Genomic DNA, 111,002 nt, shown 5'->3' on the forward strand with positions numbered 1-111,002 from the left:
GATGTCGCGGATGATCTGCTTGAACTCTTCGACAGCGGACAGTGGGACTAGGAACTGGTACTGCAGGAAACCGGCAGGGCCGTAGCCGCGGTTCCATTCGCCGATCAAATCCAGCGGGTGGTAGAACTGCGTCAGATTCTGGACCTTGCCGCGGTAGTGCCCGCCGCGCCGGTAGTAGAGCTCACCGATGGTGCTGAGGGTCAGTTTGTTCATCAGCCCGTTGGGGAAGATATCGGGCACCGTGAGTAGTTGTGGCGCATCGAATTTCAGCGGATCCCGGGCCAGCTTTGCGGGAAGTTCGTCGACGCGAGCCAGGCGTCCGCGGGTGATGGCGGCGCGACCAAGCTTCGGCGGCGCGCTGATAGCGTCGAACCACGCGCTGGAATAGGTGTAATCGGCCTCGCTGCCATCGCTGTGGAATGCGACGGTTTCGTCAAGGTTTCCGGTGACGTCGCCGTCGTTGATGAAGTAAGCGGTTTCGGTCGGCGTCATCGCGATGGTGGCCCGCAGAATGATGCCGGTCAGCCCATTACCGCCCACGGTGGCCCAGAACAGTTCTGCTTCGTCGCCGTCGGGAATGAGGTGTCGGATCTCGCCGCTGGCCAGTAACAGCTCCATGGATCGCACGTGGTTGCCGAAACTGCCCTCGCTGTGGTGATTCTTGCCGTGAATATCGCAGGCAATCGCACCGCCGATCGTGACCTGCCGGGTGCCCGGCAGCACCGGAACCCAGAGTCCGAACGGCAGTGCCGCCTTCATCAGTTGGTCCAGGCTGACACCGCCGTCCACGTCGACCAGACGGGTCTCGGCGCTGATCGAGTGAATCTTGTTGACTGGAGTCATATCGATGACGAGCCCGCCACCGTTCTGGGCGTTATCGCCGTAGGACCGTCCGAGGCCGCGGGCGATCACCCCTCTCGTGCCCCGGTCAGCGGCGTGCGCCACCGACTGGGCGATCACGTCGAGGTCCGGGGTCGAGAGCACCTGGGCGACGGTTGGCGCGGTGCGGCTCCAACCGGTCAGCCGTCGCGGAGTCGTCAATACATCAGTGCTGGACATCGTGAAAGAGGGTACCGCGCGCGCCCCGGCGTTCAGTGCAGCCGGAAGATCACAGCTCGCTGAACGATGAAGTTGATCACCGTCGCAGTGCCCTGGGCGATGACAAATGCCACCGGCAGTCGCCAGGGTTTGTCGTCGAAGGAGACGACGAAAATGTGGTTGATGCCCACCTGAATCGCGAAGGTCAGACCGTAGAGCACCATGACCGCGATGAACCGCGACCGGCTCGGCGGAGCCTGGAAGGTCCAGCGCCGGTTGATCAGGTACGCGGTGGTGGTTCCGACGATGAAGCTGATCGCCTTGGCGAGGTCGAGTTGTACGCCGAACACACTGAACATCAGCAGATACAGGCCGAAGTCGACGATCGCCGACAGGCCACCGGTGACCAGAAATCGCCACACCTGTGTCATCAGACTCAGTCGGGCGTCCTCGGGGGGCAGTGCGGCCATCGCGCGAGCCTAGCGAGTCGACCGATGCCGGCGAGGAACGAGCCGGTTGAGGAGCGAGCGATTGGATTGAGCGGGAGGGGTTGGCTGCAAGAATGGACGTGTGCAGGATCTGGTCGAGGCGTGGCGTGACTTACTCGCCCCCTACCGCACAGCGGGCGATATCGAGATGACGGGCCGCGCTGTGCTGGCCCGGTGGGCTGAGCCACACCGGCGCTATCACACCCTCGAACATCTGCGGGGGGTGCTGGCAGCTGTCGACGAACTTGCGCCCGCGGTTCTGACCACAGCCGGCGACGTCGATGCCGTGCGACTGGCGGCGTGGTACCACGATGCCGTCTACGCGTGCCGGTCCGATGACGAAGAGCAGAGTGCCCGGCTGGCCGAGGCGGACCTCGCTGCGTTGGGGGTGGCCCCTGAGCTGGTCGCCGAGGTAGCCCGGCTGGTCCGGCTGACCGTCGAACATGACCCGGCGCCCGACGATGCGAAGGGCGCGGTGCTTTCCGACGCGGACCTGGCGACGCTGGCTCTGCCGCCGCAGGACTACTCGCGCAACGGCGAGGCGATCCGGGCCGAATACGCCCACGTGCCCGAGGCCCAGTTCCGCGCGGGCCGGGTGCCCGTCATCAAGGCACTGCTGGCAGCACCCGCGCTGTATCGGACACCGGCGGCCCGGCGCCGGTGGGAACAGGCCGCCAGGGCGAACCTGACCACCGAACTGGCGGCGTTAGGCCAGTCCGCTACCGAGTAGCGACGAGCTCAGCACTGCGCAGAGCGCGTCCACCGCCCCGGCGAACGCGTGCTCGGCGGGCGTGCCGAAGTTCACCACCACCCCGTCAGGCCGAGGCACGTCTGGTCCGGCCAGCGGGTGCCGCAGCCGGGACAGGCCGGCGATGCCCACCCCGGCGTGAGCTGCCCTGCGCAACACCTCATGCTCGGTGCCGGCGGGCAGCATCAGCAACAGGTGCAGCCCGGCGGATACCCCGCTGATGGTGATGGCAGGGCGCAATGGCGCGAGCCGCTGGATCAGCGCCTCGCGCCTGCGGCGGTAGGTGTTTCGCATCCGGCGGATGTGCCGGTCATACCCTCCGCTGGTGATGAAGTCCGCCATCGTCAGTGCTGCGACGCCGTCGACGTACCACTGCTGGCCGCCGTCGGTGGCCAGCACGTCGTCGATGAGGTTCGCGGGCAGCACCATCCAACCCATCCGCAAAACCGGGGTCAGGCTCTTACTGGTCGACCCCAGATAGATCACCCGGTCGGGATCGAGGCTCTGCAGGGCGCCGATCGGCTGGCGGTCGTAGCGGAATTCGCCGTCGTAGTCGTCTTCGATCACGTAGCCGCCGGTGCGTTGCGCCCAGTCGACGATCGCCGTGCGACGTGAGGGGTGCAGCGGCACGCCCTGCGGATAGTGATGGGCGGGGGTCACCATCACCGCCGGTGTGCGCAGCCGATCCAGATCGGCGACCACCGCGCCCAGCTCGTCGAAACCGATGGGCACTGTCGGCACCCCCGCCGCCGCGATGCAATCGCGAAAGATGAAGAGGCCGTATGCTTCCAGCGCCATCGGGGCATCCGCACCGAACATCCGCGCCAACACCGCGACAGCATGGCGGGTGCCGGCAGTGATGACGACGGTCTCCGGTGACACCCGGACGCCGCGGGCCCTCGCCAGGTACTCGGCGACCGCGATTCGCAGTTCGGCTCTGCCGCGGGGGTCCCCCATCCGGAACGCTTCAGTCGGCGCGGAGTTGAGTGCGCGGCGGGTCGAGGCCAGCCAAGCCGCGCGGGGGAAGGCCGAGACGTCGGGGGAGCCGGGCAGCAGGTTGTGGGTCGGTTCGCCGTGGGCGCCTCGAGGGCGGGCGGGCTGCTGTGTACCGGTCGCGTTGACCACCCAGGTGCCCGCACCCTGACGGGACGCCAGCCAGCCCTCGGCGACGAGTTCGGCGTAGGCGTCGGCGACGGTGTTGCGCGCCAAGCCGAGGTCGGCGGCCAGCCTGCGGGACGGTGGCAGCACGGTCCCCGTCGCCAGTCGGCCCGAGCGCACCGCGTCGCGCAGTGCGCTGATGAGGACGTCGCGCACGCCGCGGCTGCCGGGGGTGATGGGCTGGCCCAGGTCGAGGTGCAGATCGCTGCTATTGGCCCACGAACTCACTGTCAAATTGAACCATGGCGGTAGGCCTTTGCGGGCCTAGCGTTGTCACCATGACCGACACACTTGTTAAGCCTGCTCACCGCATCAACTTGAACCGCGTTTCGCCTGAGGTCTACGAGGCGATGCTCGCGCTGAGCAACGCCGCGTCCAAGGACATCGATCCCGGCCTGGCCGAACTGATCAAGATCCGGGCTTCGCAGCTGAATCACTGCGCGTTCTGCCTGGACATGCACACCCACGACGCCCGTAAGCGCGGTGAGACCGAGCAGCGCATCTACCTGCTATCGGCCTGGCAGGAAGCCGCTGAGCTCTACACCGAGCAGGAGCAGGCCGCCTTGGCGCTGACCGAGGAGATGACCGACCTGCCCAGCGGGGACCATGTCTCCGACGAGGTGTACGCCAGGGCCGCGGCGGCCTTCACCGAGCGCGAACTGGGCCAGGTCATCGCGATGGCAATGACGATCAACGCCTGGAATCGGATCGGCGTCACCACCCGGCTGCACCCGCCGCACCGGCACTAGAGGTCTTTTGGCCTCTGCCCGATGCCCTGCGTCCCTTCCGGGTGTGGGCGCTCCGCGCAGACCATGAGTTATGACCATTGACACCGACCCGGTGACGTTGCTCGACTACGACGAAAGCTGGCAGTTGATCTCGGCGATGTCGCTGGGCCGGCTGGTGACCGTGGCGGCGGGGCGACCGGAGATCTTCCCGGTGAACTTCGTCGTGCAGCGGCACACCGTGTTGTTCCGCACGGCCGAGGGCACCAAATTGTTCACTGCCGCAGCCAACGACCAGGTGCTCTTCGAAGCCGACGACCACAATGTCGCCGACGGCTGGAGCGTGGTCATCCGGGGTACCGCGCGGGTGCTGACCACCACGGCCGATATTCACGAGGCCGAGCGGGCGGGGCTCTATCCGTGGGTCGCCACCGAGAAGCTGCGGTTCGTCCGCATCACGCCGTCTGAGATCAGCGGGCGGCGGTTCGTTTTCGGGCCCGAGCCTGACGTGGGTTCTGTCACTGGGTGACGCCGGGCAGTCGTTGCGCGCATCTCGGATGAGCCCATCTTGTCGGTGGGTTGATTTAGAATCGAACACATGTTCGATCAGGTGTTGCCGGAGCCCGCGGTGTTGTCTGCGGTCTCTGATGGTGAGCTGATCGGGGCGATCCAGGGGTGGGCGCGGGCCTCGGCGGCAGCGGATGCCCGCCGGTTGGCGGCGATCGCCGAGCTCGCCTTACGGCGCTGCGGGGATGTCGATGACGAGCGGCACTCCTGGGTGTGTGATCCGACTGCGTCTGCGGCAGCGGAAGTGGCCGCGGCATTGAATATCGGTCACGGTCGAGGGGTGGGGCAGCTCAGGCTGGCGGTCCTGTTGCGTGATCAGCTCCCGAAGATCAATGCCCTGTTTTTGGCGGGGTCGATCGATTACAAGATGGTCAACACGCTGCGGTGGCGCACTCTGCTCGTTGATGACGATCGCGTGCTCGCCGCTGTTGATGCTTCTCTGGCCGACAGTGTGACCGGTTGGGGCCCGCTCTCGGATGTGAAACTGGAACAGAAGATCGACGCGATCATCGAGGCCGTCGATCCTGAGGCGGTGCGCCGGTTGCAGACCGCGGCGCGCAGCCGCGATATCACCTTCGGCGATCCCAACGACGCCACCGGCACCACCTCTTTCTGGGGGCGGCTGCTCGCTACTGATGCCGCGATCGTCAAACAACGCCTCGATGTGATGGCCCACGGTGTCTGCAAAGACGATCCGCGCACACTGCGCCAACGACTCGCCGACGCCCTGGGGGCGTTAGGTGCGGGCTCGGATCATTTGGCGTGCCGGTGCGGTGCCCCGACCTGCCCGGCGGCCGGCGATGACCGGCGGGCCACCAATGTGTTGGTCCATATCGTCGCTGACCCCACGGTCCTTGATGCTGTGCCCGATCCCGGCATGCACGGTGAGGGATCCACGGCCACCACTACCGCGACCCCATCCGAACCCACACTTGAACCCGCCCCCCAACCCGAGCCTGCGACCGGGTCCGCTCCTGCGGTGCAGCCGGTGCGGGTGCGTCGCCCTGGTCCGGGGATCATCTTGGGTGGGGCGATCGTGCCGGCCCCGCTGCTGGCGGAATTGATCCGCGACGGCGCCACCGTCCGGTATGTCAGCACTCCGGGACCTGATGCCGAATCGCATTACCGGCCGTCGGCGAAACTGGCTGAGTTCATCTGGATGCGCGATATGACCTGTCGCCACCCGGGCTGTGATCGGCCCGCGGACCTCTCCGATATCGACCACACCCTGCCCTGGCCGCACGGTGCTACCCACCCCAGTGATCTCAAGTGTTACTGCCGGATTCATCATTTGCTCAAAACGCACTGGTCCGGCGCCGGTGGCTGGTCAGACCGGCAGTTTCCCGATGGCAGGGTGGAAGTGACGACCCCGTCGGGCAAAACGTTCACCACCAAACCCGGCGCCACCTTGTTGTTCCCGGGCTGGAACATCACCACCAGCCAGGCGCCACCGACCCGGCATCCACCGAAACCACCCGATCAGAGCGGGTTGGGTGTGCCCAGACGAAAACGCACCCGCGCCCAAGACCACGCGTACCGCATCACAGCCGAACGCGAACGCAACGCTGCCTTCATTGCCGCAACCCGAGCCCGGGCCGCAGAAGCGAGAGCGCTACGCGCCAAACGCGACGCCGCGAAGGCGCACAACGACAACGAACTCCACTGCTGGGAACTCGACGCGCCCACCACAAAGTACGGCGACGACCCACCACCGTTCTAACGGTGATCAAACTCAGTTCTCGACACCGGCGGCGACAGCGTGCCGAACACCTTGTCGCGCAGAGTCAATCGTCTCGCCGATGGTCTGCCGCGCCTCGGTCACGGTCGCGGCGAGTTCGCGCCACTCCCGGTCGATCGAGTCGCGGAGTTCGCCACCCTGGGTCGCGACGGTCGCCACAGAGAAGGCGGCGTCGACGGCCGACGAGACGACAGTTCCCTGCGCGCGGACCACTGATCCGGTCACTTCCGCGGCGCCGCCGATGACTGCGTTCGGCAGGTTTGCTTGACCGCTGATGTACTCACCGATCGCGGAACGGACCCGGTCACCGGCATCGACGACGACGTGCTGCAACGTTTTGCCACTCTGGGTGACGGCCTCGGGCAGGGTAGCCCCACCGCGGACAGCGCCGACCACCGCGGCGGGTGCCTCGGCGATGGCAGCAGTGACGTCGCTGGCCACCTCGAGCAGCTCACAGCTCAACGCCTGACCGGCGACGAGCTGACGTTCGAGGACCTCGCGGACGGCGAGTGCGACGCGGGCCGCCTCCTCGGAGTCGTCGTCCTGCACCTCGGGTATCTCGATGGCCTGCAGATCGTCCGGCTCGACGGGCACATCTGGGGCCGCAGGCACTTCCAGGCTTTCGACGACCTCAGCGTCATCGATGATCGCAGCGATTTCGGTGGTCTCGGTATCGGTCATGGGCGCCATTGAACGCCCCGCCGCCGAATCCCGAGTGGCGCCCAAGTGGCCACCAGGACCACGGTAAGCGACGAGCTAACTCACACCCAGTAGGGCACGCGGGCACGGAACTGCCGCAACGCCAGCACCGCTACGGTCCACCCGACGATCGTCAACACGATGACCACGACCCAGTGACGCATTTCTTGCGGCGCACCCAGCAGCGGCGCCCGCACGATGTCGAGGTAGTGCAGCAGCGGGTTCAGCTCGACGATGGTCCGCCAGCGACCGGCCCCCTGAGCCTCCAGCGTCGCGTCGTTCCAGATGATCGGCGTCATGAAGAACAGCAGCTGCACCAGGGAGAACAGCAGCGGGCTGATATCGCGGTACCGGGTCGACAGAATGCCGAAGCACAGCGCCACCCAGATGCAGTTCAGCATGATCAGGAACAGCGCCAGGATGAACGAAAGATCGGCCCACGACCAGTCTTTGGGGAAGATGATGGCTATCACCAGATAGATGACGATGTTGTGCGCAAACAGGATCATCTGCCGCCACACCAGTCGGTAAACATGCACACTCAACGGGGTGGGCAGCTGTTTGATCAGGCCCTCGTTGGCCACAAATACGTCGGCGCCCTCCAAGATCGAGGCGTTGATCAGGTTCCAGATGATCAACCCGAGGGTGACGTAGGGCAGATGCTCGGACAGCTCGAGATGGAACAGCTTCGAATACAGCCCACCCATGGCCACCGCGGTGGTGGCCGTGGCGATGGTGATCCAGAACGGCCCTAGCACCGACCGCCGGTAGCGCTGCTTGATGTCCTGCCAGCCCAGGTGCAGCCACAGTTCGCGGCGATTGAACCCGTCGACCAAGTCTTTACGTGCCCGATAGAACGTCCTGGACTGTGCCGCGGCATCGGTGAACGTCATTTGGCGAACCTTTCGCGTCTACCCAAGCGTCGCAACCTGATCCACTCGCGCAGACCGGCCGGGTCGCGGCGGGATACCAGGAAGAACCAGCCGAACCGCAGCCATTCCTGCGGCAGCAACTTGCGCAGCCCCGGCTGCGACAGCAGATAGCCGCGATTGCGGTAGGTGAAGTACCGCTTGGTCTCGTCATCGGGGTACTGGGTGTGCATCCGCCCGCCCAGGATCGGTTTGAACTCGTCGCCCCCCTGGGGATGCAGGTAGATCGCGTCCAGGCAGGTGCCGAAGGGCAACCCGGAACGCACCAGCCGGCGATGCAACTCCACCTCGTCACCGCGCACGAACAACCGAAGATCAGGTACCCCAACGGCTTCCACTGCGTCAGCCCGGAAAAGCGCACCGTTGAACAGCGATGCGATGCCGGGGAGTAGATCCTGTCCGGGCCCTTCGGTTCGTAATTCAGAGGCGCGCCGGCGCCACACCAAACCGCGGCGCAGCGGGAACGCGAGTCGATCCGGATCGTCGAGATCGCACACCATCGGCGACACCTCGGCGAGTGAATGCTTGTGCGCGCAGGCCAGCAGGGTGGCCAGCACGGTGGGCCCCTGTGGGCGCCCGTCATCGTCGGCGAGCCAGATCCAGTCGGCACCCAATGCCAGGGCATGCAGCATGCCAAGCGCGAAACCACCTGCGCCACCGAGGTTTCGGTGGGAGCCAAGATATGTCGTCGGGATGGGCTGACCGGTCACCAGGTCGTGGACCCGGTCGTCGTGATCGTTGTCGACGACGATCAGGTGGTCGAGCTGGCGGCTCTGGGCGGACAGCACGTCCAGAGACTTGGCAAGCGAATCCGGCCTGCGGTGCGTCACGACGACGGCACAAACAACCTCAGTCATGCGTGTGGGCTGTCTCCTGCAACACTTCCCGCACGTGGCGGGCGGCATCCTCGCCCTCATAGGCACGAACGACGTCCTCGATACCGCCGGACATCCTGATGGTCCCGTGGTCGATCCACATCGCGGTCTTGCACAGCCGCGCCAGGAATTCGTTGGAATGGCTGGCGAACACCAGGATTCCGGAACGCTCCACCAGTTTCTGCAATCGCGTCTGAGCCTTCTTCAGGAAGTCGGCGTCGACAGCGCCGATACCCTCGTCGAGCAAAAGGATTTCGGGATCGATGCTGGTGACCACGCCCATCGCCAGCCGCACCCGCATGCCAGTGGAGTACGTGCGCAGCGGCATCGACAGGTACTCACCGAGCTCGGTGAAATCGGCGATCTCGTCAACCTTGGCCATCATCTGTTTGCGGGTCTGGCCCAGGAAAAGGCCACGGATGATGATGTTCTCGAAACCGGAGATCTCCGGGTCCATCCCGACACCGAGATCGAAGACCGGCGCCACCCGGCCGCGCACCGAGGCGACGCCGCGGGTCGGTTCGTAGATCCCCGAAAGAAGCCGCAGCAGAGTGGATTTGCCCGCGCCGTTATGCCCGACCAGGCCGACGCGATCCCCCATCTCCAGGGACATCGTGATATCCCGCAACGCCTCGATGACCACGACGTTGGACTCGTTGCGGCCAATCGTTCCACCGGCCTTGCCCAGGAACGCCTTCTTCAGCGACCGCGATTTCGCGTCGAATATCGGGAACTCGACCCAGGCGTCGCGGGTCTCGATGTGCGGGTTGCTCACTGGTGGTCGCTACAGGTACTGCCCGGTGGCGGGCGAACCGCCGCCGCGTGGATCAGCGCCGCCCATACCGGGTGGCAGTGCACCCTGACGCATCTGCTCGAGCTGGGCGCGAGCCGCCATCTGCTGAGCGAACAGCGCGGTCTGGATACCGTGGAACAACCCCTCCAGCCAACCCACGAGCTGAGCCTGCGCGATTCGCAGTTCAGCGTCCGAGGGCACCGCGTCGTCGGTGAACGGCAGCGCCAGGCGCTCGAGTTCTTCGCGCAGTTCCGGCGCCAGACCGTCCTCGAGTTCGCGGATGCTGGAGGTGTGGATCTCTTTGAGCCGATTGCGGCTGGCATCGTCCAGTGGTGCGGCTTTCACCTCTTCGAGGAGCTGCTTGATCATCGTGCCGATGCGCATCACCTTGGCCGGTTGCTGCACCAGGTCGGTCACCGACTTATCGTCGTCGGCGTCGGCGCCCATGATCATCATCTGCGGATCGGATTCGCCGATGATCTCGATGTTGTCGTCGTCGTTGCTCACGTTCAGCTCGCTCCTCCGCGCCATTCGTATATGCGGGTTTCGCCGTTGTCGTAGATCTGCTCCCACGACTTCGATTGATCCAACGAGACTAGACCGTCCGGCATGGCGAACTTGAGGACCACCGGAGTGCTGGTCAGCACGTACCGGATGTTGAGGGCCTTGACCGCTTCGGCGATCCGAGGGTCGTGGTCGGCGTCGTCGGCGTAGGCCCAGAAAATGAAGCGTTGATAACCGGGGCCCTGCTGCACGGGGTAGTCGTAATGCGTCCACAGGGGGTGCAGGCCCGCGACGGCGTACATCCACGCGGTGCCATCGGTGTTGGCGTCACCGATCAGGGTGTCCTTGGCGCCGGGCAGGGTGGCCAGGTAGGCGAACGCTGCCAGGTCCTTGTCGTCGATGATCACCGAGTCGTACTTCTCGCCGATCAAGTATCGGTGCCGCGGCAGGTAGTGCCAGGCCAGCCCGACGCAGGCGCCGACGAGCAGCACCGCCGTCGAGGCGATCCAGAACGGCCGGTCGGGCGCGCGGTCGGTGATCCGCTCGGTCAGCCGTCGGGCACCGGCCACGATCAGCAGGACGGCGGCGAAGAGCGCGATCCCGGCCATCGGCGTGATCAGCATGGTGACCACGGCGGACAGTCGGCGCGGATCGCTATAGAACAGATCGCTGAACCCCCCGATCGCAATCCCGACCGGTCCCCCGAAGGGCGCGCCCGAGTGCACGATCGAAATGATCAACAGCACCCAGACCGCCAGCGGCCACCAGATGCGCTTGGCGAGCAGGATCAGCCCGCCGGCCGCGGCCAGCCCGATCAGGATGTTCTGGATGGGATAGTCGTTGAGGTGCCGGGTGTGCTGCACGATCCCGTTGAACAGCACCCGCAGCCTGGTCTGGTGGGTGACGAACTCGTGCCCGGCGATGACCTCAGCCTGCTGGAACAGCGAGAGGAACTGCGGCAGCAGCGCGAGCACGGACGGCACGGCGATGACCGCAAGCGTCAGAAAGTCTGGCAATCGCCCGCGGACCGGATGCCAGAGCACCGCGAACAGCCACCACATCACGACGAAGATCACTGTCACCACGCCGCCGGTGGTGTGCACCGAGAACACCCCGAGTAACGCCAGTACCGCCAGCGGAATCCGGTCGCGGTGCGCCAAGCAGGACATGATCAGCACCGCTGTCGGTACCGCGACGCCGTAGGCGGCCATATTGGGCATCGACGCCGTGTCGAACTCGACATAGGGCACCGCGGTGAAGGACGCGGCCAATGCGGCCGCCGTTGCCGCCGCGCCTGCGGTGCGCCACTGCGTGCTGCGGGGCCGCAGCAGGGTCCAGGTCAGGATCGCAGCGCTGGACGGGAACAACCAGACCGCCGCGGCCAGCGAATTCAGGGTGTAGGCGGTCGTGGGGGCGGCACCGAAGAGCTGGCATTGCATGGCGGCCAGGGCGTGGAACACCGACGGGTAGTACAGCTGGGCGTGCGTTTCCACGTTGCGTAGCTCGCCCATATGGGTCGACGACGCCTGCCCGGTCTCGAGGATGAAACGAATGGTGTTGGCGTGCCACACCGCGTCCCAGGTGCTGGGGATCGACTGCCAGTGCGGCATGCCCAGGTAGGCGGCCAGGAAGATCAACGCGGCGCCAAGGGCGGTGCCCGCCGCTACGACCAGGGCCGGTCGGAGCGCGACAGCGCGCGCTTCTGCGTCCCTATCTCGGTAGCGGGACAGGACTTTGGGCAAACTCGCAGCTACCGCGGTGACCACCATCAGTGACGCCAGCGCTGTCAGTGCGTTCCAGGGGATTCCGAGTGCGCCGAACGGAATAATGAACAGTCCGACCACGCCGTATGTGAGTGCTGGGCCAACTGCCACCGCGACAGGCAAAGTTTGCCGTGCTGCCAGCGCAACGATCATGCCAGGTACCACCAGCAACAAGAGCGCTTGTAGCAGTCCGAACCCAAAGCTCACTGGACTAGTATGGCTGGCCAGGTGGCCGGGTTTGGTACCGCGTGGGGATGCCGCTCCCGCACGTTGGTCCAGCAGCCCGCAGATACCTCCTGGTTTTAGGAAAAGTTCTCACCCCGAAGGACGGCTCGCATGGCATTTGACGTCGCCCGGGTGCGTGGTCTGCATCCGTCGTTGGGCGACGGCTGGGTGCATTTTGATGCCCAGGCCGGAATGCTGATTCCCGATTCCGTCGCCACGACAGTCTCGACCGCTTTCCGGACGTCCAAGCCCAGTGCCGTTGGCCCGCATCCCGCTGCGCGGCGCAGCGCCGCGCTCGTGGAAGCCGCGCGCCAAGCGGTTGCTGATCTTGTCAATGGAGACCCGGCCGGAGTCGTGCTCGGCGCCGATCGGGCGGTGTTGTTGAGCTCGCTGGCGGATGCGTCATCGTCGCGGGCGGGCCTTGGCTACGAACTCGTCGTCACCAGGCTCGACGACGAAGCAAACATTTCCCCTTGGCTGCGAGCAGCGAACCGCTACGGCGCGAAGGTGAAATGGGCCGAGGTCGATATCGAAACCGGCGAGCTGCCTGCCTGGCAGTGGGAGAACCTGATCACCGCGCCCACCCGGCTGGTCGCCATCTCCACGGCGTCGTCGACGTTGGGCACGCTGGTCGATCTGCGTCCGGTGACGAAGCTGATGCGGGATGTCGGTGGGTTGGTCATCGTCGACCACAGTGCGGCCGCGCCCTACCGGCTGATCGACATCGATGATCTCGACGCCGATGTGGTGGCGTTGAACATGGTCGGCTGGGGCGGCCCACCGATCGGTGCGCTGGTGTTCCGCGACCCGTCACTGATCGACACCTTCGGGTCGGTATCGATGAATCCCTACGCCGTCGGACCGGCCCGCCTCGAAATGGGCGTCCACCAATACGGCCTACTCGGTGGTGTGGTCGCCAGTATCGAATACCTCGCCAATCTCGACGAGGCCGCGGTCGGTACGCGGCGTGAACGATTGGCGGTGTCGATGCAGTCAGCCGCCGCGCATATGGATCAGCTTTTCGATTATTTGCTGGCGTCGCTGCGCTCACTGCCGCTGGTGATGGTGATCGGTAGTCCCGAGCTACGCATTCCCGCAGTCAGTTTCGCGGTGGCCAATGTACCCGCGGAGCGTGTGGTCCAGCGGCTGGCGGACAACGGGATCCTCGCCATTCCGAATGCGACTTCACGGGTCCTTGACGTGATCGGCGTCAACGATGTCGGCGGCGCGGTGACCATCGGTCTTGCGCATTATTCGACGACGGCCGAGGTCGATCAGTTGGTGCGGGCGCTGGCCAGTCTCGGCTGAGATCTAGACGGTCAGCAGCACTTTGCCGGTGACCTTGCCCGAGGTCAGCAGCTGGTGTGCCTCGCCGGCCCGCTCGATGGGAAGCACCGCGCCGATGATCGGCCGCACCTGACCGTCGGCGATCATCGGCCACACCGAATCGACGACGGCCGCCACGATCGCGCTTTTGCCCATCGGGCCATCGAGAGGCCGCGCGCGCAGTGCCGTCCCGATGACGCGGGTCCGCTTACCGACCAACTTGCCGATATTCAGTTCGCCCTTGACGCCGCCTTGCATTCCGATGACCACCAACTGACCGTCGTAGGCCAGCGCATCGAGATTGCGATCCAGGTAGGAGGCTCCCATGATGTCAAAAATGACATCTGCGCCTGCGCCGCCGGTTTCCGCCCTGATGCGTTCGACGAAGTCCTCGTCGTTGTAGTTGATGACGATGTCCGCCCCGAGTTCACGGCACAGCTCAAGCTTTTCCGTCGACCCCGCGGTGACAGCGACCCGGCAGCCCAGCGCCTTGGCCACCTGGATGGCATGCGTACCGATACCGCTGGCGCCGCCGTGCACGAGCAGTACCTGACCAGCGGCCAGGTGTGCGGTCATCACGAGGTTCGACCACACCGTGCATGCCACCTCGGGTAGGCCGGCAGCATCCTGCAGGGAGACCCCGGCCGGGATCGGCATCACCTGGCCGGCGGGCACGGCGGCGAATTCCGCGTAACCGCCGCCGGCCAGCAGGGCGCACACCTGTTGCCCGATCTGCCAGTCCCCGGCGTCTGCGCCGAGTGCGGCCACGGTTCCTGAGACCTCCATTCCGAGGGTCTGGCTGGCCCCCGGCGGCGGTGGGTAGTGCCCGGCGGCCTGCAACAGATCGGCCCGATTCAACCCGGCCGCAGCAACCTTGATCAGGATCTCGCCGGGACCTGGTGAAACGTCGGGGACCTCGTGCCAGAGAAGTTGCTCGGGGGAGTCAGCAACGATCGCATGCATGGTGGTCACGCTACTACCTGCGGGTTTGTCTACCCGAGCGAGCCGCGGTCACTTATATTGACGCCATGGAGGGGATTATTGCCGGGCGGACCGCAAGTGACATGCCTGGTTTGGATATAGCTGAGCAGAGGTCGTGGCAGAACTTCCTCGACTCTGCACTGCGGATGTACGCGACGTTGAACCGGGGCTTGACCGAGCAGCACAAGCTCACTCTCAATGATGTCCGGCTCCTGGACATGCTGGACAAATCGGAAACCGGATCGGCACGGATGGGCGACCTCGCCGAGGCGCTGATGTCGCTGCCCAGTCGGGTGACCAGACAGATCCGCCGCCTCGAGGCGCAGGGCCTGGTCAAGCGGACGGCCAGCCCGGACGACGGCCGGGGGGTGCTGGCCACCATCACCGACGACGGTCGGGAACTGGTCCGCAAGGCGATGGTGACCTACTGCCAGGGGGTGCGGTCGCATTTCCTTGGCCAACTCTCGCGGCCGCAGATGGCGGCGATGGGGGAGAACTGTCGGCGGATCAGTACCGGCCTGAAGGGTTCCGGATCGACCGCCACGTTCGGTCGCGCCTGACACTCGTTAGGGCTGGAGCGCCACCACCGTTTAGTCTTGTCGGCGGTGGCGTGGCAGAGCGGCCTAATGCACTCGCCTTGAAAGCGAGAGTCGGCTAACACCGACCGGGGGTTCAAATCCCTCCGCCACCGCCAATTTTTTTCTTGGGCTGCTAGATGCGCAGCGCGCCCGCCAGAGCAGACAGCGGGATATGCGCCTGCACGGTGCCGCCGTCCATCGACCACTGCATGCGGCCCGTCGTGAAGTCGAGCGGCTCGTCGTGGCCCACCGGGTAATCCGGCATGTACAGGATCAACTCGTCCGGAGTCAGTGCCCAGGCCTGGTACCCGCCCGAATAGACCTTGTCGGGCGTCCACCGCTGCGCGATGAACGGGTAGGTACCTGGGGTGTGCGGGGGCGCGGCCTGGTCGAGCGCGGCGTCGATGAACGGCAGGCCCAGCGCTGGGATCGTCGCGAACGGATCGGCCACCACATCGGCGAGCTGCAGTCGCCGCCCACTGGTCATGTCGAAGGTGAAGGTGCGATAGGCGTTGTTCGGCTGGGGTCCGTCGGCGTGGTAGTCCTCATGGAACACCGCGCTGAGCAGATCGCCGTGTCGGAAGATCTGGTAGTTCTCCTCGCCGAAGCTGTCGGCGATCATGGTGGCGCCGACGGTCTTCCAGTTGTTGACCAGGGTGCGTAGATAATCGCGGACCACCGGGCCGACGGCCGGGTCGTCGACGAGCTCGCCGGGAACGGCGACCTTGATATCGCGGACGGCGTTGCGTTCGGATGTCACCGAGGTGTGGCAGTACTGGCCGTCCCACTCGCTACCGAGTTCGCCGCAGAAGGACTGGGCTGTTGCCCGCGCGGTGGCTGTGCCGTGGATCGTCGCGGCCCCGAGCAGGAGCGCGATCGCTGCGACTTTGGTGATCAGCATTTAGAGGAGTTGGACTTTGCCGGCCAGCCAGCGACCGTCGATCTTCTCCATGGTGATCTTGATCCTGCTGCGGTCGATACGCGGGTCGGGTACCGCGGAGTTGGTGACGGTCTGATCGATAAAGAGCAGGACCACAACCTTATTCGTGGATTCCGACTGAATCGCGGTGTCCACCACCACGCCGTGTGCGGTGGCTTTGTTGTCGATCAGCAGCTGCCGAAGCTGCACGCTGGACTGGGTGTACATGTCCTTGAACTCGCCGGTTGCGCCGTCGAGTACGTCCCGGAAGTTCTGGTCGACATTGCCCGAATCGACGCTCGTCAACACCTGCGCATACGTGATCGCCGCTTGCAGGGCCGCCTGCCCGGCCTGCTGGGTTTGATGGTATTGCCACTGCTTCCAGCCTAGGACGCCGGAAACCGCAAGTGCGGCAACAAGTAACACCGGCAGCACACTGCGGCGCAGATATCTGCCCCACGGCCGCGTGCTCTGCTCGGGGGCTGGGTCGGGCTGTTCGTCCGTGAGCTCCTGGTCCACGGTCTCCTCGTCGGCATTCTCTTCATCGGCGGAGCTGGTGGGCTCTTCTTTGTCGGTTGTGGTGGTCACAGGGTCTCCTCGGCGTGGGTGTTAGTGCGGCGGTTCTATCGGCAGGATCGGCCCGCCGTATGGAGTGGGAATCGTGTAGCGGCCCTGAGGGGTTGGATCGGTTCGGCGGCCGAGGTCCGCCCCCGGCGGTGGACCTGCGGTGTCATCGCCGGCCGGCCGCGGCGCGTTCTTGGCTCCGCGGATGCCCACCCCGGGATCGTCGTCGCGGCAGTAGGTGTACATGAAGGGTTCGGGATAGTCGGCGGCCGACGGCGCGAACCTGGGTGTGCCGTAGTCGCAGGCGTAGCGGGGGTAGAAATCGGCGGTGGCCCAGATGCCGTGATCGTGCATGGTGCTGTCCAGTGCGTCCAATAGCGAACCGCGATAGTCAGGGAAGAGCGCGTTGACCGCTGGAACCCGCAGATAGAGGAGCTGTGCGCTGCTGGCGGCGCTGGCCAACAGTTGCACCATGGTGTCCGAGTTGTCGGCGAACAGGTTGTCGACGCCGGCCAGGCTCTGCGGGGATTGTTGGATCAGGTGGCGATAGCCGTCCTGCATTCTGGCCATGCCGGTCAGGGTGTCGTTGAGCCCCATGGTCGTTGCGGCCAGGCCGGCGTTTTTGTCCGCAGCGAGGTTCAGCACCACTCGACTTGTCTTGATGATGCTGGTGGTTTCGGGCAGTACCGAATCGAGCGTCGAGAGCAGGAAGGTACCGCCGTCGACGATGGCGGCCAACTTCCGCGGGCCGTCGTTGGACATGCTCAGCTCTCGCTTGATGACTTCCATCTTGCGAGGGTCGATCTGGGCCAGCATGCCGTCGGCGTCGGTGAGGAACTGCGCCATGGTCAATGGCACGGTGGTCCGGTCTGCCCCAACGACGCTGCCGTCGTGCAGATAAGGACCGGCGTCGGACTCGGCTTCGAAGTTCAGCGTTTGTTCGCCGCCGGCGGACAGCGCCGACACCTGGACAGCGGCGGCCGCCGGGATCCGCACGTCTGACGTGATGTTGGCGACGGCGTTCACGCCACGGTCGGTGATCTGCAGCGACTGGACACGCCCGATCTGGACGCCGCGCAGCGAAACATCCTGATTGGGTAGCAGCCCGCCGGATTGCGGCAACTGCACGGTGACGTGATACGACGGCGAGAACGGGGCCACCCGCAACGCACCGGCCAGGAGGTAGGCGGTCGCAAGGACCAGCGTCAGGGCGAGTCCGCCCACCGACAGCCAGGTCTGGCGGCGGTGGCCCGCGCGTACCACCCGCACGATGGTGGTGGCTATCGCGTCGATCATCCGGGTGGTCCTGGTGTCACCGGCACCTGTGGTGAGTCCGGTCCGCGGCCCACCACTCGCTCTTGCAGACGCCACAACGTGTATTTCAGCGAGCCGACGAACTGGTTCCAGTCGGATCGCTTCGGTCCGTGGAAGCCGGGGTCACCGGGGAACCCGATATCGGGTACCGACCCGAGCACCAGCCGATCGAGGCTGCCACGCCCAGAAGCCGCGAAACCGGAGGTCGACTTGATCAACGGGGGCAGCATCCGATTCAGCGCCAGCCAGCTCGTATCCGGGCTCACCGCAACATCATTGAGGGCGCCGGCGATCGTGTTGAGATCACCGATCGCGCTCCGACCGCTGGTGTCGGTGCCTCCTAGCGAGGGGAATTTGGCCAGCAACTGTGCAGTGTCGCCGGCCTGCACGGCCAGATCGGAGAGTCCGGCGGTGTTGGCGGCCAACGCCTCGGTACTGGGCCCGGCCGCGGCCATCAGGTCGGCGATGGTCTGCTGCTTGTCATCGAGTTGGCCGGTAAGGCGGGACATTTCGGTCATCGCGTTGGAGATCTGCCCGGAGCGGGTGTCCAGCGTGGCGAGCAGCTGGTTGGATTTGCCGATCAGATCTGCTATCGCCTGACCGCGGTCACCCGTCGCTCTACCGAAACCGTTGACGATATTGGTGAAGTTGCGCACCGAGCCGCCGTTCACCAGCACTGCCGCCGAGCTGAGCAATGACTCGACCGTCGCGGACGACGCCGTCGAATCCAGGCCGATGACGTCGCCGTCGCGCAACATGGCTGGGTTTGGCGGGGTCGGCGTGGCGGCCCGGGGCGGCTGGAGCGCCACGAACACATCGCCCAACGGTGTCGCGGTGCGCAATTCGGCGGTGCTACCCACCGGCAACCTGACACTGTCATTGATGCGCAGCGTGGTGACTGCGGTGTAATTGCGGGCGGCCATGGACTCGACCTGACCCACGTCGGCACCGGCGAGTTTCACCTTGGCGTTCATCGGCAAATTGAGCGCGTTGGCGAACACCGCGGTCAGCCGATACCCCGTCGAATCCAATCCGGGGGTCGGAAGGGGAAGGCTGGCCAGGCCGTCCGTACCGCATCCTGAACTGACGACGGCTGCCACTATGACGGCACCGAGGGCAGGCCACCTGCGTTGCTTCCTCACTTCTGCCCCATCGCCGCCATGCCGTCCAGCACATAGGTCAGGCCGAAATCGGGACCGTAATCCTGTATTGTCCCTGTGCTGCAGCCCAATTGGCGCAGACCCATCAGGTTGCAGACCTCTTTGGTCCACTGGCTGTCGAACACGATCCGGTCGACCAGGGCCTTCCCGCGGATGGCCCCGTTGGTCTGGTCGATGCTGTTGTAGACGTTATCGGCGACCATCGGCGCCAGATCGAGCAGTTCGGCCATCTCGCGCTGATTATCGGTTGCCGTTTTCGCCATGGTGTTGCCGTTGAGGATGGCCTGTTTGACGGCGTCGCGGTGGGTGTCGAGCAGATCGGTGGCCTGCTGGGTCAGTTGGTTGAGCTTCTTTCCGGTGGTGCCGCTGCCGATGTCCTCATCGGCCATCACCTGGCTGACCTGGTGCAGGGTCGACGCGAATTCGCGCAGCTTGGTGTCATTGGCGGCGGCCACATCCAACAGCGAACTGACATTCTTGACGATCGTGGTGATCTGCTCTCGGGTCTGCGCACCGCCGTCGCTGCTGAGCCGCAGCGCCTGGGACAGCTCGTCGAGCGCGTGCTTTATCTTCTGGCCGTTCCCGTCGACAGTCGCTGCGCCGCCGTTGATCACGGCGGCCAGCGGTCCGCCGCCCTGACCGTCACCGGCCAGTGATGTGCTCACCCGGTCCAGAACGCTCAGCACGCGGCTGAACTCGATGGGTGTCTTGGTGCGGGTCAGGCCGATGGTGTCGTGGTTTTCCATCGTCGGCCCGCCACGGTAGGGCGGGGTGAGCTCGATGTGGCGGTCGGTGAGTATCGACGTCGACACCGTCACCGCTTGGGCGTCGGCAGGTACTTTGACGTCGCGGTCGACGGTGAAATCCACTTCGACGTAGCCACCGCGCGGGTTGATCTTGGTGATCCTGCCCACCGGCATACCCAGCACAGCCACCACATTGCCCTCGTATAGCCCTGCGGCGCTATCGAATTGGGCGGTGATGGTGATTGGCTTCGGCTTGCCGCCGATATACCACCAACCCACGACGACCGCAGCCAGCACCACGATAACGGTGGCCACGGCGGTGACGATCCTGGCCCTGGCCCTGGCCCTGGCCCTGGCCCTGGCCCTGGCCCTGGCGCGGGTCGGTCGCCGGCTCACTTGCAGTCCTTGTAGTAGGGGATCATGGCGAACTGTTCGGCGCGGCCGCTGATGGCGCACATCCACGAATCGACGAGCAGGCCGCCGGGCGCGGTGACATTGATGGCGTTTCCGTCACCGGTCATATTGGCGACCTGACGCAACATGACGGGACTGACCTGCAGGATGTTGCGTAGCAGATCATCATGTTGGGCAATGAGATTGGTGAATTCCCGGGTATCTGCGACCAGCGCGTCGATCTGCGGGCGGTCGTCGACGACGAGTGTGTCCATGATACCGACGAGACTGGTCAGGGATTGCATCATCGCGTGAAAAACCGCGCGGCGGGCGATGAATTGACCCAACAGATCTTGGCCCTGGTTGACCAGTGCGCCGATGTTGGCCTGCTGGCGGTGCAGCGTGTTGGTCACCTGCTCGGTACCTTCCAGCAACTGGCCCAACTGATCACGCCGCTGCGCGATGATCGACGACAGTGTGTCGATATTCGCCATCGCCTGCGGTACCACCGCGGGCATCGTTTCGAGTTGATCACCCAGTAGGGCAAGCGATTCGGCGAACCTGTCGGAATCGACCTGTTCGAAGGTGGTGGTGACGTCCTTCAGCGCAGCCTGCAGATCGTAGGGAACCTCGGTGTGCGTCAGATTGAAGGTGTCATCCGGTAGCGATCCCGTGCCGTCGGGTTCGACCGCGATATAACGCGAACCGAGAATGGTGGCGACCCTGATCACTGCGGTGGAACCATCGCCCAGCACGATGTCATCGCGAATCTTCAAACCGGCCTCGACGTGGTCGCCGGCGAGCTTCATGCTGCTCACGGTGCCGACCGGGATGCCGGCGATGGTGATCGCGTTCCCGACTTGCAACGACGCCGCCTGCAGAAACTCCGCCGTGTAGTGGCGGTACCCGACGCCGGCGGAATGCACGATCACCATGGTCCCGATCACCATCGCCACCACCGCGACGGCGACAAACCCCAGCCACGTCGTGTGGTAGCTCTCCAGTGGTCGAAATCGACTGCGCAGCGGACGATCAGCCATTGTTCCTGCACTTCGGGGTGTACTGCGGGCGGTGTCCCGGGGTGGCGGAATTGACGATCATCGGTACGACATCGTTGAGGCCGGGGAAGAACCCGAGCAGGTTCGCGTCGCAGGCGTAGCCGCTGGCGTAGGCGCCGTGGTTGCCCATCCGGGTCAGCCCCTTGAGCGCCAGCGGAATGTTGTCGGCGAAGAACGCCACCTGTGGCTCGACGCTGAGTAGGTGTTGGACGAAACCTGGCTGCCGCTCCATGAGTTCGGTGAGCGACGGATAGACGTTGTTGGCCGACGTCGACAGTCGGTCCAGCACGCGTGCCGTCGAACCTGTTGCCGCGACCAATTCGGGTCGCCGCTGATCCAGGGTGGAAACGGTGTCCCTGGTGGCTGTGATGACGCCGTCGAGGTTGGCGTTCTGCTCGGCGAGGGTGCCGACGACGTTGTTGAGACTGGTGATCAGATCCCCGAGGGACTGGTCTTTTCCGGCGAACGTCTCGGTGAGCGTGGTCGTCTGGCTGATCAGCGTCGCGAGCGACGACGTGTCACCTTGCAGCGACTGGATGAGTGACTTGGTGAGATTGTCGGCGTCGTGCGGATTCAACAAACTGAACAGCGGTTCGTAGCCGTTGAGCAGAGCGGTCACATCGAAGGATGATTCGGTGCGTTCCAACGGAATGACTCCGCCCGGGGCGAGGCGCGTCTGACTACCGCGGGTGCCCAGGGTCAGCCCGAGGTAACGCTGGCCGACGATGTTCTGGTAGGTCACGGATGCGACCGTGTTGCCGAACAAGGTCTGCTCGTTCTGCACCACGAAGTTGACCTTGGCGAGATTCCCTTCCAGTTCGATCTTTTCGACTCGGCCGACGCGTACCCCGGCCATCCGGACATCGTCACCTTCGCGAAGCCCGTATGCGTCGTGAAACATCGCCGAATACGGCGCGGTCGCTCCAGCCACATCACGGCGCAGGCTCACATAGACCAGCCACGTGACCGTCAACGCAGCCACCATGAACAGCGATAGGCCGACCAGCGGCGCCCGAAACGTCACCTAGGGCTCCCCGCCGGAGCTGAATCGACCCGTGACACCGTCGTTCCGCGGGCGACCGGTCCCAGCAGCAGTTCAGTGGCGACTGTGGCGGGACTGCCGGTGATCACCGTCAACATGTTCCGTTCGTATTGGCTGCCGACGGGACCTACGGTGCCGCCGAACGATGCCGGCGCGGCCGTGCCCGGTACCGGTGGTGCGGGGGTAACCCCTGCCGGCAGTGGCGGATTGGGATCGGCCAGGTTGGGGGCCGGGTTGATCAGCGGCGGTCCGACGGCGATGAGGTCACCGTCGGGGCCGACGACAGTTCCCGGCGGCGGTGCGAGACTCTCGGGTGGCTGATAGTTCTGCGGCAGAAGCACTTCCGGTAGGTCGGGCCGGACGGCAACCAGTGGCGCGGTGTAGCAACTTGGTCCCTTGAGATCGCCGTAGTGCGGGCAGTCGGCACGGGTGTATGAGTAGGAAGGGGTGAACGCGATATTCACCCGTGCGTTGAACATCCCGATGTCGGCCATCCAGACCTCGTCCATGAACTTGGTGGCCATATTGTCCACCTTGACCGCAGCCGGCAAGAAGACGTCGGCCTTTTGTGCCCACACACCCAGCACCGGGGTGAAGTCCGAGGTGGTGCGGATGAGCTGGTCGACGTGGGTGGCAAGCGCCTGATGCGCGGTGCCAAGGGTGTGGTCGACACCGGTAAGCAGTGTGGTCAACTGCCCGCGCGTCTCGGCGAACGTCCGCATCGGTTCGACGGCCTTCTGCAGTGTGTCGAAGAGATCCGGCGCGGTGTCGGCCAGTCCGCGGGTGGCATCGACGAGTGCGGTCAGCGTCGACGGGCCGGTGTCGGTGCCGACGGTCGAATTGAGTTGGTCGACAAGGCGATCCAGGCTCTTGCCGGCTCCCACCAGGGCTTCGCGGCGATGAGAGGTGGCCGCGGCGAGTGCGGCGAAGATGCCGACCGACGTGTCTTCGGGACCGCGGCCGCCCGCGTTGAGCAGTTCACGTAATTTGGTGATGGTCGTCTGGAAGAGCACCGTCGGCAGCCGGGTGTCCTCGGCGATATGGTCTCCTGGGCGGATCGCTGTGCCTTCTACTGCAGCGCCATCTACGCCAAAATCATTGCCGATCAGCTCAATCGACGACACCGCGAAGATGTTGCTGGGAACCACGCGGGCGGTCACCGTGGCCGGTATCGACGGGGCGTATTCGGGTTTGAGGTCGATCCGGACGTAGTTCGGCTGACCGTAGGCGGCGGGCACGACGCTGTTCACCGTGCCGACGAGGACACCGTGATACTTCACATCGGATTTCTCCGGCAGCCCGTCGCCGACGTTGAACAGGTCGGCGACCACCTTGACGTACTCATTGAGCCGTCCGGTCGACTTGAACAGAAGTGCCGACGTGATCAGGATGGCGACCACGAGAACCGCTACGCCGCAAAGGAGTAACTGCCCATCGGAGGCGCCACGTCCGTCGGGCTCGAAGGAATTGGGCTTACCCATCGGTCTAGCCACCGAACCTGGCGCCGGAGTCGACTCCGTACATGGCCATCGTGAGCAGCATGTTGACGATGATGATGACGGTGATGCTGGCGCGCATGCCGTGTCCGGCGGCCACGCCCACCCCGGCTGGCCCGCCGGTGGCGTAGTACCCGTAGTAGCACTGGATCGTCGATGCGATCCACACGAAGATGACTGCCTTGAGCAACGAGTAGATGATGTCTTTCCCGGCCAGCATCAACGAGAAGTAGTGCAGGTAGGAGCCGGTCGAGCCGCCGCTGCTGAGGCCAACCACAATTTGGGTACTCAGATAGCTGATCGCCAGGCACGCGGCGTAGAGCGGAATTATCGCCACCGCCGAGGCCATCAGCCGGGTGGTCACCAGGAACGGAATAGGGCGGATGGCAAGCGATTCCATCGCGTCGATCTCTTCGGCGATCCGCATGGAGCCCAGCTGGGCGGTGAATCGGCAGCCGCCCTGGATCGCGAACGCCATCGAGGCCATCAGTGGGGCCAGTTCGCGGGTGTTGACCAGCGACGAGACGAAACCCGTCGCCGGGCCAAGACCGAGCATCCCCAGGAAGTTGTACCCCTCGATCCCGACCAGCGCACCGACGGAGAGGCCGAGCACGACAGCGACGCCCGCGGTGCCGCCGCCGACCACCAGCGAACCGTTGCCCCAGGTGATGTTGGACAGCAGTCGGAGGAACTCGGCTCGGTAGTGCGTCATGGCCGTCGGTACCGCGATCAGCGCCCGAACGAAGAAGACGAGCATGTGCCCGACCCTGATGATCGGTCTGATGGCCGTGCGATAGAGCCGAACCGCCGGACGTGTCAGTGTCGCCCACGGTAGATATGTCGAGGCCGTCACGTCAGAGTCCCGTCCGTGGCGAGAGCATGACGTCGAGTTGGCTGATGGCGACGTTGACGATCATCAACACCAGGATGGCCTCGACCACTGCCGCGTTCACCGAGTTCGCCACCCCCGTCGGGCCGCCCTTGGTGGACAGGCCTTTCTGACTGGCCACCACGGCGACGATGGCACCGAAGATGACGGATTTGAGCAGCGCCACAATCAGGTCGGACGGGGTGGCGAAGGAGGCGAAGGTGGCGACAAAGCTTCCGGGAGCGCCGTTCTGGAAGTACACGTTGAACAGGTAGCTGGCGAAGAATCCGACGAAGCACACGACTCCGGTGAGGGCGAAGCTGATCATGATCGCGGCGGCGAAGCGTGGGACGACGAGACGGCGAATGGCCGATACGCCCATTACCTCCATGGCATCGATCTCTTCGCGCATGGTCCGGGAACCTAGGTCGGCGGTGATGGCAGATCCCACTGCCGCCGCCATCAACAGGGCAGCGACCAGGGAGGCGCCCTGACGCACGACGGCAAGGCCGCTGGCCGCGCCCGCAAGCGAGGTCGCTCCGACCTGACCGGCCAGCAATGCGAACTGCACCGACAAGGTGACGCTGATCGGCAGCGCCACCAAGATGGTGGGCAGCACGGCTGTCCCGGCCATGAACGCGCCCTGGCGGACGAACTCCTGCCATTGGAAGCGGCCGGTGACGAGGTCGACGAAAAAGTACTGAAGGGTGCGCACGCCGAGAATGAACTGTTCACCGACGGTGGTCAGCGCGGCCAGCGGGTGGCGTTTGACGTACCCGACGGCCCAATCCTCGATGGCCTCGATTCCGTCGGGCTCGCCATCAACGAACGACGCAGGTTCGTCCCGGGTGGTCACGGCACCGACGCAGGCAATTTTAGCAAACCTATCCCAATGGAATTACAGGCAATAGCCTCTCATCAGCAAACGAATCTGATGGTTATTAACGCTACAGTCAGCTGAGCTTACAGATCGGGCAGGCGCCAAGACGGCGTTTTGCTAGAACGCATCCGCGAGCAGCAGCCGGCAGGCCAGCCGGACATCGTGCACAGCCTGGGTGGTTTCGAGGTCACCGCCCACGGCCCAGGTGAGGATGCCGAAGGTGACCTGTTCGACAAGGCGGACTGCCCGCAATTGCCGCTCGGTGGCCGATGCGGTGGCGACGTCGACGCCCGCTGTGGCGAGGATCAGATCGCGCATGCTGTGGTCGGTCGGTGCGGCAGTCTGGGCCCGCACGGCCTGGGTGGAGGTGATGGTGGCATGCGCCAAATGGGTGTTGTCCAGCATCGCCCGGCAGGCATCGGCCATCAGGTCTGCGACCGCCTCGACCGGGTCGCCTTGAGTGGGCGGAACAGCCAGGCGTCGCACCTGATCTGTCAGCACCGATGCGAATACGTGGTACTTGGTGGGGTAGTAGCGGTAGAGGGTGCGCAGCGCAACGCCGGCCTCGGCGGCGATCTCCTGTGCGCTGATGCGCTCCAGCTCCTTCTTACTACCAAGGCGCACAGCCACTTTGAGGATCGCCGCCCGGCGCGCCTGCTGCTCCTCGGTCACCGGGGCGGCTGGCGCGCGGCGATCGCCGATGCGGGGCATGCGCTCGAAGGTACCGTGACCGGATGGCGGAGCTGACGAAGTATGGGCCGTGGGCGGTCATCGCGGGCGGGTCAGAGGGGGTAGGCGCCGAGTTCGCCTGCCAGTTGGCGGGCGAGGGTTTCAACCTGGTGTTGATCGCCCGCAAACCGGACCCTCTCGAGCTGACGGCGGCGACCTGCCGCGAGGCCGGTGTCGAGGTCCGCACAGTTGCGGTCGACCTGACCGCCGCCGGCGCGGTGGACCACATTGTTTCAGCCGCAGCGGGTCTGGAGGTCGGTCTGCTCGTCTACAACGCCGGGGCCAACACCTGCAGCGAGCAGTTCCTCGATGGCGACCTCGCGGCGTTCCAGCGGGTGATCGACTTGAACATCGGCGTGATGATGGCGTTGGTCGCGCACTTCGGCGCCCCGATGAGACAGCGTGGGCGTGGCGGCATCCTGCTCGTCGGATCGATGGCCGGGTACCTCGGGTCGGTGCGGCATTCGGTATACGGCGGGGTGAAAGCCTTCGGCCGGATCTTTGCCGAGAGTCTGTGGCTGGAGCTGCGTGAGCACGGGGTCGACGTGCTCGAACTGGTCCTCGGGGTGACGCGCACTCCGGCGATGGAACGTGTCGGGCTCAACTTCGATGTGCCGGGGCTCAAGGTCGCGGAACCGGCCGATGTGGCCAGGGAAGGACTGGCGCAGCTGGCCAACGGGCCGGTGTATGTCGCCGGCGGCAATGTCGAGGACATCGTCCGCCGCAATGATCCCGACCGGGCCAAAGTGGTGCTCGGCACTCACAAATTCATGCAGCGCCTGATGGACGGCTAGACAGGCATTAAACGAGAATTCGTTCTACTTGCGCCCCGTGTAGATGGTAGAACCGCAGCTATGAGTGACGAACGGATCCGGTTACTGGAATCGCGGCTGGCCAGGCTGGAGGCCGAAGTCGCCATTGCCCGGCTGATCGCCTCGTACGGCCCCCTGGTCGACGCGGGTGAGGCCGAGGCCACCGCTGACCTGTGGGCCAGCGACGGCAGCTACGACGTGGAGGACTGGGTGATGGGCAGCCGTGCCGATATCCGCGCCATGGTGACCTCGGATGCGCATCAGGGTCTGATCGGACGGGGCAGCAGCCATTTCCTGGGCCCGGCGGTCGTCACGGTCGACGGCGACGACGCGGTCGCGGTGTGCGAATCCATCCTGCTGATGCGCCGCGGCGACGGTTACACCGTGCTGCGTGCCGGAGCGAACCACTTCACGTTGCGCCGGATCGACGGACGCTGGCAGATCCAGGCACGGACCACCCGGACATTGAACGGCGACGCGTTCGCGCGGGAACTGCTCTCCAGCGGAGTGGCGGGCCAACCCCGATGAGCGGAGCACTTGCCGGCCGGGTCGCTTTGGTGACGGGGGCAGGCGCGGGAATCGGGGAAGGGATCGCCCGACGGTTCGCGCAGGAGGGTGCCAAGGTAGTCGTCGCCGAATTCGACTCGGCCACAGGGAAATCGGTGGCCGAGTCGATCGGCGGACTCTTCGTGGAGACCGATGTTGCCGATCGTGCCCAGGTCGAGGCCGCCGTCGCCGCTGCGCTAGCCGAGTACGGCGGCCTCGATATCGTCGTCAACAACGCCTGGGGTGGTGGCGGCATCGGCCGGGTGGAGAACAAAACCGACGAGGCGCTGGCCCGTGGAATCGCGCTCGGCTACTACGGTCCGTTCTGGGCCATGCGTGCGGCCTACCCGCATATGAAGGAACGCGGCTGGGGACGCGTCATCAACATGTGCAGCCTCAACGGTGTCAACGCCCATATGGGTTCGCTGGAGTACAACGCCGCCAAGGAGGCGTTACGCGCGCTGACCCGCACCGCCGCCCGCGAATGGGCGCCGGCGGGGGTCACCGTCAACGCGATGTGCCCGGCGGCCAAGAGCCAGGCCTTCATGAAGGTGATCGCCCAGTACCCGGAATTGGAGAAGGCGGCCGACGCGGCCAACCCGATGGGCCGGATGGGCGATCCCTTCGACGATATCGCGCCGGTCGCGGTGTTCCTGGCCTCCGAGGCCTCCCGGTATCTGACGGGTAACACGCTTTTCGTCGATGGCGGTGGCCATATCAACGGAGTGGCGTGGGCGCCGGATCTGGACGCCTAGGCTGCCACGTAGCCCAAAGCCCGGTTCTCCGTTCGGATTCGCACATACAGCACAGCCGCGTTCGCCAGGCTGAACACCACCGCCGTCAGCCACGCGGAGTGCATCAACGGCAGCGCCGCCACCTCGGCCACCACGGCGGTGTAGTTCGGATGGTGCATCCACCGGTACGGTCCGCGCCGCACCAACGGTGCGTCGGGGATGACGATCACCCGGGGGTTCCAATGCTTGCCGAGCACCGTCGCACACCACCAGCGGGTGATGGTGCTCGCGACGACCACGGCCAGCATGGGCCAGCCCAGCCAGGGCAGGAACGGTCGGTGCAACGACCACACCTCGACGACGCAGCTGACCAGCAGCAGGGTGTGCATCGAGACCATCACCGGATAGTGGCCCTTACCGAACTCCTTGCCGCCCTGAGTAAGTGACCACTCGGCATTGCGTCGGGAGACGACGAGCTCGACCAGCCGCTCGAGGCCGATAGCGAGAATGAAAAGGTAGTAGTACATGGTGCTACCAGCTCAGCAGGAGGAGTTCGAAGCTGAAACCCGGTCCCATGGCCAGCATTACGCCCAGGGAGCCTGGCTCCGGCGGATCGGCAAGGGTCCGGCGCAAGACATCCAGCACTGATGCCGAGGAGATATTACCGTTGTCCCGCATCGATTCTCGGCTGTGAATCAGCGCCACCGGCGGCAGGTCGATGGCATTCTCGATGGAGTCCATCACCTTCGGGCCGCCGGGATGACAGATCCATGTCGAGATGTCAGCCGTGGACAAGCCGTGCTCGGCCAGGAAGCTGGCGACTTCGCCGCCCAGATGGTTATCGGCCATCGCGGGCACCTCTTTGGACATCACCAAACCGAATCCCTGCGAGCTGACGTTCCAGCCCATCACGTCGATGGTGCCGGGAAACAGTCGGCTGCGGGTGGCGAGCACCCGTGGACCCGGTTGGGCGGCAAGGCTGTTGGGCGGTCGGTCGGCGCCGGTGGCAATCACCGAGGCGGCGCCGTCGCCGAACAAACACACACCGATCAGCGCCGGGATCGACGTGTCATCGCGTTGCAGGGTCAGAGAGCAGAGCTCGACGGAGACCAAGGCGGCGACGTGGCCGGGAAAGCCGCGCAAATAGTCGTGCACCCGTGCCATGCCGGCCGCACCTGCCACGCAGCCCAGCCCGAACACCGGGAGCCGCTTGACGTCGGGGCGCAGACCCACCCGGTCGGCGATGCGCGCGTCCACCGACGGCACCGCAACGCCCGTGCTGGAGACCAACACGATGATGTCGACCTCGTCGGGCCTGATTCCCGCCGTGTCGAGTGCGGACTGCAGGGCTTGGGCGCCCAGGTCGGTGGCCACCTCGAGGTAGGCATCGTTGGCTTCGGTGAAGCCGGACATGGTGGGGTAGCGGTGTACCGGCAGTGCGAGGCTGCGGTACTGCACTCCGCTGGTCTGGGCGAAGCGCATGAACTCTGGCCCGGTGACGGGGGTGAGCTCGCGGGCAACTTCTTCCTGGGTGTAGCGGTGTTGAGTGAAAGCCACACCGGTGCCTGCGATCTGCGGGGCGCCGGGGCGGTTGAGGGACTGGATATCCACCGAAGTGGAATAGGTTGTATCGGTCATACGCCTGAAAACGATTCGGCCAGCGGCCCGGTTCAGCAATCTGGCCGAAGGTGACATAGTGCACTTCTCGGGGATAGCGGGAATATCTCAAATCGGTCAATCTCACTGATCACCAACGCTTTTGGCCTTGTTGTTCACCGCCTCGCTGGAACGCGCCTGTGAAGTAGGGGTGAGGTAGCTGTCAATCGGCGTGAATGTGTGGGGCTGTGAATCGACTGACGGTGTCCAGCCCCTCATGGCCGCCGGAAAGGCAGCTGCTGACACAAAGAGCTAGCCCGGCTGGCGGATTGACGTGCGTGGATACGTCCGGCAGCCACCTTGAGGGGTGCCGGTAGCGCTACGTAATGACACCGAGAACTGCCCTGTGGATGGGGCCGAGGTTTTCTGTGGATCCGCTTGCGGGTTGGTTCATTTCGCGAAATCGGGTCTACAAAGGAAGAAAGGCGCTGACCTGCGGCCGATTCGTCACCAGCTGTCGAACCGGCTAAGTGTCGCACGTCACCATTTCCTGAAAGGCGGTAATTGCCATGGCTTCTCGCACCGGTTTTGCACGTATGTCGGGTACTCGCAGCCGATCGATGGCAGCGGCTATCGGTTGTGGCGCCATCGCGGTGATGGGTGCCTTCACCGTCACCCACGGCGGCGTCGCGCCGGCGCCGGGCCGGATCACCTCCGACTCCGGCGACGAAACCAAATTCGCGCCGTACTCGTCGCCCGTCGTCCCTGCGATGAAGACGGCGTCGAATATGTCGTTGGGAGCCACCACCACAACGATCGCCCCGGCGTCGGTGTTGGCCACCGAGAAGGCGGTCCCGGCCCTCAAAGCTACGGCTGAGGGATAGTTCGCGTTATTCGCCGGTGAAGTTCGGCGGCCGCTTGCCGAACATCGCGGTGATGCCTTCGGTCAGGTCCTTCGACGGCAGGAACGCTGAATTCCAGGCCGCGACGTAGCGCAGGCTGGCCGAGACGGCGGCCGTGCGCTGCTCGTCCAGGACGTCTTTGATGCCGTTGACCACCAGCGGGGGGTTGGCGGCGATCTCGGCGGCGGTGGCGTGCGCCGCCGCAAGGGAAGCGTCCGCATCCTCGTAGACGTCGTTGACCAGGCCGATCTTCTCGGCCCGTGCGGCATCGATGTCTTTGCCCGTCAAAGCCAGCTCGCGCAGGTGTCCGTCGGACAGGATCAGCGGTAGCCGCGCCAGGCTGCCCACATCGGCGACGATGGCCAGTTTGACCTCGCGCACCGAGAACTTCGCGTCTGCGCTCGCGTACCGGATGTCGACGGCACTGATCAGGTCGACGCCACCGCCGATGCACCAGCCGTGCACCGAGGCGATCGTCGGCGTCCGGCAGTCCGCCACCGCGGTGATGGCGCCCTGCATCGTCTTGAGGCGGGTGTGGAAGTCGGCGCGCGGCTTGGCCAGCGCCCCGTCGGCCATCATCGGTCCGAGGGTGTCGCCCATGGCGCCCAGGTCCAGGCCGTAGCTGAAATTGCGCCCCGAGCCCGTCAGCACGATGGCCCGCACGTCAGGGTCGGCGTCCAGGGCGCCGAACACCTGCGGCAGCTCCGCCCAGAACGCCGGGCCCATCGCGTTGCCCTTACCGGGGCCGATCAGCGTCACCTGCGCGACCTGATCTTTGGTCTCGATCAGGACGGATTCGTAAACGTCACTCATGGTCGTGAGATTAGAGCCAGTCCTTGGCGAAAGCCAGAAAAGCGTCGTTCTCCTCCGGGGCGCCGATGGTGACCCGCACCCCGTCGGTGCCGTACGGGCGCACCACGACCCGGGCCTGATTGGCGGCCTGTTCGACGAAGTCCAGAGTGCGCTCGGCCAACGGAAGCCAGACGAAATTGGCTTGCGAAGGCGGCAGTTCGAAGCCGGCATCCCTCAGGGCCGCGCTGACCCTGACGCGTTCGGCGACGACGGCGTCGGTGCGGGCCAACAGTTCATCGGCTGCGTCGATCGACGCGATAGCGGCGGCCTGCGACAGGGTGGTCGCGGTGAACGGCACGTAGACCTTGCCCAGGGCGGTGATGATGTCCGGGTCCGCGACGGCGTATCCGACCCGGGCGCCGGCCAACCCGTAGGCCTTCGAAAACGTCCGCAGCACAACCACATTGCTGTGGTCACGGACCAAGCCCAGGCTATCGGGCAGCAACCCGTCGCGGATGTACTCGACGTAGGCCTCGTCGATGACGATCAGGATGTCGTCGGGAACGGCGGCGACGAAGCGTTGTAGGTCCTCGGGCTCGACCACCGTGGAGGTCGGGTTGTTCGGATTGCAGACGAAGATCAGCCGGGTGCGATCGGTGACGGCCGCCAGCATCGCGTCCAGGTCATGGGTGTGGTTTTTCAGCGGAACCTGCACCGGGGTGGCGCCCGCTGTGCGGACCTGCAACGGGTAGATCTCGAAACTGCGCCAGCCGAACATCACCTCGTCGCCGACGGTGGAGGTGATCTGGATGAGCTGCTGACAGAGGCTGACCGACCCGGCGCCGACCGCAATGTGCTCGGGCGCGAAATCCACATGCTTGGCCAGGTGCTCTTTGAGCTCGACGTAGCCGTTGTCGGGATAGCGGTTCAGGGTGTCGGTGGCGGTGTTGATGGCCGCCCGCACGCTGGGCAGCGGGCCGTGCACGGTTTCGTTGCTGGCGAGCTTGATGGCGCCCGGTACGGTCTTGCCCGGCGTGTAGGCCGGAAGGTCGGCCATTTCGGGGCGGAGGCGGGCAGTCACCGGCCCAGTTTAGGTGCTGGTCCCAACTGCTTTGCCTTCCACTGGGCGCGCTGTGTACTCTTTCCCCTCGGCGGTAACGTCAGGAGGCGTGCCAGAGCGGCCGAATGGGACTCACTGCTAATGAGTTGTCCCCTCGCGGGGACCGGAGGTTCAAATCCTCTCGCCTCCGCGGCGGCTGACTTAGGTCAGCCACCAACAATTGAAGATAGGCGCCCGTAGCTCAACGGATAGAGCATCTGACTACGGATCAGAAGGTTAGGGGTTCGAATCCCTTCGGGCGCACCACAGGTCTCACCCCGAGGCTTCCGGCACACAGCAGGGTTCGTCGGCTTGGGTGCGGCGGAACGGCCAACGTGCTCGATTTTCTCCACGAACGGTGACGTCATCGCCCGTACGAGCGCGCCGTAGGCGACCCCGAATTCGATCTCGCCGCCGACCACGACAGGGTGATCACCGAGGTCGACGACGAGGTGATCGCTGCTCATCCCGAGGATCGTGATGCCCTCTGGTGGCTGCAGACCATCCGGGTCCACGTCCTGGCGACCGACGGCCAGGATCGCTTGGCGCACGACCCTGCTGCCGGTGCGCAGCGGCGCTTCGCCGAAGGCCGCCTGAGCGCGCTCTCCCCAGGGCTGAGCCGGCTTCATGGCGATCTCGATGACTTCGGCGGTCAAGGTGAACGCGTCGGTGTGCAGGCCGGGGATGGGTGTCCGGTACAGCGGATCGACGCCGAGAAGGATGGCCTCGCCGAGTCGCAGCTCGTCGATGCGGCCGACGTCGTGAGTCTGCAGAGCCCAGTTCAGGTTCGCTGAGTTGCCGCCTGAGACCACGTCGAGGGAAATCCCGTGCCGTGCCTCGATGTCATCCGCGAGTGCGGTGAGGACGCCCATGTTGCGATCGTCGGGCACGACACCGTTCTGACAAGCGAGGTTGGCGCCGAGCCCGACGAGCCGCAGGGAAGAGTGACGGAGAACGGCCCGCACCGCCTCCGGGGTGTCTTCGAGGGCGATGCCTTCGCGTAGGTCACCGAGTTCGACCATGAGCACAACGGAGTGCATCCGCTTCTGCCGGTCCGCGGCCTGATCGAGCGCCGCCAGCACGACGGCCTCGGTGTTCAGACTGACGTCGGCGAGCTCAACGACCCGTGCCACCTGGCTGAGAATGGGTGAGCGGATCAACGTGCGGACCAGTGATCGGTCGAGCCCGGCCAGCCGAACGAGGTTCTGCACCCGGGAATCGCCCAGGCCGCAGGCGCCCCCGCGCAGCATCGCCGCGCCAACCCCCGGCGAGCCCAATACGGCCTTGGTGATCCCGGTAACCCGGATCCCCGTTGAGCTGAGCCGATCAACCAGGATCCGCGTGTTCTGCTCGACCTTGTCGAGATTGATCTCGATCCGGAGCGTCACACCTGGGCGGTCGTGTCGGCCACCACCGCGAGCGCGGGAAAGGCCGTCAGCACCATGTCGACCAGCTCCGAGGCGGGGCGCGTCAGCGGGTCGGTGACGGGGAGGCCGAGCTGCGAATGATGTTCGGCGATCGAGGTTCTCAGCTCGTCGTCGGTCATCTCCTCGTGGTTGATCGTGACGCCGATGACTCGGGTGTCGGCGAACGCCTCGATCAGGGCGATCTCGCTGGCCGCGGTCGGCATCGGCATCATCGGGAAGTCGCCGAGCACCGTGCGCTTGGGCGCGTGCTGCACGATCACGCCGGCCGGTCGGCTGCCACGCAGGATGTGTCCCGACGTCAGGTACGCGGGGTGGCTGAGCGCGCCTTGGCCCTCGACCACGATCACGTCGGGGTCCTCGCCCTCGAACGCGGCGACGACCTGGTGCTCAACCTCGCCCGAGCAGAACTGGGGGACCAGCGCATCCAGCGCGACACCGTACTTCCCACCCTGGATCAAGGTGGTCTGCCCGGTGCCGACCATGACCGCCTTGATGCCGTGCGCGTTCAGCGCCTGGACCAGCAAGGTCGCGGTGGTGCGCTTCCCAATCGCCCCGTCGGTACCCAGGATCGCGATCCTGGGGCAGGTGACGTCGAAGATCCGGCCGGAGAACAAGTGCAGGTCGCGCTTGGCCTTCGGCCGGCGTACATCGGTGATGGTGACGCCGGCGATCACTGCTGCCGCCGCGAATTCGGCGTCGTCGTTGAGGAACTCGTGCAAACCGTTGATGATGTGCATTCCGCGGGCAATGCCGTCGAGCAGCACGATCCGCTGCTCGTTCGACAGCAGGCCGTCGGCAGGCGCCAGCCCACAGATCAGGTAGTCCGGCACGCGGCCGGCGTGCACGATGGATTCGGCGAGCGACGCCAGCACCGGGATGCCGTTCGTGATGCCGTCGAGAAACTTCCCGGCATCGACTCCAGCCCGGAGGCTGTCGATGACACTGAGGATCTCGTACTTCTCGGAGTGCCGGACCAGGCCGTTGGCGGTCTTCCCGTCCTGCTCGCCGAACTGGCCCTCGCAGTAGACGATCGCGGTGGAACCCACGGGCAGTGCGAACGGAGTTGCCGGAAGGTCGGATGCGCTCTGTGTAGGCGCGTCAAGAGACGGAATACTGCTGGAACGCGAAGACATAAGATCCTCTGAGAAGTCTCAGAGAAGGCGACGCAATCGAGGCGGGGCGATGAGCCCAACGTTCAGCGAGTGGTCTGCCCTGAGGGTCGGCAAGATTACCGGCGTGTTAACAGTAGCTGGTTGGCGTCGTCATCCTCTACCGATAGTCGCGCTCAGTGGCCCATCCCCGGCATGTTCATCGGCTGGCCAAGTGTCGGCAACAGGGTCTTGGCCACATTTGCTGGGTCGACCACGCCTCTGAAGCAGCCCACTGAGTAGGGGTACTCGCTGTTGAGCACATAGTGATAGATGTTCTGAACCTTGCCATCCCACAGCACGGGCGATGTTATTCCGTGGCACACATCCAGCTGGGCATTGGTGATTTCCTTGCCATCCGCGCCCCGCGGTCCGTAAATGCCAAATCCATCCAAGGCGTAGCCAACAAGCGGCGACTGTCCGGACGTCCCTTGATTGGGGAAGCACTTCCACGAGAAGGCATGGAGATGATATTGCTGACTGTAGGGATGTCCGAAGCATTGGTCCAACGGCAAAATTGAAATGGGGTTGTACCACGCTGCCGAGGACGCATTGGCAATTTCGGCATGCCATACCGTGCCGGTGAGCGTGACACCGGTGATCAAATACTTGATTGATTGAGGGGTATCGAGGTACTTGGGGGCTATCGGAACTCGAATGTCGAGCGTGTACGGAGAAATTCCGATGGCGGCGGCGTTCGGATAGGTTTGCCCGAACCCGGGCGTACCCGGTGAGGTGTTGGTACCACCAGGAGCGCCAGCGTAATAGGGGTAGGCAGCGGTGCCGCCCTGAACTGGCCCGAACCGGCCCATCGGCGTGGATGGTAACCCGTTGCCTTTGAAGTAGCGATAGGTCTTATCCGAGGTCACCGCGAAAACGCTGCCGCGAGGATCGATATCTTTGGCGGACACCGTGCCACTCACCGTGGGCAATTTGGCGATCACAATCGTATTGTCTTTCGGATTCATCCATGGGGCGGTGCTGGTTTGTAGCGTGGTGGTTGAGGGAACCACCACTGAGAAAATTGGTCCGCCCAGATATATCCCACCCTTCTGCGCGGCAAAGATACTCAAATTGGGAGCGGAGTTTCCCAATGTATTTGGTACCACCGCAGACGCCGGTGTTGCCACCACGGTGGCGGCCGCCAACATTGTGGTGAATAGCGCGGCGACCGCGCTTTTTCCGCGAATCGACATTGTGCTCCCTTTCGTTATCCGCTGATCACCGACGCCGTGACGGTGGAACCCGCCGTACCGTCGGCGCCGGTGCTGCCGCCGATGACCCCACCCGCGCCGCCGGCGCCGCCCGCCCCGATCACCCGCGCGACGTCAGAAGCGCTGGTTCCCGCCGCCTCGGCGTTACCGCCGTTGCCGCCATCGCCGCCGTTGCCGAACAGCGATGCCCCGGCCCCGCCGGTCCCGCCGTTGCCGCCGGTGCTCACCGACGTGGTGGCGGCGTCGGTGTAGACGCTGCTACTGCCGCCGTCGCCACCGGCCCCGCCGGTAGCGAACGCACCCCCGGCACCACCGCCACCGCCCGCGCCGGCGGTGGCATCTCCGCCGTTGCCCGCGTTATCCCCAGCTGAGCCGGTGTTGGCGTTGCCGCCGGAGCCACCGCTGCCACCGCTGGCGAACAGCGCACCCGAGCCGCCCAGTCCGCCCGCCCCGCCAGTTGCCGCGCCACTGCGTTCGGTCGTCGCGGTGCCCCCGGCCCCACCGGCCCCGCCCGCGCCGCCGGTGAACACGTCGCCGAGGATGCCACTGTTGCCGCCATCACCGCCGTGACCGGCGATCGCCACCCCGTCGCCCTGGTTGATCGCCCCGTTCCCCGCGAATGGCAAGTCGGCGTTTCCGCCGGCACCACCCAGGCCGACCAAAAACACCGAACCGCCGTGGCCACCCGAACCGCCGGTGGCAGCACCCGAGCCGGGTGCGCCAAGACCGGCGTCGCCGATATTGGCCAACGCACCGCCGCCACCGGTCCCACCGGCGCCGCCATCGCCGATCGTGGCGCCGCCCCCAGCACCGCCGTCGCCGGCGGTTGCGGCGCCGTAGGTGCTGATAACCGATCCCTCCCAAGCATTTCCGCCGTCGCCACCGCTGCCTGCCAACAGGCCACCCCGGCCGCCGGTGCCGCCGTTGCCGCCGATCGCGGAACCCGCTGCCCCGTCGGCTTCAATGCCGTCCCAGGTCTGGGTCGCGCTGCCACCGCCACCGCCGGTGCCGCCGTTGCCGAACAGGCCGGTGAGGCCTGCGTTACCGCCATTCCCGCCCACGGCATTGCCATTCACGGCGAATGACACGTATCCGCCGACACCACCGCCGCCGCTATTGCCGAAAATCAGGCCGCTGTTTCCGCCGTCACCGCCGTCACCAGCGGTAGCCCCACTCCAGTTGGCGCTGCCGTTGTCCGCGCCGCCATACCCGCCGTCGCCACCGTTGCCCAACAGCAACCCGCCGTTACCGCCGCGGCCGCCATTAGTCGCCGCCGACAACAACTCCCCGGTCGTGCTGTCATAAACGGCATCCATACCGTTGCCGCCGGTCCCACCGGGGCCGAACAAAAGGGCGTTGCCACCGTGGCCCGTATTGCACGCCTGACCGGTGCACCCCGGAGCCCCACCCGCGCCGTTGCCGGGGGTAAACACGCTGCCGAAGAACAATCCGGCGTTGCCCCCGTTGCCGCCGTTGTACCCATTACCGCCGGCCCCGAGCAATAGACCGCCGTTGCCGCCATTGCAGACCATCGCCCCGGTGCACTGCGTATCAGACGAGCTATAGCTGTAGCCGTTACCGACCAATAACCCCGCGTTCGGACTCATAGCGGTGCCGTTGGACACGAAGATCGAATACACGGCGCTGACGATCGAACCCGGATCCCAGGCTGGATCCGCCAAAACTGCTGGGGCCGGGACCTTTTCGATTGCTTTGGCCGGCTTGGTCGGGCGGGCGGGCGTCCCGGTCGCCGCCCGGCCGGTCCCGGCTGTGCGCGTAGAGCGGCTCGACGCAAGGGATTTGGTGCCGGTGCGCTTCGGGGGCGAGGCTGTCGAGCGCGCCGCCGCACCAGGGCTTTGCGCGTGAGTATTGGCGTGGGTGTCCGCCGCGGCGGTACCCGACCCACCAGTCAGGGCCGCCCCAGCCAATGCCGCGCCCACCCCCAGGCCAAAGATGCCGACCCCCAGCCAGGAATACGGTGCAGTCCGACCGGATTTTGCCCGGCGCTGCCTGGTGCGGGGTCTGGCCACCGACGAATCCGATATGACAACGGTGAATTGATTCATCGGCGCAGATCTCCTTGCAATTGCAATTAAATCCTTGGTATGCAACATTTTACGAATTTGCCATGGCAAAAGCCCGAATCGACGCGCCGTAAATTGCCTTTGAGGAAATTTTGACCAGTACTACGCTGACTTTTCGTGGCTGATGTCCCGCTCGACGCGCAAGAGCGACAAGCGCTTTGTGGGCTGCTCGATGAACTCGGCCCTGCCGCTCCCACGCTGCTTGCGCCGTGGACCGCTCATGATCTCGCCGCGCACATCGTGTTGCGAGAACGCGATCTCATGGCTGGCCCGTGCATCGTTCTCCCCGGCCCCTTCCAACGGTTCGCTGAGCGGCGTAGGGCCAGATTGGCTGAGCGCAAAGACTTTTCGTGGCTGGTCGCGCGGATCCGCTCCGGTCCGCCTGCCGGATTCTTCCGCGTCGGATGGGTGCGCTCCTTTCCGAACTTGAATGAGTTCTTCGTCCACCACGAAGACCTTCGACGAGCGAATGGGCGCGCGCCGCGCAACCTCACTCCGGCGATGGATGCGGCCCTGTGGCGAAACGTTCGACATGGCGGCCGCTACCTGAGTCGACGGCTCCCGGTGGTGGGACTAGATATCGAATGGGCGCAGACCAATGAGAGGTTCACCGCTCGGCCAGGCCGGCCCGTGGCTCGGCTCATCGGTTCGCCCGGTGAACTCCTGCTGTATGTCTTCGGTCGCCAAGAGGCAGCACAGGTCGAGGTGACTGGACCCGCCGAGGCTGTTACGGCGGTGCAGCACAACCACTTCGGTATGTGAGGCCGTCGATCATCAGGTCCAGGGTGAAGTCGAACCTCTCGTGACCGTCGCCTGCGGTGACCTCGGCGGCATAGCGGCTGGTCTGCGGGAAGGTATCGACGGGCAGGGCCGCCAAGCGGTGCAGCAATTCGTCGCTGGGCCCCCGGCGCGCGACCGAGGCCTCAAGGCAGTAGGCGGCTACGTACAGCAGCAGGGCGTCGACGGCCCAGGCGGCGGCTTGTGGGGCGACGCCGCCGGTGAGCAGGATGGCCAGCATCCCTTCGCTGAGACGCAGGATCTCCACATCGGTGGGGGCCATCGCGTAGGTGGCGCGGGAGATGCCGGGGTATGTCAGGTACTGGTCGCGCAGCTGGGTGCAGACCGCGCAGATCTGCGACCGCCACTCCGCAGCATCGGGGGCGGGCAGGACGACCTCGGCGCACAGCCGTCCGATCAAGAGCTCGTCGAGGTCGGCCTTGTTGACCACGTGGGCATACAGCGAGGCGGGTCCGGTATCGAGCGCGGCCGCCACCCTGCGCATTGTCAACGCGTCGTAACCCTCGGCGGCGACGATGCCCAGCGCGGCATCGGTGACCTGAGCTGGAGTGATCGGGTCCACGCGCCGCCGCGGCCGTGGCTCTGTGGTGACCTCCAGGTTCGGCGCTTGGCGCGCCGCGCGCCGCTCTCTTGGGGTGCTCACCCCGTCACCCTAGCTTGACACGAACGGTGTTCGTCTATAGAACGGTGTTCGTGTCAAACCTCGGTCGGCGTGATGTGATGTTCGGACTGGGCCTCGATCCGGGCCTCGCCGAGAGCCGCCGCCTGCTGCCCCATGCCACCGCCGCCGACGCCGCCGGGCTCGACATCGTGTCGATCCCAGACCACCCGAACTTCGCCGACAAGATCGACGCCTACGCCGCGCTCGGCATGGTCCTTGGCGCGACCGCGCACATCAGCGGGGTGGTCAACCTGACCAATATCGGCATCAGGTCGGCGCCTCTACTCGCGCGGACCGTCGCTAGCCTGTCGGCACTATCGCATCGCCGCGTCATCCTCGGAGTCGGCGCTGGCAGCCTGTGGGACGAGTTGGCCCGCCTCGGCGTCACACCGCGCTCGCCCGCCGAGTCCGTCCAGGCGATGGCGGAGACCATCACCGTCGTGCGGGCGCTCACCGGCGGCGGCCCACCCGTCGACTTCACCGGCCGGTTCTACCAACTGCGCGCCGCGGAGCCCTCACACGAACCCACACCCCCGATCTGGACGGGCTCGCAAGGTCCCCGATCACTGGCGATCACCGGACAACTCGCCGACGGCTGGATCCCCGCGCACGCCGCGGACTGGCGGAGCGCCCTGGTCGCCACCGCCCGCCCGATCATCGACGCCGCCGCCGCTGCAGCAGGCCGCGACCCCGCCGCCATCGCCACCATCTACAACGTGGGCGGCCAGATCACCGACCGGGCCGTCCCGAAGCCACGTGCCGACGACGGCCGCTGGATTGGCGGCTCCACGGACCAGTGGATCGATGAATTGACCTCAGCGGTACTCGATTACGACGCGGCGGCCCTGATCTACCTACCCAACGGCCAACCCGAGGCGGCGATCCAGCGCTGGCTACATGAGATCGTCCCCGGCGTGCGCCGCGCCATCAATGGGTAAGAGTGCACAACTGTTGACCAGCAAACCAGCACCAAGTCCACAGAAAGTCATCCACTGTTGTCTCTCGGCTTGTAGCGTCTGCTCCACCGTCAATTGCGGGGGACCGGATGGGAGATCGTCGAGTGACTACCGTTAAGCAGGTTTGTCTCGGGGTAGCAGTAGCCGGTGCGGTGGCTGGTGCAGGAGCGGTGGCCTCGGCCGCCCTGGCCTCCGCGGACGCCCCCGATTCCGGCTCCGGATCGCGCAGCTCATCGGATGGATCGTCCAATGCCGCGGGCCCGCAGAAATCCACCAAGACAGCGAACGCTGCAGGCCCGACAGCGGCCAAGGCAACGGGCAAGGCAGCACCGGCAGCGGTAACCGCCAAGACCATCACGACCAAGACCATCCGGTCGACGTCTCGACCTGTCGCGGCAACCACAGCGGCAGCGACCGACGTGGCACAACCCGTCCTGAAGTCGGTGGCAACCACCTCCGCGCCGGCAACCACCGTCAAAGCGACGTTCGATCTGGCGGCGCCCGCCAGCTCGACAGGCTCGACCAGCTCGAGCGTCGTCCGCTCGACGTCCAGTTGGAGCGCCCTCAACCAGAGCGTGCGTGCGGCCGCCATCGCCGCTCAGGTCGTCGATCCCACCAAGCAGCACGTGCTGCTCATCGGCGTGGACGGCACGAACCTGGGCCGCATCCTGGATAACCCCACCAACACCAACTTCTTCGACCTGATGAATGACGGCACCACCGCCGCGTCGAGCATCGTCGGGCACACCACCATCTCCAACCCGTCGTGGACCGCGATCCTGACCGGGGTCTGGGACACCAAGAGCGGGGTGATCAACAACGTCTTCACCCCGGACACCTACAACTCCTGGCCGACAGTGTTCAACCAGCTCGAGGGAGCCAACCCGGATATCTACACGAAGGCCATCGCCGACTGGCAAGTCATCACCGATATCGCCGGCGCCGGTTCGAAGGGCGCCGACGAAAACGTCTTCATCGCCCAGGTTCCCGGCGACACCAACTGGTCCCTGACCGACGCCGCGGTCACCCAGGAGACCATCGACTCGCTCAACGCCGCAGAGGCCCCCAACTTCATGTTCACCTACCTCGTGCAGGTCGACGAGGCCGGGCACATGCATGGCGGCGCATCCCAGGAGTACGCGGATGCCATCTCACGCACCGACACCAACCTCGGCGCGATCATGGACGCAGTGCACCAGCGTGAGCTCGACACGGGTGAGGAATGGACCGTCATCGTCGTCACCGACCACGGCCACCAGGCAGTGCAGGGCTTCGGTCACGGTTTCCAATCACCCGATGAGACATCGACATTCGTCATCTACGACCGCCCGGGTTCCGACGACGGCGGGCTGATCAACACCAAGTACGAGATCGTCGACGTCACGCCGACCGTGGTGAGTCTCTTCGGGATCGAACCGACCAGCGACGCCGACGGGGTGCCGCTGTCGTCACTGGGCAGCAGCGTGGTTGACCCGGTTGATCTGCATCAGGCACTCAATGACCTGATCGATATGAACGGCTACCCCAGCCTGCCCGTCGACGCGGCCCTGACTCTGCGCACGATCTTCGCCACGATTCCGTACTACGTGAACAACTTCACCATCTCGACCACCGCGGAGCTCCAAGCGATCGTCGATCAGCAGATCTTCTTCATCAGCACCATCGCCGCAGTGGCCAAGCTCGGCGTGCAGATCGTCGGGGACACCCTCTACCTGCTGACGAACGCCGTGGCTCAGATCGTCGGCCGGTTGACCGGGGCAGGTGTCATCCCGCCCAGCACCTCGACCAGCGAGTTGACCTCCCTGCCGAAGGCCTCCGTTCTGGTTTGACCCGACGGCTACGCGGGCACAGCGCACGCATGTGGACTGTCAAGCGGACGATGGCGGTGGCGCCGCGCGCGGCCTGGAACGTGTTGACCGATCTCGACGCCTGGCCACAGTGGGGTCCGTCGGTGCAGCGGGCGGAACTGAGCGACGCCGGACCGCTGCGGCTCGGATCGCGTGGCACCGTCTGGGCGGCGGTCGGGGTGCCGCTGCCGTTCGAGATCACCGAGTTCGACGACGGTCACCGCTGGGCCTGGAAAGTCGCCGGAACCGCGGGCACCCGGCACACGGTGGAGCCGCACGGCAGCGGCTGCCGGGTATCCTTTGACGTGCCGATCTGGGCGCCGATCTACCTCACGGTGTGTGCAGTGGCACTCAAACGCATCGAGAAGATTGCCAGCGACAGGTACTAAAGTGTCTCCCCGATGCGATTTCTCGTGGGGGTCATAGCGGCGACAGCGGTAACGTTCGGGATGCTCCAACCGGCGCCGGGTCCGCAGATCAGACTCGTCGACAACACCGCCTTGACCCCGTTCGATGTGCAGGATCCTGCCGTCGGGCACCTTGATCCGGCGCTGTTGACCGCCATTCAGAATGCGGCGACAGCCGCCGCAGCGGACGGCATCACCATGACCATCAACTCGGGCTGGCGTACACCGGAGTTCCAGCAGCAGTTGCTCGACGATGCCATCGCCACCTACGGCAGTTTCGACGCCGCACGGCAGTACGTGCAAACACCGGCAATGTCCAAACACGTCATCGGGCAGGCGGTCGACGTCGGCGGTCAGGACGCCGACTACTGGCTGATTGCCAACGGCACCCGATTCGGGCTATGCCAGATCTACGCCAACGAGGTGTGGCATTTCGAATTGGCCACCGACGCAACAGGTATCTGCCCGCCCCTGCTGGCGAACGCAGCGGGCTGATCCATGCTGATCGCGCAGATATCTGATCCTCATATCCGCCCTGACGGCGTCTGCTATCAGGGTGTCGCCGATTCCAATCACAGTCTCACCGAAGCGATTACGCACATTCTGGCGTTCGACCGCCGGCCAGACTTGGTCCTGATCACCGGCGATCTCGTCGATGAAGGACATTCCGCCGAGTACGAGGCGTTACGGGCCATCCTGGCCGGGCTGCCCATTCCCTACCTGGTGATCCCGGGTAACCATGATGACCGGGAGAATCTGCGAAAAGCGTTCTCCGATCACACATATCTGCCGCGGGAGGGACCGCTGCACTACTGTGTGGACGACTATCCGGTGCGGATCATCGGGTTGGACTCGACGGTGCCGGGCCTGCATCACGGGCATATCGACACCGCCGGATTGCAGTGGCTCGCCGATACGCTCGCACGGGACACCACCAAGCCGACCCTGGTGATGCTGCACCATCCGCCGTTCGTCAGCGGCATCGGATACATGGACGAGTACCGCTATTTCGATGGCGCCGAATTAGCCGCCGTGGTCAAACAATTCGACAATATCGAGATCGTGCTGTGTGGACATGTGCACCGCTCGATGCTGACCAGATGGGCGAACACGGTGGTCTGCGCCTGCCCCAGTACGGCGACGGAGATCGACCTGCAATTGGCCGAATCGGCGCAACCGGCCAGCCATCTCGGCCCGAGAGCATGCATGCTGCATCTGTGGGATCCCCGCCACGGGCTGATCAGCCATACCAGTCAGATCGGCGACTTCGACGGGCCCTACCCCTTCGCCTGACGCGGCATCGACCGGGCCTGATCGATCGTGAAGCCCCAGGGCAGTTCGAGACGATGCCTGGCCAGTAGGTCGGCATCGGCGAGCACATCGAAGATATCGCCGTCGGCGACCACCGCACCGTGGTCCATCACCACGGCGCGATCGCAGAGCTGTGCGGCGTACGGCAGGTCGTGAGTGACCACCAAAAGTGTTGCGGTCAAGGTCATCAGGGTCTCAGCGAGTTCTCGACGCGCAACCGGGTCCAGATTGGCCGATGGCTCGTCGAGCACCAGGATCTCGGGATCGCAGGCCAGCACGGTGGCTAGCGCGGCTCGACGGCGCTGACCGCCTGACAGATGTGCGGGGCTGCGTTCGGCCAGGTCGGTGAGCGAGACCGCATCGAGTGCAGCGCGCACCCGGGCGGCCAGTTCGTCACCGCGCAGCCCGAAGTTGGCGGGCCCGAACGCGACGTCCTGGGCGACGGTCGGCATGAACAACTGGTCGTCGGGATCCTGGAACACTAGCCCGACGCGGCGCCGGATTTCGCGAAGATTCTTGCGGGTCACGGGAATACCGCTGATCGAGACCGATCCCGAGGTTGGCGTCAGGACGCCGTTGAGCTGCAGCATCAGGGTGGTCTTGCCGGCACCGTTGGGGCCGAGCAGCGCTACGCGTTCCCCGGCGGCGATGTCCAGATCCACGCCGGCGATCGCCACGTGCCCGTCAGGATAGGTGTGGTGCAGGCCGTGTACTTCGACGGCGCCGGCGGTCACAGGCTCACCCGTGCCGCAGCGGACACCGTCACCGCAGCAACCGCCGGGAGCATGACGATGCACCACTGCGCGGCACCTGCCCTGGCGCCGGCACCGACGGACGCCATATCCGGTACCCGGCCGTCGAAGCCCCGGGACAGCATCGCCAGATAGACCCGTTCACCCCGCTCGTAGGACCGCAGGAAAAGCGCCCCAACACCTTTGGCGATGGCGCCGACCTGGTGCAGGGTGCGCGGTGAGTCTCCGCGCGACATCCGGGCCATCCGCATCCGGCTGGCCTCTGCCGACAGCAGGTCGATATAGCGAATCATCAACACCAGCATCGAGGTGATCAGGGCCGGTACCCCGAGCCGACTCAGACCGATCGGAAGCTCACGCGCGGAGGTGGTGGCCGCCAGGGTCAGCGAGCCGGCCACCCCGAGTGTTCCCTTGATGACGATGCCCCAGGCCGCGTACAGGCCCGCCACCGAAAGCGCCACGCCCGCAACGTCGATCCGTTCACCGCCTTCGGAGAACGGCAGGAGCACGGCCAGCACCAGGAATGGGGCCTCGATCAGCATGCGGGGCAGAATCCAGGTCAGCGGGATCCGCGCCACCCACCAGACGGCGAGGACGATCGCCGCATAGATACCGAAGGGCCAGAACATCTCTCGCGGGGTGGCAACCACCGCGAGGACGAAAACCAGCAGGCAGACGATCTTGACCTCGACGGGTGCCCGATGGACGGCGGAATCCCCGTCCCGGTAGAGCGGGTGGGAATGACCCGCCCCCATTAAGGAGTCGGCTTTTTGCTACGCGCGATCAGCCAGAAGGCACCCCCGGCCAACGCGAGCGTGACCAGGGCGCCGGCGATTCCGGCCAGCCCACTGGTGGCCTTGTTGCCTGCGACCTCGTAGCCGGCCAGTGGAGATGTGGACATCGCATGTTCCTGGGCGTGCTGGGCGATGCAGTTACCGGTCAACTCTTCGACACTATTGACCTCGTGGACCTGGCAGCCCTGCAGCGTGGCCGAATCCAAACCGTCCGGCGCTGAGCTGGCGAAGTACGAAACAACACCGGCGATGAGCAGGATCGCCGCGCCGAAGCCGACCCAGAACACCCACTTGCGCCGGGCACCAGTCGTCATACCGCCACCGCTTCGGCACGGGCGGCACGACCACTGCGCAGCAGGTAGACCAGGTCGGGGCGAGACCGCGCGACGGCCATCACCGTGAGTGCGGTGATCACGCCTTCGCCGATGCCGATCAGGACATGGGTGCCGAGCATGTAGCTGGTGACCGTGGTCAGTGAGGTCGAGGCGGCACCGCCGATGGTGTACTCAAGGACGAATCCCATTGATGCGCAGACCGTTCCGATCACGGCGGACAGGAATGCCACGAGACCTAGTGCGCTGACCGATACGTCTTTGGTCCGACGACGGGCCAGGGAATACAGCACGACGGCTGCGGAGTAGCCGGCCGCGACGCCGATCAGCGCCATGTTGGTGATATTGGTGCCCAGGGCGGTGATGCCACCGTCGGCGAACAACAGGGACTGCACGACGAGCACGACGGAGACGCAGAGTGCTCCGGTGGCCGGACCGACCAGGATGGCGGCCAGCGCGCCGCCGAGAAGGTGCCCGCTGACGCCGGGCAGGATCGGGAAGTTGACCATCTGCACCGCGAAGATGAACGCCGCCACCAGACCCGCCAGCGGCACCGTCCGTTCGTCGAGTTCGGTCCTGGCCCGCCAGGCGCAAAAGCCGATCGCGATCACGGCGATGACGCCGAAGAGCACGGAGGTCGAAGCGTTGACGATGCCGTCGCTCATATGCATGGCGGAGTATCCGATGCTCACACGGTGAGCGTACGGCGGTGTGGGGATTACTGTCTAGCTGTTCAGATGGACAGGAGGCTACCCGTGCGCCGCACCTATCCAATGCAACAAATCGTGCAGGGTGGGGTCCTCCAGGCGGTAGCTCGCCGCGCGCCCGACCCGTGTCGAACTGACCGTGCCCTGCTGACGCAGCACGCGCAGTGCCTGCGAGACGGTGTTCTCCGACCGGCCGAGGGCGGCGGCAAGATCGCCGACGCAAATGCCCGGCGCCCGGTGCAGGCTCAGCAGGATCTCCAGTCGGCCCGGGTCGGACAGCAAGTCAAAACGCCGAGTCCAGTCCGTGATGTCCACGTCGGACAGCGCCGACGACGCCTTCCTGACCAGGACCTGATTCTCGGGCTCCACACCACGAATCTAGTCCAGCTGGAAATCTCGCCGAAATTTCATAGCCAGCAATGTGGTTAGAACTACCAAACATCGGGCATTCCAGGACGGTCGATGTGGACTGGTGATGAATCGGAGGAGCAATCATGGGCGAGCTCAAGCAACGACGAAGCAACAACGAGACCTTCGGCCGACTCCGTGACCTCGGCAATACCTATTCCGCCGCGCTGGAGAGCGCGAGGAGCGTGAGCTTCGAGATCGAGCACCAGATCGAGGCAGCCATGGCCGCCGGACATTCGATAACCAAAGTGGCCGAAGCCTCTGGGCTGTCGGTTGACCAGCTCGAGTACATCCTGGTTTCGGTCGGCGTCCAGAACCGGCTGGCCGAAGACCGGCGCCGGATGACCCTGCGTAGCGCGGGCTAACTCCCGGTCAGGTAATGGTCAGGCCACCGTCGACGACGATGGTCTGACCTGTTACGTATCCGCCTGCTGCCGAGGCCAGCCACACCGCGGTGGCAGCCAACTCTGCCGCGTCGCCCAGCCTGCCCAGAATGAGTCGCGGGGCCTGGCTGTCCAGGTAGCCAGGTTCATATTCATCGGTCATCTCGGACGCGAAGAACCCTGGCGCCAGCGCGTTGACCCTGATTCCCTTGCGAGAGCCCCACTGTTGCGCCAGATCGCGGGTCAGGCCCATGATCGCAGCCTTGCTGGCGCTATACGCCGCCTGCGGTAGACCGCCCGTCGTGATGCCGAGGACGCTGGCGATGTTGATGATCGCGCTGCCCGGCTGCATCACCCGACCGCAGGCCTGTGCCATCCAGTACGACCCGTTGAGGTTGACATCCACCACCGCCCGGAACTGTTCGGGAGTCTCCCTGGTGGCGGGGACCGCCGTCCCGACGCCGGCGTTGTTGATCAGGATGTCGACGCGGCCGAACGTTTCGACGGCAGCATCGACCAACCGCTGGCACTGCTCGGGATCGGCCACATCGGTCGCTACCGAATGCACCCGGCGCCCGGCGGCTTCGACGAGCGCTGCGGTCTCGGCCATCCGGTCCGCGCGGCGTGCCCCCAACACCAGGTCGGCGCCTGCCTCAGCAAACGCCTGGGCGAAAGTCACGCCGAGACCCGACGACGCCCCGGTGACGATGACGACCTTGTCGTCGAGCCGGAACGAATCGAGAACACTCATCCGCTTATCGTCCTCGCTCCTCCTCATCGCTCGTTCCTCGCTCTGCGTCGGTCGCTCGGGGTGGGATCCCTCAGCGCCTGACGGGCAATCGCGTATTTGTGGACTTCGGTCGGCCCGTCATAGAGCCGGAACGCTCGGATATCGCTGAAGATCATCCCCACGGGTGTTTCGTCGGAGATGCCGATGCCGCCGAGGATCTGCACGCAGCGGTCGGCGACCTTGAACAGTTCCTCAGAGACCAACGCCTTCACCATCGAGCTCTCATGCCTGCCCTTGGCGCCGCCGTCGAGTGTCCAGCAGGCCCACCAGATCGCGAGTCGGCATTGTTGCAAGGCGATTTCGTTATCGGCGATCATGAAGCCGATGCCTTGGTGTTCGCCGATCGGCTTACCGAACCCGGTTCGGGTGCGGGCGTGCTCGATGGCAATGGCCTGTGCGCGACTGGCCGCACCAAGCCAACGCATGCAGTGCGTCAGCCGGGCCGGGGCCAACCGCAGCTGCGCGTACCGCAACGCCTGGCCGACCTCGCCGAGCAGCGCCGAGGCGGGTAGCCGCAGATCGGTGAACCGGACCACGCCATGGCCCTGCACGTAGTTGCGGTCCATGGTGTCCATCACGCGCTCGAGCTCGATACCGGGCGTATCCCCGTCGCACAGGAAGAGCGTCGGACCATCTGGCCCATGGGAATTCGGTGCGACGCGCGCCATGATGATCCAGGTGCGCGCCCCGTCGGCGCCGGTGATCAGCCATTTCAGGCCGTTGATCACATACTCACTACCGTCGAAGATCGCCTCGGTGTTGAGCTGATTGGGGTCGGAGCCGGCGCCGTCGGGTTCGGTCATCGCGAACACCGACCGCTGGCGACCGTCGATGACCGGCACCAAAAACTCGGTGACCTGCTCGTCGTTCGCAATCTTGTTGAGCAGGAACATGTTTCCCTCATCGGGCGCGGCGCAGTTCAGCGCGACCGGGCCCAACGTCGACCAGCCGGCGGCCTCGAACAGCACTGCCTGATCCAGATGTGACGGCTCACGGCCGCCGAACCGGCTCGGGGCCTGGAACGTCAGCAGGCCGGCCTTGCGGGCCAGCTCCACCATCTCGGTCCGCATCTCTTCATTGGGTCCGTGCCGGGTCAGCCGCGGATCCTTCTCAAACGGGATGATCTGGTCGGTGACGAAGGCGCGGATCTCGTCGCGCAGTGCCGCGGTGGCGGCGGGTATCTCGAAATCGATCATGTGTGCCTCTCGATCAGACCGTGGGCTCGCTCGAACAGCCGCAGGGTCGCGTTGTGAAGGTGGTCTCCGATTTCTACCGGCGCCAGCCCGGCGCACGCGCGGGCCAGGCTGCCCTCCAAGATGATGCCGAGCTTGAAACAGGCCAGCACCGTGTACCAGTTGATCTGGCTCAGATCGCGGGTGGTGTTGCGGGCGTACTGCTCGATGAGTTCGTCGGGGGTGGGCACCCCATCGGCTTCCATCAGGGCGCTGCCCAGCACCCCCTCCTGGCCGGGGTAGCGCCAGGTGGCCAGCATCCACCCGAGGTCGAGCAGCGGGTCGCCGATGGTGCACATCTCCCAGTCGACGATCGCGACGAGTTCGGGCCCGGTGCGCGAGAACATCACGTTGGCGACGTGGTAGTCGCCGTGCATGATGCCCGGCGTCCATTCGGTCGGACGGTGCTCGTCGAGCCAGGCGGCGACGGCATCCACGCCGGGGATATCGGGGCCGGGGTAGTTGTCGAAGCTGCGGTAGGACTCCAGGTCTGAAAGCCAGCGTGGCACTTGACGTTCCAGGAAACCCTCGGGCTTACCGAAGCCGGCGAGCCCGGCCTTGACATGGTCGACGGCGCCGAGTCGGGACAGCGCCTCGGCCATCGACAGACCCATCTGGTGGCGCACTCCTGCGTCACCAGCGTGCAGGGGCAGCAGTTCCGAGCCGGCGTTGAAACCGTCGATCGGTTCCATCAGGTAGAACACCGCGTCCCCGAGCACTTCAGGGTCATCGCAGACTGCAATCAGACGAGGATGCGGGACGTCGGAGCCGGCCAGGCCTGCCAGCACCTGAGTCTCGCGCAGAATCACCTTGTTGCTGATCGGACGGAGATGCTTCGGGCCGCGGCGCAGCACGTAGGTCCGCCCCGCCCGCTCGAATCGCAACAGGATGTTCTGCGTCCCGCCACCGATTTCAGTGACATTTTCCAGCGGGCCGTCGCCGAGACCGTGCCCGGACATCCATTCTGCGATTGCTGCCGGATCATCCACGACCACAGAACCTACCGTACGGTTGGTTGGGCCAGCCTCGGGTCACGGTAACCCGCGCCGCATCCTGGAATTGATGGTGTTGAAAACACTCCACCCGACCAACGTGCCGAGGGCGATCGAGAAGATCGCTGTCACGGTCTGCCCCAGCGTGGCGACGTCCACATCGCCGCCCGTGGCCGCCTCACTGAGTGACTCGAAGCTCAACGCCCCCGGGACCAGCGACCAGAACGCCGTCAGCATCATCACGATGGCCGGCGGCGAGGTTCGCAACCGGGAGGCCAGCATCGCGAACGGCACAGACAGGAAAGCGCCGACCGCGCCGCCGGCGTAGGCCGAGGACATCACATAGCTGCCGACCGTCTGGCCGACAAGTGCAACGGCGACCGAGGCGATGAGCCAAAACAGTGAGCCCTTCGGCGCCGACAGATAGATGTAGAGACCGAAACCGATCACGGCGATTGCCGCGTACAACGCCCATGACCCCATCTGCGGTGACGGCGTCTGCGGCGCCACCTGGCCGGCAAAGTGCACCCCCAACGCGACGCCGAACACCAGGAGCATCAGTTGGGTGACGCCGTACACGAGCCTGCTTGCGCCCGAAATGATCTGGGAGCTCGCCAATTCCATGGCGCCGATGGTCAGCGACATGCCGGGGAGGACGGCCACCAGCGCGGGGCTGATCACGCGCAGCAGGCCGTCGTTTGCGGTATCGGCCACGAACCAGGTCGCCAGCATGGTGACGACCATCGCACCGACGGTGGGCAGCACGGCATTGAGCGTCGGGAACGGTCTGCCGATGGTGATGATGGCACCGACGAGCAAACCGAGGAAGAGGTAGCCGGGCAGGGAAGCCCACGTGGGGTTGATGACCATGCCGAAACCCACCGTGGTGATGGCGTAGCCGATAGTCGTTGTGACCGGTCCGAAACGGGGCTCCAAGGTGCGGGCTGCGGAGACCGCCTCTATCGCGTCGGTCGGTGTGATGGCACCCAGTTCGGCGAGTTCGGCGATCGCATCGATCCGTCCGGCGAGATCGAGCTGAATGGTGGCGTGCGTCGTCGCCTCCACTTCGTAACCGACGTTGCCGACCTGGACCACCAGCACGGTCGGCAAGACCACCGCCCGCACGGTGTGGGTGGTGTATCGCGCGGCGATCTTCAGCAATCGGGCGGACACCAACTGAGTTGGTTGCTCGACCTCGACCAGCGCGATGCCGATCTCCCGGAGCATGGCCGCGACTTCAGCATCGCCGTAGGAGTCCGGCGCCCCGAGGGCGGCGTGCGCCTCCTTGCCCAGCGAACGCATGAACCGGCGCACGCGGGCGGCCCTCGGTTCGGTCATCCCGACGCAGAGTCGGGCGTGGAGGCCGCCGCCTCGGCGGGCTTCTGCTGCCAGGGCCACCGGCCCGTGATCTCGACTTCTAGCGAGAAGCTCAGAAACGTTCTGATGGCGACGATCCCGGCGAGGACCGCCACACTCTGCGCCGTCGGGGTGATGGCCACCGTCCGGATGATGTCGGCCGCCACCAGGAATTCCAGGCCGAGCAGGATGGACCTTCCCAGCTGTTCGCGGAACCTTCGGTAGGCGTCACCGGTCCTGCGGAGCATTCGTCCGGCGGTCAATCCGGCCGCCAACACGGTCCCCAACGCGATCACGGCGACGCCGACGCCGTCGATCACCCTGCCGACGAGTTCGACGGTTTCGATGAAGGTCATTTCGGCAGGCTAACCGGATAGACCCGTTGTCAGGTCCACCAGATCGTCGAACGTCTCTGTCAGGGTTCGGCGCATGAAGTCGGGGAGATCCTCGACCGCTGTGCGATCGAGCGTCTCGTTCATGCGCATGCTCTGCCAGGCCGTGGACGTCACCGACGCCCACACCGCCGAAATCAGCGTCACCGCAGGATCGTCGGGCGTGGTCCCGATCCGACTGGCGAGCACTTCGGCCGTCGCGGTCGACCGCACCCGGGTGGTGCTGATCTGCAGGCTCCTGGCCATGTTCACCACGCGTAACAAGCTGCCGACGCGCGTCGCGGTCATCGGACCTTCGCCGCGGGCGGCCTTGGTCAGCATCCTGACATTGGCGGTCAACAAAGCGGTCAACGGTGGTGTGTCCAACGGAATGTCGGCCAACTCGTCGTTGACCGCCTCGGTGAAGGTGTCCAACAAAGACAGCAACATCAGGTCTTTGGATGGGAAGTAGTGCGCGACCGTGCGTGGCGAGACCTCGGCCGCATCGGCGATCTGTTCCACCGTGGTCCGGTCGTACCCCTGGCGGTCGACGAGGTCGAGCGCGACCGCGACCAGCGTCGCACGCGTCTGCTGCTTCTTGCGCTCGCGCAGCCCGGTCGGCACCGGAACCCCCATAGCAGCAGATGGTAGACGGCAGTACCCAGGCAGCTGGGGCGTTCGCAATGAAAGCCCGCGTAACCCGTCGCAATGGGGAAGGGTGTCGCAATGGGGAAGGGTTAGGTGCGATGCCATCAAACTGGGACGAGGAGTTCCCGGTCCCGGATATGGGGTCGGGCTTCGTCAACGAATCAGTGCCGGCGGAACTGCGCGAGCGCGTTCTGGCCGCGGGCATCGACGAGCTGACCCATTGGGGTATCGAACGGTTCAGCGTGGGGGCGCTGGCCGCACGTCACGGACTCGACGTCTCGGAGATCCTGCATTACTGGGGCAGCGGACAACGTCTGGCGCTGGATCTGCTGCTGCGTTGGGACGGTAGGCAGAACGTGACGCCCGATACCGGGGCGCTGCGCAGCGATCTCAAGGCGTTGGCCCTCATCGTCGCGGGATACGTCAACACCCCGGTGGGCCGGAGTCTGCTGCGGGCGCTGGTGCTGGAAGACCACATGCTGTATTCCGATGACACCAGGATGACGTTCTGGCAGGTGCGGCTGGGCACCCTGCGCACGGTATTCGTACGCGCCGGCGAACGCGGCGAGCTGCGCGAGGGTGTCGAGTTGCTGCCCGCGGTTCAGCTGCTGGTCGCACCGATCAATGTGCGGGCGCTCTACACCGCGGAACCCGTCGATGACGAGTATTGCGCGGCCGTCGCCGATCTGGTGTGGCACGCCGTCAAGCGGTGAGCGAACTCAATCCCCCACCCTGACCAAGGTGATATCGGAGCTCTCGTTCTCCCCGCAGTCGCCGGTGAATTCGGTGGTAGAGGTGCCCGCGACTGTCCCGATGGGATCTGAATTCGGTTGAGGCAGTGGTAGATCCACCAACACTTTCTGGTGGACCGTACCTTTGACTTCACCGCCGGCAGTGCAGGTGCCGTCGACCTCGGCGCCCCAGGTCCACCGGTCGGGGGTGAATTGGTAAACCTGCACGTGGTCGCGGCCGACATCTTCGCGCGAGGTGAACAGCGATCCGCAGCTCACCGAATTCCTGGCGCAGATCGTGCGCACGTCCACCGGATACGGCGCAGGCGATTCGCCTTCGCCGCGCCTGGTCTGGGTGAAGGTGTAGCGACCATGCAGCCCTTCGGGAGCCGCGGGGATACGCGGCGGCAGGGCGGCCGGATCCACTCCCGTCGGCGCGGCACTCCCGGTCCGGGTCAAGGTGAGCGGGGTCTGCAGCACCGTCGCGCACCCGGTGCCCATGTACATATCGGTCTGCGTCCCCACGAAGGTGTTGTCCGCGGCCGGTGACAACGACCAGGACACCAGGTGCGGCGCCGTCCCTCCGCCGGGGCATTCGCCGGCTTCGGCCTGATGGGCTTCCACCCACCGGCCGTCGACCAGATCGAGGACGACCTTCAGATCGGTGCCACCACCGCGTAACCGTGCTGCGGTGGCGACGCAGCCGGTGTCCGGGCACGCCGAGTGGAACGACCAGGCGAAGGCAGGGATGGCTTCCGCCGGAACCGGCTTACCGTTCTTCAGCTGGCCTTGGGCGTCGTAGTCGATCCGGTAGGTCCCGTTGATACCCGGTCCAGTGGTTTCGGCCGTCGCCTGCTCGCTTGCCTTCGGTGCGGAAATCCGCGTCAGCGTCCCGACCAGGATGGCCGCGGACGTCGCCACCACGGCGAGCAACCCGATGATCGCGAAGAGTCGTTTGCGGGGACTTGTCAAAGCCGGCCCATTCCTCTCCATGGTGCGGGATGGTGTGGAGCATAGTGCCCGGCTGGTCCGGCGCGGCCAGGCATCTCCAGTTCACCTGCTGGCCAACTGCTTTGTCGATACTTTTGCCCATGTCAGCCTGGGCCCACCTGATTCGAATGACTGCGGTGCTGTGCGGGGTGGCCATGATGGCCGCCCCGCCTGCGGCGGCAGCGGGCGATACCGCCGGGCAACTGAGCTTCGGCGGTGCGCAACGCACCTACCTGGTACACGCCCCGGCCGGAGTCGACCATCCGGCCGGGTTGGTGATCAACCTGCACGGTGCGGGTTCCACTGGCGCTGAGCAGGCGGCGATCTCGCACTATGACACCGTGGCCGATCAACTCGGTTTGGTCGTGGTCTATCCCGACGGTATCGACCGCAGCTGGGCCGACGGCCGTGGTGCGTCGACGCCAGATCGCCGGGGTGTCGACGATGTCGGCTTCCTGTCCGCGCTGGCGGACACGCTGATCCGCGATTACGGCATCGCGCCCGGTCGGGTCTTCGCGACCGGGATGTCAGCAGGCGCGTTCATGACCAACCGGTTGGCGTGCGACCGCGCCGACCTCATCGCCGCCATCGCACCGGTATCGGGCACGCTCGGCGCCGGGGTCGGGTGTGCGCCGTCGCGCCCGGTGGCGGTCTTGGAAACACATGGCACCGCCGACCCGGTGGTCCCCTATGACGGCGGCACGATGAACGGCCGCGGCGGTGTCAGCGACATCCTGTCCGCGACGGCGATGGCTGCCCGGTGGCGTGATCTCGATGGTTGTCCGGCGCCTGTCCAGGACACCCTGCCCAACACCGGTGACGGCACCTCAGTGCGCCGACTGACCGCCGCCGGATGTGCAGACGGTAGCGCCGTGGTCCTGCTCAGCGTGGACGGCGGCGGCCACACCTGGCCACGCGGAAACTTCGCGTTGCCCGCCGATGCGGTGGGCCTGGCCACCGGGGCCACCGACATCTCGCTGGCAAGTGGACAGTTCTTCCTCATGCACGCCAGATAGTTGACTCCGCTACCATTCGCCCATGCCCCTTGGGGACGGCCAGCTCTTCGCTGGCTACACCGTCTTGCAGCGACTCGGATCAGGTGCGATGGGGGAGGTATACCTCGTCGCGCATCCGAGGCTGCCGCGTCGTGATGCCCTCAAGATCCTGCCCGCCGAATTCACCGGCGATGACGAGTACCGCACCAGGTTCAACCGAGAGGCCGATATCGCCGCCACGTTGTGGCATCCGCATATCGTCGGCGTCCACGACCGCGGCGAGTTCGAGGGGCAGCTGTGGATCTCGATGGATTACGTCGAGGGCACCGACGTCGCCCGCTTGCAGCAGGAGAGTTACTCCGGCGGGATGCCGTCGGATGACGTGGTGCGGATCATCACCGCGGTCGCCGATGCTCTCGACTACGCGCACCAGCACCAACTGCTGCACCGTGACGTCAAGCCTGCCAATATCCTGCTGTCCCGGCCGGAGCTGGGTAAAGAGCGAGTTCTGTTGGCCGACTTCGGTATTGCCCGGCGGATTGATGATTCAAGCGGACTGACCGGTACCAGTATGACGGTGGGCACCGTGGCGTATGCCGCGCCGGAACAGCTGATGGGCCAGACGATGGACGGCCGGGCCGATCAGTATGCGCTGGCCGCCACGGCTTTTCATCTACTGACCGGAACCACGCTGTTTCAGCATCCCAACCAGGCCGCCGTCATCAGTCAGCACCTCACCGCGCCACCACCGCCGATCGCCGACCGGCGACCCGAGTTATCCAACCTCGATCCGGTATTTGCCAAAGCCCTCGCCAAATCGCCACAGGACCGGTATCAGTCCTGCCTGGACTTCGCCGAAGCTCTTGAGCGACGGATCGGCAGCGCCGGCGGCGATTTCGATGACGATCAGGCGACGATGGCTGCGCAGCCGGTCGCGGCCCCGCGCCATCGGCAGGCGGTGGCGGCACCCAAACCGAAGCTGCGGCCTGCCGTCCTGGTTCCGGTGGCCGCACTGGGGCTGATACTGGTCGGTGGGGCGGCCGCGGCGATGATCGTCACCAACAGCAATCGGCACGAGGCCGCCGAGCGCCCTGCACAGGCACCCGCTGCGCCGGCCTCGTCGACGTCCCCCGCACCCGTGGCACCTGCGGTGCCGGTCGTACTCATCGGCGCCGACTGCGCCACGCTCGGGGCGGCCGGGCAGTCGACATCTGGGCAGACCGCCTACTGCGCGAAGCTGCCGAGCACCGGCGATGCAATGTGGTCGCTCTACAACGGCCAAGTGCCCTCTCCCACAGTTACTCCCGGTCCTACCGACCAGGTGTATGCGCCGGGTATCGAAGAGCAGGTCGCGGTGTGCGTGCAGCAGACCGGGAACTCGCGGGTGCAGTGCCGCGAAGAAATCAGGGAAGGCAACCTGACCGGGCCTGCGTAGGCCGCGCGAACTCGGCATGCCGGGACCGGCCACCTTCAGCAAGTTCTCAGCATGGCGGGCGCAGACTGGTCAGGTGATGCGAGACGGGCGGACGCGACGCGAGTTCTGGGAACTGTGGTGGGTGCGGGTTGCAGTGGTGGCCGTGGTCGCGGTGGCAGTGATCACCGTGTCGGTGCTCATCGATCCCACGCATGCGTCATGGGAGGCCAAGACGTGGGAGTTCGTCCACGAGGTCGCCGCGGCCAGCGTCGGACACAGATCGTAGATAGCAGTCAGCCCCGGAAGGAATTTCCCTCCGGGGCTTGACTATTTGCGGATCAGGCCTTGGTCTGGCCCAGGGTCACCTGCACCGTCTTGGTGGCGCCGGAGGAGTCCAGGTAGGTCAGTGTCACGTTGTCACCGGGAGCCATCGAGCGCACCGCAGCGACCAGCGCATCGGAGCTGCCGATGACCCGATCGTCGACCTTGGTAACGACCACGCCACTGGGCAGGCCGGCCGCAGCGGCGGGACCGCCGTCGGTGACCTGGGCGACCGCAGCGCCTGGGGCGGCCGAATCGCTGCTGAGTTGCACCCCCAGGGACGCATGAGTGGCGGTGCCGGTCGAGATCAGCTCGTTGGCAATGCGCTTGGCCTGATCTGCCGGGATGGCGAAACCAAGACCGATCGAGCCGCTCTGGCCGCCGCCGGACTCACCGCCGCCACCGCCGCCACCGAGCGAGGCGATCGCCGAGTTCACCCCGACCAACTCACCGTTCATATTCACCAGTGCACCACCGGAATTACCCGGGTTGATCGCGGCGTCGGTCTGGATCGCGTCGAGCACCGAGTTCTGGCCCGTGCTCTGATCGCCGGTGGCGACCGGGCGGTTCAGCGCGCTGACGATACCCGTCGTGACGGTGCCTTCCAGCCCGAGCGGTGAGCCGATCGCGACGACGTTCTGGCCGACTTTCAGATCTTTGGAGGAGCCGAGGGTGATCGGCGTCAGGCCCGAAACACCTTGGGCGCGAACGACAGCGATGTCATCAGCCGGGTCGGTTCCGACCACCGTGAACGGAACCGTGCGGCCATCGGCGAAGGTCGCCGTGGCCTGCACGCCCTGCCCCGACGGCGACTGGCCGTCGGAGGGGTCCTGTCCGTCAAGGCCACCGAGGCTGCTCGGGGCGGTGGCGGGACCCGATGGGCCCTGGCCACTGACCGCGGCCACCACATGGTTGTTCGTCAGGATCAGGCCGTCAGAGCTCAGGATGATCCCGGAGCCCTCTTCGCTGCCGTTACCCATGGCGATCTGCAGCTTGACCACGCTGGGCAGCACCTTGGCGGCGACCTGCTCGACGGAGCCGGCCGGTAAAGAGGCGACCGGCTGCGATGCTGCCGGTATCGCGGCGCGCAGGGCGGCGGGCGTCTCAGGACGGTTGAGCAGGGCTACCGCCCCGACACCGCCGGAGACCACGGCGACAGCCGCTGCGCCTGCGATAACCGCACCGGCGCGGGAACGCTTGCGCACATTGAGATTTGGCGCCTGCATCGGATGGATTGGGGTCGTCGGTGAACCGTCCGGGTGATGAATGACACGGTAAGGGTCATACGGCGGCCGCGTGGTCTGCATCGCGTAACGCCAGTCGTATGGCTGCTGATATCCGCCCTGGGGATAGGTCGAATACTGCTGGCCCGCAGTGTGATTCGAATCGGGGCGGTAGCCTGGCTGACGCCGCGATGACCGCGGGTGCTTCTTCATAGTGTGTTGTTCTTCCCTCGACATAGAGCAGCAAAGTGATAAGCCCAACTATGACCTGTGCTGCTGAGATCCGACTGAGAGATGTATCTATATCGACCAAGACTTTTGGCCACGACTCGGTCTCAGATCGGTAACGGAACCGCACGCCCGCGACGCAAAAGCAAAGCCAATGATGCGCAGATCACGCTGCGCCAGGGACTCGGGTTTATGGTGGGCCGATGAGCGGTGACCTAACCGACCCTGCCGTGCCTGCCCCGGATGACAAGGACTGGACCTGGGTTCTTGAGCAGCCGTGTCCGGACTGCGGATTCGATGCCGCCGGGCTGTCGCGAGAGTCGATCAGCGTCGAGGTGCTTGCCTCGACACCACGCTGGCAGTCGGCGCTGCGCCGCGCCGATGCGTGCGTGCGACCGGACCCGACGACGTGGTCGGTACTCGAATACGCCTGCCATATCCGCGACGTGCACACGATCTTCGCGCAGCGGGCCCGCCTCATCCTCGAATCTGACAACCCTGAGTTCGAGAACTGGGATCAAGATCAGACAGCGCTGGCCGCGCGGTACTGGGCGCAGCGCGCGGATGTCGTCGCCGCGGAACTGGACGTAGCGGCGGGACGTGCTGCGGACGCCTTCACCGCGCTGTCGGCTGCGCAGTGGTCACGGGTGGGACGGCGCAGCAACGGATCGGTGTTCACCACCGAGACGCTGGGCAAGTACTACCTCCACGACGTGGTGCATCACCTGCACGACGTGGGTGCGTGACCGTGAGCGCTTAGGAGGCCAACCCCGATAGATCGGGCACATTCTGCATCAACTCGATGCGGGTGCCGTCCGGGTCGGTGAGATAGATGAATCGCGGCGACGCCGGATCTGCGACGTCACCGAGGACCGTCCGGGTCTGTTCGATCACCGCGCCGCCCGCGGCGACGATCGCCTCGGTCAGGCCGTCGACATCTTCCACCCGAAACGAAAGGTGGGTAAATCCGAGTTCGTTCATCGGCTTTCGTTGGCCCGAGCCGGTGATCGGGATATCGACCCACTGAAGCAGCTCGATGCGGATATCACCGCGAATCAACATCGCCGAGCGGAACTTGCCCTCGAGCTCCATCGTCGCGGCAACTTCGTTGTTGTCGAAGTCCAGCTGGTAGAGCTGGGTAAACCCGAATACGTCGGTGTAGAAGCGAACTGATCGGTCGAGGTCGGTCACGCCGATTCCGATATGCGAGAAGCCCTGGATCACCCCCGCAGTCTTGCAGACGCAGCGCCCGGCGAACAGCCTGCGTTAATTTCTGGTTTCGCCGTCTGAAATGGAGGTTTGCGACTTGGTGTGACGGGTACCTCATTCGCCGATGACGCGGGCACCATTGCGGGCGGTACTGCGTTGTGATGTACGCGAGTGCCCCGTTCGCATATTGACGCACTATCAATAGGAGTTGAGCCAGATGGCTACCGACTATGACGCCCCGCGCGGTACTGACACTGCTGACAAGCCGGACGACTCGATCGAAGAACTGCGATCGCGTTCCAACGAGGCCGAATCCTCGGTGATCGATGTCGACGAGGCGGATGCGGCTGAGTTCTTCGAGCTGCCCGGTGCCGACCTGTCCGGCGAGGAACTGTCGATGCGGGTTATCCCGAAGCAGGCCGACGAATTCACCTGTTCCAGCTGCTTCCTGGTGCACCACCGCAACAGGCTGGCCGGCCAGAACGGCGCTGTCATGCTTTGTGTGGACTGCGCTAGCTAACCGACCTGCAGCGACAGCGCTGACATTCCGCGCAGCGTGATGTTCGGCTTGTAGCTGGGTTCCGCGGCGAGCCGCGCGTGAGGAAACCGCGCGGTCACCGCGGACAGCACAGCCTGTGCTTCCAGCCGCAGCAGTGGTGCCCCCAGGCAGAAATGCGCCCCGTGCCCGAAGGCCAGGTGCCGCAGGGCGGTGCGGTCGGGATCGAATTCGTCGGGCCGTTCATTGGCGGCCGGGTCCCGGTGGGCGGCGCCGAGCACCAACACCATGGTGTCGCCCTTCGGCACCGCGGTATCGCCAAACGTGATGTCCGCAGCGGCAATCCGCCCGAGCAGCTGAGCCGGGGGGTCATAGCGCAATGTCTCTTCGATGACTCGGGCGCTGCGGCTCTGATCTGCGCCAAGGGCCGCCCACTGCGACCGATCCCGCACCATGGCCAGGATCGCGGTCGCGATCAAACTGACCGTTGACTCGTGTCCGGCGATCAGCAGCAGGTTGCACGTCGAGACGATCTCATCGACGCTGAGTTGGTCTCCGGATTCTTCGACGGCAATCAGTGCCGAGATCAGATCGTCGGAAGGGTGGCCACGCCGACGTTCGATCAGGTCTCTGAAGTAGCCACGCAGCCAGCGACCTGCGGTAATGCGCTCGTTGAAGCCGTCGGGGGTCTCACCGGTGAGCGAGAGGAACGGATCGAGGGACTGACCGACCAGCGACGAAGCACGGCCGAACTGCGGCTCGTCCTGCAGCGGCACACCGAGGAGCCGGCAGATGACTGCCACCGCCAGCGGATAGGCGAGGTCGGCGATGGCGTCGAAGTGACCGCGCTCCTCGATCGGGTCCAGCAGCCCGTCGACGAGCGCGGCAATATCGGGCGCGAGTTGGTTGATCACCTTCGGGATGAACGCCTTGCTGACGAGTTTGCGCAGCCGAGTGTGATCAGGTGGATCGAGGAAAAGGAACGCCGGGGTGCGCCGCCGATCGACAAGGCCGGCCAGTCCGAACGGCCGAGGCTGCTCACCCGCAGCGATCTGTTGTTGCGCCAGCGTGGACGTGAGCCGATCGCTCGACGCGCGTGGGTGCCGCAGCACGTCTGCGCAGTCCTGATACGACGAGAACACGACCAGGTTCGCGTCGTCCAGGCGCAGCGGGCCGTGTTCGCGCAACGTGCGGAACGTCGGGTAGGGGTCGATTCGATTGGACGGGTCGAGCATCTGTGTGAACAGATCCCGCGAGATGTCCGCGGTCGTCATGCCCCCATTGTGCAGGGTGTCGCTGACCGGCACGTGATGTGGCGGCGAATAGTGAATAACTGTGCACCACAGGGATATTGACGTAGTCGTCGATACCCGTTCGCTATAGGCCGATAGTCTCGATACATGACCCGCGAACCGTCGGCCGACTTCTACCGGGTCGTCGCGGTGGTGGTCGTGGTGATCGGGCATTGGCTGGTCTCGGCGGTCACCTACCGCAATGGTCAGTTCGGTAACGAATACCCGCTCGACGTGCTGCCGTGGACGCAGTGGCTCACCCTGGTCTTCCAGGTCGTACCGGTGTTCTTCCTGGTCGGCGGATATGCCAGCGCGGCATCGCTGACCCGGTGGCGTGATGGTGACGGGCACGGGTCGGTCGGGGTCACCGAATGGGTGAGAACTCGCCTCGGAGCGATCCTTGGCCCGACGACCGCGTATGTGGCTCTGGTACTGGGTGTTATCGCGGTACTGAGCCAGGTGGGCATCGGCGGTTCGCCGCTGTCGTTCGGGGGCTGGGCAGTGGCCATGCACCTGTGGTTCATCCCGGCCTATCTGGCGGTGTTGGCACTGACACCGCTGGCCGTGGCCGCGCATCACCGCTGGAATCTGTGGGTTCCGGTCGCGCTCGCCACCGCAGTGCTCGGCGTCGACGTCGCCGCACGCATCGGCGAGATGCCCGCGGTCGGCTCGCTGAATTACCTGCTGTGCTGGGCGGCGGTCTATCAGCTCGGTATTTGTTGGCGCGCAGGAGCTTTCAGCAGTCGACAAGCCATGGCGCTGGCCGCTGGGGCGGCCGTCGTGGTGGCCGCGCTGCTAGGACTGCGGTGGTACCCGATCAGCATGGTCGGGGCGCCAGGCGCGGACACCCAGAACAACTTCCCGCCGAATATCGCCCTGCTCGCGTTCGGCACCGCGCAGGCCGGTCTCCTGATGGCCGCGGCCCCGGCGGTGACCCGCTGGCTACGGCGATCATGGCTGCGGCGGGCACTCCCGGTGGCGAATACCTACGTGATGGCGCTGTACCTATGGCAGATGGTCCCCGTGGTGATCGTCGCCCTGATCGGGTATCCCACCGGACTGCTCCCGCAACCTGAGACCGGGACCGGCCCGTGGTGGCTCTTCCGAGTGGGGTGGCTGATGATCCTGACGGTGGTGATGGCCGTCGCGCTGGCGCTGCTATGGCTGGCCAGGTCGGTCTTCGATCGGGCGCTACCTACCGTTACGGTTCCGCTGCCAACGTGGAGCCGGCCGGCCCTGCTGGCGGCCGGGGTGGCGCTCGCGGTTGGTGTCCTGGCCCGAATCGCGGTCTACGGCTTCGCCCCGTCAGGCCAGTTCCCGACGATGTGTGCAGCGCTGTACGTCGTGGCCATCGGCCTGTTGAGCGTCACAACGCCAAGCAGCACAGCGCGAAGGGAGGTCGCACAGTGATTGATCCTGTCGCGAGCATCGTCGACTCACCGGCCGGGCCCGCCGTCGGGGCATTCTTCGATCTCGACGGCACCCTGGTCAACGGATTCACCGCGGCCGCACACGCCGCGCACCGAATCCGGCACCGCCAGTCCGGGATTGGCGAAATGCTTGGCGTCGTCGAGGCCGCAGTGCGCTACCGCTCGGGGCGGATGCAGTTCGATCGGCTGATGGGCCGGGCGGCCGGATATCTCCGCGGCGAGCCACTGGCCGAGCTTGAACTCCTCGGGCAGGACATCTATGCACGCCGCATCGACGCACGTGTCTACCCGCTGATGCGCAGTGTCGTACGAGCCCATCAGGATCGTGGACACACCGTGGTGATGATCTCCTCAGCGCTGACCATCCACGCCGCACCGGTGGCGACCGCACTGAGCATCCCGCATCTGATCTGCAACCACTTCGCCGTCGACGATGACGGCAGGCTGACCGGCCGGATCGTCACCCCGATCATCTGGGGAGCCCGCAAAGCTGATGCGGCCGAACAGTTCTCAGCGACCAATGATGTTGTGCTGCAGAATAGTTACTTCTACGCCGACGGTGACGAGGATCTACCGCTGATGCAGGCCGTCGGCCATCCGCGGCCGGTGAATCCCCGCCGCGGTTTGGCCGAAGCGGCCGTCAAGAACGGTTGGCCAGTGCTGCGCCCCGGCAGCACCGCCGACTGAGCTCTCAGTCCAGCGCTCCCCAGAATCGGGTCAGCATCTCCGCGCCACGGGCCGGGTCCTGGACCATCCACCAGTGCCCGAGGCCGTCGAGGACTTCCACCCGGGCACCGGCCCGCGCCGCGGCGCGTCGCCGCATCCCGTCGTCACCGACATAGGTGTCCTCGGTCGCGAGCACCGCGAGGCCGGGCCGGGCAGCGGCCCGCTCGAGGTGGCGACCGAGATCCCGCACGACGGGCTGGGCCGCCGACCGGTACAGCGTCAGGATCGCGCGATTCATCTGCGGCCCCGCCGCCGCCGCCAACGTGGTGGCGATATCGACGGGAAGGCCCAAGCCGCCGAGCATTGCCGCGCGTTCCTGCAATGTCCCGCCCGACATGGTCTCGACCATGAGCTCACCGTCGCCAGGGGTCTGCCATACCTGCGCCATCTCGTGCCAGACGTAGTCCTCGTCGAAGAGCCCGACCACATCGCTGACCCAGCTGTGCACCAGTTCGGGCTGCGCCATGACTGCGGTCAGCACATGCCCGCCGCCCCAGTCGTGGCCGACCAGATCGACCGGCTCGGCGAACCCGGAAAGCTCACCGATCAGCCAGTCGCGATATGCCACATGGGTAGCGGGGAAATCGTCGGGCAACGGGGCGCCGAATCCTGGCGGGGACAGGCAGACCACGTCATCGCGGCCCAGCTCGGTGATCAGCGGGCCCCAGATCGCGGCGGTCTCCGGATTGCCATGCACCAGAACGACTGTCATGCAGGCAATCTACTGCCCAGGTGTGATGGTGATCGCGGTGGCATTGCCGTCGGTGGTGGCGGCCTTGATCGTGGCGGTATCACCGCTCTGCAACGGCCCGCGCCCGCGGTCGGTATCGGCGGTGATCACATAGGTCTTGGTGAAACCGTCCTCGCTGCGTGCGGTGACCGTCGTGTCGGAAATCTCGGTGATCTTGCCGGTCTGGGTGAGCTCGGTGGTGAAACCGCCGTGCCCGTCGGACACCACGAACTCGCCGTGTAGCGCGTCGGCGGTCGCGGGGCTGCCAAAACCGCCAGGGCCGCCGGGGCCGCCGGGGCCAAAGCCGCCAGGGCCACCGTCATCGGGACCGCCGAAGCCGCCGGGACCGCCGAAGCCGCCGGGACCACCGAAGCCGCCGTGTTCAGACCGCCCACTGTCAGCGGCATAGATGACCGCGCCGCCGCCCGCGGCCAACACGACGGCGATACCGACGGCTGCCAGGGTCTTGTTCCGCGACCAGTGTGCAGGCCCCTCGGTCGGCGCGCCCCACAGCGGTTCGGCTGCGCTCGGAGTTTCGGTGTCGGTGTTCATCAGACCACCGTGACCACGCTTGCTGTGCATTGGCTGTGCGTGAAGTCTGTGTGGCCTAAGTCTCCGAAGAGGGTTTTTATTCACAGGCGGCGCATAGGATTGCCACAGGGTTGGCCAACGCAGCACCCGAATACTGGGAGCCATGATGCCAGGAGCTGCCGAACGAATTGTGATGCGTCGCGCTGACGGTAACCCGATCAGCGTGCTGGTCGTCGACGACGAGACAGTCCTCGCCGAGATGGTGTCGATGGCGCTTCGTTATGAAGGCTGGAACATCACCACCGCGGCCGACGGGAACGCGGCGATCGCGTCGGCGCGTTCGGTCCGGCCCGACGCCGTCGTGCTGGATGTGATGCTGCCGGATATGAGTGGGCTGGAAGTTCTGCGCAAGCTGCGTGAACAGAATCCCCACCTGCCGGTCCTGCTGCTGACCGCAAAAGATGCAGTTGAGGACCGGATCGCCGGCTTGACGGCGGGTGGCGACGATTACGTCACCAAACCTTTCAGCATCGAAGAGGTGGTACTGCGGCTGCGCGCATTGTTGCGTCGCACCGGCGTCACCACCGAAGACAGCGGAGCTCAGATCGTCGTCGGTGACCTGATCCTCGACGAGGACAGCCACGAGGTCACGCGTGCGGGTGACCTCATTGCGCTGACGTCGACGGAATTCGAGCTGCTGCGGTTCATGATGCGCAACTCCAAACGGGTGCTGTCCAAGGCGCAGATCCTCGACCGGGTCTGGAGCTATGACTTCGGCGGGCGATCCAACATCGTGGAGCTCTACATCTCCTACCTGCGCAAGAAGATCGACAGTGGGCGAGCTCCGATGATCCACACCCTGCGGGGGGCCGGGTACGTCCTCAAACCGGCCGCCTGAGAATTGATGGAGCAGCGCGCCCTATCTCATAGCATTTGGTCGCGGCCGAGTACCTGGTCGCTGCGGGCCAGGCTGCTCATCGGCCAGATCCTGCTGCTGACGCTGGTGTGTATCTGTATCGGCGCGGGAACCGAGCTGGCGCTGAGCCGCTACCTGGTCAATCAGCTCGACGGCCAGCTCGTCGACGCCGCCCGCCGCTCGACGATGATGTCCTCGAGCCACCCGCCGCGACCGTTGCCGCCGGATATGCCGCGACCGCGACCGGGCCCCGGCCCCGAGTTCCTCGACGCACCAGGGCAACCGGGTGGGCTCGTGGCCGCGGTGATCGGCCAAGACCAGCGGATTGAAGTCGGTGTGCTGACCCGGTTGGGCGGCCGGGAAGCGTTGACCCCGACCGCACAATCGCAGGTGGCCGCCGTCTTGCCGCGTGACCGTCCCGTCACCCGCGATCTCGACGGCCTCGGTCGGTACCGGTTGATGGCGACCTACAACCGCCTCGGTGAGGTCATCGTGTCCGGGCTGCCGCTGTCGGACATGGAAGAGACCATGTTCCGGGTCCTGGTCATCTTCGCCGTGGTGGCCGCCATTGCGCTGGTGGCCGCGACAACCGTCGGCATCGTCATCATCCGGCGCGCACTCGCGCCGCTGACCCGGGTCGCGGCCACCGCGGGCCAGGTCGCGGGATTGTCACTGGACCGTGGTGAGGTCGCGCTGCCGGTGCGCGTCCCTGAACGCGATGCCAACCCCAATACCGAAGTCGGGCAGATGGGATCGGCGCTGAACCGGATGCTGGACCACATCTCGGCTGCCCTGTCGACACGGCAGGCCAGCGAGACCCGCGTGCGGCAGTTCGTCGCCGACGCCAGCCACGAACTGCGCACGCCGTTGACGGCGATCCGCGGCTACACCGAACTGGCGCAGCGCCGCCGTGCCGAGATGCCCGATGAGGTGGTCCACGCGATGGGCCGGGTGGCCTCAGAGGCGGAACGGATGACGCGGCTGGTCGAGGATCTGCTGCTGTTGGCCCGCCTGGATTCCGGGCGGCCGCTGGAGCGTGAGCAGGTCGATCTGTCCCAGCTGGCCGTCGACACGATCAGCGACGCCCATATCGCCGGGCCCGATCATCAGTGGAATCTCGACCTGCCCGACGAACCGGTGCTGGTCACCGGCGATACCGCCCGGCTGCACCAGGTGCTCGCCAACCTGCTGGCCAATGCCCGCACGCATACCGGCCCCGGTACCACGGTGACCCTGTCGCTGACCACCGACGCGCGCGGTGCGCAGATGCGGGTCGCCGACGACGGGCCGGGGATCCCGGCAGACCTGCAGTCCGAGGTCTTCGAGCGGTTTGCCCGTGGTGATTCGTCGCGTTCCCGCCTGGCCGGCGGCACCGGACTTGGCTTATCTATCGTCGCTGCCGTGGTCAAGGCCCATCACGGCACCATCGAGGTGCGCAGTGTGCCCGGCGATACCGAATTCGTGGTCCGGCTGCCTTTCACAGCCGACGCATAGCAACTACCCATCTGAGCTCAACACTGTTCCGACACCCTGGACCAAGTGACGATTTATGCGCCGCGGAACAGCGCCACCCCCTTGGACACCCCTGACACCCGTGACACCCCGCCGCCGACCCATGGCCTGCGGCGGTTGGTCGGTCGGGAGGCGGTCGCCGTCGTCGTCCTGCTGACAGGCACCGCGCTGCTCTATCTGTGGAATCTCGGTGCCAGTGGCTGGGCCAACAGCTTCTATGCCGCTGCCGTTCAGGCCGGATCGCAGAACTGGACCGCGCTCCTGTTCGGGTCCAGCGATGCGGCCAACGCGATCACGGTCGACAAGACACCCGGCGCCCTGTGGGTGATGGGCCTCTCGGCGCGCATCTTCGGCTTCAACGCCTGGAGCATGCTCGTGCCGCAGGCACTGTTCGGGGTTGCGGCTGTCGGGCTGTTGTATGCGGCGGTCCGCCGGATTTCGGGACCGCGGGCGGCTCTGCTGGCCGGGGCCGTACTGGCCCTGACACCGGCAGCCGCATTGATGTTCCGGTTCAACAATCCTGACGCGCTGCTGGTGTTGAGTCTGGTGGCGGCGGCCTACTGTGTGCTGCGCGCACTCGATGCCGGCAGTAGCGCGTGGTGGATGCCATTGGCGGGCTTCGCGATTGGCATCGGCTTCTTGGCGAAGATGCTGCAGGCTTTCCTGGTCGTGCCGGGTTTCGCGCTGGTCTTCTTGCTGGCGGCTGATCTCACATTGCGCAGCCGGTTATGGCGGTTGCTTTGTGCCGGTGCGGCACTGGTGGTCTCGGCGGGGTGGTATCTGGTCCTGGTCGCCATCTGGCCTGCCTCATCGCGACCGTATATCGGTGGATCGCAGCGCAATTCAATCCTTGAGTTGGCCCTTGGCTACAACGGCCTTGGCCGGCTGACGGGTGAAGAGACCGGCGGTTTGGGCAATCTCAATTTCGATGTCGGCTGGGCCAGGCTGCTCGGTGGTGAAATGGGCGGGCAGATCAGCTGGCTGTTACCCGCTGCGCTGATAGCCACCATCGGCGGGCTCTGTATCACCTGGCGCGCACCACGGACCGACCGCACCAGGGCGGCACTGCTGTTGTGGGGCAGTTGGATACTGGTGACCGCGCTGGTGTTCAGCTATATGAGCGGCATCATGCACCCGTACTACACGGTGGCGTTGGCGCCGGCGATCGCAGCGAGCCTGGCCACCGGTAGCGCCCTACTTTGGCAGCGGCGCAACGATATTCGGGCCGCGACGACCCTGTCCGGCATGGTCCTGATCACCGCTGCGCTGAGTTTCGTTCTGTTGAGTCGTAATGCGGACTGGCTGCCGTGGTTGCGCGCCGCGGTGCTGGTGGTCGGCCTCGCGGCCGGATTGTTGATCCTGGTGATCGGTCGCCTGTCTCCTGCAGTCGCGCGCACCGTCGCCGGGGTGGCCCTTGTCGCTATGCTGGCCGGACCGACGGCGTATGCCATTGCCACCGCGGCAACGCCCCACCGCGGCGCGATTCCGTCGGCCGGGCCGTCGGCGGGGTTCAGCGGTCCGCCGGGATTCCTCGACGCACAAGTGCCCGGTCCCCAACTGACCGCTCTGGTCAGCGCCAACGCAGCCGACTACACCTGGACGGTCGCTGCGGTGGGATCGAATAACGCTGCCGGTTATCAATTGGCCACTGGCACAGCGGCAATGGCTGTCGGCGGCTTCAACGGCACCGACCCCGCGCCGACGCTGGCCGAATTCCAGGCCGATGTCGCCGCGGGCCGGATCCACTACTTCGTCGCCGGATCGATGATGCACCGGATGGGCGGCGGTAGCGGGAGCGACGCCGCGCAGCAGATCACCAATTGGGTGACGGCACATTTCCAGGCCACAACCATCGACAACGTAACCGTCTACGACCTTTCCGAATGATTCACAGCGCATCCATAGCGACTACCAACGTGGCCCCTACCGCCGAGACCGAATATGGAGACATGACCATCACACTTGAGTCGGACGCAGCTGATTCGACAACCGCTGATTCGGCACCCGCTGATTCGGTAACCGCTGATTCGCTAACCGCGGCGACCGGCTTCACCGCTCGGCCGAACGCCGCGCGCATCGCCGCGCAGACCGGTGTACCCGTACTCGACGTCGTCGTGCCCGTCTACAACGAGCAAGCGGCCCTTGCGGATTCGGTACGACGGCTGCACCACCACCTGAGCGAGCAGTTTCCGTTCACCTTCCGCATCACCATCGCCGATAACGCCAGCATCGACGCCACCCCGGTGGTGGCAGCACAGCTGGCCGAGGAGTTCGAGGAGGTGCGGGTCGCCACGTTGGAGCTCAAGGGTCGCGGCCGGGCACTGCACCAGGTGTGGTCCACCTCTGATGCGCCGGTGCTGGCCTATATGGACGTCGACTTGTCCACCGACCTGGCGGCGCTGCTGCCGTTGGTGGCTCCGTTGATCTCCGGGCATTCCGATGTCGCGATCGGCACCCGGTTGAGCCGGGCGTCACGGGTGGTGCGCGGCGCCAAGCGCGAGGTGATCTCCCGCTGCTACAACCTCATCCTGCGCTCCACGCTGTCCGCCCGGTTCTCCGACGCACAGTGCGGGTTCAAGGCGATCCGCGCCGACGTCGCACAGGGTCTGCTGCCGCACGTATCCGACACCGGCTGGTTCTTCGATACCGAACTGCTGGTGTTGGCCGAACGCAGTGGGCTGCGCATCCACGAGGTGCCCGTCGACTGGATCGACGATCCCGATAGTCGCGTCGATATCGTGGCCACCGCCGTCGCCGACCTCAAAGGAGTGGCCCGGCTGCTCAAAGGATTTGCCACCGGTGATATCCCGATCGCGGCGATCGCCGCGCAATTCGGTCCGGCGACCGCCGCAGCACCTCGGTCGATACTGCGCCAGGCGGTGCACTTCGCCGCCATCGGCATCGCCAGCACTGCCGCCTATCTGCTGCTGTTCCTGGTGCTCAGCGGACCGCTCGGTGCACAGGGCGCCAACCTGGTCGCGCTGCTGGTCACCGCGATCGCCAACACCGCAGCCAATCGGCGCTTCACCTTCGGCGTGCGAGGCAAGACCGGTGTCGCCCGCCATCACTTCGAGGGTCTGGTCGTCTTCGGGATCGGGCTGGGGTTGACCAGCGGCGCGCTGGCTCTGCTGCACACCGTCGTCGATCCGCATCGAGCTGTCGAGGTCATCGTCTTGGTGGGGGCCAATCTGCTCGCCACAGTTATCCGGTTCGTTCTGCTGCGCGGCTGGGTGTTCCATCCGCGCCGGACCGCGAATCGCGCGGACTAAGGGACTGAGGGACTAAGGGATCATGACCGTCATGCAAGATTCGGCGACGACCGCGGTTGCCCCAGAAGACGAAAGCGGGCGCCGCACCCGCGGTCCGGGGTTGTTGCTCGGCCCCGATGACCAGCCGCGCTGGCAGCGGCCAGGGTTGCTCGCCCTATTGGCTGTCACCGCGGGGCTCTATCTGTGGGCGTTGGGGTCGCTGGGCTGGGCGAACGAGTTCTACGCCGCTGCCGTGCAGGCCGGTACCCAGAGCTGGAAAGCGTTGCTTTTCGGTTCGTTGGACCCCGGCAACTCGATCACGGTCGACAAACCACCCGCTGCCATGTGGGTGATGGCGCTGTCCGGCCGAATCTTCGGATTCAACGCCTGGAGCATGCTCGTACCGCAGGCGCTGATGGGTGTCGCGTCGGTAGGGGTGCTGTATGGCGCGGTGCGTCGCACCAACGGGCCGGGTGCTGGACTGCTGGCCGGTGCCGCTCTGGCGCTGACGCCGGTGGCCGCGTTGATGTTCCGGTTCAACAACCCCGACGCGCTGCTGGTCCTGCTGCTGGTGCTGGCCGGCTACTGCGTCGTGCGGGCACTGCAGGGATCGCCGACGCGGTGGGTCGCGCTCGCCGGTGTCGCCTTGGGCTTTGCGTTCCTGGCCAAGCTCTTGCAGGCCTTCCTGGTGATGCCGGCACTGGCGCTCGTCGTCCTGGTCGCGGTACCGGGCAGCATCTGGAAACGCATCGGCACCGTCTTGGTCGGGTTGCTCGCGATGGTGATCTCCGCTGGGTGGTTCATCGCCCTGGTCAGCTTGTGGCCCAAGGATTCCCGTCCGTACATCGGCGGCTCCACCGACAACAGCCTGCTGGAACTCGCACTGGGTTACAACGGCCTCGGCCGGGTGCTCGGCGGTGACGGCAACCCGACCCAGGGCGCCACCGGCGGGCCAAGCGGTGGCGGTCCCGGTGGCTCGATGTTCGGTGGTAACACCGGCCTGTACCGGATGTTCGGCGAGGGGATGGGCACCGAGATCTCCTGGCTGCTGCCCGCCGCGCTGATCGGCCTGATCGCTGGACTGTGGTTCACCCGGCGCGCCCCGCGGACCAGCCTGGCCAGGGCGGGCCTGCTGCTCTGGGGTGGCTGGATGGTGGTGACGGTCGTGGTCTTCAGCTTCATGAAGGGGATCATGCACCCCTACTACACGATCGCCCTGGCGCCAGGAATCGCCGGCGTCATTGCGATCTCGGTCGCCGAATTGTGGCGGGGCAGGCAGTTCCGTAGCTCCCGTATTGCCTTGGCGCTCATGCTGGTTGCCACCGGTGTCTGGAATTTCGTGCTGCTCAACCGCACACCGGAGTGGAATCCGTGGCTGCGGTGGGCAGTGCTGATCGGGGCGATCTTGGTGGCCGCGATCCTGATTGTCGGCGGTCACCAGCTGGGCCGCTATACCGCGGTGCTGGCGATGGCCGGGGTGCTGTTCGGCCTTGGCGGTACGGCCGCATACACGGTCGAGACAGTGCTACATGGTCACGGTGGTCCGATGCCGACCTCGGGTCCGGAGCGGGCCGGCACAGGGTTTGGCGGCTTTGGCGGTCCGGGCGGTGGCGACAAGGGCGGCGGCGGTGGCTGGGGTCAGAACCAGTCGTCCCCGCTGCTGGAGTCGATGCTCACCCTGACCGATAACCGTTGGGCTGCAGCGACTGTCGGATCGCATCTGGCGGGATCGTTGGAATTGAGCACCGGCGAATCAGTGATGGCGATCGGCGGTTTCAGCGGCGGTGACAATTCACCGACGTTGGCACAGTTTCAGCAGTACGTCACCGACGGTCAGGTGCGCTACTTCATCGCAGGCAATGAGCGCGGTGGCGGACCGGGTGGGTTCGGTGGCCCGGGCCATGACGAGAACAACGCGGCCAGCCAGATCACCGCGTGGGTGAAGGCCAACTTCACCGCCGAGACCGTCGACGGCAACACGGTCTACGACTTGTCGGTCAAGTAGCGCACCCGACGCAGTGCAACCGGGTAGAAATTGCGGTATGGATCAGAAACCTCCAATCGCTGTCATCGAATCTGCTCACGCCGAGCACTTCGCGACGCTCCCTTTCGACGACACAACCGATTTCGAGGACAGTGACCGCGGATTCATCGGTGCACTGTCACCGTGTGTGATCAAGGCGGCCGACGGCCGGGTGGTCTGGGACAACGACGTCTACAGCTTCCTCGCCGGTGACGCCCCGACCACCGTGCATCCCAGCCTATGGCGCCAGTCCACGCTGGTGGCCAAACAGGGCCTTTACGAGGTCGTCGAGGGTATCTACCAGGTGCGCGGCCTCGATCTGTCCAATATCAGCTTCATCGAAGGCGATACCGGCGTCATCGTCATCGACCCCCTGGTGTCCACCGAGACCGCCGCCGCCGCGCTGGCTCTCTACCGTGAGCACCGGGGGGACCGTCCCGTGGTCGCGGTGATCTACACCCACAGCCACGTCGACCATTTCGGTGGTGTGCTCGGTGTGACCACCCAGGCTGATGTCGACGCGGGCGCGGTGGCCGTGCTGGCCCCGGAAGGCTTCGTCGAGCACGCGGTGCAGGAGAACATCTACGCGGGTACGGCCATGACCCGGCGGGCGGCCTATATGTATGGCACCGTGCTCGACCGCGGACCGCAGGGGCAGGTGGGTTGCGGGCTGGGCCAGACACCGTCCACCGGTGAGGTCGCGATCATCGTCCCGACCGTCGACATCACCACCACGGGCGAGACCCACACCATCGACGGCGTCGAGATCGAGTTCCAGATGGCGCCCGGCACCGAGGCGCCGGCCGAAATGCACTTTTACTTCCCGCGTTACCGCGCGCTGTGCATGGCCGAGAACGCCACGCACAATCTGCACAATTTGCTGACCCTGCGCGGCGCCCTGGTCCGTGACCCGCACGGCTGGTCGGGCTACCTCACCGAGGCCATCGAGAGTTTTGGTGACCGCAGTGACGTCGTCTTCGCCTCACACCACTGGCCCACCTGGGGCCATGACCGGATCATCGAATTCCTTTCTCTGCAGCGTGATCTGTACGGCTACCTGCATGATCAGACCCTGCGTCAGCTCAATCAGGGTTTCACCGGTATCGAGATCGCCGAGACCTTTCAGATGCCGCCCGCGCTGCAGAAGGCGTGGAACACCCACGGCTATTACGGTTCGGTCAGCCACAATGTCAAAGCCGTCTACCAGCGCTATATGGGCTGGTTCGACGGTAATCCGGCCCGGCTGTGGGCGCACCCCCCTGAGGCGCTGTCGCCACGGTATGTCGCCGCCATCGGTGGTGTCGACAGGGTGGTCGAGGTGGCTCAGCAGGCCTTCGACGACGGTGATCTCCGCTGGGCTGCCACTCTTTTGGACCATGCGATCTTCACCGACGAGAATCATCAGGGTGCCAGGACGTTATACGCGGACACCCTGGAACAGCTGGCCTACGGAGCAGAATGCGCGACATGGCGCAATTTCTTCCTGGCCGGGACCACCGAACTTCGGGTGGGAAACTTCGGCACGCCCGCCCAGACCACATCGATCACGATGCTGTCGCAGCTGTCGCCGGAGCAGATGTTCGATGCCCTGGCGATCAGCATCAACGGCCCCAAAGCGTGGGATCTGGCTCTCGCCCTTGATATCTCATTCGCCGACCTGGGTACCAACTACCGGCTGACGCTACGCAACGGGGTGCTGGTCTACCGCAAGGTGGTGGCCGACGAGTCGACGGCGGGGGTGACCCTGAAGCTGGCGGCGAAGGTGCGGTTACTGGCGTTGGCGGCGGGTGACTTCACCGCGCCGGGACTGGAGATCACCGGCGATCAGCAGGTCCTGCAGCAGCTGGTGGATGTGCTGGACAAACCCAACCCGAAGTTCAACATCGTCACGCCCTGAGTGTCTTCGAGCGATTCTCGTCGGGAAGCGGGTGTCCGAATTGCCCGCTTACTCAGCGAATCGCTAGTCGAGCCAGTCCCGAAGACTGGGCGAATCGCCCGCCTCCGAGCGAATTCGGCGGGCTTGGGACCGTAATTCCATGACGCGCTTGTGTATTCGATACTCGGTCGCCCGGGGCATCTCGAGCGGGGCATAGATTCCCCGGCGCAGCCGTCGCACTCTGCCGTGCCTTCGCTCCCAGCGCAGCCCATCTGACACCGACTTCGGCGGGTCCCCGTGGATCACGAAACCCTGCCAGGTGAGGCCGTCGATCGGATCGGTGATGCTGGTGGGTCCGTGCTGGGCCAGGAACAGCGTGAGGGCGTAGCGCAGTTCTATTCCGCGTAAGACTCTCGAGTCATCCATCCCGCGACCATGACACCAACCTCCGACAGCATTGCCCAATTCGCTCCCTAAGCGGGCACTTCGATCACCGCTTCCGAACTGCCCCGATGCCGCACAGGCAGAACCTGACCAGATGATCGATATCGGCCCGATCAGGTCGATGAGCTGACCCGACGTAGCGGCGCATCGTCCCGGTCGTGCATAGAAACACACTGTCGGCAGCGCAGTCGGGATCGGGGTTGCCCAGTGTGACAACAGGTTCAGTGAGCAGAGCCCGCATCGGCAGCAGAATCTCGCTATCGGCTACCCGCTGGTTGGCCGCCGCCGACATCTGGCTGATGGCAGCCCGGCTGAACGTGAGCAGGTGCGGATCGGCGACTTGGGCCAGGCAGCCTTCGATCCAGCGCGCGATCTTTTCCGCCGGATCGGTCTCCTTGGCCATCAGGTGTTCCAGATAGGAGACGGCGATCGTGACGCCGCGTTCCATCACCGCCAGGATGAGTTCGTCCTTACCGGCGAAGTAGCGGTAAAACGCCTTGTTCGAGGACCCCGCCTCGGCAACGATATCGGTGACGCGGGGCGGGTCAGGGGCCATCCGCTCCATCACCCGCACCGCGGCGGCCAGGATCTTCTCGACCTCCGCGGTGGCCGGTGTAGTCACGACACCGGTTCCCGCGCGGTATCGCGGATCACCCGGTGCACGAAACCCAGTTTTGCGATGACTGGCGGGGGAATGATGAAGGGGTACAACGGATTCTTGCCCATCGCGGTGTTCACCCGGTTGAAGAACATCGACATCCACTTCCAGTCGAACAGCAGTCGCTCCACCGGGACGTCGGCGTAGGACTCCAATGCCTCGATGTCCCTGGGCACGGTGAAGCGGACCTTGTCGGCGGTGAGCACCATGCCTGCCTCCCGGCAGGTGTCGATGGTGTCGGTGATGTGCAGGTAGTGCGCGAAGCACTCGGCGAAGTCCTCCCACGGATGCATGGTGGCGTATTCGGAGATGAACGAGTCCTGCCACTGATCGGGTGCGCCGAACGTGTAATGGCGGGCGATCTGATCGGAATAGCTGGTGCGCTCATCTCCGAACAGCTCGCGGCATTCCTGAAGGTATTGCATTGCGCCGGAACCTTTTTCGACCAGAATGTTCTGGTAGTAATGCCCGACCTCATGGCGGAAATGCCCCAGCATTGTGCGGTAGGGCTCGCCGAGCGCGACCCGCAGCGTCTCCCGGTAGGCATCAAGGGTTTCGACGAGATCGATGGTGATGACGCCGTCGGCGTGCCCGATCAGGACCTTGTCGCCAGTGGTGTAGCTCGACAGCAGGTCGAAGGCCAGGCCGCCATCACGACGCCAGAACGGTTCGACCGGCAGGCCGATATCGGTGAGCTGATAGATCAGTCGGCGCAACGCCTGCGCGGTGGGCACCAACTTCTCCCTGGCCATCGTGTCATCGGGCGCGGGTTCGCGGCGGATCAACGAATCCGCCAGACAACGACCCCGCTGCTCAACCGCCTGCTCCTCGGGCACCAGCCAGTTGCAGCCAAGATTGCCGGACTGGGTGCAGCGCACCCAGCGTTGGCCGTCCACCACAGCGCTATCCCTGACAGTCGCGATCATCGACTTCGACGGCAGGTGCAGACCCACGCTTGCCTGGCAGTTCGGGCACCGATCGCTCTCGAACGGCGTGAAGTTGTGACACACCGGGCAGGCGAATCCGCGCATGGGCAATATCGTTGCACGGGCCCCTGCGCGGCAGGGATGAGAAAGAGGACTCAGAAAGAAGACAAAGAAATGCAGCTGCTCCTGGTCCGGCACGCCCTGCCGAACCGCAGTGAACACGGCCAGGGTTCCGACCCTGAGCTATCCGATGCCGGTATCGAACAGGCGGCGCGACTACCGGAGGCGCTGGCGCGCTACCCGATCACACGGGTGGTGAGCAGCCCCCAGCGGCGCGCCATCCAGACGGGACAGCCGTTGGCCGCGGCCCGCGATCTGACCGTCGAGATCGACGACCGCCTCGCCGAATACGACCGTGAGATGACGCACTACCTGCCGATCGAGCAGCTGCGGACCGAGCGCCCCGAAGACTGGGCGCGGATGGCGGAAGGGCGGTTGCCCGACGGCGTCGACGAGGACGCCTTCCGGGAACGCATCGGTGCCGCCCTGGCCGATATCGTCGCGGTAGCCGACGCCGAGGACACGGTCGCGGTGTTCAGCCACGGCGGGGTGATCAACGTGCTGCTGCACGAAGTCCTCGGCACGAAGCGGATGCTGTCGTTTCCGATCGACTACGTCTCGGTGACCCGCCTGGTGTACGGCCGCTCGGGGCAGGCCACGGTCGCAGCCGTCAACGGCACCGAACACGTGTGGGATCTGCTGCCCCGCAACCAGCGCTGGTAGCTACTCCTTGGCAGAGGCTGCCGCGGTCTTCTTCGGTGCCGCTGCCGCCGGGTGTGCTGCCCGCTTGGACGCCGCTGCCGCGCCGGCACCGGATGAGGACTTGGCGCCGGACCGCTTGGCCTTGGGCTCCACCGCCGGGGGCTCCGATGCGGTGGTGTCGGTATCGGGCGCGGCGACGGCCGGTGCGTCGGATTCGGTGGCCGTCGCTGCCGCTGACGAGTTCGCCGACTTGGTCGGGGCATCGACCGTCAATGCCACGGTGTTCTTGGTCAGGTCAGGGACCGCACTGACACTGGGCGGCGCGGCCTCGGCAACGGGGGCCGGGGTGGCCTGTAGCGCGGTCGTGAGGGCGAGCTGGGCCGCCTCAATACCGGTGACGATATCGCCCGCACCCGCGCCGACGGCCTGGACGAATCCGACCGTGCCGTCGATGGCGGCGTTGACGATATTGCCCAGGTTGAGAGTCAGGATGGCTCCGACCAGGTCCTGAGAGCCGATGATCACCGAGTTGATCACCCCGTTGCTGGCGGCGAGGACCCCGTTCAACACCGAGAAGAATGCCTGCGGCACCGCGGCCTGCATCGCCGTCTGCACCGCGAGGTACTTCTGCCTGCGCTCGATCAGCGAATCCAGCACCGGTTGGCCGACCGCGATCACCGCGTTGGTGACCGCGGTACTGAAGGTGTCGAAGGCCCCGACGAAATCGAGCTGTAGCAGCTGCTGGGTGATCGTCACCAGCGTCTGTGGGATGGCCGCGATCGACTGGAGCAGCCCGATCCCCGACTCCGCGAATCCGCTTAGGTAGATCGCCCAGTAGTCGATCTGGTTGACGATGTACTGCCGCAGCACGGGCAACGTCAGGATGTAGGGAAGCTCGAACGCCGTGGTGTGGACCGCCACCGTCTGGGCGGCGCTGATGGCAGGGATTGTCACCGTCGGCGCCGCGGTGAGCGGGCTAATCGGGGCCATCGCGATGGCCCCGGCGCCCACGAGTGCGACACCCGTGGTCAGCCACGGACGCAGAGAAATTTCCATATTGACCCCTAAGAAAGATTGATCGGCCCGGCAAACCTATCGTGTGGATCGACCTCTTTCAGTCCAATCACCACAGACGGTGCCGACAGGCGCTGTGGCGCTCGACGGTTTTAACTCATGAGTGTCTGGGTAAAAATCGCCCTGGCCCTGAGACTGTTCTCCAACCGAAAGCGAGCCCCATGAAGCGAGAAGTAGGTGCGGTGCTCGACGTCGAGATCACCGCGGCAACGACATTAGAGTTCCAAATTGCGGTGGCCCCGCATCCCGGCACCGAGGTGTACGAGGCGCTGTCCTTTGTCCTCGACGGCCAGCAGGTGCAGCCGATGGAGATCAGTGGCGCGCACGGTAACCGGATTCACAAATTCGATGCCCAGCCCGGCCAGCTGCACGTCGAGTACTCGGCGACCGTCATCGGCCAGACCCACCCGGCACCGGTCAGCGAGTACGACCTGTCGATGTACCTTCGGCCCAGCCGATACGCCGAGGCGGACAAGTTCTATGGTTTTGCCGCAACGGAATTCGGCTCACTGGCCGACTCGGCAGAACTGCTGGAGAAGGTGTCGTCCTGGGTCGGCACCCGGCTCAGCTACGTCCCCGGGTCCAGCGATCCGATCGACGGTGCCGTGGACACCATGCTCGCGGGAGCCGGTGTCTGCCGTGATTACGCGCACCTCGTGGTCGCCCTGCTGCGCGCGGTCAATGTGCCTGCCCGGCTGGTCGCGGTGTATGCGCCCGGCCTGTCGCCGATGGACTTCCATGCCGTTGCCGAAGCATTCGTCGACGGCCAGTGGCGGGTTGTCGACGCCACCTGCCTGGCACCTCGTCAGACGTTGGTGCGCATCTCCACGGGTCGTGACGCCGCCGATACGGCCTTCTTGGACAACCACAAGGGCTCGATCAACCTGAACAACATGATGGTCACGGCAGTGGTTGAGGGCAATCTGCCCGTCGATAACCTCAAGGAGATGGTGTCGATCCGCTAAGACCTGGTTACAGCCCGGCCTTGAGATTCTTCTTCGCGGCCCGTCGCAGTTGGAATATCCGTGCCGCGCCGGCCAACACGGCGATCAACCCGCCAAGGACGGCGGCCAACAGGATCGCTACCCCCAACGGCAAACTCCACGTCCAGCCCAGAAAGGCGAACTGTGCAGATTCGGTGTTCTGTGCGATGAAGATCAACAGCACGATCAGGATCAGGAAGCCGGCGATCACCGCCGACCACAGCGCCGATGCCCGGGTGAAATGCACCGCCGACTTCGGCATGGCCGCCGGTGGGGGAGCGACGGAGGTGTCCGCCGGTACTACCGGCGGCTCAGGCGTCGCGTACGGATCGCTGCTCATAGGGCTATCTTTCCCCGTAACCAAGACAAAAGAAACCATTCGATCGGATCACAGTGCGGCAAAGGTCGGCGTAGCTGCAGCGATCCCGATAGTGTCGGCGCCATGACCACGCTGCGAGAACGCGCGCGTAGCTGGCCGCCTGTGGTGGTGACCGTGGTTGCTGCGCTGATCCTGGCCGGCTGCGGTAGTTCAAATCCGCTGGGCGGCGGCGCGATATCCGGAGATCTGAAGACCATCACCGTCGGCTCGGCTGACTTCCCCGAATCCAAGATCATCGGTGAGATCTACGCACAGGCATTGGAAGCCAACGGTTTCACGGTGGGCCGCCAGTTTGGTATCGGCAGCCGTGAGACGTATATCCCGGCGGTGAAAGACCATTCGATCGACCTGGTGCCGGAGTACACGGGAAACCTGTTGCAATTCTTCGACAAAGAGACCACGGCGACCACGCCCGAGGCCGTCGAATTGGCGCTCGTGCATGCCCTACCCGGCGATCTGTCGATCCTGACCCCGTCTCCGGCCAACGATCAGGACACCGTCGCGGTCAGCTCGGAGACCGCCCAGAAGTGGAATCTGAAAACCATCGCCGATCTGGCAGCGCATTCGGCGGAGGTGAAATTCGGCGGACCGTCGGAATTCCAGACCCGCGCAGAGGGATTGCCGGGGCTGAAAGCCAAGTACGGCCTTGACATCCCGCCGGCCAACTTCGTTTCCATCAGTGACGGCGGCGGTCCGGCCACGGTGCGCGCGCTGACCGACGGCACCGTCACGGCTGCGGATATCTTCAGCACCTCACCGGCCATCCCGGCGAACAACCTGGTGGTGCTCGAAGACCCGAAGAACAACTTCCTGGCTGCCAACGTCGTTCCGTTGGTCAGCTCGCAGAAGATGTCAGACGAACTCAAGCGGGTGCTCGATGCCGTATCGGCCAAGCTCACCACCGAAGATCTGATCGAACTCAACACCGCAGTGGAGGGCAACTCCGGCGTCGACCCCGACGAAGCCGCGAAGAAATGGGTGCAGGACAACAACTTCGACAAACCAATCGGGGGCTAGATGATCACCTTCGACGACGTCACCAAGAGATATCCCGACGGCACCGTTGCCGTCGATAGCCTGACCCTGGATGTACCCGACGGTTCGTTCACCGTGTTCGTCGGACCGTCGGGGTGCGGTAAGACCACGTCCATGCGGATGATCAACCGGATGATCGAGCCGACCTCGGGCACGCTCACCGTCGACGGCAACGACGTGAGAGGAGTCGATGCCGTCAAACTGCGGTTGGGCATCGGGTACGTCATCCAGAGCGCGGGCCTGATGCCGCATCAACGGGTGATCGACAACGTCGCCACGGTGCCGATTCTGCGGGGCGAATCTCGCAAGGCGGCCCGTGCGGCCGCCTACGACGTCCTGGAACGCGTCGGGCTGGACCCCAAACTCGCAACGCGTTATCCCGCTCAGCTTTCCGGCGGGCAGCAGCAGCGCGTCGGGGTGGCCCGTGCCCTGGCCGCCGACCCGCCGATCCTGCTGATGGACGAGCCGTTCAGCGCGGTCGACCCTGTGGTGCGTGATGAACTGCAGACCGAAATGCTGCGCCTGCAAAACGAATTGCAGAAAACGATCGTGTTCGTCACCCATGACATCGACGAGGCCATCAAGCTCGGCGATAAGGTCGCGGTCTTCGGTCCCGGCGGTGCCCTGCAGCAGTACGACGAACCGTCGAAGCTGTTGACCAACCCCGCCAACGATTTCGTCTCGGGCTTCATCGGTGCCGACCGCGGCTACCGCGGGTTGCAGTTCCGCCACGCGACGGGTCTGCCCCTGCAGGACATCAGGTCAGTGACCGAGGCGCAGATCGACGCGCTCGAGCTGGGCAGCGGTGAGTGGGTGTTGATCACCAAGGACGACGGGAAGCCGTACGCCTGGATCAACTCCGAGGGCGTCCTGCTGCACCGGGACGGAAAGAGCCTCTACGACAGCACTATTGCCGGTGGCTCACTGTTTCATCCGGACAGCAGCCTGCGCCAGGCGCTCGATGCGGCGTTGTCCTCGCACGCCGGGATCGGAGTGGCCGTCGACGGGGACGGAAAGCTCATCGGCGGAGTCCGTGCCAGTGATGTGCTGTTAGCCCTGGAAGCACAGCGGGGCTGAGCCGTGACCTATCTGCTCACGCACCTGGACAAGGCCTGGGCGCTGACGCTGATCCATCTGCGGCTCTCGCTGATCCCGATTGTTCTCGGTCTGCTCATCGCGGTGCCGTTGGGCGCGCTGGTGCAGCGCACCACGTTCCTGCGGCGGTTGACGACGGTGACCGCCAGCATCATCTTCACCATCCCCTCGCTGGCGTTGTTCGTGGTGCTCCCGCTGATCATCCCCACCCGGATTCTCGACGAGGCCAACGTCATCGTCGCGCTGACGCTGTACACCACCGCGCTGCTGGTGCGGGCGGTACCCGAGGCGCTGGACGCGGTACCCGCCGCAGTACTGGACGCGGCCACCGCGGTGGGCTACAAGCCGATCACCCGGATGATGAAAATCGAACTGCCCCTGGCTATTCCGGTGCTGATTGCCAGTTTGCGGGTAGTTGCCGTGACGAATATCTCGATGGTGTCGGTCGGTTCAGTGATCGGCATCGGCGGGCTCGGCACCTGGTTCACCGAGGGATATCAGGCCAACAAGAGTGACCAGATCATCGCGGGCATCATCGCGATCTTCGTACTGGCCGTCGTGATCGACACCCTGATCATGCTGGCCGGTAAGGCCTTGACCCCCTGGACCCGAATGTCCTCGGGCTCCCGCATCCCACGGGGCGCTGGGCTGAAGGCGCAGGTGACCAAGTGAACTTCCTGCACCAGGCATTGGCCTACATTTTCACCGCGGCAAACTGGGGCGGCCCGGCCGGCCTGACCGCGCGGATCCTCGAGCACCTGCAGTACACCGCCGTCGCCGTCGTCTTTTCGGCGCTGATCGCCATTCCGATCGGCATGATCATCGGCCACACCGGGCGCGGCACATTTCTCGTCGTCACCGGTGTCAACGCCTTACGCGCATTGCCCACGCTCGGCGTCCTGCTGCTCGGGGTGTTGTTATGGGGACTTGGTCTGGTCCCGCCGACGATCGCACTGATGCTGCTCGGCATCCCGCCGTTGCTGGCCGGCACCTATGCCGGTATTTCCAACGTCGACCGCACCATTGTCGACGCGGCCCGATCGATGGGGATGACCGAAAAGCGGATCCTGCTGCGGGTGGAAACTCCCAACGCCCTACCGCTGATCCTGGGCGGCCTTCGCACGGCGACGCTGCAGATCGTGGCCACCGCGACCATCGCCGCCTACGCCAGCCTCGGTGGACTCGGCCGCTATCTGATCGACGGCATCAAGGTGCGGCAGTTCTATATCGCCTTGGTCGGTGCGCTGTTGGTGACGGTGCTGGCGCTGATCTTGGACTCTTTGCTTGCCTTTGCGGTATGGGCCTCGGTGCCGGGCTCCGGGCGACTGCGCAGGATGCCTCAGCCCCTGCTCGATGACGAGGTGGCGCTGGAATCTCGACCACATACAACCAGGCCAATCAGGGAGACTTTCGAACCAGGCTATAAACGAGGCGATCCGTCGCTTACGGTAGGTGAGTGAGTGCAGCCGATGACGACAGAGAAAGCGCCTGGCCCGCGATCTTGACCTGGCGCGCGCACGACGATCTACGGATGGAATCGGTGCGGGTGCAATTGTCCGGCAACCGGATCAAGGCCTACGGCCGGATTGTTTCGGCGGCCACGGATTCCATTCCCGCGTTCAGCGCGTCCTATGACCTGGTGACCGACGAAACGGGGGCCACCAAACGGCTGTCGTTGACGGTCACCATGGCCCAGCGGGAACGCCAGCTCTCCATCGCGCGCGACGAGGAGAACATGTGGCTGGTCCAGGACCACTCCGGTAAGACCTCGCGGCTGGCCTACGACGGCGCACTCGATGTCGATGTCGTCTTCAGTCCGTTCTTCAACGCCCTGCCGATCCGCAGGACTGGCCTGCATCAGTGGGCGGAGTCGGTGACGCTACCGGTGGTCTACGTCTGGCTGCCCGACCTGACCGTCAAAGAGGCGACGATCAGCTACAGCAGCGCCGAGGACGGCATCAAACTGCATTCACCGGTGGCCGAGACCACGGTGACCGTGGACTCCGACGGCTTCATCGTCGATTACCCCGGGTTGTCAGTGCGGATCTGATCACCCCACCGGCGCGACCGGCGGCGGCAAGTTCGCTGCGCCAGTCCTCGGCGCCGATTGTGGTCGCGATGATGTCGGGCCGGGAGAAGCTGTCGTAGCGGATCCGGGCCGCGTGCCCGGCCTCCACCAGTTCGGCCACCGACCGCTTCTGCGCCAGCGAGGCCCTGGCGGCGCTGAGTAGCTCGATTGCGGTGTCGAGCACCGGTAGTAGATCGGACTGATTGGCCTCACACATGGCCCGGACCAGGTCGGGCGCCGTCCCCGCGACGCGGGTGCTGTCCCGGAACGACCCGGCCGCCAGTGCGAACGCCAGCGGGATGTCGGCGGCGGTGATCGCGAGCGCTTCGGCGGTCAGATGCGGCAGATGCGAGATCGCCGCGGCCGCCGCATCATGCTCATCCGATCTCGCCGGTACGACGAACGCCCCGCAGTCCAGCGCCAGCCTCATCACCGACGTCCAGACCGCAGCGTCGACATGATCGTCCACCGTCACCACCCACGGAGTGCCCGCGAACAGCCCGGCCTCTCCGGCGGCCCAGCCGGAATGGGCGGTGCCGGTCATCGGGTGGCCGCCGACGTAACGGGGGAGCAGACCCGCGGTCCGGACGTCGTCGAGCACGGCCTTCTTCACACTGATCACATCGGTGAGCGGGCAGTCGGGCGCAGTATCGGCGATATAGCCCAGCATCGTGGCCAGGGCCGGCATCGGGACGGCCAGCACGATGAGGGCCTCGGTATCGGCGGCCCGGCGCAGGACGGCGGTGAGATCGGTCGACGCATCGAAACCGTCGAATGTCGCGGCCTGTGCACCGTCGACCGAGCGGTTGTATCCGAACACCGTCCGGCCGGCGGCCCTCGCCGCGCGCATCAACGAACCGCCGATCAGCCCAAGCCCCAATACGCAGACACCGGAGCCGGGCGGGTTGAGGGGGTCTGTCACGCTCCTAGGTTGACACATCGACCGAGGCGGGGATCGATCCGCTGGTCAAGGGGCTTGCCGGGGGCTAGCGTTAGCGCCCATGGGACCACAGCGGGCGCAGAAGCAGGACGCTTCACAGGCCCAGGACGCCCCCGACGGCTTCGGGGTGGCAGTGGTGCGCGAGGAGGGTAAATGGCGGTGTACTGCCATGAAGCCCGGGTCGCTGACCAGCCTGAGTGCCGCCGAAACCGAGCTGCGTGAGCTTCGCAGCGCCGGTGCGGTTTTCGGTTTGCTCGATATCGACGACGAATTTTTTGTGATCATCCGGCCGGCCCCGGCAGGCACCCGGCTGCTGCTCTCGGATGCGACGGCGGCATTGGATTACGACATCGCCGCCGAGGTCCTGGAGAACCTCGACGCCGATATCGATGACGAAGATCTCGAGGACACCGATCCCTTCGAGGAAGGCGATCTCGGCGTGCTCGCGGATATCGGGCTGCCGGAAGGCGTGCTCGGCGTCATCATCTCCGAGACCGACCTGTATGCCGATGAACAACTCGGCCGCATCGCCCGCGAGATGGGTTTCGCCGACGAACTCGCGGCCGTGCTCGACCGACTCGATCGGTGACTCGCACTACGACTGACGAGCACCTGATTCGCCTCGCGCTAGAAGCGGCGGCAACCGCCGGGCCGCGCGATGTGCCGATCGGGGCCGTCGTCGTCGATGCCGCCGGTACCGAGCTGGCGCGAGCGGTCAATGCCCGCGAGGAATTGGGCGACCCCACTGCTCATGCCGAGGTGCTCGCGCTGCGGGCGGCCGCGCGCGTCGCGGGCGACGGTTGGCGCCTGGAAGGTGCGACACTCGCCGTGACCGTCGAACCGTGCACCATGTGTGCAGGTGCGCTGGTGATGGCCCGAGTGGCCCGGGTGGTGTTCGGCGCGTGGGAGCCCAAGACCGGCGCCGTCGGCTCACTGTGGGATGTGGTGCGCGATCGTCGGCTCAACCACCGCCCCGAAGTGCGTGGCGGGGTGCTGGCCGATGAGTGCGCCGCGCCGTTGGCGGAGTTCTTCGCCCGCCAGCGCTGAGGTCCCCCATCTTTTCCCGCGAGCAGACGCATAGTGCCCCCGACACGCCGCCAGTAGGGGGATGTTTGCGGCTGCTCGCGGGGTACTCGGCAGCGATTAGGGCGGCAGGCCCCGCTTCGGTAAGCTGCCACACGGTGGCGTGTCCGAGCGGCCTAAGGAGCACGCCTCGAAAGCGTGTGACGGGTAACCCCCGTCCGAGGGTTCAAATCCCTCCGCCACCGCCAAGCTCTCCACTGCGTTCGCCGGTGGAGAGCTTTTTCTTTCCCCTCGATAGCGGGCGCGGCTTTGACTAGATTGGATCCTCTAACGCCAAGGGAGCTTTCATGACCGCCACTGTCTCGACCCAACCCGTCTATCAAGTCGTCAACCCGGCCACCGGTGACACCGGTGAGACGTTCGACCTGGCCACCGACGCCGAGGTCGAAGCCGCCATCGCCGCATCCGCGGCTGCCTACCGCTTATGGCAGGCCAAGACGATCACCGAGCGAGCCGAAATCGTCGCCAAGGTCGCCAGCCTTTTCAAAGAGCATGCCGACCGGCTGGGCGCCATCGCCACCGAAGAGATGGGCAAGCCGCTGTCGGAAGCGGTGGGCGAAGCCGACTTCTGCGGTGACATCTTCGACTACTTCGCCACCGAAGGCCCCGGCCTGGCCGCCGATCACGAGATCAAGACCTTCGCCGCCGGTAAGGCGTATGTGCAGAAACTGCCGATCGGACCCTTGCTGGGCATCATGCCGTGGAACTACCCGTTCTACCAGATCGCCCGGTTCGCGGCGCCAAACCTGGTGTTGGGCAACACCATCATCCTCAAGCACGCCGAGTCCGTGCCGAAATCGGCACTGGCCGTCCAAGAGCTGATGGACGAAGCGGGGGTCCCGTCAGGGGTGTATCAGAACATCTTCGCCTCCTACGACCAGATCGAGCAGATCATCAGCGACCGCCGCATCGTGGGCGTTTCGCTGACCGGTTCTGAACGTGCCGGATCGGTTGTCGCGGCGATCGCAGGCAAGAACCTCAAGAAGTGTGTGCTCGAACTCGGCGGGTCCGACGCCTATGTGGTGCTGGACTCCGATGACGTGAAGGCATCGGCAGACCTGGCCTGGGACACCAGGATTGGCAACACCGGCCAGGCCTGTAACTCCAACAAGCGGATGATCGTCACAAACGACATCTTCGACGGTTTCGTCGGTCGGCTCGTCGAGCGGGCCAAGGATCTCAAGCCGGGCAATCCCGCCGAGGAGGCCGAGGGCACCTTCGCGCCGCTGTCCTCGCGCAAGGCCGCGGAGACCCTGCACGAGCAGGTGCAGGACGCCGTCGCCAAGGGCGCCACGCTGCATGCCGGCGGCGTGCTGGGTGAAGGCCCCGCCGCGTACTACTCGCCCGCGGTCCTGACGGGCATCACCCCGGAGATGCGGGCCTACCGCGAGGAATTGTTCGGCCCCGTCGCGGTGGTCTATTCGGTCAACAGCGACGAGGAAGCCCTGACGCTGGCCAACGACTCCGACTACGGCCTGGGTGGTGCGGTGTTCAGCACCGACCGCGAACGCGCGGAAAAGGTGGCGCGCCACCTGGAATCGGGCATGTCCAACGTCAACGCCCCGGCCAACGAAGGCCAGGAGGTGCCGTTCGGTGGAGTCAAGCGCAGCGGTTTCGGGCGCGAGCTCGGCCCGCTGGGCATGGACGAGTTCGTCAACAAGCGCCTGTACTACGTCGCAGACTGACCGACGGAGCACTTCTCGGCAAGGACGGCCAGTGCGTCGATGTGCTCATCGATGCTGCGCAGGCCGGCTTCCATGGTGTTGACGGCGATGTGAGTGGCGCCCGCGTCCCGCCAATCCTGTACTGCGCGCAGCGACGCGTCGAGGCCGGCCGAGACGTCCACCCGCCCGAGCATGCCGAGCGCCGCCGGGTCACGCCCGGCGGCCTCGGCGGCTTCGGCGATGATCGCCACAGCGGCGTCAAGCTCGGGCCCAGGCCCGAACTCGGGGAACCAGCCGTCGGCCAGCCGGCCCGCTCGGCGGTAACCAGCCGGCACCTGCGCGCCGATCCAGATCGGGATCGGTCGCTGTTGGGGCAGCGGTGAAAGGCCGGCGGCGGTGACCGTGTCGAATTCACCGGCAAAGGTCACAGACCGCTGCGTCCACAGCTGGCGCAGCAGGGCGATCTGTTCTTCAATTCGCCTGCCGCGCAGGGAGAAATCCTGACCGAGCGCGTCGTACTCGACCTTGTTCCAGCCCACGCCCACCCCAAGGCGCAAACGGCCACCGCTGAGCAGATCAACCTGCGCGGCCTGCTTGGCCACCAGTGCGGTCTGCCGCTGCGGCAGAATGATCACCCCGGTGAACAACTCGAGCTCGGTGATCGCGGCCAGGTAGCCGAAGGTCACCAACGGCTCGTGGAACGTGGTGTCCACGTCGTAGCCGTATTGCGTCGAGTGCACCGAGGGGTCGGCGCCCAGGACGTGGTCGTAGGCCATCACATGGGTGTAGCCCAACTCCTGGACGGCGAGTGCGTAGCGGCGCAGGTCGCGAACGTCGGAACCGAGTTCGGTTTGGGGCAGGACGACGCCGAAGCTGGTCATGGGGCCTCAAATGTCGGGGGAGCATGCGGGATCTTTAACCAGAGCGTTACGGCGTGACGCAAGCCGGAAACCGCGGTCAGATCAGACTGTAGTCGCGTTATACCAAACAGGAGCGGCGAAAATGACCGAGCTCAACCACGTCCCACCGACGACTCCGGTGGAGGAGATCACCGAACACCTTCGGCGCGACGGCTACGTGATCGTCGACGATCTGGCTTCACCTGAGCTGATGGATGCGGTGGAGGCCGAGATGAAACCCTTCATCGAGGCGGGCGCTGCCGGCCGAAATCCAGTGCTGGGCAAGAAGACCAAGCGGACAGGGGCGATGATTGCCCGTTCGCCGTCGTCCCGCCAGCTGATCCAGGATCCCACCATCCTGGGCGTCGCCGGTTCGTTCCTCGGCCACGCCAGCGCCTTCCAGCTGCATCTGACCCAGGTGATCTCGATCTACCCGGGAGAGACCGCGCAGGGATTGCACCGCGACCAGATTGCCTGGGATTTCTTTCCGTTCCCCGACGATTACCAGGTGCAGTGCAACACGCTGTGGGCGATGTCGCCGGAGTACACCAAGGAGATGGGCGCGACCCGCGTCGTCCCGGGCAGTCATCTGCCGGGCAACAAGGACGATTTCACCGATACCGACTGCCTCTACGCCGAGATGACGCGGGGATCGGTCCTGCTGTACGGCGGCAAGATTCTGCACAGCGGTGGCGCCAACACGACGCAGGACAAAGTCCGTACCGCGCTCAACATCACCTACGCGGTGGGCTGGGTGCGACAAGAGGAGAACCAGTTCCTCTCGACGCCGATCGAGATCGCGAAGACCTTAGACGACGATCTGCTGCGGTTGATGGGCTACCAGGAGGGCGCGTTCGCGATGGGTTACTACCGCGACTTCGAAGACCCGATCGTCGCGGTGCGCGGGGACGGGTACGCGCCAGGGATCGATATCGACACCCTGCAGGGGTCGGCTCAGAAAGGAATGCAGCAGTTCCTGGCGGCCAGCACCTAACCGGCTAGCGGGCCTGTGCCGGGCTACGTCGGCGGGTCTTGGATGCGGCGGGCACTTCGCCTGAGTAGGACGAAAGGTATTGAATAAGAACGGTTCTGATTTCGGCGATGATCAACGGATCGCCGTCCGCATCATCGGTGTAGGCGTACTGGAAGAGTCGCTCCATGATCTCGCCCGCGACGAGGCACTGGCGGACCGACAGTGCCTCGAACAGCGGCGCCAACCCGTGCAGCGCGGCCAACAGGTCACTGGCCACATTCTGCATCCACTCACGGTCACGTGCCCGCACCGGCGGCGTCAGATTCTGGCCAACCCACAGTTCCCGGACAAGCGGGCGCCGAAAGCAATCCATATAAAAGGTGATGAGGATGTCGACAACGTCATGCCAATGCTGGATTGGGCCCTGCTGCAACATCTTACGGATCTGTGCGCTGGACTCTTGCATGCACTGGAAGGCGAGTTCCTCCAGAACCTTCTCGGGCGTCTCGAAAAACGAGTAGAACGAGCCCCTGCTGACCCCGGACTCCTGCAGTAACAGTGTGGGGGAGCCGGCGACTGCGTCATAGCCGACCTCGACCACCAGCCTGGTGGCGGTGTCGAGGATCCGCTGGGTGGTGGCCTTGGAACGTTCCTGCAGGGGCATCTTGCGAAGGCCGCCCTGTGTCACCGACACCGCGGCTCATCCCAAAGTGTGCGTGAATCCAGTTCCTGCACAGCGCTCCCCATCGAGTTGATGTCCATATCGAGACCGATCGCCATCCTAACCCGCCCCACCTCGCCGCCGGACTTTTCCGAAGCGCCGATCACTGCCGGTGTAATCGGGAGTTTACTGCTCGGGCACTGCTGGAAACAAACTCGAGTTCAGACTTAAGTCGCATCTGCCGCCTGCGGATGGAGGCTGCGCCGCCCAAACCTGACCCTTCCAGAAAGGCATCCAGCCATGGAAAACTCCGCACCGTCACCGGTATCTGGGATGAAATCACTTGGCGGCCGGGCACTGTCGCGTCGCCGATTCCTGGCCGGTTCCGCCGGTGCCGCGGTCGGACTGACGGCGTTGGGCGGTGCACTGGCAGCGTGCGGATCAGACTCCGGGGGCAAGGGCGAGGTCGTCGTGCTCAGTTGGGAGTCATATGTGGCCAAAGAGATCATGGAAGGCTTCGAGAAGACCACTGGCATCAAGGTCAAGGGGGTGGCGGCCGAATCCGACCAGGACATGTTCGCCAAGATCAAAGCGGGCGGCGGTTCGCAGTACGACATCGTCTTCGGCAACTGTGGCTGGGCGCCGACGTATCACAAGAACGACCTGACCGAGGTCTTGGACCTTTCCGAGATCCCGGCGGCCAAGGACTTGTTCCCGGTGTTCACCGAGGATCCTTCACTGCCCTATGTGGTCTCGCCCGGCAAGGTGCTCCTCTACCCGAACATGTGGGCGGCGCTGAGTCTGGCGTGGAATGTCGACGCCCCATTTCAGCCGAATACGCCGCTGAGTTGGGATGCGCTGTGGCAGGCGCCGAAGAACAAGACGATCCTCGAAGGCGGCGCCGAGGACTTCATCGCGCTTGCGGGTCTGGCCAACGGAGTGCCGCGCAAAGACATCTACAGCATGCAGGGGTCGACGCTGGATGCCGCGGCGGCGAAGTTGGGCTCGCTCAAGCCTTTCCAGATCAGCAAGAACAGCGATGACGCGATCGCGCGGGCCCTGGCCACCCAGGGTGCCTACATCGGCTTTGCCTCCAGTCTGGGCATGGCGCATCGGGCGAATAGTCAGTTCGGCGACGGCAAGGACATCGTCAAGGCCGAGGTGCCGATGGAGGGGTCGATCGGCTGGATCGACGGACCGCAGTTGGTGAAGGGCGCCAAGAATCGCGATAACGCCATGACGTTCATCAACTACTTCGGCGGCGACGTCGACAACCAGAAATACCTGTGGGGAGCGAACTTCTACTCCCAGTGCAGCAAGGTCTCCACCGACCGGGTGATCGCCGCGGGCGGCAATGACGCGATCATCGCCAAGTCGCTGGGTGCGGATCGTCCCGACCTGGCTAAGGAACTGGTGTTCCAGGCGCAGCCCGAACACGCCGATGCCTGGGCTGCGGCCTATGACCAGGTCATGGGTTAGCTCACGGTCATGGATGCCAGCACAGCGGTACTCCCGGACGACCGGCCGCAAGCGCCGGGCCGTCCGGAGTCGCCGATACCGCTGTCCACCAAAGCAAGTCGCTGGCGACGTCACCCCTCGGCGATCGCGTTCCTACCCCTGCCCGCGACGGCTCTGGTGGTCGTCGGGTTCGTGCTCCCGCTGCTGGTGGTGCTGCTGTACTCGTTCCGCCCGACGGTGGCGGGCGAGATTGTCGACACCTTCACCCTGGACAACTACGTCCGGTTCTTCACCACCGACACCTACTGGCAGTCGCTGGCCACCACCATGGGATTCATCGCGGTGGCCTCGGCGATCACCGTCGCTGTGACCTTCCCGTTGGCCTACTTCGTGGCAACCAAGGTATCGCCTCGCAGGCGTCTGATCTGGGTGCTGGTCGCCACCATCCCGCTGTTCATGAGTTATCTCATCCGGGTGCTGGCCTGGCTGAACCTGCTGGGCAACGGTGGACTGCTGAACACCTCGCTGATCCGGTGGGGTCTCGTCGACACCCCGCTCAGCCTGTTCGAGCCGGGCAAGCCCGCGGTGGTGATCACCTTCGCCTATCTGCTCTTCCCGTTGACGTTCCTGACCGCGTTCATCGCTCTGGAGCGGGTCAACGCCGGGCTCTACGAGGCGGCATCGGATCTCGGGGCGGCGCGGTGGCGCAGGTTCGTCTTCGTCACACTTCCGTTGTGCCGCAACGGGCTTGTCGGAGGCTTCATCCTGGCGTTCGTGTCGATGCTCGGCGACTATGTGACCCCGCAACTGATCGGCGGCACTGCGGGAACGTTCTACGCCAACCTGATGACCAATCAGTTCGGCAACTCCATGCAATGGGGTTTCGGGGCGGCGCTGGCGCTGCTCCTGCTGGTGGCGATCTTCCTGCTCCTGGCGATCCTGCGGTTGACCGCCGGCTCGTCGCCGTCGGTGGGCGCCTACACCGGTATCTACGTGAAGCGGCGCTCGCCGATGCTGGCGGCGTACGCCTGGCTGATGATGGCGTTCCTCTATCTGCCGATCGCCCTGCTGGTGTTGTTCGCGTTCAACGACAGTAAAACGGTGGGCCTGCCGTTCCAAGGTTTCACAGGAGAGTGGTTCACCTCGCTGTTGACCGACTCCGGCCTGCACGACGCGTTGGTGATCAGCCTCAAGGTCGCGCTCAGCGCCACCGCAGTCAGCGTCGTGCTCGGGACGGCCGCAGCGGTGTACCTGTCGCGGTCCGTGGGGTCGTGGCGCAACCTGAGCATGGCGACCATCTCGATGCCGTTGTTCCTGCCGCCGGTCATCTTCGGCCTGGCGATGATCATCGGGCTCAACGCGTTGGATATCGATCGTGGGCTCTGGACGATCGTGTTGGGGCACATCATCATCACGCTGCCGATCGTGACTCTGGTGGTGATGATTCGGCTCGAAGGAGTCGACCGCAACTACGAGCTGGCCGCCCTGGACCTGGGCGCCAAACCGCTGACCGTGTTCGTGCGGGTGGTGCTACCCCAGGTGGCACCCGGCATCCTGGCCGCGGCGATGATCTCGCTGGCCACGTCCATGGACGAGTTCATTATGACGTTCCTGATCACCGGTTCGGATATGACGTTGCCGCTGTACATCTACAGCTCGTTGCGCTTCGGGCTGTCTCCCGAGCTGACCGCCCTGTCAACGCTGATATTGGTGGCCTCATTCGTTCTTATCTTCGTCGGCGTGCTGATCGCAGTCGGGCGGCGGGGACTCCAGATCCGGCCCAGACAAGGGGAAACGCCATGAGCACACTCCGGTGTATCGATCTCACCAAGACTTACGGTGACGCGGACGACTACGCATTGGGTGGGCCTGGTGGTGGCGTGTCCTTCGACGTCGAACAGGGCGAACTGTTTGCGCTACTGGGCCCAAGCGGCTGTGGAAAGACCACCACGTTGCGCATCATCGGTGGTTTCGTTGAGCCGACGACCGGGCGGGTCGAGTTGGGCGGTGACGATGTCACCCGCAAACCGCCCTACGCCAGGCCGACGAACACCGTGTTCCAGAACTACGCGTTGTTCCCCCATCTCAGTGTCGGAGCCAACGTCGAGTTCGGACTGAAGATGGACAAGGTCAGGCGCAAGGAGCGGCAGGTGCGAACCCATGAGGCACTGGCCATCGTGGGCATGGACCACCTCGCCGATCGGCGCATCGCCGAACTCTCCGGCGGCCAGCAGCAGCGGGTGGCCCTGGCGCGGGCCATGGTCAAGCGGCCCGGCGTGCTCCTGCTCGACGAACCGTTCGGCGCCCTCGATCTGAGGTTGCGTCGGCAGATGCAGGACGAACTGGTGCGGCTCAAACAGGCCACCGGGGCAACGTTCGTGCACGTGACCCATGACCAGGAAGAAGCCTGTGCGATCGCCGACCGCATTGCCGTGATGGACCGGGGACACATCGTGCAGGTCGACACCCCGGTAGAGCTCTACCGTGCACCTCGGACCGCCTATGTCGCGCAATTCCTCAACGTGGGCACCGTGTTACGCGGACGGACCGTTCGCCAAGGTGGCGACGTCTGCGTCGACACCGGTGGCGTGCTGGTGCACGGTGCGGCGCCGGAGTGGGCGCAAGCCGGAATGCGCCTGAGCGCCGTGCTGCCGCCCGACCAGGTGACCATCACCCCCGGCCACGAGGCGCCCGCTACGGCGGATTCCGAATATGCCTCCGGCGCAATCGAACACGTCGCTTTTACGGGCTCGGACTTCTCGGTTCACGTGCGGCTCGCCGATGGCACCCGATTGATCGCCGAGGTCCCGAGACGCGCGATGTCGGCCGGGCACCAGCTCAGCGCTCAACCCGGGTCGGAGGTGGTGGCGAGTTGGCGGCGTAGCGACGTGATCATCGTCGAAGACGACGACACCGAACTGGTGGCCGACAGCGCTGCCGACCACTCAGGCACCGTCGCGGCCTAGACGCCGATCGGACGTGTGACACCGGCGTAATACGCGAGGTACGGCTGCGCAGCAGTGGTGTCATCTTCCGCCGGTTGAATTCCAGGCACGCATCGCTGCGGGCTGCCGTGCTCTCAGACCGGACAGCCGGCCCAATCAGGAGGAACCTATGGTCGACACCGCACGCCCGAACAATGCCGAAACCGGCTGGGACCGGCGCACATTCCTCAAGGCCAGCGGCCTCACGGTCGGCGGCCTGAGCCTCGCGGGTCTGATCGCTGCCTGCGGCGGTGGCGGTGCCGGCGGCGGTGGCGGCGGAAGCCAGACGGCGACGTTGCGACTGCCGTTCATCAACGATATGCAGATCCCCGACCCCGACATCATGTACGAGGGCGAAGGTGCCCTGGTCACTCACACCGTTTACGAAGGACTGCTCGGCTACAAGCCGGGCACACCGGAAATCATTGGTGCACTGGCCAAATCCTGGACCATCTCCCCGGACCAGAAGACCTACACCTTTACGCTGCAACCAAACGTCAAGTTCCATGACGGAACACCCGCGGATGCCGCGTCATGGATCAAGAGTTTCGAACGGCGCGCCAAGGTGAACCAGGGCCCGGCCTACATGGTGGCGGGGGTGGAGAAGACCGAGGCGCCGGATCCGACGACGTTCATCGTGACGCTCAAGGAACCCAACAACGCGTTCGTGCATTACCTGGCCTGCCCGTGGCAGCCGTTCGCGGTCAGCCCTACCGCGGTGGAGAAGAACGCGGTAGGCGACGACCTCGCCCAGGAGTGGCTCAAGACCCACGATGCCGGCACCGGCCCGTACACGATCACCGAGTTCCTGCCCGGAAACCACTACTCCTTCGCGGCGTTCCCTGACTATTGGGGCGGCAAGCCCGGCTTCGAGAACATCCGAATCGAAATCACCCCGGATATCACCACGCAGAAACTGCAGCTCGACTCGGGCGCGTTCGACCTGGTGGCCAAAGGCTTTCCAGTGCCGGATGTGCTTGCCTACCAGAAGAATCCGCAGTTCACCGTGATCAACTCCGTCGGAGGTGTCGCCGACGGGCTCTTACTCAATCCGCACACGGGCATCTTCGCCGATGTGAAACTGCGACGCGCCATGCAGACCGCGCTGGACCGCGCCTCGATCGTCGACACCTCCTGGGGTGGACTGGCGAAGGCGCAGACAGCGATGTGGCCCGAAGGGTCCCTGCCGCCAGAGTTCGCGCCGTTCCCGTCCACCGTCGACACCGAACCGCTGAAAGCGCTGGTGGCCGCCCTTCCCTCGAAGAAGGTCGACCTGGCGTGTATCACCGACGGTGGTGCGGCACGTCAGCAGATGGCCGAACTGGTGCAAAACCAGCTCGCCGCATTGGGTCTGGACGTGACGGTGCGCCAGATGCCGCCATCAGAGCAGTTCGATCTGGTCAACCAGCCCAGTGAGAAGCGGCCGGACATGATGGTGACGTTCGTCGGCGGTGACGCCTTCCACCTGGACACCACGTTCCGCATTCTGTTCCGGACCGGAGCGGCGCCGTTGAACTACTATCAGTACTCGAACCCCGAACTGGACAAGCTGATGGACGAGGCGGTGCTGAAGCCCACGCCGGCCGAGATGTACGCCGTATACCAGCAGGCCAGTCAAGTTCTGCTCGACGACGGGATCTTGATTCCCATGTGCCTACCGCCCACGACGACGATCGCGCACACCGATATCGACGGAATCGTGATCAATTCGTTCTTCCCGCAGATCGTCCAGATGCAGGAGATCAAGCGGTCATGACCGATCGGTTCCATCTGGGGTGGTTCCTGAACTTCGTCGCCGACGAATGGAATGGCAATTGGGGTGACGGTGGGCGTGATTTCACTGGTGACTTCTACGTGGATGTGGCCCGAAACCTGGAGCGCGCCAAGTTCGACTACATCTTGATCGAGGACAAGCTGATGGTGTCGACCGCCTTCGGCGGCACGATGGAGCATGACCTCAAGCACGGCATCAACCCCAAACATGACCCGGTGCCGTTGGCGGTGTTGATGGCCGCCGCCACCAAGAACATCGGTGTGGTGCCGACGATGTCGACCAGTTTCTATCCGCCGTACCTGTTGGCCCGGCTGTGCAGCACGGTCGACCACATCGCGCGGGGCCGGTTCGGCTGGAACGTGGTGACCTCCGCCGAGGATCGCTCGGCGCAGAACTTCGGGCTGGACAAGCTCTACGAGCATGACGAGCGTTACGCCAGGGCAAGTGAGTACCTGGAGGTGGTCAGCAAGCTCTGGGAATCGTGGGAGCCCGACGCGATCGAGCGCGATTACGAGACCGGGACCTATGCAAACTACAAGAAGGTCAACACCATTGACTTCGAGGGCAAGTACTTCAAGTCGCGCGGCCCGCTGAACACCGCACCCTCTCCGCAGTACCGGCCCACCATCGCCCAGGCCGGCGCCTCACCACCGGGACGCGAATTGGCTGCCCAGCATGCCGACACGATCGTCGCCCCGGCGAACAGTCCTGAGGCGATGAAGGCCTACCGCGACGATATCCACGACCGGATGAAGGCGCACGGTCGTGATCCATCCGAGTGCAAAGTGCTGTACTTGGTGTCGCCCATCGTGGCTGACACCCGCGAGGAAGCGCTGGCCAAGCAGGCGCGGTGGTTGAGCACCGACTCCTATATCGAGTACATGCTGGCCGAGATGTCGTCTATCACCGAAATCGACTTCTCTCAATTCGATCTCGATAAGCCGGTGCCGCCGGTGACGACCAACGGCGAACGGGGTGGCTTGGAGAGTTTCTTGGGCCGGGGCAAGGACAAGACGCTGCGCGAACTCGTCACCGGTCATGGCATCGGCTCCAACATCCCGTTTGTCGGCACTCCCGTCGAGGTGGCCCAGGAGATGGCTGACCTGATGGATGAGGTTGGTGGGGACGGCTTTCTGATCACCAGCCCGGTGATGCGGCTGAACCGCCGCTACGTCACCGAGATCACCGACGGGCTGGTGCCCGAACTGCAGAAGCTCGGTCGTGTCCGCTCCGAGTACACCACGACCATGTTGCGGGATACGTTGCGCGAATTCTAAAGCATCACGGCGTGATTCGATCGGCCGGACTCAGCAGGGCCCAAGCCAGGGTGCTGCGGGTCTGGCCGGCCGGGCGGCTCCAGACCGCCACCGTATCGGACCCGCGACGCACCATGGCGAGATTCGGTGCTGCCGTGGTGACAGCGATATCGGGTGCCGCCTGCTGGGGAGTGTCGAGCCAGTTGCCCGCTACCAGACGTTGACCGGTCGCGACCACCTGCGTGCCGTCCAGGCAGGGCCCGTCGCCGATCGGCAGGGGTGGCGCCGCCGCCATCGTGATATTCACGAATAACAGTGGACCCCATTGCGCCAGAGGTAATTTGACAGTCGGACCGCGGCCGCGGCCGATGAACCCGGCCCTGCTGACACCAGTCGGATCGGTGGTGCTGTCGAGCACGCCACCATCCTCGCTGAATGCGCAGGCCATCTGTGGGCACCGGACGTTCTGGGTGCTTCCGCAGTGCACCGGGATCGAGACGCACCCGCCGAATGGCCGGGCGTTGATCGCGGCGAACAGACCGTCCTCGGTGCGGCGCACGTGCGCACCGTGATAGCCGATCGTCGCCGGCAGCACCGCCCCGACTTCGGTCAGTTGCGCGGCGACCCCCACGCAGACCCACACTCCGGTCCAGTCTGTGGTCTCGGCGGACGGGTGCCGGCCCGATGATGACGGCTGCAGCAGCAGATTCTTCTGTGCGACAGTCGAAGTCATCACCCGATCGCTCCGGGCAGGTGGTAGTTCTGAGCCGGTGTCGACTCGAACCGTCCGCGGGATCGGATCTCGACGGGATCTGCAGCGGGAAGCGGACCATCGCGCATGAAGCGGTTGAGCACGTTGCCGGTCAACGTCGAGATGTTGTTGTCGTAGTTGTTGTGCGACAGGCTGCCGCAGTAGGAGATCGAACTGAACGACCACACCCCGCCGCCGTTCGGCGTCTCGTGGAAGGCCATATCGGCGCGAATTCTCGGATTCTGGGTACCGGTGTGGCCCGCAGTGTTCGTCAAGATCAGCTCTGTGACAGTCAGATACGCGTCGGTATGCAGTCCCGCCGATGTCGCGACCAGCAGGGTGTGCGGCGGCGAGCCCAGGGTGGTGTCGACATTATCGACTTCGGCCCCGGCTGCCCCGCCGCCGACCAGACCGAAATCGCCGAGTCGCTCGTCGTAGTCGATTCCGGCAAAGGCCCACGCCACCCGGGGATCGTCGCTTTCCGGGGTGCGCTTGAAGTAGGTCGAGGCGTCAAAACCCTGCGCCACCATCGACGTTCCGCTGACCGCGGCCATATCGCGGCCGAGGAAACGCCACATGCCGCCGAGCTTGCCGTCGCTCTGGTGGTAGTACTCGCCTGGCTGAGCCTGCCATGGCCTGATTCCCGACTCGCAGCGGCGCATCTCGGTGATCTCGCCTCGCCCGTAACCGGGGTGGAAGGTGTGGCGCCAATAGAAGCCGTCGCCACCCATGTACATGAACCTGCCGCCGCGATCCTTGTAGCTGTGGATGGCGTCGAGGTATCGGCCGTCCTTGTGTTCCGGATGTGATCCGGTGATCAGGACGTTGTAACCCTCGATCCGTTCCAGGCCGTCGTAGCTGATGTCCTCGTCGGTGATGACGTCGAATTGGTAGCCCATTTCGACCAGCCAGTCGATGAGGTGCAGATCGGCATTGAACTGCCACGGTGCCTGCACGGCGGGTGAATCGCATTTGGGCCGGAAGTTCAGGATCGGCCGTAGTCGCGACGATAGGTGGACGCCGGAACCATCGCTGTGGGTGTCGTATGTCGAGTAGCCGTACTCCCGGTGCACGCTGAGAAAGATGTGCTGCGGCGCCATGATCGGCGTGCGGTACATCAACGCCTCCATGCTGCCGCCGTTGCTGGCCAGATGCTCGTTGGCGTATGCCATGTAGTCGGTGGTCGACATGATGACGGCGATCTTGGACTGCGGTGCACCGAGTGGGGTGCGGACCATGAAGGGGATGTAGTCCTCGTCACCCTCGTCGGTGGTCAGCTTGACGGCGTAGACCGCGCTGGGCAGGTCGGCCGGCACCGGGAGGGTGAAACCGACAGCCCAGCGGGCATCGTCGACATCGTCGTCATGAAAGTGGATCGCGCCGTATTCGCGATGATCGGCGCTCCAGGAGATCTGATGGCCGCTCCAGTTGTGCCCGGTCATCCCGCGGGCGGGTAACCCGACGAGTTCACCGTCGCACCGGTAGGGGCCGTTGTCGATGATCGTGCGGGTCGGAATCTCCAGACTGAAATCCCAGGCCGCCACCATGGCTGCGCCGAGGTCTGCCGACGGCCCGAGGCCACGGCGCTCATCGGTGCCCGGCGCGGCGCCGAGCTTCATCGTCTCGATCTCCAGACGGGTCAGCACCCGTGAGCACAGTCGCGCTCCGTCGATCTTGCCGTTGTAGTACTCGGACATCACCCAGCCGTGCGGTTGGCGGGAGGCGCCGTCGGGCTCGCTGGTGGCAGGGTGCGCAGCGAACGTGAACGGCACGGCGCTGTGGATGATGCGTTCGGTGAGCACCGCCTCGACCGGCTGGGGTTTCGGATCGAGCGCGTAGCGGATCTGCGGCTCATGGTGCAGGACCACAGATCCCGTCTCGGCATCGAACGTCGCCGCGATGAAATGCCAGGCGCGGTCTCGGACGGGTTCGGCGGCGGTGACCTTCTGGCCGTTGATCCGTAGACACACCCGGCCCTCGAGGTCGAGGAACAGCCCGTAGCCGTGGTCCTGGGACCACTTGCCCATGATCATCTGCTCGCCGGGCGCCCAGTAGCCCGCCACCTTGGTGGGCATGGTCGGCCAGATCCAGCACTGCAGGGTGAAGCTGTCCACGCGTAGCGGCCGGCGGTCGGGCACCATGCCGTAGGAACCGGCATGTATGGGCTGCAGGCCGCCCGGGTAGGTGCCGTTGATCGGCGAGTCGAGGATCTCCTCTTTGAAACCGGGTCCGCTCGGGTGGGTATCGCCGTGGATCAGCTTGACCAGCTCGGCACGGTAGGACGCCGGGCCGTCGCAACTCACGAAGAAGTCGACGCTGTCACCCTGTTCGACCGACCATTTGCTGCCGTACCCGGTCAGCCGCAACAGCTCCGGGTAGATGTCAGTGTCCGCGTAGGTATCCGTCATGGTCCCCAGTTCTCCCCTCGGGCCTTCCACGCCGGCGTGTAATGCTCGGGCATCCCGTCTTCGGCGGGGTACTGCTCCAGGCGCATCGCGAAGACCTCGGCCTGCGCAGCTTGTTCGTCGGTGAATACCCGGTCATCGGCGAATTTCGGTGGCACACCCCGGATCCCGGACAACCGGGCAATCCGCCACTGCTGCTCAGGTTTGGTGCAGACGATGATCAGCTTGCCACCGAACGCACCGATGGGCTGCCACCGCATCCGGTTCAACACACGGTCGAGCTGCACGTCATCCTGGATGCCGCCGTGCACACCGATTGCGCTCCCGGGCTTTTCGGTGCGTAACACCGAGAAGCCCGGCACGCCGCGAAAGTCCTCGACACTCGCTTCGATCTCGCCGAGCATCTTGCGCTGCGTGTCGTCGTCCTGAGGAATCGGGATCATCAGAACTCGCGGAGCGTGTCGCGCAACAACGTGGTGGTGTATTCGGTGCGGGTCAGGCCACGCTTTTGCAGCTCGGGGATCAGACCGTCGGTGATCTCGGTGACGTAGCGGCGGTTGAGTCGCATCACGGGACTGGTGATCAGAAACCCGTCCCCACCGACCTGCCCCATCACCTCGCCCATTTGGTCCGCCACCTCGGCAGGTGTTCCCACGAACGGGATGCTCCCGGCCATCGCGCTGCCGGTCACCAGTTCACGCAGCGTTTTGTCTTTGCCTGCGGATACGAAGGCGGCCAACGAACCTCGCTCACCGTTGGTCGTCAGCTCGGGTAGCGGCTCGTCGAGATCGAACTGGGAGAAGTCGATCTCGGTGATCGCCGAGATCTCCGCCAGCATGTGCTCGACGTAGTGCGGATCGTTGTACCAGCGCTCTCGCTTGGCCACTGCCTCATCGTGGGTATCGGCCACAATCGGCGACACCACGTAGAGCACTTTGCACTCGGAGGGATCACGCCCATTGGCCTTCATTCGGGCGTGGATATCGTCGCGGTAGGCGCGCATCCTGTCGACGTCATCGGCCGGGCCGACGATGGTGTCGGCGTACTGGGCGGCCAACTCCCGTCCCGGCGGTGAGGCGCCGGCTTGGGCGATGACCGGCCGGTACTGCGGGGAGGGTGCGGTGTTCAGCGGGCCGCGGGACTTGTAGTACTTGCCCTCGAAGTCAATGGTGTTGACCTTCTTGTAATTCGCGTACGTCCCGGTCTCGTAATTGCGTTCGATGGCATCGGGTTCCCAGGATTCCCACAGCTTGGTGATCAGCTCGAGATACTCGCTGGCGCGGGCATAACGCTCGTCGTGTTCGTAGAGCTTGTCCATGCCGAAGTTCTGCGCGGAGCGGTCCTCTGCAGAGGTGACGACGTTCAGACCGAACCGCCCGCGGGAGATGTGGTCGATCGTGCTGGCCACCCTGGCCAACAGGAACGGCGGGTAGAAGCTGGTGGACATCGTGGGGACGACGCCGATATGACTGGTGGCGGCGGCGATCAGCACCGCGAGCGGCACCGGGTCGTGCTTGGGCACGAGCGCCTGTTTCAGCGCGTGTTCCATGGTGCCGCCAAATGCGTTCGGCACCATCAACTTATCCTCGATAAGGATGTAGTCGAATTTGGCGCGTTCGAAATCACGGGCGACCTCGACATAGAAGTCGCCGGTGAAGTCACGTCCCCCGTCGCCCCATGTGTCGTGCCATTCGTCGGCGACGAAGTTCAGGAACCACCCCAGGTGGAACATATCGGTCATAGCTTCTCCTCTTTCGTCGCACGCAACAGCACGGCCGGCGGCTGCGGTGCTTGTCTGGATTCAATCGGTGTCGGATGACGCACCTGCTGCGCACCAGTACCTCGCGCATTACGCCACATACTCAGGATCGGTTGAGATCCTCGAGCAGCAGGGTCGGGATGAAGGAGTTGTTGGTGAAGCCAGTCACGTTCTTGTGCGCGACGGTGGTGGTCGGCGGGACGCACAGCGGGATCCAGATGGCGTCCTCGACAACGATTTGGGTACAGCGCTGATACACCTTGTTGCGCAACTCCTCGTTGGGTTGCAGGACAGCCTCGTCCATCAGCCGGTCGAGCTCGGGATTGGAGTACTGATAGAAGTTGACCGGTTCAGCGCCGGTACGTGCCGCGATGCGGAACGTGGTGTCCAAGTGGAAGGTGTCACCACCGAGCCACGCGATCATCATGTCAGGTCGCTTGTCGGGTGGCTGATTCACGAGATCAAACTGCTCGGCCATCGGCATCACCCGTAGGGTGACGTCGAACCCGGCTTCTGCGAGCTGACTCTGCAGAAGCTCGGCCATCTGCTGCCGCGGCGCTCCACCGTCTACCGCGCAGGCCAGGTCGACCTTCTTCGACGGCAGCCCGGCCACCATGGTCTTGAGGGCATCCTTGTCGATATTCGTTGGCATGGGCGCCAGCTCGGGAGGAAAGCATTTATCCGGCCACACCCCCGGTTGTGCGGTGGCCATGCCGCTCCATGCCGCCTCGACGATGGACGTGCGATCCACCCCGTTGAGCACGGCGGTGCGTAGTTTCTTGTCGGCGAAGATTCCTGCGCCCTGATTCAGATAAATGGAGTCGCCGATTCCCCCCACCGCGTTGACGATGGTGAACTCCGGGTTCTGTTGATAGGAGAGGATGTCCGGCACCGCGAACCCCTTGGCCACCAGGTCGAATGACCCACCGTCCAGCTGCAGTTTCTGGGTGGCGACGCTGGGCGTGATCTCGATACGGATCGTCTCGAACGCGGGCTTCTCGCCCCAGTAGTCACCGAATGCTGACAATGTGTAATGGCTGCCGGTCACGAACTCCGTGATCGTGTAGGGCCCGGTGCCCGCGTCATGGGTGGTCAGCCACTTTTGGGCATGATCGTCGCCAACAGCGTTGCTGGACACCGCTGTTGGGCTGATGGCAGCCGGCTTGAATGGGGACGCCAGATAGTGGATGAACGCATTGTTGGGTGCGGTGAGGACGACGACGAAGGTGGTCGGAGTCGGCGCCTCGGTCCGTGCGACACCCTTGACCATGTAGCCCGGACCGCCGTCGACGGCCTTGCGACGGTCGAAGCTCTTCTGCCACGCCTGTGCGTCGACGGGCGTTCCGTCGTGGAACTTCACGCTGGGTCGCAGCTCGAAGGTGTAGGTGAGCAGATCGGGCGAGACGGTCCATGCGGTGGCCAACGCGGGGACGATCGTCGCGGTCCCGGGCTGGTACTTCACCAAGCCTTCGTAGGTTTCGTCCATCACCTGTAGGCCCTCGGCCTCGTAGAAGATATCCGGGTCGGGCACCGCCATGTCGGCCAGGAATGGCGTGCGCAACGTCAAGGTGCCATTGCTGGACCCTGCGCCGTTGCTGCCGCCCGCGCCACAGGCCGCGATGAGCGAGGCCAAACTGATACCGCCGACGGTGAGACCGCTGGCCTTGAGGAAGGTGCGCCGGTCCCAACCCGTCGGGGTGTTGTTGTCACGTGCAGTTTTTGACATGTTTGCCTCCAGGGTGGGCCAATAGTTGACCGGAAAGCACGACAGCCCCGCTGCGGTGCATACGGTCATTTGACCCGCGCCGCATGACGCATCTGCTGCGCGCCAGTACCTCGTGGATTACGCCACTGTTACGGGACTAGAGCAGGCTCAGCCTGCGCGGAAAGGTTTGGCCGAGAATGCAACTCGATCGCCACGGACCCGGATCTGCGACAGCGCCCGCGGTTGGCCGCTCTCGTCTTCGATCACATCGTCGACACAGATCATCGGTGCACCGACCGCGACACCGACCAGGGTAGAGGTCTGCTGGTCGGCAGCCACGGTGCTGATGGTGGCGTCGCTGCCACGGATGCGCAACCCGAGATGTTGCTCGAGAATGCGGATGATATCCGGGTCGTCGGCGTCGATATCGGGCGACTGCTCCTCATCCAGCGCGATGTAACTCACCTGGATGCCAAGTGGGAGGCCGCTTTCCAGCATCAGGCTCTCGACCATGAGCACGTTCCACCCGGCTGGCAGGCGAAGTCGATCCCGCACCAGCGGCGGGCACCCCAGTGATTGACATTCCAGCAGGCGTGCCTCCCACGGAAAGAGTTGGTCGATGGGCAGCAGGAGTAGTTCGGCGGCGTGGGTGCCATTTTTGGTCTCGCGGGTGACGTATCCCTCGCGGGCAAGCTGTTGCAGCACGGTCCGGACGGTATTGCGGCTGGCCGACAGTCCATCGGCCAGATCGCTCTCGACCAGGGACATGTTCCTGCCGGCGCGGACCAGGGTTGAGCGAAGTAGATCGTAGGTCCGGCGGGTCGAGTTGTTCAACCGATCTGGGGTCTGCCTTTGCCGCTGAAACCTGCGGGCTGCATCCACTCGGGAGTCTGATTCGCGTGTTGACACTTGGCTTGCGCTCCTTTTCGTGGTTCAGGGCTCGGTGGTGACGTGATCCCAGGATGCGAGCAGGCCGCCATCGACCAGCATGGAACTACCGGTCATGCTCTTGGATTCGTCCGAGGCGAGAAACAGTGCCGCGCTGGCGATGTCGTCAGGGGGGATCATGCCGGTCAGTGGGGCGAAGGTGCGGGTGAATTTGTCCGCTTTCTCCGCCGATCCCATCGCCGCCTCAAAATAGGCGCGGGACATCTGGGTCTCCGTCGAGCCCGGGCAGACGATGTTGACCCGGATACCCAGGTGAGCGGTCTCCGCGGCGGCGTTCTTGGTCAGCAACAACACGGCACCTTTGGACGTTACATAGGCAGATGAGGTCTGCTCGCCGGCATAGCTGTTCACCGACCCTATGTTGATGATCGAGCCACCGGCCTTCATCACCGGGATGGCGAACTTCAGACCCCAGAACGTTCCCTTGACGTTGGTGTCCATCGTGAGGTCCCAGTCCTCTTCGGTGGTGTCCACCAAGTACTTCTGCACGGCCACGCCCGCGTTGTTGACGAGGACGTCCAGCGCCCCATAGTCGTTGACGGCCCGGGTGATCAATGCCTGGACGTCCGCTGCTTTCTGCACATCGCACGGTTGGGTGACGATGCGGCCATCGCCCATCGCCGCCGTCTCGGCCAAGTCGACGGTGTTACGTGCTGCGGCGATCACCTGGGCGCCCTCCCGGGCGAACCTGATCGCAATGGCCTGTCCGATTCCCCGCGAGGCGCCGGTGACGATGGCGACCTTGCCTTGGAGTCGGCCGACGGATTGTCCGGGCATTGCCTGTCCTGTCTCTGCGTCGAGTGAACCTGTGCTTTGCACGGGGAGGGTGGCCGATCCACGCCAGAAGCCGGTGCGGTGAGACGCGACTCCAGTCTGGACTGGCGTTTGTGTCTTTGAGCGGTCTGTTCGTAAAAACCCGGTTACGCGACCTCGTGCGGTGAGTGGAGTGGCGTCAGTCCTTACGAATGCTGCCAACCGGCTTAATGCGATCGTCATCGGCGCTTACCGAGTAGGCATCCCGGTGGCGCGATACTGGTAAACGCGACTAGAGTCGCGTTTACCGCCAGGCCTGCCAATGCCGTGCCGGCCGCAGACCAACTTTCACGGAGCCATCTACCCATGACCGAACTGAACCACGTTCCCGCGACTGCGCCGATCAGCGAGCTGGTCGAACACATGCGTCGTGACAACTACGTCATCGTCGACAACCTGGCACCCCCGTCGCTGATGGACGCGATCGAGGAAGAAGTGACCCCGCATATCGAAGCGACACCCGTTGGGTACAACGCCATCCTGGGCTCAAAGACCCGCCGCACCGGTGCATTGGTCGCGCGCTCTCCGACGTGCCGTGAGCTGATTCAGAACCCGACCATCCTTGGCACGGTCGCTGAATTTCTGGGCCACGCCAGTACATTTCAGCTGATGCTGACCCAGATCATCTCCATCGAACCAGGCGAAAAAGCCCAGGGTCTGCACCGTGACCAAGGGGCGTGGGACTACTTTCCCTTTCCCGAGGACTATCACGTGCAGTGCAATATGCTCTGGGCCCTGTCGGATTACACCGCCGAAATGGGCGCCACCCGCGTCGTCCCCGGCAGCCACCTCCCGGGGTCCAAGACGCCGAAGGAATACACCGACGCTGACTGCCTGCAGGCCGAGATGTCCCGTGGATCGGTATTGATCTACAGCGGCAAGATTGTGCACAGCGGCGGGGCCAACAAAACCACCGACAAAGTTCGCCGCGCCATCAACATCAACTACTCGGTCGGCTGGGTACGCCAAGAAGAGAACCAATACCTCTCAGTGCCAATCGAAATCGCCAAGACCCTCGATGATGACCTTCTCAAACTGATGGGCTATCAAGAAGGCGCCTTCGCCATGGGTTATATCCGCGACTTTGAAGATCCGCTGCGCGCGGTACGCGGCAACGATGCAGTGCCCTACGGGTTCGACTCGAGCCGGGTTCGTGCGGAAGCGGCCGCGGAGCACGCCGCGTTCCTGGCGGGCAGCCAATAGGCGCTGCGTCGAGAGCCGCCAAACTCGGGCGCCGCTCCGGCATGGGGGCGGCGCCCGCTCGTGTTCATGTCATGAAACATCAACTAGCTGACTGTGATTCGGGTATCCGCAAGAGGTGGGTTTGACTACTGACTGCCGGCCAAGAACGCGGCATACTCCGGTGAGGCGTCTGCGCGCACCCGATTCTCGTCGAACCCATAGGCGACCGCGTCGTCGCCACGGATCGCGCGCAGCGGATCCTCGAAGTCGCGGATGTACCCCATCGAGAAAGCGCCCTCCTGGTAACCCATCAATTTCAACAGGTCGTCGTCGAGATCCCTGGCGATCTCCAGCGGCACCGAGAGGTACTGGTTCTCTTCTTGGCGTACCCAACCGACCGAATAGTTGATGTTGATGGCGCGGCGAACTTTGTCGGTGGTTTTGTTGGCCCCGCCGCTGTGCACGATCTTGCCGCTGTAGATAAGCACTGAGCCACGCGACATTTCGGCCTGCAGAACGTCTGCGTCGGTGTATTCCTTTGGGCTGCGGGCGCCGGGGAGGTGGCTGCCGGGGACGACGCGGGTGGCGCCCATTTCGGCGGTGTAATCCGACAGGGCCCAGAGCATATTGCACTGCACGTGGTAATCGTCGGGGAAGGGAAAGAAGTCCCACGCCACCTGGTCACGGTGCAATCCCTGCGCCGACTCACCGGGCTCGATGGAGATCACCTGCGTCAGCATCAGCTGAAATGCGCTGGCGTGGCCCAGAAAATCGCTCACGGTCCCCAGAATGGTCGGGTTTTGGATCAGCTCGCGGCACGTCGGAGAGCGCGCAATCAGCGCTCCGGTGCGGCGGGTCTTCTTGCCCAGAATGGCGTTGTACCCAATCGGTGTCGACGCGATGTGCGGGGCAAGCTCTTCTTCGATCGCATCCATCATCGACGCCGGCACCAGGTTGTCGATGATGACGTAGTTGTCGCGACGCATGTATTCGACGAGGTCGGCCACCGGTGTGGATGCGGGTACGTGGGTCAATTCGGTCATGGATACACGGCTCCGGAAGTGTCGGTCTGAAATGCGACTTCAGTCGCGTTTCAAGTATGGAGCCGACGCGATTTCCTCCCCGTAAAGCGCCATGACGATCCGATTAAGCGGTTGGGGCATTTACCCGTCGATGGCGTCCAAGGCTGCAGCGGTATCGAGGTCGACGTAGGCGATGGCGTACCGCCTGGCCAGCGCGACAGCGATATCCGGGCGCTGCCAAGCCTCCCCGGCGCTGGCAGTGGCGAGCCACAGCGCCAGCCCGTGTATCACCGAGGCGCGGTAGCGCAGCCAGGTCTCGTCGGCTGACGGCTTCTCGTCCGCGGGAAGATCCAGCGCGGCGCGGTACTCCTCGAGGAGGCGACGTTCATGGGCGCGGCGGTCTTCCGTGGTCAACGCGCCCTGCAGGAAATATCCGACATCGAGTGACCAGTTGCCGCGACGGGCCACTTGCCAGTCGAGAAAGCCGACTTCGCCATCGGGGAGCACGTAGGTGTTACCGATATGGGGGTCGCCGTGCAACAACGTCTGCGGGGCTTTCGTCAGCGTCCGGATATAGCGCGCCCACAGCTGGTTGAACAGCACATCGCCGCTCAGGCCGAGAATTTCGGGAGTGGCCGCATCGCCGATGGCGGCGTACGCCATCGGCAGCGGTGCCGCGTCCATCCCTGGCCACGGCTGGAACGCTTCCAGCCACGCGAGCCTTGGGTTATCGCTACTACGCCTACCCCAGAAGCGGGCATGCAGCCGGGCCAGCCCGCGCAGGCCGCACGCAGCCTGGTCGACGGTCAGGGGCCGGGTGGCGTCCCTGGGATCGGCGTCGCGCGCGGTGAGGTCTTCCATCACCAGGATGAAGTTGTCGGCTGCCTCGTCAATGACGGCGGCGTACACGGTGGGGTGTTCCAAGGGGAGTTCGACACCCGAGTTGAACAGGCGGGGCTCGTGGAACAACCCGCTGGTCAGCCGCACAAGTTCCTTGTGATCGTCGTCGACGGACTTGACGAAGACCGTGTCCGGACCGGAACCGGCGGAGTAGGACAGCCCCAGGCGGGCGCGGCGGTTGGTGCCGTCGTCGCGCAGTTGCACGGTGATAGCACTGACCACCGCACCGGGATGATGCGGCGCGATCGCCGACGTCATCCACCGCGGGGTGAGTTCGTCCCAATCGCCAGGTACATCCAAGTCAACGGTAGTCACTCTACAAATGTAGAGAAGACCGTCCCGTGAGACAACCCCGGATGCGAGCGGCGATAAACTGCCCGAATTCACCCACGTCGAAAGCCCAATCCGGATGAGCGCCGTCGCGAGTTATGCGATGCGGCGATCCAACTGCTGGCCGATGGCGGCGCCCGTGGGGTGAGCCACCGCAAGGTCGATCGCGCCGCGCAGGTTCCCGACGGTACGACGTCCTTTTACTTCCGGACCGCCTCGGCACTGTTACAGGCGGCCGCCGAGCGGGTCACGGAACTTGATGTGCTCGACCTGGCGGCCGTGCATACCGCGACTGCCGAGCAATCCTCCTCCGCGCCATCGGCATTGGCGCAGATCGTCTTCGGTGCGACTAGTGAGCCCGCCCTGTCGCGGACGAAGGCGCGCTATGAACTGGCGCTGGTGGCCAGGCACGACCCCGTGATGGCGGAGACCTTGCAGCAGTCGACTGCGCGCTTCATGGAGTTGGGGCGCGCAGCGATCGCGACTTTGCATACCATCGGATCGCCCCCCAATGCGGAACTTCTGGAGGATCAGACCGTAGCCGTGATGATGTTCATCAACGGCGTGATGTTCGGGATTGCGCGAGGTGACCACCCCATCAGCGACGTTGCGCAACTCGACCGCTATCTGTCCGGGATTGTCCGTGGCGTCTGCTAGCCGATCGGACCACCACGAATGGTGAACCCCGCGGGATCATCGATGCGGTCGATCGCGGCTGCCATCGCCTCGGGCGTCAGCGCGGGATCGTCGATACCGTCGGTGACCGCCAAGAACACC

At 65.0% G+C, this 111,002-nt stretch carries 114 protein-coding genes, 4 tRNA genes and 1 pseudogene (2 of these 119 only partly in view); 54 read left to right on the forward strand and 65 right to left on the reverse strand.

Annotated features, from left to right (window positions below):
• Both dprE1 and ADBZ9O_RS03990 read right to left on the reverse strand, forming a co-directional pair.
• Positions 1–1,059 carry the 5' portion of a decaprenylphosphoryl-beta-D-ribose oxidase gene (gene dprE1, locus ADBZ9O_RS03985; protein ID WP_526528609.1) on the reverse strand. The gene continues 324 nt to the left of window position 1, outside the view, so 1,059 of the gene's 1,383 nt are visible here — the first part of the coding sequence; it begins with the start codon at positions 1,057–1,059; its stop codon lies beyond the left edge, outside the window.
• 32 nt (positions 1,060–1,091) lie between these two features.
• A complete protein-coding gene (locus ADBZ9O_RS03990) occupies positions 1,092–1,508 on the reverse strand; it encodes a GtrA family protein (protein ID WP_526528611.1) in 417 nt (138 codons plus the stop codon).
• Positions 1,509–1,608: 100 nt separating this feature from the next.
• Here ADBZ9O_RS03990 and ADBZ9O_RS03995 point away from each other — a divergent pair, with 100 nt between their 5' ends.
• Positions 1,609–2,256 (forward strand): HD domain-containing protein, encoded by a 648-nt coding sequence (locus ADBZ9O_RS03995; protein WP_526528613.1) that lies wholly within the window; start codon positions 1,609–1,611, stop codon positions 2,254–2,256.
• Here ADBZ9O_RS03995 and pdxR read toward each other — a convergent pair.
• The gene (gene pdxR / locus ADBZ9O_RS04000) at positions 2,233–3,660 is read right to left on the reverse strand and encodes a MocR-like pyridoxine biosynthesis transcription factor PdxR (protein WP_526528615.1); all 1,428 of its coding nucleotides are present in this window, start codon (positions 3,658–3,660) and stop codon (positions 2,233–2,235) included. The genes ADBZ9O_RS03995 and pdxR overlap by 24 nt on opposite strands.
• Before the next feature lie 50 nt (positions 3,661–3,710).
• Between pdxR and ADBZ9O_RS04005 the strand changes: the two genes are divergently transcribed.
• The 3 genes from ADBZ9O_RS04005 (at position 3,711) to ADBZ9O_RS04015 (ending at position 6,444) form a co-directional block, all read left to right on the forward strand.
• The gene (locus ADBZ9O_RS04005; RefSeq protein ID WP_526528617.1) at positions 3,711–4,181 is read left to right on the forward strand and encodes a carboxymuconolactone decarboxylase family protein; all 471 of its coding nucleotides are present in this window, start codon (positions 3,711–3,713) and stop codon (positions 4,179–4,181) included.
• A gap of 70 nt (positions 4,182–4,251) precedes the next feature.
• Positions 4,252–4,686 carry a pyridoxamine 5'-phosphate oxidase family protein gene (locus tag ADBZ9O_RS04010; protein ID WP_526528619.1) on the forward strand — a complete coding sequence of 145 codons (435 nt, stop codon included), beginning with the start codon at positions 4,252–4,254 and terminating at the stop codon, positions 4,684–4,686.
• A gap of 69 nt (positions 4,687–4,755) precedes the next feature.
• On the forward strand, positions 4,756–6,444 hold the full coding sequence (locus ADBZ9O_RS04015; protein WP_526528621.1) for an HNH endonuclease signature motif containing protein: 1,689 nt from the start codon (positions 4,756–4,758) through the stop codon (positions 6,442–6,444).
• Between the two features lie 12 nt (positions 6,445–6,456).
• On the opposite strand, the gene ADBZ9O_RS04020 is transcribed toward ADBZ9O_RS04015, so the two are convergent.
• The 6 genes from ADBZ9O_RS04020 to ADBZ9O_RS04045 form a co-directional block, all read right to left on the reverse strand.
• Positions 6,457–7,143, reverse strand: coding sequence for a hypothetical protein (locus ADBZ9O_RS04020; RefSeq protein WP_526528623.1), 687 nt, complete (start codon positions 7,141–7,143; stop codon positions 6,457–6,459).
• A gap of 80 nt (positions 7,144–7,223) precedes the next feature.
• On the reverse strand, positions 7,224–8,054 hold the full coding sequence (gene wzm / locus ADBZ9O_RS04025; protein ID WP_526528625.1) for a galactan export ABC transporter permease subunit Wzm/RfbD: 831 nt from the start codon (positions 8,052–8,054) through the stop codon (positions 7,224–7,226).
• Positions 8,051–8,947, reverse strand: a complete 897-nt coding sequence (gene glfT1 / locus ADBZ9O_RS04030; RefSeq protein ID WP_526528627.1) for a galactofuranosyltransferase GlfT1 — start codon at positions 8,945–8,947, stop codon at positions 8,051–8,053. The genes wzm and glfT1 overlap by 4 nt, the downstream gene beginning before the upstream one ends.
• Positions 8,940–9,740 carry a galactan export ABC transporter ATP-binding subunit Wzt/RfbE gene (gene wzt / locus ADBZ9O_RS04035; RefSeq protein ID WP_526528629.1) on the reverse strand — a complete coding sequence of 267 codons (801 nt, stop codon included), beginning with the start codon at positions 9,738–9,740 and terminating at the stop codon, positions 8,940–8,942. Before wzt ends, glfT1 begins: the two co-directional genes overlap by 8 nt.
• 9 nt (positions 9,741–9,749) lie before the next feature.
• Positions 9,750–10,289 carry a proteasome activator gene (locus tag ADBZ9O_RS04040; RefSeq protein ID WP_526528631.1) on the reverse strand — a complete coding sequence of 180 codons (540 nt, stop codon included), beginning with the start codon at positions 10,287–10,289 and terminating at the stop codon, positions 9,750–9,752.
• Entirely contained in the window at positions 10,268–12,232 is a 1,965-nt protein-coding gene (locus ADBZ9O_RS04045) for a DUF6541 family protein (protein ID WP_526528633.1), read from the reverse strand. The genes ADBZ9O_RS04040 and ADBZ9O_RS04045 overlap by 22 nt, the downstream gene beginning before the upstream one ends.
• A 129-nt stretch (positions 12,233–12,361) precedes the next feature.
• On the opposite strand from ADBZ9O_RS04045, the gene ADBZ9O_RS04050 reads away from it, so the two are divergent.
• On the forward strand, positions 12,362–13,558 hold the full coding sequence (locus ADBZ9O_RS04050; protein WP_526528635.1) for a cysteine desulfurase-like protein: 1,197 nt from the start codon (positions 12,362–12,364) through the stop codon (positions 13,556–13,558).
• A gap of 3 nt (positions 13,559–13,561) precedes the next feature.
• Here ADBZ9O_RS04050 and ADBZ9O_RS04055 read toward each other — a convergent pair whose 3' ends face one another.
• Positions 13,562–14,539, reverse strand: a complete 978-nt coding sequence (locus tag ADBZ9O_RS04055) for an NAD(P)H-quinone oxidoreductase (RefSeq protein WP_526532813.1) — start codon at positions 14,537–14,539, stop codon at positions 13,562–13,564.
• Positions 14,540–14,604: 65 nt separating this feature from the next.
• Between ADBZ9O_RS04055 and ADBZ9O_RS04060 the strand changes: the two genes are divergently transcribed.
• Together ADBZ9O_RS04060 and ADBZ9O_RS04065 are read left to right on the forward strand one after the other, a co-directional pair.
• Positions 14,605–15,117, forward strand: coding sequence for a MarR family winged helix-turn-helix transcriptional regulator (locus tag ADBZ9O_RS04060; RefSeq protein WP_526528637.1), 513 nt, complete (start codon positions 14,605–14,607; stop codon positions 15,115–15,117).
• Between the two features lie 44 nt (positions 15,118–15,161).
• Positions 15,162–15,251: transfer RNA gene (locus ADBZ9O_RS04065), tRNA-Ser, on the forward strand.
• 17 nt (positions 15,252–15,268) lie between these two features.
• Here ADBZ9O_RS04065 and ADBZ9O_RS04070 read toward each other — a convergent pair.
• The 11 genes from ADBZ9O_RS04070 to ADBZ9O_RS04120 form a co-directional block, all read right to left on the reverse strand.
• On the reverse strand, positions 15,269–16,036 hold the full coding sequence (locus ADBZ9O_RS04070; protein WP_526528639.1) for a mannan-binding protein: 768 nt from the start codon (positions 16,034–16,036) through the stop codon (positions 15,269–15,271).
• Positions 16,037–16,642 (reverse strand): Rv1363c family protein, encoded by a 606-nt coding sequence (locus ADBZ9O_RS04075; RefSeq protein WP_526528641.1) that lies wholly within the window; start codon positions 16,640–16,642, stop codon positions 16,037–16,039. It lies immediately after the preceding gene.
• A 21-nt stretch (positions 16,643–16,663) separates the two neighbouring features.
• Positions 16,664–17,914, reverse strand: coding sequence for an MlaD family protein (locus tag ADBZ9O_RS04080; RefSeq protein ID WP_526532815.1), 1,251 nt, complete (start codon positions 17,912–17,914; stop codon positions 16,664–16,666).
• Entirely contained in the window at positions 17,911–19,035 is a 1,125-nt protein-coding gene (locus ADBZ9O_RS04085; RefSeq protein ID WP_526532817.1) for an MlaD family protein, read from the reverse strand. The genes ADBZ9O_RS04080 and ADBZ9O_RS04085 overlap by 4 nt, the downstream gene beginning before the upstream one ends.
• Positions 19,036–19,070: 35 nt before the next feature.
• Positions 19,071–20,165, reverse strand: coding sequence for an MCE family protein (locus tag ADBZ9O_RS04090; protein WP_526532819.1), 1,095 nt, complete (start codon positions 20,163–20,165; stop codon positions 19,071–19,073).
• A gap of 65 nt (positions 20,166–20,230) precedes the next feature.
• The gene (locus ADBZ9O_RS04095) at positions 20,231–21,271 is read right to left on the reverse strand and encodes an MlaD family protein (protein ID WP_526528643.1); all 1,041 of its coding nucleotides are present in this window, start codon (positions 21,269–21,271) and stop codon (positions 20,231–20,233) included.
• On the reverse strand, positions 21,264–22,313 hold the full coding sequence (locus ADBZ9O_RS04100) for an MCE family protein (RefSeq protein WP_526528645.1): 1,050 nt from the start codon (positions 22,311–22,313) through the stop codon (positions 21,264–21,266). The genes ADBZ9O_RS04095 and ADBZ9O_RS04100 overlap by 8 nt, the downstream gene beginning before the upstream one ends.
• A complete protein-coding gene (locus ADBZ9O_RS04105) occupies positions 22,310–23,812 on the reverse strand; it encodes an MlaD family protein (RefSeq protein WP_526528647.1) in 1,503 nt (500 codons plus the stop codon). The genes ADBZ9O_RS04100 and ADBZ9O_RS04105 overlap by 4 nt, the downstream gene beginning before the upstream one ends.
• 4 nt (positions 23,813–23,816) lie before the next feature.
• A complete protein-coding gene (locus tag ADBZ9O_RS04110; protein ID WP_526528649.1) occupies positions 23,817–24,680 on the reverse strand; it encodes an MlaE family ABC transporter permease in 864 nt (287 codons plus the stop codon).
• Position 24,681: 1 nt separating this feature from the next.
• Complete coding sequence (locus ADBZ9O_RS04115) at positions 24,682–25,551, reverse strand: MlaE family ABC transporter permease (protein WP_526528651.1); 870 nt, start codon at positions 25,549–25,551, stop codon at positions 24,682–24,684.
• Between the two features lie 141 nt (positions 25,552–25,692).
• Positions 25,693–26,286, reverse strand: a complete 594-nt coding sequence (locus ADBZ9O_RS04120) for a TetR/AcrR family transcriptional regulator (RefSeq protein ID WP_526528653.1) — start codon at positions 26,284–26,286, stop codon at positions 25,693–25,695.
• Between the two features lie 23 nt (positions 26,287–26,309).
• Here ADBZ9O_RS04120 and ADBZ9O_RS04125 point away from each other — a divergent pair, with 23 nt between their 5' ends.
• From ADBZ9O_RS04125 to ADBZ9O_RS04135, 3 genes are read left to right on the forward strand one after another with little or no spacing between them, the layout of a single operon-like run.
• Positions 26,310–27,098, forward strand: a complete 789-nt coding sequence (locus ADBZ9O_RS04125) for an SDR family NAD(P)-dependent oxidoreductase (RefSeq protein WP_526528655.1) — start codon at positions 26,310–26,312, stop codon at positions 27,096–27,098.
• Positions 27,099–27,158: 60 nt separating this feature from the next.
• A complete protein-coding gene (locus ADBZ9O_RS04130) occupies positions 27,159–27,644 on the forward strand; it encodes a nuclear transport factor 2 family protein (RefSeq protein ID WP_526528657.1) in 486 nt (161 codons plus the stop codon).
• A complete protein-coding gene (locus ADBZ9O_RS04135) occupies positions 27,641–28,417 on the forward strand; it encodes an SDR family NAD(P)-dependent oxidoreductase (protein ID WP_526528659.1) in 777 nt (258 codons plus the stop codon). The genes ADBZ9O_RS04130 and ADBZ9O_RS04135 overlap by 4 nt, the downstream gene beginning before the upstream one ends.
• Here ADBZ9O_RS04135 and ADBZ9O_RS04140 read toward each other — a convergent pair.
• Both ADBZ9O_RS04140 and ADBZ9O_RS04145 read right to left on the reverse strand, forming a co-directional pair.
• Positions 28,414–28,923, reverse strand: a complete 510-nt coding sequence (locus tag ADBZ9O_RS04140) for an isoprenylcysteine carboxyl methyltransferase family protein (RefSeq protein WP_526528661.1) — start codon at positions 28,921–28,923, stop codon at positions 28,414–28,416. The genes ADBZ9O_RS04135 and ADBZ9O_RS04140 overlap by 4 nt on opposite strands.
• 4 nt (positions 28,924–28,927) lie before the next feature.
• Positions 28,928–30,034: a type III polyketide synthase gene (locus ADBZ9O_RS04145; protein ID WP_526528663.1), complete on the reverse strand. Its 1,107-nt coding sequence runs from the start codon at positions 30,032–30,034 to the stop codon at positions 28,928–28,930.
• Positions 30,035–30,612: 578 nt separating this feature from the next.
• Between ADBZ9O_RS04145 and ADBZ9O_RS04150 the strand changes: the two genes are divergently transcribed.
• Entirely contained in the window at positions 30,613–30,876 is a 264-nt protein-coding gene (locus ADBZ9O_RS04150) for a hypothetical protein (RefSeq protein WP_526528665.1), read from the forward strand.
• Between the two features lie 6 nt (positions 30,877–30,882).
• On the opposite strand, the gene ADBZ9O_RS04155 is transcribed toward ADBZ9O_RS04150, so the two are convergent.
• Positions 30,883–31,707: a crotonase/enoyl-CoA hydratase family protein gene (locus ADBZ9O_RS04155; RefSeq protein WP_526528667.1), complete on the reverse strand. Its 825-nt coding sequence runs from the start codon at positions 31,705–31,707 to the stop codon at positions 30,883–30,885.
• A gap of 10 nt (positions 31,708–31,717) precedes the next feature.
• Positions 31,718–32,767, reverse strand: coding sequence for a histidinol-phosphate transaminase (hisC, locus tag ADBZ9O_RS04160; RefSeq protein WP_526528669.1), 1,050 nt, complete (start codon positions 32,765–32,767; stop codon positions 31,718–31,720).
• Positions 32,768–32,849: 82 nt separating this feature from the next.
• Here hisC and ADBZ9O_RS04165 point away from each other — a divergent pair.
• The 3 genes from ADBZ9O_RS04165 to ADBZ9O_RS04175 all read left to right on the forward strand — a co-directional run bounded on the left by ADBZ9O_RS04165 (position 32,850) and on the right by ADBZ9O_RS04175 (position 33,579).
• Positions 32,850–32,936: transfer RNA gene (locus tag ADBZ9O_RS04165), tRNA-Ser, on the forward strand.
• A gap of 40 nt (positions 32,937–32,976) precedes the next feature.
• Positions 32,977–33,052: transfer RNA gene (locus ADBZ9O_RS04170), tRNA-Arg, on the forward strand.
• A gap of 161 nt (positions 33,053–33,213) precedes the next feature.
• On the forward strand, positions 33,214–33,579 hold the full coding sequence (locus ADBZ9O_RS04175; RefSeq protein ID WP_526528671.1) for a hypothetical protein: 366 nt from the start codon (positions 33,214–33,216) through the stop codon (positions 33,577–33,579).
• On the opposite strand, the pseudogene ADBZ9O_RS04180 reads toward ADBZ9O_RS04175, so the two are convergent.
• From ADBZ9O_RS04180 to ADBZ9O_RS04195, 4 genes and pseudogenes are all read right to left on the reverse strand, one after another.
• A pseudogene (locus tag ADBZ9O_RS04180) lies at positions 33,565–34,173 on the reverse strand (alanine racemase); the annotation flags it as partial. The gene ADBZ9O_RS04175 and the pseudogene ADBZ9O_RS04180 sit on opposite strands and share 15 nt — an antisense overlap.
• Positions 34,170–35,258: an N-acetyltransferase DgcN family protein gene (locus ADBZ9O_RS04185; RefSeq protein ID WP_526528673.1), complete on the reverse strand. Its 1,089-nt coding sequence runs from the start codon at positions 35,256–35,258 to the stop codon at positions 34,170–34,172. The gene ADBZ9O_RS04185 and the pseudogene ADBZ9O_RS04180, both read right to left, overlap by 4 nt.
• A gap of 239 nt (positions 35,259–35,497) precedes the next feature.
• Positions 35,498–36,556, reverse strand: coding sequence for a YHYH protein (locus ADBZ9O_RS04190; RefSeq protein WP_526528675.1), 1,059 nt, complete (start codon positions 36,554–36,556; stop codon positions 35,498–35,500).
• 14 nt (positions 36,557–36,570) lie between these two features.
• The gene (locus ADBZ9O_RS04195; protein ID WP_526528677.1) at positions 36,571–38,640 is read right to left on the reverse strand and encodes a hypothetical protein; all 2,070 of its coding nucleotides are present in this window, start codon (positions 38,638–38,640) and stop codon (positions 36,571–36,573) included.
• Positions 38,641–38,775: 135 nt separating this feature from the next.
• Here ADBZ9O_RS04195 and ADBZ9O_RS04200 point away from each other — a divergent pair, with 135 nt between their 5' ends.
• Entirely contained in the window at positions 38,776–39,420 is a 645-nt protein-coding gene (locus tag ADBZ9O_RS04200; RefSeq protein WP_526528679.1) for a TIGR03085 family metal-binding protein, read from the forward strand.
• Here ADBZ9O_RS04200 and ADBZ9O_RS04205 read toward each other — a convergent pair.
• Positions 39,386–40,099 carry a TetR/AcrR family transcriptional regulator gene (locus tag ADBZ9O_RS04205; protein ID WP_526528681.1) on the reverse strand — a complete coding sequence of 238 codons (714 nt, stop codon included), beginning with the start codon at positions 40,097–40,099 and terminating at the stop codon, positions 39,386–39,388. The two genes, ADBZ9O_RS04200 and ADBZ9O_RS04205, sit on opposite strands and share 35 nt — an antisense overlap.
• Positions 40,100–40,149: 50 nt before the next feature.
• On the opposite strand from ADBZ9O_RS04205, the gene ADBZ9O_RS04210 reads away from it, so the two are divergent.
• The 5 genes from ADBZ9O_RS04210 (at position 40,150) to ADBZ9O_RS04230 (ending at position 44,620) form a co-directional block, all read left to right on the forward strand.
• Positions 40,150–41,055, forward strand: coding sequence for an LLM class flavin-dependent oxidoreductase (locus ADBZ9O_RS04210; RefSeq protein ID WP_526528683.1), 906 nt, complete (start codon positions 40,150–40,152; stop codon positions 41,053–41,055).
• 122 nt (positions 41,056–41,177) lie between these two features.
• The gene (locus ADBZ9O_RS04215; RefSeq protein WP_526528685.1) at positions 41,178–42,902 is read left to right on the forward strand and encodes an alkaline phosphatase family protein; all 1,725 of its coding nucleotides are present in this window, start codon (positions 41,178–41,180) and stop codon (positions 42,900–42,902) included.
• Between the two features lie 29 nt (positions 42,903–42,931).
• Positions 42,932–43,309, forward strand: coding sequence for an SRPBCC family protein (locus tag ADBZ9O_RS04220; protein ID WP_526528687.1), 378 nt, complete (start codon positions 42,932–42,934; stop codon positions 43,307–43,309).
• Positions 43,310–43,369: 60 nt separating this feature from the next.
• Positions 43,370–43,822, forward strand: a complete 453-nt coding sequence (locus ADBZ9O_RS04225; protein ID WP_526532821.1) for a M15 family metallopeptidase — start codon at positions 43,370–43,372, stop codon at positions 43,820–43,822.
• Between the two features lie 3 nt (positions 43,823–43,825).
• The gene (locus ADBZ9O_RS04230) at positions 43,826–44,620 is read left to right on the forward strand and encodes a phosphodiesterase (RefSeq protein ID WP_526528689.1); all 795 of its coding nucleotides are present in this window, start codon (positions 43,826–43,828) and stop codon (positions 44,618–44,620) included.
• Here the strand turns inward: ADBZ9O_RS04230 and ADBZ9O_RS04235 are convergent.
• The 5 genes from ADBZ9O_RS04235 to ADBZ9O_RS04255 form a co-directional block, all read right to left on the reverse strand.
• A complete protein-coding gene (locus ADBZ9O_RS04235) occupies positions 44,605–45,372 on the reverse strand; it encodes an energy-coupling factor ABC transporter ATP-binding protein (protein WP_526528691.1) in 768 nt (255 codons plus the stop codon). The genes ADBZ9O_RS04230 and ADBZ9O_RS04235 overlap by 16 nt on opposite strands.
• Positions 45,369–46,145 (reverse strand): cobalt ECF transporter T component CbiQ, encoded by a 777-nt coding sequence (cbiQ, locus tag ADBZ9O_RS04240; protein WP_526528693.1) that lies wholly within the window; start codon positions 46,143–46,145, stop codon positions 45,369–45,371. The genes ADBZ9O_RS04235 and cbiQ overlap by 4 nt, the downstream gene beginning before the upstream one ends.
• Positions 46,145–46,498 carry a PDGLE domain-containing protein gene (locus ADBZ9O_RS04245; protein WP_526528695.1) on the reverse strand — a complete coding sequence of 118 codons (354 nt, stop codon included), beginning with the start codon at positions 46,496–46,498 and terminating at the stop codon, positions 46,145–46,147. The genes cbiQ and ADBZ9O_RS04245 overlap by 1 nt, the downstream gene beginning before the upstream one ends.
• Positions 46,495–47,187, reverse strand: a complete 693-nt coding sequence (locus ADBZ9O_RS04250) for an energy-coupling factor ABC transporter permease (protein WP_526532823.1) — start codon at positions 47,185–47,187, stop codon at positions 46,495–46,497. The genes ADBZ9O_RS04245 and ADBZ9O_RS04250 overlap by 4 nt, the downstream gene beginning before the upstream one ends.
• Before the next feature lie 78 nt (positions 47,188–47,265).
• A complete protein-coding gene (locus tag ADBZ9O_RS04255; RefSeq protein WP_526528697.1) occupies positions 47,266–47,592 on the reverse strand; it encodes an ArsR/SmtB family transcription factor in 327 nt (108 codons plus the stop codon).
• A gap of 125 nt (positions 47,593–47,717) precedes the next feature.
• Here ADBZ9O_RS04255 and ADBZ9O_RS04260 point away from each other — a divergent pair, with 125 nt between their 5' ends.
• On the forward strand, positions 47,718–47,996 hold the full coding sequence (locus ADBZ9O_RS04260) for a hypothetical protein (protein WP_526528699.1): 279 nt from the start codon (positions 47,718–47,720) through the stop codon (positions 47,994–47,996).
• A gap of 7 nt (positions 47,997–48,003) precedes the next feature.
• Here the strand turns inward: ADBZ9O_RS04260 and ADBZ9O_RS04265 are convergent, their stop codons facing one another.
• The 6 genes from ADBZ9O_RS04265 to ADBZ9O_RS04290 all read right to left on the reverse strand — a co-directional run bounded on the left by ADBZ9O_RS04265 (position 48,004) and on the right by ADBZ9O_RS04290 (position 53,391).
• Entirely contained in the window at positions 48,004–48,765 is a 762-nt protein-coding gene (locus tag ADBZ9O_RS04265; protein ID WP_526528701.1) for an SDR family NAD(P)-dependent oxidoreductase, read from the reverse strand.
• Positions 48,766–48,788: 23 nt separating this feature from the next.
• Entirely contained in the window at positions 48,789–50,000 is a 1,212-nt protein-coding gene (locus ADBZ9O_RS04270) for an acyl-CoA dehydrogenase family protein (protein WP_526528703.1), read from the reverse strand.
• On the reverse strand, positions 49,997–50,995 hold the full coding sequence (locus ADBZ9O_RS04275) for a phosphotransferase family protein (RefSeq protein WP_526532825.1): 999 nt from the start codon (positions 50,993–50,995) through the stop codon (positions 49,997–49,999). Before ADBZ9O_RS04275 ends, ADBZ9O_RS04270 begins: the two co-directional genes overlap by 4 nt.
• 72 nt (positions 50,996–51,067) lie before the next feature.
• Entirely contained in the window at positions 51,068–52,366 is a 1,299-nt protein-coding gene (locus ADBZ9O_RS04280) for a threonine/serine exporter family protein (RefSeq protein ID WP_526528705.1), read from the reverse strand.
• Complete coding sequence (locus ADBZ9O_RS04285; RefSeq protein ID WP_526528707.1) at positions 52,363–52,740, reverse strand: DUF1622 domain-containing protein; 378 nt, start codon at positions 52,738–52,740, stop codon at positions 52,363–52,365. The genes ADBZ9O_RS04280 and ADBZ9O_RS04285 overlap by 4 nt, the downstream gene beginning before the upstream one ends.
• Before the next feature lie 9 nt (positions 52,741–52,749).
• Positions 52,750–53,391 carry a TetR/AcrR family transcriptional regulator gene (locus ADBZ9O_RS04290; protein WP_526528709.1) on the reverse strand — a complete coding sequence of 214 codons (642 nt, stop codon included), beginning with the start codon at positions 53,389–53,391 and terminating at the stop codon, positions 52,750–52,752.
• Positions 53,392–53,501: 110 nt separating this feature from the next.
• On the opposite strand from ADBZ9O_RS04290, the gene ADBZ9O_RS04295 reads away from it, so the two are divergent.
• Entirely contained in the window at positions 53,502–54,116 is a 615-nt protein-coding gene (locus ADBZ9O_RS04295; RefSeq protein WP_526528711.1) for a TetR/AcrR family transcriptional regulator, read from the forward strand.
• Positions 54,117–54,122: 6 nt separating this feature from the next.
• On the opposite strand, the gene ADBZ9O_RS04300 is transcribed toward ADBZ9O_RS04295, so the two are convergent.
• The gene (locus tag ADBZ9O_RS04300; protein WP_526528713.1) at positions 54,123–55,127 is read right to left on the reverse strand and encodes an Rv2253/PknI dimerization domain-containing protein; all 1,005 of its coding nucleotides are present in this window, start codon (positions 55,125–55,127) and stop codon (positions 54,123–54,125) included.
• Between the two features lie 98 nt (positions 55,128–55,225).
• Between ADBZ9O_RS04300 and ADBZ9O_RS04305 the strand changes: the two genes are divergently transcribed.
• The 3 genes from ADBZ9O_RS04305 to ADBZ9O_RS04315 all read left to right on the forward strand — a co-directional run bounded on the left by ADBZ9O_RS04305 (position 55,226) and on the right by ADBZ9O_RS04315 (position 57,819).
• On the forward strand, positions 55,226–56,140 hold the full coding sequence (locus ADBZ9O_RS04305; protein ID WP_526528715.1) for an extracellular catalytic domain type 1 short-chain-length polyhydroxyalkanoate depolymerase: 915 nt from the start codon (positions 55,226–55,228) through the stop codon (positions 56,138–56,140).
• Between the two features lie 22 nt (positions 56,141–56,162).
• Complete coding sequence (locus ADBZ9O_RS04310) at positions 56,163–57,554, forward strand: serine/threonine-protein kinase (protein ID WP_526528717.1); 1,392 nt, start codon at positions 56,163–56,165, stop codon at positions 57,552–57,554.
• 73 nt (positions 57,555–57,627) lie between these two features.
• Positions 57,628–57,819, forward strand: coding sequence for a hypothetical protein (locus ADBZ9O_RS04315; protein WP_526528719.1), 192 nt, complete (start codon positions 57,628–57,630; stop codon positions 57,817–57,819).
• Between the two features lie 52 nt (positions 57,820–57,871).
• Here ADBZ9O_RS04315 and ADBZ9O_RS04320 read toward each other — a convergent pair whose 3' ends face one another.
• Complete coding sequence (locus tag ADBZ9O_RS04320) at positions 57,872–59,290, reverse strand: S1C family serine protease (protein WP_526528721.1); 1,419 nt, start codon at positions 59,288–59,290, stop codon at positions 57,872–57,874.
• A gap of 218 nt (positions 59,291–59,508) precedes the next feature.
• On the opposite strand from ADBZ9O_RS04320, the gene ADBZ9O_RS04325 reads away from it, so the two are divergent.
• Complete coding sequence (locus tag ADBZ9O_RS04325; RefSeq protein ID WP_526528723.1) at positions 59,509–60,051, forward strand: DinB family protein; 543 nt, start codon at positions 59,509–59,511, stop codon at positions 60,049–60,051.
• Positions 60,052–60,061: 10 nt separating this feature from the next.
• On the opposite strand, the gene ADBZ9O_RS04330 is transcribed toward ADBZ9O_RS04325, so the two are convergent.
• A complete protein-coding gene (locus ADBZ9O_RS04330; protein WP_526528725.1) occupies positions 60,062–60,529 on the reverse strand; it encodes a VOC family protein in 468 nt (155 codons plus the stop codon).
• 202 nt (positions 60,530–60,731) lie between these two features.
• On the opposite strand from ADBZ9O_RS04330, the gene ADBZ9O_RS04335 reads away from it, so the two are divergent.
• Positions 60,732–61,034 carry a DUF4193 family protein gene (locus ADBZ9O_RS04335; RefSeq protein ID WP_526528727.1) on the forward strand — a complete coding sequence of 101 codons (303 nt, stop codon included), beginning with the start codon at positions 60,732–60,734 and terminating at the stop codon, positions 61,032–61,034.
• Here ADBZ9O_RS04335 and ADBZ9O_RS04340 read toward each other — a convergent pair.
• Positions 61,031–62,284, reverse strand: coding sequence for a cytochrome P450 (locus ADBZ9O_RS04340; protein WP_526528729.1), 1,254 nt, complete (start codon positions 62,282–62,284; stop codon positions 61,031–61,033). The two genes, ADBZ9O_RS04335 and ADBZ9O_RS04340, sit on opposite strands and share 4 nt — an antisense overlap.
• A gap of 126 nt (positions 62,285–62,410) precedes the next feature.
• Between ADBZ9O_RS04340 and ADBZ9O_RS04345 the strand changes: the two genes are divergently transcribed.
• Both ADBZ9O_RS04345 and ADBZ9O_RS04350 read left to right on the forward strand, forming a co-directional pair.
• The gene (locus tag ADBZ9O_RS04345; RefSeq protein ID WP_526528731.1) at positions 62,411–63,712 is read left to right on the forward strand and encodes an acyltransferase family protein; all 1,302 of its coding nucleotides are present in this window, start codon (positions 62,411–62,413) and stop codon (positions 63,710–63,712) included.
• Entirely contained in the window at positions 63,709–64,419 is a 711-nt protein-coding gene (locus tag ADBZ9O_RS04350; RefSeq protein WP_526528733.1) for an HAD family hydrolase, read from the forward strand. The genes ADBZ9O_RS04345 and ADBZ9O_RS04350 overlap by 4 nt, the downstream gene beginning before the upstream one ends.
• A gap of 4 nt (positions 64,420–64,423) precedes the next feature.
• On the opposite strand, the gene ADBZ9O_RS04355 is transcribed toward ADBZ9O_RS04350, so the two are convergent.
• Positions 64,424–65,170, reverse strand: a complete 747-nt coding sequence (locus ADBZ9O_RS04355; RefSeq protein ID WP_526528735.1) for an alpha/beta fold hydrolase — start codon at positions 65,168–65,170, stop codon at positions 64,424–64,426.
• Between the two features lie 9 nt (positions 65,171–65,179).
• On the reverse strand, positions 65,180–65,740 hold the full coding sequence (locus tag ADBZ9O_RS04360; RefSeq protein WP_526528737.1) for a hypothetical protein: 561 nt from the start codon (positions 65,738–65,740) through the stop codon (positions 65,180–65,182).
• Between the two features lie 172 nt (positions 65,741–65,912).
• Here ADBZ9O_RS04360 and ADBZ9O_RS04365 point away from each other — a divergent pair, with 172 nt between their 5' ends.
• From ADBZ9O_RS04365 to ADBZ9O_RS04390, 6 genes are all read left to right on the forward strand, one after another.
• Positions 65,913–66,617 carry a response regulator transcription factor gene (locus tag ADBZ9O_RS04365; protein ID WP_526532827.1) on the forward strand — a complete coding sequence of 235 codons (705 nt, stop codon included), beginning with the start codon at positions 65,913–65,915 and terminating at the stop codon, positions 66,615–66,617.
• Positions 66,618–66,623: 6 nt separating this feature from the next.
• Entirely contained in the window at positions 66,624–68,129 is a 1,506-nt protein-coding gene (locus ADBZ9O_RS04370) for a sensor histidine kinase (protein WP_526528739.1), read from the forward strand.
• 45 nt (positions 68,130–68,174) lie between these two features.
• Positions 68,175–70,034 (forward strand): glycosyltransferase family 39 protein, encoded by a 1,860-nt coding sequence (locus ADBZ9O_RS04375; protein WP_526528741.1) that lies wholly within the window; start codon positions 68,175–68,177, stop codon positions 70,032–70,034.
• Between the two features lie 62 nt (positions 70,035–70,096).
• A complete protein-coding gene (locus ADBZ9O_RS04380; RefSeq protein ID WP_526528743.1) occupies positions 70,097–71,416 on the forward strand; it encodes a bifunctional glycosyltransferase family 2/GtrA family protein in 1,320 nt (439 codons plus the stop codon).
• 22 nt (positions 71,417–71,438) lie between these two features.
• Positions 71,439–73,400, forward strand: coding sequence for an ArnT family glycosyltransferase (locus ADBZ9O_RS04385; protein WP_526528745.1), 1,962 nt, complete (start codon positions 71,439–71,441; stop codon positions 73,398–73,400).
• A 37-nt stretch (positions 73,401–73,437) separates the two neighbouring features.
• Positions 73,438–75,315, forward strand: a complete 1,878-nt coding sequence (locus ADBZ9O_RS04390; protein ID WP_526528747.1) for an alkyl/aryl-sulfatase — start codon at positions 73,438–73,440, stop codon at positions 75,313–75,315.
• Positions 75,316–75,378: 63 nt separating this feature from the next.
• Here the strand turns inward: ADBZ9O_RS04390 and ADBZ9O_RS04395 are convergent, their stop codons facing one another.
• The 3 genes from ADBZ9O_RS04395 to ADBZ9O_RS04405 form a co-directional block, all read right to left on the reverse strand.
• Complete coding sequence (locus tag ADBZ9O_RS04395) at positions 75,379–75,720, reverse strand: hypothetical protein (RefSeq protein WP_526528749.1); 342 nt, start codon at positions 75,718–75,720, stop codon at positions 75,379–75,381.
• Positions 75,721–75,784: 64 nt separating this feature from the next.
• Complete coding sequence (locus ADBZ9O_RS04400) at positions 75,785–76,360, reverse strand: TetR/AcrR family transcriptional regulator (RefSeq protein ID WP_526528751.1); 576 nt, start codon at positions 76,358–76,360, stop codon at positions 75,785–75,787.
• A complete protein-coding gene (locus ADBZ9O_RS04405; RefSeq protein ID WP_526528753.1) occupies positions 76,357–77,427 on the reverse strand; it encodes a zinc-binding metallopeptidase family protein in 1,071 nt (356 codons plus the stop codon). The genes ADBZ9O_RS04400 and ADBZ9O_RS04405 overlap by 4 nt, the downstream gene beginning before the upstream one ends.
• Positions 77,428–77,496: 69 nt before the next feature.
• Here ADBZ9O_RS04405 and ADBZ9O_RS04410 point away from each other — a divergent pair, with 69 nt between their 5' ends.
• Positions 77,497–78,105, forward strand: coding sequence for a histidine phosphatase family protein (locus ADBZ9O_RS04410; RefSeq protein WP_526528755.1), 609 nt, complete (start codon positions 77,497–77,499; stop codon positions 78,103–78,105).
• On the opposite strand, the gene ADBZ9O_RS04415 is transcribed toward ADBZ9O_RS04410, so the two are convergent.
• Positions 78,106–79,140, reverse strand: a complete 1,035-nt coding sequence (locus ADBZ9O_RS04415; protein WP_526528757.1) for a hypothetical protein — start codon at positions 79,138–79,140, stop codon at positions 78,106–78,108.
• A 179-nt stretch (positions 79,141–79,319) separates the two neighbouring features.
• On the opposite strand from ADBZ9O_RS04415, the gene ADBZ9O_RS04420 reads away from it, so the two are divergent.
• A complete protein-coding gene (locus ADBZ9O_RS04420) occupies positions 79,320–80,123 on the forward strand; it encodes a transglutaminase-like domain-containing protein (RefSeq protein ID WP_526528759.1) in 804 nt (267 codons plus the stop codon).
• A gap of 7 nt (positions 80,124–80,130) precedes the next feature.
• Here ADBZ9O_RS04420 and ADBZ9O_RS04425 read toward each other — a convergent pair whose 3' ends face one another.
• Complete coding sequence (locus tag ADBZ9O_RS04425; protein ID WP_526528761.1) at positions 80,131–80,481, reverse strand: LapA family protein; 351 nt, start codon at positions 80,479–80,481, stop codon at positions 80,131–80,133.
• A gap of 102 nt (positions 80,482–80,583) precedes the next feature.
• Between ADBZ9O_RS04425 and ADBZ9O_RS04430 the strand changes: the two genes are divergently transcribed.
• Genes ADBZ9O_RS04430 through ADBZ9O_RS04450 form a run of 5 tightly spaced genes read left to right on the forward strand, consistent with a single transcriptional unit; the run spans position 80,584 to position 84,700 of the window.
• A complete protein-coding gene (locus ADBZ9O_RS04430) occupies positions 80,584–81,537 on the forward strand; it encodes an ABC transporter substrate-binding protein (protein ID WP_526528763.1) in 954 nt (317 codons plus the stop codon).
• Positions 81,538–82,632, forward strand: a complete 1,095-nt coding sequence (locus tag ADBZ9O_RS04435; RefSeq protein WP_526528765.1) for an ABC transporter ATP-binding protein — start codon at positions 81,538–81,540, stop codon at positions 82,630–82,632.
• Between the two features lie 3 nt (positions 82,633–82,635).
• Complete coding sequence (locus ADBZ9O_RS04440; protein ID WP_526528767.1) at positions 82,636–83,322, forward strand: ABC transporter permease; 687 nt, start codon at positions 82,636–82,638, stop codon at positions 83,320–83,322.
• Entirely contained in the window at positions 83,319–84,110 is a 792-nt protein-coding gene (locus tag ADBZ9O_RS04445) for an ABC transporter permease (protein ID WP_526528769.1), read from the forward strand. The genes ADBZ9O_RS04440 and ADBZ9O_RS04445 overlap by 4 nt, the downstream gene beginning before the upstream one ends.
• Positions 84,107–84,700 carry a putative glycolipid-binding domain-containing protein gene (locus ADBZ9O_RS04450; protein WP_526528771.1) on the forward strand — a complete coding sequence of 198 codons (594 nt, stop codon included), beginning with the start codon at positions 84,107–84,109 and terminating at the stop codon, positions 84,698–84,700. The genes ADBZ9O_RS04445 and ADBZ9O_RS04450 overlap by 4 nt, the downstream gene beginning before the upstream one ends.
• Here ADBZ9O_RS04450 and ADBZ9O_RS04455 read toward each other — a convergent pair.
• A complete protein-coding gene (locus tag ADBZ9O_RS04455) occupies positions 84,663–85,658 on the reverse strand; it encodes a prephenate dehydrogenase (protein ID WP_526528773.1) in 996 nt (331 codons plus the stop codon). The genes ADBZ9O_RS04450 and ADBZ9O_RS04455 overlap by 38 nt on opposite strands.
• Before the next feature lie 61 nt (positions 85,659–85,719).
• On the opposite strand from ADBZ9O_RS04455, the gene ADBZ9O_RS04460 reads away from it, so the two are divergent.
• From ADBZ9O_RS04460 to ADBZ9O_RS04475, 4 genes are all read left to right on the forward strand, one after another.
• The gene (locus ADBZ9O_RS04460) at positions 85,720–86,247 is read left to right on the forward strand and encodes a tRNA adenosine deaminase-associated protein (RefSeq protein ID WP_526528775.1); all 528 of its coding nucleotides are present in this window, start codon (positions 85,720–85,722) and stop codon (positions 86,245–86,247) included.
• Complete coding sequence (locus tag ADBZ9O_RS04465) at positions 86,244–86,705, forward strand: nucleoside deaminase (RefSeq protein WP_526528777.1); 462 nt, start codon at positions 86,244–86,246, stop codon at positions 86,703–86,705. Before ADBZ9O_RS04460 ends, ADBZ9O_RS04465 begins: the two co-directional genes overlap by 4 nt.
• A 133-nt stretch (positions 86,706–86,838) precedes the next feature.
• Positions 86,839–86,929 (forward strand) — tRNA-Ser (locus ADBZ9O_RS04470).
• A 99-nt stretch (positions 86,930–87,028) separates the two neighbouring features.
• Entirely contained in the window at positions 87,029–88,426 is a 1,398-nt protein-coding gene (locus tag ADBZ9O_RS04475; protein WP_526528779.1) for an NAD-dependent succinate-semialdehyde dehydrogenase, read from the forward strand.
• On the opposite strand, the gene ADBZ9O_RS04480 is transcribed toward ADBZ9O_RS04475, so the two are convergent.
• Positions 88,411–89,286 (reverse strand): LLM class F420-dependent oxidoreductase, encoded by an 876-nt coding sequence (locus ADBZ9O_RS04480; RefSeq protein WP_526528781.1) that lies wholly within the window; start codon positions 89,284–89,286, stop codon positions 88,411–88,413. The genes ADBZ9O_RS04475 and ADBZ9O_RS04480 overlap by 16 nt on opposite strands.
• 121 nt (positions 89,287–89,407) lie before the next feature.
• On the opposite strand from ADBZ9O_RS04480, the gene ADBZ9O_RS04485 reads away from it, so the two are divergent.
• Positions 89,408–90,298: a phytanoyl-CoA dioxygenase family protein gene (locus tag ADBZ9O_RS04485; protein WP_526528783.1), complete on the forward strand. Its 891-nt coding sequence runs from the start codon at positions 89,408–89,410 to the stop codon at positions 90,296–90,298.
• Between the two features lie 4 nt (positions 90,299–90,302).
• Here the strand turns inward: ADBZ9O_RS04485 and ADBZ9O_RS04490 are convergent, their stop codons facing one another.
• Entirely contained in the window at positions 90,303–90,971 is a 669-nt protein-coding gene (locus ADBZ9O_RS04490; RefSeq protein ID WP_526528785.1) for a TetR/AcrR family transcriptional regulator, read from the reverse strand.
• Positions 90,972–91,238: 267 nt separating this feature from the next.
• Here ADBZ9O_RS04490 and ADBZ9O_RS04495 point away from each other — a divergent pair, with 267 nt between their 5' ends.
• The 5 genes from ADBZ9O_RS04495 (at position 91,239) to ADBZ9O_RS04515 (ending at position 98,431) form a co-directional block, all read left to right on the forward strand.
• Entirely contained in the window at positions 91,239–92,417 is a 1,179-nt protein-coding gene (locus tag ADBZ9O_RS04495; protein WP_526528787.1) for an ABC transporter substrate-binding protein, read from the forward strand.
• A gap of 9 nt (positions 92,418–92,426) precedes the next feature.
• On the forward strand, positions 92,427–94,199 hold the full coding sequence (locus ADBZ9O_RS04500; RefSeq protein WP_526528789.1) for an ABC transporter permease subunit: 1,773 nt from the start codon (positions 92,427–92,429) through the stop codon (positions 94,197–94,199).
• The gene (locus ADBZ9O_RS04505) at positions 94,196–95,362 is read left to right on the forward strand and encodes an ABC transporter ATP-binding protein (protein WP_526528792.1); all 1,167 of its coding nucleotides are present in this window, start codon (positions 94,196–94,198) and stop codon (positions 95,360–95,362) included. Before ADBZ9O_RS04500 ends, ADBZ9O_RS04505 begins: the two co-directional genes overlap by 4 nt.
• Positions 95,363–95,510: 148 nt before the next feature.
• A complete protein-coding gene (locus ADBZ9O_RS04510; protein WP_526528794.1) occupies positions 95,511–97,136 on the forward strand; it encodes an ABC transporter substrate-binding protein in 1,626 nt (541 codons plus the stop codon).
• Positions 97,133–98,431, forward strand: coding sequence for an NtaA/DmoA family FMN-dependent monooxygenase (locus ADBZ9O_RS04515; RefSeq protein ID WP_526528796.1), 1,299 nt, complete (start codon positions 97,133–97,135; stop codon positions 98,429–98,431). The genes ADBZ9O_RS04510 and ADBZ9O_RS04515 overlap by 4 nt, the downstream gene beginning before the upstream one ends.
• A 4-nt stretch (positions 98,432–98,435) precedes the next feature.
• Here the strand turns inward: ADBZ9O_RS04515 and ADBZ9O_RS04520 are convergent, their stop codons facing one another.
• From ADBZ9O_RS04520 to ADBZ9O_RS04550, 7 genes are all read right to left on the reverse strand, one after another.
• The gene (locus ADBZ9O_RS04520; RefSeq protein WP_526528798.1) at positions 98,436–99,143 is read right to left on the reverse strand and encodes a Rieske (2Fe-2S) protein; all 708 of its coding nucleotides are present in this window, start codon (positions 99,141–99,143) and stop codon (positions 98,436–98,438) included.
• On the reverse strand, positions 99,143–101,569 hold the full coding sequence (locus tag ADBZ9O_RS04525) for a N,N-dimethylformamidase beta subunit family domain-containing protein (protein WP_526528800.1): 2,427 nt from the start codon (positions 101,567–101,569) through the stop codon (positions 99,143–99,145). The genes ADBZ9O_RS04520 and ADBZ9O_RS04525 overlap by 1 nt, the downstream gene beginning before the upstream one ends.
• Positions 101,566–102,009, reverse strand: coding sequence for a N,N-dimethylformamidase alpha subunit family protein (locus ADBZ9O_RS04530; RefSeq protein WP_526528802.1), 444 nt, complete (start codon positions 102,007–102,009; stop codon positions 101,566–101,568). The genes ADBZ9O_RS04525 and ADBZ9O_RS04530 overlap by 4 nt, the downstream gene beginning before the upstream one ends.
• Positions 102,009–103,307 (reverse strand): NtaA/DmoA family FMN-dependent monooxygenase, encoded by a 1,299-nt coding sequence (locus ADBZ9O_RS04535; RefSeq protein WP_526528804.1) that lies wholly within the window; start codon positions 103,305–103,307, stop codon positions 102,009–102,011. Before ADBZ9O_RS04535 ends, ADBZ9O_RS04530 begins: the two co-directional genes overlap by 1 nt.
• Positions 103,308–103,428: 121 nt before the next feature.
• Positions 103,429–105,051, reverse strand: a complete 1,623-nt coding sequence (locus tag ADBZ9O_RS04540) for an ABC transporter substrate-binding protein (RefSeq protein ID WP_526528806.1) — start codon at positions 105,049–105,051, stop codon at positions 103,429–103,431.
• 147 nt (positions 105,052–105,198) lie between these two features.
• Positions 105,199–105,798, reverse strand: a complete 600-nt coding sequence (locus ADBZ9O_RS04545) for a GntR family transcriptional regulator (RefSeq protein WP_526528808.1) — start codon at positions 105,796–105,798, stop codon at positions 105,199–105,201.
• 165 nt (positions 105,799–105,963) lie between these two features.
• Entirely contained in the window at positions 105,964–106,755 is a 792-nt protein-coding gene (locus ADBZ9O_RS04550; protein ID WP_526528810.1) for an SDR family NAD(P)-dependent oxidoreductase, read from the reverse strand.
• A gap of 342 nt (positions 106,756–107,097) precedes the next feature.
• Here ADBZ9O_RS04550 and ADBZ9O_RS04555 point away from each other — a divergent pair, with 342 nt between their 5' ends.
• Entirely contained in the window at positions 107,098–107,994 is an 897-nt protein-coding gene (locus tag ADBZ9O_RS04555; protein WP_526528812.1) for a phytanoyl-CoA dioxygenase family protein, read from the forward strand.
• A 125-nt stretch (positions 107,995–108,119) separates the two neighbouring features.
• Here ADBZ9O_RS04555 and ADBZ9O_RS04560 read toward each other — a convergent pair whose 3' ends face one another.
• Both ADBZ9O_RS04560 and ADBZ9O_RS04565 read right to left on the reverse strand, forming a co-directional pair.
• Complete coding sequence (locus ADBZ9O_RS04560; protein WP_526528814.1) at positions 108,120–109,016, reverse strand: phytanoyl-CoA dioxygenase family protein; 897 nt, start codon at positions 109,014–109,016, stop codon at positions 108,120–108,122.
• A gap of 120 nt (positions 109,017–109,136) precedes the next feature.
• Positions 109,137–110,153, reverse strand: a complete 1,017-nt coding sequence (locus ADBZ9O_RS04565) for a phosphotransferase (protein WP_526532829.1) — start codon at positions 110,151–110,153, stop codon at positions 109,137–109,139.
• 216 nt (positions 110,154–110,369) lie between these two features.
• Between ADBZ9O_RS04565 and ADBZ9O_RS04570 the strand changes: the two genes are divergently transcribed.
• The gene (locus tag ADBZ9O_RS04570; protein ID WP_526528816.1) at positions 110,370–110,882 is read left to right on the forward strand and encodes a TetR/AcrR family transcriptional regulator; all 513 of its coding nucleotides are present in this window, start codon (positions 110,370–110,372) and stop codon (positions 110,880–110,882) included.
• Here the strand turns inward: ADBZ9O_RS04570 and ADBZ9O_RS04575 are convergent.
• Positions 110,879–111,002 carry the final stretch of an SDR family NAD(P)-dependent oxidoreductase gene (locus tag ADBZ9O_RS04575; protein WP_526532831.1) on the reverse strand. 731 nt of this gene lie beyond the right edge of the window, so 124 of the gene's 855 nt are visible here — the last part of the coding sequence; its start codon lies off the right edge, out of view; its stop codon occupies positions 110,879–110,881. The genes ADBZ9O_RS04570 and ADBZ9O_RS04575 overlap by 4 nt on opposite strands.

Origin of the sequence: Mycobacterium sp., from assembly GCF_965229105.1 — a bacterium.
Taxonomy (GTDB): Bacteria; Actinomycetota; Actinomycetes; order Mycobacteriales; family Mycobacteriaceae; genus Mycobacterium.

Coding starts and splice junctions, on each gene's coding strand:
- ADBZ9O_RS04250 (WP_526532823.1), bottom strand. CDS start 47,187: ATGCATATGAGCGACGGCATCGTCAACGCTTCGACCTCCGTGCTCTTC.
- ADBZ9O_RS04455 (WP_526528773.1), bottom strand. CDS start 85,658: ATGTGTCAACCTAGGAGCGTGACAGACCCCCTCAACCCGCCCGGCTCC.
- ADBZ9O_RS04320 (WP_526528721.1), bottom strand. CDS start 59,290: ATGAAGAAGCACCCGCGGTCATCGCGGCGTCAGCCAGGCTACCGCCCC.
- ADBZ9O_RS04495 (WP_526528787.1), top strand. CDS start 91,239: ATGGAAAACTCCGCACCGTCACCGGTATCTGGGATGAAATCACTTGGC.
- ADBZ9O_RS04055 (WP_526532813.1), bottom strand. CDS start 14,539: ATGCATGCGATCGTTGCTGACTCCCCCGAGCAACTTCTCTGGCACGAG.
- ADBZ9O_RS04420 (WP_526528759.1), top strand. CDS start 79,320: ATGAAGCGAGAAGTAGGTGCGGTGCTCGACGTCGAGATCACCGCGGCA.
- ADBZ9O_RS04385 (WP_526528745.1), top strand. CDS start 71,439: ATGACCGTCATGCAAGATTCGGCGACGACCGCGGTTGCCCCAGAAGAC.
- ADBZ9O_RS04005 (WP_526528617.1), top strand. CDS start 3,711: ATGACCGACACACTTGTTAAGCCTGCTCACCGCATCAACTTGAACCGC.
- ADBZ9O_RS04520 (WP_526528798.1), bottom strand. CDS start 99,143: ATGACTTCGACTGTCGCACAGAAGAATCTGCTGCTGCAGCCGTCATCA.
- ADBZ9O_RS04095 (WP_526528643.1), bottom strand. CDS start 21,271: ATGGCTGATCGTCCGCTGCGCAGTCGATTTCGACCACTGGAGAGCTAC.
- ADBZ9O_RS04390 (WP_526528747.1), top strand. CDS start 73,438: ATGGATCAGAAACCTCCAATCGCTGTCATCGAATCTGCTCACGCCGAG.
- ADBZ9O_RS04530 (WP_526528802.1), bottom strand. CDS start 102,009: ATGATCCCGATTCCTCAGGACGACGACACGCAGCGCAAGATGCTCGGC.
- ADBZ9O_RS04150 (WP_526528665.1), top strand. CDS start 30,613: ATGGCAGCGGCTATCGGTTGTGGCGCCATCGCGGTGATGGGTGCCTTC.
- ADBZ9O_RS04140 (WP_526528661.1), bottom strand. CDS start 28,923: ATGTACTACTACCTTTTCATTCTCGCTATCGGCCTCGAGCGGCTGGTC.
- ADBZ9O_RS04340 (WP_526528729.1), bottom strand. CDS start 62,284: ATGACGACCGCGGACATCTCGCGGGATCTGTTCACACAGATGCTCGAC.
- ADBZ9O_RS04355 (WP_526528735.1), bottom strand. CDS start 65,170: ATGACAGTCGTTCTGGTGCATGGCAATCCGGAGACCGCCGCGATCTGG.
- ADBZ9O_RS04525 (WP_526528800.1), bottom strand. CDS start 101,569: ATGACGGATACCTACGCGGACACTGACATCTACCCGGAGCTGTTGCGG.
- ADBZ9O_RS04295 (WP_526528711.1), top strand. CDS start 53,502: ATGCCATCAAACTGGGACGAGGAGTTCCCGGTCCCGGATATGGGGTCG.
- ADBZ9O_RS04310 (WP_526528717.1), top strand. CDS start 56,163: ATGCCCCTTGGGGACGGCCAGCTCTTCGCTGGCTACACCGTCTTGCAG.
- ADBZ9O_RS04225 (WP_526532821.1), top strand. CDS start 43,370: ATGCTCCAACCGGCGCCGGGTCCGCAGATCAGACTCGTCGACAACACC.
- ADBZ9O_RS04275 (WP_526532825.1), bottom strand. CDS start 50,995: ATGTCCGGGCACGGTCTCGGCGACGGCCCGCTGGAAAATGTCACTGAA.
- ADBZ9O_RS04105 (WP_526528647.1), bottom strand. CDS start 23,812: ATGGGTAAGCCCAATTCCTTCGAGCCCGACGGACGTGGCGCCTCCGAT.
- ADBZ9O_RS04125 (WP_526528655.1), top strand. CDS start 26,310: ATGGCGGAGCTGACGAAGTATGGGCCGTGGGCGGTCATCGCGGGCGGG.
- ADBZ9O_RS04230 (WP_526528689.1), top strand. CDS start 43,826: ATGCTGATCGCGCAGATATCTGATCCTCATATCCGCCCTGACGGCGTC.
- ADBZ9O_RS04370 (WP_526528739.1), top strand. CDS start 66,624: ATGGAGCAGCGCGCCCTATCTCATAGCATTTGGTCGCGGCCGAGTACC.
- ADBZ9O_RS04060 (WP_526528637.1), top strand. CDS start 14,605: ATGGAGGGGATTATTGCCGGGCGGACCGCAAGTGACATGCCTGGTTTG.
- ADBZ9O_RS04545 (WP_526528808.1), bottom strand. CDS start 105,798: ATGTCCCTGGTCGAGAGCGATCTGGCCGATGGACTGTCGGCCAGCCGC.
- ADBZ9O_RS04245 (WP_526528695.1), bottom strand. CDS start 46,498: ATGACGACTGGTGCCCGGCGCAAGTGGGTGTTCTGGGTCGGCTTCGGC.
- ADBZ9O_RS04040 (WP_526528631.1), bottom strand. CDS start 10,289: ATGGCGCGGAGGAGCGAGCTGAACGTGAGCAACGACGACGACAACATC.
- ADBZ9O_RS04145 (WP_526528663.1), bottom strand. CDS start 30,034: ATGACCGATACAACCTATTCCACTTCGGTGGATATCCAGTCCCTCAAC.
- ADBZ9O_RS04220 (WP_526528687.1), top strand. CDS start 42,932: ATGTGGACTGTCAAGCGGACGATGGCGGTGGCGCCGCGCGCGGCCTGG.
- ADBZ9O_RS04365 (WP_526532827.1), top strand. CDS start 65,913: ATGCGTCGCGCTGACGGTAACCCGATCAGCGTGCTGGTCGTCGACGAC.
- ADBZ9O_RS04130 (WP_526528657.1), top strand. CDS start 27,159: ATGAGTGACGAACGGATCCGGTTACTGGAATCGCGGCTGGCCAGGCTG.
- ADBZ9O_RS04410 (WP_526528755.1), top strand. CDS start 77,497: ATGCAGCTGCTCCTGGTCCGGCACGCCCTGCCGAACCGCAGTGAACAC.
- cbiQ (WP_526528693.1), bottom strand. CDS start 46,145: ATGGGGGCGGGTCATTCCCACCCGCTCTACCGGGACGGGGATTCCGCC.
- ADBZ9O_RS04540 (WP_526528806.1), bottom strand. CDS start 105,051: ATGTCAAAAACTGCACGTGACAACAACACCCCGACGGGTTGGGACCGG.
- ADBZ9O_RS04300 (WP_526528713.1), bottom strand. CDS start 55,127: ATGGAGAGGAATGGGCCGGCTTTGACAAGTCCCCGCAAACGACTCTTC.
- ADBZ9O_RS04305 (WP_526528715.1), top strand. CDS start 55,226: ATGTCAGCCTGGGCCCACCTGATTCGAATGACTGCGGTGCTGTGCGGG.
- ADBZ9O_RS04080 (WP_526532815.1), bottom strand. CDS start 17,914: ATGATCGACGCGATAGCCACCACCATCGTGCGGGTGGTACGCGCGGGC.
- ADBZ9O_RS04155 (WP_526528667.1), bottom strand. CDS start 31,707: ATGAGTGACGTTTACGAATCCGTCCTGATCGAGACCAAAGATCAGGTC.
- ADBZ9O_RS04515 (WP_526528796.1), top strand. CDS start 97,133: ATGACCGATCGGTTCCATCTGGGGTGGTTCCTGAACTTCGTCGCCGAC.
- ADBZ9O_RS04010 (WP_526528619.1), top strand. CDS start 4,252: ATGACCATTGACACCGACCCGGTGACGTTGCTCGACTACGACGAAAGC.
- ADBZ9O_RS04120 (WP_526528653.1), bottom strand. CDS start 26,286: ATGCCCCGCATCGGCGATCGCCGCGCGCCAGCCGCCCCGGTGACCGAG.
- ADBZ9O_RS04380 (WP_526528743.1), top strand. CDS start 70,097: ATGACCATCACACTTGAGTCGGACGCAGCTGATTCGACAACCGCTGAT.
- ADBZ9O_RS04135 (WP_526528659.1), top strand. CDS start 27,641: ATGAGCGGAGCACTTGCCGGCCGGGTCGCTTTGGTGACGGGGGCAGGC.
- ADBZ9O_RS04550 (WP_526528810.1), bottom strand. CDS start 106,755: ATGCCCGGACAATCCGTCGGCCGACTCCAAGGCAAGGTCGCCATCGTC.
- ADBZ9O_RS04555 (WP_526528812.1), top strand. CDS start 107,098: ATGACCGAACTGAACCACGTTCCCGCGACTGCGCCGATCAGCGAGCTG.
- ADBZ9O_RS04050 (WP_526528635.1), top strand. CDS start 12,362: ATGGCATTTGACGTCGCCCGGGTGCGTGGTCTGCATCCGTCGTTGGGC.
- ADBZ9O_RS04405 (WP_526528753.1), bottom strand. CDS start 77,427: ATGCGCGGATTCGCCTGCCCGGTGTGTCACAACTTCACGCCGTTCGAG.
- ADBZ9O_RS04020 (WP_526528623.1), bottom strand. CDS start 7,143: ATGACCGATACCGAGACCACCGAAATCGCTGCGATCATCGATGACGCT.
- ADBZ9O_RS04280 (WP_526528705.1), bottom strand. CDS start 52,366: ATGACCGAACCGAGGGCCGCCCGCGTGCGCCGGTTCATGCGTTCGCTG.
- ADBZ9O_RS03990 (WP_526528611.1), bottom strand. CDS start 1,508: ATGGCCGCACTGCCCCCCGAGGACGCCCGACTGAGTCTGATGACACAG.
- ADBZ9O_RS04475 (WP_526528779.1), top strand. CDS start 87,029: ATGACCGCCACTGTCTCGACCCAACCCGTCTATCAAGTCGTCAACCCG.
- ADBZ9O_RS04485 (WP_526528783.1), top strand. CDS start 89,408: ATGACCGAGCTCAACCACGTCCCACCGACGACTCCGGTGGAGGAGATC.
- ADBZ9O_RS04335 (WP_526528727.1), top strand. CDS start 60,732: ATGGCTACCGACTATGACGCCCCGCGCGGTACTGACACTGCTGACAAG.
- ADBZ9O_RS04460 (WP_526528775.1), top strand. CDS start 85,720: ATGGGACCACAGCGGGCGCAGAAGCAGGACGCTTCACAGGCCCAGGAC.
- ADBZ9O_RS04190 (WP_526528675.1), bottom strand. CDS start 36,556: ATGTCGATTCGCGGAAAAAGCGCGGTCGCCGCGCTATTCACCACAATG.
- ADBZ9O_RS04195 (WP_526528677.1), bottom strand. CDS start 38,640: ATGAATCAATTCACCGTTGTCATATCGGATTCGTCGGTGGCCAGACCC.
- glfT1 (WP_526528627.1), bottom strand. CDS start 8,947: ATGACTGAGGTTGTTTGTGCCGTCGTCGTGACGCACCGCAGGCCGGAT.
- ADBZ9O_RS04510 (WP_526528794.1), top strand. CDS start 95,511: ATGGTCGACACCGCACGCCCGAACAATGCCGAAACCGGCTGGGACCGG.
- ADBZ9O_RS04535 (WP_526528804.1), bottom strand. CDS start 103,307: ATGACCGATATGTTCCACCTGGGGTGGTTCCTGAACTTCGTCGCCGAC.
- ADBZ9O_RS04270 (WP_526528703.1), bottom strand. CDS start 50,000: ATGATCGATTTCGAGATACCCGCCGCCACCGCGGCACTGCGCGACGAG.
- ADBZ9O_RS04360 (WP_526528737.1), bottom strand. CDS start 65,740: ATGAACACCGACACCGAAACTCCGAGCGCAGCCGAACCGCTGTGGGGC.
- ADBZ9O_RS04425 (WP_526528761.1), bottom strand. CDS start 80,481: ATGAGCAGCGATCCGTACGCGACGCCTGAGCCGCCGGTAGTACCGGCG.
- ADBZ9O_RS04435 (WP_526528765.1), top strand. CDS start 81,538: ATGATCACCTTCGACGACGTCACCAAGAGATATCCCGACGGCACCGTT.
- ADBZ9O_RS04430 (WP_526528763.1), top strand. CDS start 80,584: ATGACCACGCTGCGAGAACGCGCGCGTAGCTGGCCGCCTGTGGTGGTG.
- wzm (WP_526528625.1), bottom strand. CDS start 8,054: ATGACGTTCACCGATGCCGCGGCACAGTCCAGGACGTTCTATCGGGCA.
- ADBZ9O_RS04285 (WP_526528707.1), bottom strand. CDS start 52,740: ATGACCTTCATCGAAACCGTCGAACTCGTCGGCAGGGTGATCGACGGC.
- ADBZ9O_RS04260 (WP_526528699.1), top strand. CDS start 47,718: ATGGGCGAGCTCAAGCAACGACGAAGCAACAACGAGACCTTCGGCCGA.
- ADBZ9O_RS04070 (WP_526528639.1), bottom strand. CDS start 16,036: ATGCTGATCACCAAAGTCGCAGCGATCGCGCTCCTGCTCGGGGCCGCG.
- ADBZ9O_RS04290 (WP_526528709.1), bottom strand. CDS start 53,391: ATGGGGGTTCCGGTGCCGACCGGGCTGCGCGAGCGCAAGAAGCAGCAG.
- ADBZ9O_RS04415 (WP_526528757.1), bottom strand. CDS start 79,140: ATGGAAATTTCTCTGCGTCCGTGGCTGACCACGGGTGTCGCACTCGTG.
- ADBZ9O_RS04325 (WP_526528723.1), top strand. CDS start 59,509: ATGAGCGGTGACCTAACCGACCCTGCCGTGCCTGCCCCGGATGACAAG.
- ADBZ9O_RS04395 (WP_526528749.1), bottom strand. CDS start 75,720: ATGGATGACTCGAGAGTCTTACGCGGAATAGAACTGCGCTACGCCCTC.
- ADBZ9O_RS04480 (WP_526528781.1), bottom strand. CDS start 89,286: ATGACCAGCTTCGGCGTCGTCCTGCCCCAAACCGAACTCGGTTCCGAC.
- ADBZ9O_RS04505 (WP_526528792.1), top strand. CDS start 94,196: ATGAGCACACTCCGGTGTATCGATCTCACCAAGACTTACGGTGACGCG.
- ADBZ9O_RS04345 (WP_526528731.1), top strand. CDS start 62,411: ATGACCCGCGAACCGTCGGCCGACTTCTACCGGGTCGTCGCGGTGGTG.
- ADBZ9O_RS04565 (WP_526532829.1), bottom strand. CDS start 110,153: ATGACGTCGGCGATCGCGCCGCATCATCCCGGTGCGGTGGTCAGTGCT.
- ADBZ9O_RS04265 (WP_526528701.1), bottom strand. CDS start 48,765: ATGAGTGTTCTCGATTCGTTCCGGCTCGACGACAAGGTCGTCATCGTC.
- ADBZ9O_RS04015 (WP_526528621.1), top strand. CDS start 4,756: ATGTTCGATCAGGTGTTGCCGGAGCCCGCGGTGTTGTCTGCGGTCTCT.
- ADBZ9O_RS04560 (WP_526528814.1), bottom strand. CDS start 109,016: ATGACCGAATTGACCCACGTACCCGCATCCACACCGGTGGCCGACCTC.
- ADBZ9O_RS04500 (WP_526528789.1), top strand. CDS start 92,427: ATGGATGCCAGCACAGCGGTACTCCCGGACGACCGGCCGCAAGCGCCG.